This window comes from Achromobacter sp. ISS7, assembly GCF_056523125.1.
In genome coordinates this window covers 6,014,931-6,125,474 of sequence record NZ_JAWRZD010000001.1, presented here as the reverse complement: position 1 = coordinate 6,125,474, position 110,544 = coordinate 6,014,931, and the positions used below count along the sequence as shown (strand labels likewise).

At 68.9% G+C, this 110,544-nt stretch carries 108 protein-coding genes and 6 tRNA genes (2 of these 114 running past the window's edge); 65 read left to right on the top strand and 49 right to left on the bottom strand.

All coding sequences use genetic code 11. The annotated features are described in order from the left end of the window. The 6 genes in view from phnL to phnG are tightly spaced (at most 2 nt apart) and all read right to left on the bottom strand, a layout consistent with a single transcriptional unit that may run on beyond the window. Positions 1 to 381, bottom strand: partial view of a phosphonate C-P lyase system protein PhnL gene (phnL, locus tag AC1HFW_RS27855; RefSeq protein WP_479285947.1) — the 5' portion only. Its footprint begins 336 nt before the window's first position; the window shows 381 of its 717 coding nt (coding positions 1–381); the start codon lies at positions 379 to 381; the stop codon falls past the left edge of the window. 2 nt (positions 382 to 383) lie between these two features. Continuing rightward, the gene (gene phnK / locus AC1HFW_RS27850) at positions 384 to 1,160 is read right to left on the bottom strand and encodes a phosphonate C-P lyase system protein PhnK (protein WP_006390818.1); all 777 of its coding nucleotides are present in this window, start codon (positions 1,158 to 1,160) and stop codon (positions 384 to 386) included. Then, positions 1,157 to 2,047 (bottom strand): alpha-D-ribose 1-methylphosphonate 5-phosphate C-P-lyase PhnJ, encoded by an 891-nt coding sequence (locus AC1HFW_RS27845; protein WP_241068216.1) that lies wholly within the window; start codon positions 2,045 to 2,047, stop codon positions 1,157 to 1,159. Before AC1HFW_RS27845 ends, phnK begins: the two co-directional genes overlap by 4 nt. Then, positions 2,044 to 3,159: a carbon-phosphorus lyase complex subunit gene (locus AC1HFW_RS27840; protein WP_006390820.1), complete on the bottom strand. Its 1,116-nt coding sequence runs from the start codon at positions 3,157 to 3,159 to the stop codon at positions 2,044 to 2,046. The genes AC1HFW_RS27845 and AC1HFW_RS27840 overlap by 4 nt, the downstream gene beginning before the upstream one ends. A 1-nt stretch (position 3,160) precedes the next feature. After that, positions 3,161 to 3,778 carry a phosphonate C-P lyase system protein PhnH gene (gene phnH / locus AC1HFW_RS27835; RefSeq protein ID WP_061073638.1) on the bottom strand — a complete coding sequence of 206 codons (618 nt, stop codon included), beginning with the start codon at positions 3,776 to 3,778 and terminating at the stop codon, positions 3,161 to 3,163. A gap of 1 nt (position 3,779) precedes the next feature. Continuing rightward, positions 3,780 to 4,250 carry a phosphonate C-P lyase system protein PhnG gene (gene phnG / locus AC1HFW_RS27830; RefSeq protein WP_061073637.1) on the bottom strand — a complete coding sequence of 157 codons (471 nt, stop codon included), beginning with the start codon at positions 4,248 to 4,250 and terminating at the stop codon, positions 3,780 to 3,782. Positions 4,251 to 4,434: 184 nt separating this feature from the next. Here phnG and phnF point away from each other — a divergent pair, with 184 nt between their 5' ends. From phnF to phnN, 4 genes are all read left to right on the top strand, one after another. Then, positions 4,435 to 5,157 carry a phosphonate metabolism transcriptional regulator PhnF gene (phnF, locus tag AC1HFW_RS27825; protein ID WP_006390823.1) on the top strand — a complete coding sequence of 241 codons (723 nt, stop codon included), beginning with the start codon at positions 4,435 to 4,437 and terminating at the stop codon, positions 5,155 to 5,157. Positions 5,158 to 5,255: 98 nt separating this feature from the next. Beyond that, the gene (locus AC1HFW_RS27820; protein WP_006390824.1) at positions 5,256 to 6,452 is read left to right on the top strand and encodes an alpha-D-ribose 1-methylphosphonate 5-triphosphate diphosphatase; all 1,197 of its coding nucleotides are present in this window, start codon (positions 5,256 to 5,258) and stop codon (positions 6,450 to 6,452) included. Between the two features lie 2 nt (positions 6,453 to 6,454). Next, positions 6,455 to 7,198: a DUF1045 domain-containing protein gene (locus AC1HFW_RS27815; protein WP_479285944.1), complete on the top strand. Its 744-nt coding sequence runs from the start codon at positions 6,455 to 6,457 to the stop codon at positions 7,196 to 7,198. After that, positions 7,195 to 7,773 carry a phosphonate metabolism protein/1,5-bisphosphokinase (PRPP-forming) PhnN gene (gene phnN, locus AC1HFW_RS27810; RefSeq protein ID WP_479285942.1) on the top strand — a complete coding sequence of 193 codons (579 nt, stop codon included), beginning with the start codon at positions 7,195 to 7,197 and terminating at the stop codon, positions 7,771 to 7,773. Before AC1HFW_RS27815 ends, phnN begins: the two co-directional genes overlap by 4 nt. 55 nt (positions 7,774 to 7,828) lie before the next feature. Here phnN and AC1HFW_RS27805 read toward each other — a convergent pair whose 3' ends face one another. Then, positions 7,829 to 8,788, bottom strand: a complete 960-nt coding sequence (locus AC1HFW_RS27805) for a LysR family transcriptional regulator (protein WP_479285940.1) — start codon at positions 8,786 to 8,788, stop codon at positions 7,829 to 7,831. Between the two features lie 113 nt (positions 8,789 to 8,901). Here AC1HFW_RS27805 and AC1HFW_RS27800 point away from each other — a divergent pair, with 113 nt between their 5' ends. The 3 genes from AC1HFW_RS27800 to AC1HFW_RS27790 are packed head-to-tail and all read left to right on the top strand — an operon-like array spanning position 8,902 to position 12,250. Next, a complete protein-coding gene (locus AC1HFW_RS27800) occupies positions 8,902 to 10,734 on the top strand; it encodes a gamma-glutamyltransferase family protein (RefSeq protein WP_006390828.1) in 1,833 nt (610 codons plus the stop codon). A 56-nt stretch (positions 10,735 to 10,790) separates the two neighbouring features. Then, complete coding sequence (locus AC1HFW_RS27795) at positions 10,791 to 11,762, top strand: Bug family tripartite tricarboxylate transporter substrate binding protein (RefSeq protein WP_116520290.1); 972 nt, start codon at positions 10,791 to 10,793, stop codon at positions 11,760 to 11,762. Beyond that, the gene (locus AC1HFW_RS27790; RefSeq protein WP_006390830.1) at positions 11,759 to 12,250 is read left to right on the top strand and encodes a GAF domain-containing protein; all 492 of its coding nucleotides are present in this window, start codon (positions 11,759 to 11,761) and stop codon (positions 12,248 to 12,250) included. Before AC1HFW_RS27795 ends, AC1HFW_RS27790 begins: the two co-directional genes overlap by 4 nt. Before the next feature lie 32 nt (positions 12,251 to 12,282). Here AC1HFW_RS27790 and phnE read toward each other — a convergent pair whose 3' ends face one another. From phnE to phnC, 3 genes are all read right to left on the bottom strand, one after another. After that, a complete protein-coding gene (gene phnE, locus AC1HFW_RS27785; protein WP_006390831.1) occupies positions 12,283 to 13,077 on the bottom strand; it encodes a phosphonate ABC transporter, permease protein PhnE in 795 nt (264 codons plus the stop codon). Positions 13,078 to 13,153: 76 nt separating this feature from the next. After that, positions 13,154 to 14,134: a phosphonate ABC transporter substrate-binding protein gene (gene phnD, locus AC1HFW_RS27780; protein ID WP_061073631.1), complete on the bottom strand. Its 981-nt coding sequence runs from the start codon at positions 14,132 to 14,134 to the stop codon at positions 13,154 to 13,156. Between the two features lie 29 nt (positions 14,135 to 14,163). Further along, positions 14,164 to 15,006, bottom strand: coding sequence for a phosphonate ABC transporter ATP-binding protein (phnC, locus tag AC1HFW_RS27775; RefSeq protein WP_006390833.1), 843 nt, complete (start codon positions 15,004 to 15,006; stop codon positions 14,164 to 14,166). A 196-nt stretch (positions 15,007 to 15,202) separates the two neighbouring features. Between phnC and AC1HFW_RS27770 the strand changes: the two genes are divergently transcribed. The 5 genes from AC1HFW_RS27770 (at position 15,203) to AC1HFW_RS27750 (ending at position 17,958) form a co-directional block, all read left to right on the top strand. Beyond that, positions 15,203 to 15,634, top strand: coding sequence for a GFA family protein (locus AC1HFW_RS27770; protein ID WP_061073629.1), 432 nt, complete (start codon positions 15,203 to 15,205; stop codon positions 15,632 to 15,634). Positions 15,635 to 15,687: 53 nt separating this feature from the next. Continuing rightward, entirely contained in the window at positions 15,688 to 16,050 is a 363-nt protein-coding gene (locus AC1HFW_RS27765; RefSeq protein ID WP_054428518.1) for an ArsR/SmtB family transcription factor, read from the top strand. Continuing rightward, complete coding sequence (locus AC1HFW_RS27760; RefSeq protein ID WP_241070595.1) at positions 16,047 to 16,586, top strand: SRPBCC family protein; 540 nt, start codon at positions 16,047 to 16,049, stop codon at positions 16,584 to 16,586. Before AC1HFW_RS27765 ends, AC1HFW_RS27760 begins: the two co-directional genes overlap by 4 nt. A gap of 614 nt (positions 16,587 to 17,200) precedes the next feature. Further along, positions 17,201 to 17,467, top strand: coding sequence for a translation initiation factor IF-1 (gene infA, locus AC1HFW_RS27755; protein WP_479285937.1), 267 nt, complete (start codon positions 17,201 to 17,203; stop codon positions 17,465 to 17,467). A gap of 176 nt (positions 17,468 to 17,643) precedes the next feature. Next, entirely contained in the window at positions 17,644 to 17,958 is a 315-nt protein-coding gene (locus tag AC1HFW_RS27750; RefSeq protein WP_054460441.1) for a hypothetical protein, read from the top strand. Positions 17,959 to 18,047: 89 nt separating this feature from the next. Here the strand turns inward: AC1HFW_RS27750 and AC1HFW_RS27745 are convergent, their stop codons facing one another. Genes AC1HFW_RS27745 through mog form a run of 3 tightly spaced genes read right to left on the bottom strand, consistent with a single transcriptional unit; the run spans position 18,048 to position 19,966 of the window. After that, positions 18,048 to 18,932 (bottom strand): peptidoglycan DD-metalloendopeptidase family protein, encoded by an 885-nt coding sequence (locus tag AC1HFW_RS27745; RefSeq protein ID WP_205413587.1) that lies wholly within the window; start codon positions 18,930 to 18,932, stop codon positions 18,048 to 18,050. Beyond that, entirely contained in the window at positions 18,932 to 19,279 is a 348-nt protein-coding gene (locus AC1HFW_RS27740) for a hypothetical protein (protein WP_241073968.1), read from the bottom strand. The genes AC1HFW_RS27745 and AC1HFW_RS27740 overlap by 1 nt, the downstream gene beginning before the upstream one ends. Positions 19,280 to 19,318: 39 nt before the next feature. Further along, positions 19,319 to 19,966, bottom strand: a complete 648-nt coding sequence (gene mog, locus AC1HFW_RS27735; RefSeq protein WP_479285934.1) for a molybdopterin adenylyltransferase — start codon at positions 19,964 to 19,966, stop codon at positions 19,319 to 19,321. A 280-nt stretch (positions 19,967 to 20,246) separates the two neighbouring features. Here mog and AC1HFW_RS27730 point away from each other — a divergent pair, with 280 nt between their 5' ends. The 4 genes from AC1HFW_RS27730 to AC1HFW_RS27715 all read left to right on the top strand — a co-directional run bounded on the left by AC1HFW_RS27730 (position 20,247) and on the right by AC1HFW_RS27715 (position 23,893). Further along, positions 20,247 to 21,371: a D-alanyl-lipoteichoic acid biosynthesis protein DltD gene (locus AC1HFW_RS27730; protein ID WP_479285932.1), complete on the top strand. Its 1,125-nt coding sequence runs from the start codon at positions 20,247 to 20,249 to the stop codon at positions 21,369 to 21,371. Positions 21,372 to 21,412: 41 nt separating this feature from the next. Then, positions 21,413 to 21,538, top strand: a complete 126-nt coding sequence (locus tag AC1HFW_RS27725; RefSeq protein ID WP_006390843.1) for a hypothetical protein — start codon at positions 21,413 to 21,415, stop codon at positions 21,536 to 21,538. 128 nt (positions 21,539 to 21,666) lie between these two features. Next, the gene (locus tag AC1HFW_RS27720; protein ID WP_006390844.1) at positions 21,667 to 23,142 is read left to right on the top strand and encodes an inorganic phosphate transporter; all 1,476 of its coding nucleotides are present in this window, start codon (positions 21,667 to 21,669) and stop codon (positions 23,140 to 23,142) included. Between the two features lie 100 nt (positions 23,143 to 23,242). Further along, the gene (locus tag AC1HFW_RS27715) at positions 23,243 to 23,893 is read left to right on the top strand and encodes a DsbA family protein (protein ID WP_479285929.1); all 651 of its coding nucleotides are present in this window, start codon (positions 23,243 to 23,245) and stop codon (positions 23,891 to 23,893) included. Here the strand turns inward: AC1HFW_RS27715 and AC1HFW_RS27710 are convergent, their stop codons facing one another. The 3 genes from AC1HFW_RS27710 to AC1HFW_RS27700 are packed head-to-tail and all read right to left on the bottom strand — an operon-like array spanning position 23,894 to position 25,784. After that, positions 23,894 to 24,508 (bottom strand): glutathione S-transferase family protein, encoded by a 615-nt coding sequence (locus tag AC1HFW_RS27710; RefSeq protein ID WP_061073623.1) that lies wholly within the window; start codon positions 24,506 to 24,508, stop codon positions 23,894 to 23,896. A gap of 11 nt (positions 24,509 to 24,519) precedes the next feature. After that, positions 24,520 to 24,834, bottom strand: coding sequence for a chaperone modulator CbpM (locus AC1HFW_RS27705; protein ID WP_006390848.1), 315 nt, complete (start codon positions 24,832 to 24,834; stop codon positions 24,520 to 24,522). 2 nt (positions 24,835 to 24,836) lie between these two features. After that, the gene (locus AC1HFW_RS27700) at positions 24,837 to 25,784 is read right to left on the bottom strand and encodes a DnaJ C-terminal domain-containing protein (protein ID WP_116520298.1); all 948 of its coding nucleotides are present in this window, start codon (positions 25,782 to 25,784) and stop codon (positions 24,837 to 24,839) included. A gap of 189 nt (positions 25,785 to 25,973) precedes the next feature. On the opposite strand from AC1HFW_RS27700, the gene AC1HFW_RS27695 reads away from it, so the two are divergent. The 8 genes from AC1HFW_RS27695 (at position 25,974) to fabI (ending at position 33,517) form a co-directional block, all read left to right on the top strand. Then, positions 25,974 to 26,459 carry a GNAT family N-acetyltransferase gene (locus AC1HFW_RS27695; protein WP_006390850.1) on the top strand — a complete coding sequence of 162 codons (486 nt, stop codon included), beginning with the start codon at positions 25,974 to 25,976 and terminating at the stop codon, positions 26,457 to 26,459. Between the two features lie 56 nt (positions 26,460 to 26,515). Then, positions 26,516 to 26,845: a DHCW motif cupin fold protein gene (locus tag AC1HFW_RS27690; protein WP_006390851.1), complete on the top strand. Its 330-nt coding sequence runs from the start codon at positions 26,516 to 26,518 to the stop codon at positions 26,843 to 26,845. Positions 26,846 to 26,930: 85 nt separating this feature from the next. After that, positions 26,931 to 27,566 (top strand): glutathione transferase, encoded by a 636-nt coding sequence (gene yfcF, locus AC1HFW_RS27685; RefSeq protein WP_006390852.1) that lies wholly within the window; start codon positions 26,931 to 26,933, stop codon positions 27,564 to 27,566. A 19-nt stretch (positions 27,567 to 27,585) separates the two neighbouring features. Beyond that, entirely contained in the window at positions 27,586 to 27,987 is a 402-nt protein-coding gene (locus tag AC1HFW_RS27680) for a VOC family protein (RefSeq protein WP_479285927.1), read from the top strand. A gap of 183 nt (positions 27,988 to 28,170) precedes the next feature. After that, positions 28,171 to 30,567, top strand: a complete 2,397-nt coding sequence (locus tag AC1HFW_RS27675; RefSeq protein WP_479285925.1) for a DUF3141 domain-containing protein — start codon at positions 28,171 to 28,173, stop codon at positions 30,565 to 30,567. Next, entirely contained in the window at positions 30,564 to 31,508 is a 945-nt protein-coding gene (locus tag AC1HFW_RS27670) for a phosphate acetyltransferase (protein WP_006390855.1), read from the top strand. Before AC1HFW_RS27675 ends, AC1HFW_RS27670 begins: the two co-directional genes overlap by 4 nt. Positions 31,509 to 31,562: 54 nt before the next feature. Further along, positions 31,563 to 32,747, top strand: coding sequence for an acetate/propionate family kinase (locus AC1HFW_RS27665; RefSeq protein ID WP_116520301.1), 1,185 nt, complete (start codon positions 31,563 to 31,565; stop codon positions 32,745 to 32,747). After that, a complete protein-coding gene (fabI, locus tag AC1HFW_RS27660) occupies positions 32,744 to 33,517 on the top strand; it encodes an enoyl-ACP reductase FabI (protein WP_061073617.1) in 774 nt (257 codons plus the stop codon). Before AC1HFW_RS27665 ends, fabI begins: the two co-directional genes overlap by 4 nt. 77 nt (positions 33,518 to 33,594) lie before the next feature. Here fabI and AC1HFW_RS27655 read toward each other — a convergent pair whose 3' ends face one another. Further along, positions 33,595 to 35,286 carry a SulP family inorganic anion transporter gene (locus AC1HFW_RS27655; RefSeq protein WP_081105162.1) on the bottom strand — a complete coding sequence of 564 codons (1,692 nt, stop codon included), beginning with the start codon at positions 35,284 to 35,286 and terminating at the stop codon, positions 33,595 to 33,597. A gap of 303 nt (positions 35,287 to 35,589) precedes the next feature. On the opposite strand from AC1HFW_RS27655, the gene AC1HFW_RS27650 reads away from it, so the two are divergent. Further along, the gene (locus tag AC1HFW_RS27650) at positions 35,590 to 36,570 is read left to right on the top strand and encodes a Bug family tripartite tricarboxylate transporter substrate binding protein (protein ID WP_116520303.1); all 981 of its coding nucleotides are present in this window, start codon (positions 35,590 to 35,592) and stop codon (positions 36,568 to 36,570) included. A 487-nt stretch (positions 36,571 to 37,057) separates the two neighbouring features. On the opposite strand, the gene AC1HFW_RS27645 is transcribed toward AC1HFW_RS27650, so the two are convergent. The 3 genes from AC1HFW_RS27645 to tkt form a co-directional block, all read right to left on the bottom strand. Beyond that, positions 37,058 to 38,251: a phosphoglycerate kinase gene (locus AC1HFW_RS27645; protein ID WP_006390860.1), complete on the bottom strand. Its 1,194-nt coding sequence runs from the start codon at positions 38,249 to 38,251 to the stop codon at positions 37,058 to 37,060. Positions 38,252 to 38,348: 97 nt separating this feature from the next. Continuing rightward, entirely contained in the window at positions 38,349 to 39,359 is a 1,011-nt protein-coding gene (gene gap, locus AC1HFW_RS27640) for a type I glyceraldehyde-3-phosphate dehydrogenase (RefSeq protein ID WP_006390861.1), read from the bottom strand. A gap of 15 nt (positions 39,360 to 39,374) precedes the next feature. Continuing rightward, a complete protein-coding gene (gene tkt / locus AC1HFW_RS27635; RefSeq protein ID WP_479285920.1) occupies positions 39,375 to 41,411 on the bottom strand; it encodes a transketolase in 2,037 nt (678 codons plus the stop codon). A gap of 260 nt (positions 41,412 to 41,671) precedes the next feature. Between tkt and AC1HFW_RS27630 the strand changes: the two genes are divergently transcribed. Together AC1HFW_RS27630 and AC1HFW_RS27625 are read left to right on the top strand one after the other, a co-directional pair. Further along, the gene (locus AC1HFW_RS27630) at positions 41,672 to 42,145 is read left to right on the top strand and encodes a hypothetical protein (RefSeq protein WP_116521353.1); all 474 of its coding nucleotides are present in this window, start codon (positions 41,672 to 41,674) and stop codon (positions 42,143 to 42,145) included. Positions 42,146 to 42,249: 104 nt separating this feature from the next. Then, a complete protein-coding gene (locus AC1HFW_RS27625; protein ID WP_238892120.1) occupies positions 42,250 to 42,981 on the top strand; it encodes a 16S rRNA (uracil(1498)-N(3))-methyltransferase in 732 nt (243 codons plus the stop codon). Between the two features lie 76 nt (positions 42,982 to 43,057). On the opposite strand, the gene AC1HFW_RS27620 is transcribed toward AC1HFW_RS27625, so the two are convergent. The 4 genes from AC1HFW_RS27620 to AC1HFW_RS27605 all read right to left on the bottom strand — a co-directional run bounded on the left by AC1HFW_RS27620 (position 43,058) and on the right by AC1HFW_RS27605 (position 48,106). Then, entirely contained in the window at positions 43,058 to 43,525 is a 468-nt protein-coding gene (locus AC1HFW_RS27620; RefSeq protein ID WP_006390865.1) for a barstar family protein, read from the bottom strand. Next, positions 43,522 to 44,754, bottom strand: coding sequence for a patatin-like phospholipase family protein (locus AC1HFW_RS27615; RefSeq protein WP_006390866.1), 1,233 nt, complete (start codon positions 44,752 to 44,754; stop codon positions 43,522 to 43,524). Before AC1HFW_RS27615 ends, AC1HFW_RS27620 begins: the two co-directional genes overlap by 4 nt. Continuing rightward, positions 44,735 to 47,023 (bottom strand): NADP-dependent malic enzyme, encoded by a 2,289-nt coding sequence (locus AC1HFW_RS27610; protein ID WP_479285917.1) that lies wholly within the window; start codon positions 47,021 to 47,023, stop codon positions 44,735 to 44,737. Before AC1HFW_RS27610 ends, AC1HFW_RS27615 begins: the two co-directional genes overlap by 20 nt. A gap of 141 nt (positions 47,024 to 47,164) precedes the next feature. Further along, complete coding sequence (locus AC1HFW_RS27605) at positions 47,165 to 48,106, bottom strand: FAD-binding protein (protein ID WP_479285915.1); 942 nt, start codon at positions 48,104 to 48,106, stop codon at positions 47,165 to 47,167. A 46-nt stretch (positions 48,107 to 48,152) separates the two neighbouring features. Here AC1HFW_RS27605 and AC1HFW_RS27600 point away from each other — a divergent pair, with 46 nt between their 5' ends. Next, positions 48,153 to 49,313 (top strand): pyridoxal phosphate-dependent aminotransferase, encoded by a 1,161-nt coding sequence (locus AC1HFW_RS27600; protein ID WP_479285913.1) that lies wholly within the window; start codon positions 48,153 to 48,155, stop codon positions 49,311 to 49,313. A 399-nt stretch (positions 49,314 to 49,712) separates the two neighbouring features. After that, a complete protein-coding gene (locus AC1HFW_RS27595) occupies positions 49,713 to 50,768 on the top strand; it encodes a hypothetical protein (protein WP_479285911.1) in 1,056 nt (351 codons plus the stop codon). A gap of 16 nt (positions 50,769 to 50,784) precedes the next feature. Here AC1HFW_RS27595 and AC1HFW_RS27590 read toward each other — a convergent pair whose 3' ends face one another. Next, positions 50,785 to 51,603 (bottom strand): lytic transglycosylase domain-containing protein, encoded by an 819-nt coding sequence (locus AC1HFW_RS27590; protein ID WP_006390870.1) that lies wholly within the window; start codon positions 51,601 to 51,603, stop codon positions 50,785 to 50,787. An 82-nt stretch (positions 51,604 to 51,685) separates the two neighbouring features. Here AC1HFW_RS27590 and ubiD point away from each other — a divergent pair, with 82 nt between their 5' ends. Then, on the top strand, positions 51,686 to 53,230 hold the full coding sequence (gene ubiD, locus AC1HFW_RS27585; protein WP_116521348.1) for a 4-hydroxy-3-polyprenylbenzoate decarboxylase: 1,545 nt from the start codon (positions 51,686 to 51,688) through the stop codon (positions 53,228 to 53,230). Between the two features lie 23 nt (positions 53,231 to 53,253). Here the strand turns inward: ubiD and AC1HFW_RS27580 are convergent, their stop codons facing one another. After that, entirely contained in the window at positions 53,254 to 54,150 is an 897-nt protein-coding gene (locus tag AC1HFW_RS27580; protein WP_479285909.1) for a LysR family transcriptional regulator, read from the bottom strand. 173 nt (positions 54,151 to 54,323) lie between these two features. Between AC1HFW_RS27580 and AC1HFW_RS27575 the strand changes: the two genes are divergently transcribed. Next, complete coding sequence (locus AC1HFW_RS27575; protein WP_479285907.1) at positions 54,324 to 55,847, top strand: MFS transporter; 1,524 nt, start codon at positions 54,324 to 54,326, stop codon at positions 55,845 to 55,847. Between the two features lie 65 nt (positions 55,848 to 55,912). On the opposite strand, the gene AC1HFW_RS27570 is transcribed toward AC1HFW_RS27575, so the two are convergent. The 7 genes from AC1HFW_RS27570 to AC1HFW_RS27540 form a co-directional block, all read right to left on the bottom strand. Then, positions 55,913 to 56,272: a hypothetical protein gene (locus AC1HFW_RS27570; RefSeq protein WP_479285905.1), complete on the bottom strand. Its 360-nt coding sequence runs from the start codon at positions 56,270 to 56,272 to the stop codon at positions 55,913 to 55,915. Positions 56,273 to 56,275: 3 nt separating this feature from the next. Next, positions 56,276 to 56,689 (bottom strand): phage holin family protein, encoded by a 414-nt coding sequence (locus AC1HFW_RS27565; RefSeq protein ID WP_035359400.1) that lies wholly within the window; start codon positions 56,687 to 56,689, stop codon positions 56,276 to 56,278. A 68-nt stretch (positions 56,690 to 56,757) separates the two neighbouring features. Next, positions 56,758 to 57,075: an ElaB/YgaM/YqjD family protein gene (locus AC1HFW_RS27560; RefSeq protein ID WP_006390876.1), complete on the bottom strand. Its 318-nt coding sequence runs from the start codon at positions 57,073 to 57,075 to the stop codon at positions 56,758 to 56,760. Positions 57,076 to 57,157: 82 nt separating this feature from the next. Beyond that, the gene (locus tag AC1HFW_RS27555; RefSeq protein WP_061073608.1) at positions 57,158 to 57,883 is read right to left on the bottom strand and encodes a hypothetical protein; all 726 of its coding nucleotides are present in this window, start codon (positions 57,881 to 57,883) and stop codon (positions 57,158 to 57,160) included. A 152-nt stretch (positions 57,884 to 58,035) separates the two neighbouring features. After that, positions 58,036 to 58,908 carry an ABC transporter ATP-binding protein gene (locus tag AC1HFW_RS27550; RefSeq protein ID WP_479285902.1) on the bottom strand — a complete coding sequence of 291 codons (873 nt, stop codon included), beginning with the start codon at positions 58,906 to 58,908 and terminating at the stop codon, positions 58,036 to 58,038. Between the two features lie 4 nt (positions 58,909 to 58,912). After that, the gene (gene ntrB, locus AC1HFW_RS27545; protein ID WP_006390879.1) at positions 58,913 to 59,764 is read right to left on the bottom strand and encodes a nitrate ABC transporter permease; all 852 of its coding nucleotides are present in this window, start codon (positions 59,762 to 59,764) and stop codon (positions 58,913 to 58,915) included. A 46-nt stretch (positions 59,765 to 59,810) separates the two neighbouring features. Then, positions 59,811 to 61,106 (bottom strand): CmpA/NrtA family ABC transporter substrate-binding protein, encoded by a 1,296-nt coding sequence (locus AC1HFW_RS27540; protein ID WP_479285900.1) that lies wholly within the window; start codon positions 61,104 to 61,106, stop codon positions 59,811 to 59,813. 561 nt (positions 61,107 to 61,667) lie between these two features. Between AC1HFW_RS27540 and cysG the strand changes: the two genes are divergently transcribed. Continuing rightward, complete coding sequence (gene cysG / locus AC1HFW_RS27535; RefSeq protein WP_061073604.1) at positions 61,668 to 63,083, top strand: siroheme synthase CysG; 1,416 nt, start codon at positions 61,668 to 61,670, stop codon at positions 63,081 to 63,083. A gap of 70 nt (positions 63,084 to 63,153) precedes the next feature. Here cysG and upp read toward each other — a convergent pair whose 3' ends face one another. From upp to AC1HFW_RS27510, 5 genes are all read right to left on the bottom strand, one after another. Then, positions 63,154 to 63,792: a uracil phosphoribosyltransferase gene (gene upp, locus AC1HFW_RS27530; RefSeq protein ID WP_479285898.1), complete on the bottom strand. Its 639-nt coding sequence runs from the start codon at positions 63,790 to 63,792 to the stop codon at positions 63,154 to 63,156. Between the two features lie 123 nt (positions 63,793 to 63,915). Next, a complete protein-coding gene (gene dacB, locus AC1HFW_RS27525; protein WP_479285896.1) occupies positions 63,916 to 65,364 on the bottom strand; it encodes a D-alanyl-D-alanine carboxypeptidase/D-alanyl-D-alanine endopeptidase in 1,449 nt (482 codons plus the stop codon). A 111-nt stretch (positions 65,365 to 65,475) separates the two neighbouring features. Further along, positions 65,476 to 66,630: an ABC transporter substrate-binding protein gene (locus AC1HFW_RS27520; protein ID WP_479285895.1), complete on the bottom strand. Its 1,155-nt coding sequence runs from the start codon at positions 66,628 to 66,630 to the stop codon at positions 65,476 to 65,478. 66 nt (positions 66,631 to 66,696) lie between these two features. Beyond that, positions 66,697 to 67,200 carry a flavin reductase family protein gene (locus tag AC1HFW_RS27515; protein WP_061073601.1) on the bottom strand — a complete coding sequence of 168 codons (504 nt, stop codon included), beginning with the start codon at positions 67,198 to 67,200 and terminating at the stop codon, positions 66,697 to 66,699. A gap of 23 nt (positions 67,201 to 67,223) precedes the next feature. Further along, positions 67,224 to 68,237, bottom strand: a complete 1,014-nt coding sequence (locus tag AC1HFW_RS27510; protein WP_479285893.1) for an LLM class flavin-dependent oxidoreductase — start codon at positions 68,235 to 68,237, stop codon at positions 67,224 to 67,226. 120 nt (positions 68,238 to 68,357) lie between these two features. Here AC1HFW_RS27510 and AC1HFW_RS27505 point away from each other — a divergent pair, with 120 nt between their 5' ends. From AC1HFW_RS27505 to tgt, 3 genes are all read left to right on the top strand, one after another. Then, a complete protein-coding gene (locus AC1HFW_RS27505; RefSeq protein ID WP_006390886.1) occupies positions 68,358 to 69,215 on the top strand; it encodes an IclR family transcriptional regulator in 858 nt (285 codons plus the stop codon). Between the two features lie 239 nt (positions 69,216 to 69,454). Next, the gene (gene queA / locus AC1HFW_RS27500) at positions 69,455 to 70,510 is read left to right on the top strand and encodes a tRNA preQ1(34) S-adenosylmethionine ribosyltransferase-isomerase QueA (RefSeq protein WP_479285891.1); all 1,056 of its coding nucleotides are present in this window, start codon (positions 69,455 to 69,457) and stop codon (positions 70,508 to 70,510) included. Continuing rightward, the gene (tgt, locus tag AC1HFW_RS27495) at positions 70,507 to 71,643 is read left to right on the top strand and encodes a tRNA guanosine(34) transglycosylase Tgt (RefSeq protein ID WP_061073598.1); all 1,137 of its coding nucleotides are present in this window, start codon (positions 70,507 to 70,509) and stop codon (positions 71,641 to 71,643) included. Before queA ends, tgt begins: the two co-directional genes overlap by 4 nt. 48 nt (positions 71,644 to 71,691) lie before the next feature. On the opposite strand, the gene AC1HFW_RS27490 is transcribed toward tgt, so the two are convergent. Next, positions 71,692 to 71,973: a type II toxin-antitoxin system RelE/ParE family toxin gene (locus tag AC1HFW_RS27490; RefSeq protein WP_479285889.1), complete on the bottom strand. Its 282-nt coding sequence runs from the start codon at positions 71,971 to 71,973 to the stop codon at positions 71,692 to 71,694. Then, positions 71,960 to 72,256, bottom strand: a complete 297-nt coding sequence (relB, locus tag AC1HFW_RS27485) for a type II toxin-antitoxin system RelB family antitoxin (RefSeq protein ID WP_020926666.1) — start codon at positions 72,254 to 72,256, stop codon at positions 71,960 to 71,962. The genes AC1HFW_RS27490 and relB overlap by 14 nt, the downstream gene beginning before the upstream one ends. 375 nt (positions 72,257 to 72,631) lie before the next feature. Here relB and yajC point away from each other — a divergent pair, with 375 nt between their 5' ends. The 5 genes from yajC to AC1HFW_RS27460 all read left to right on the top strand — a co-directional run bounded on the left by yajC (position 72,632) and on the right by AC1HFW_RS27460 (position 77,510). Further along, positions 72,632 to 72,973, top strand: a complete 342-nt coding sequence (gene yajC / locus AC1HFW_RS27480; RefSeq protein ID WP_006390891.1) for a preprotein translocase subunit YajC — start codon at positions 72,632 to 72,634, stop codon at positions 72,971 to 72,973. A 114-nt stretch (positions 72,974 to 73,087) separates the two neighbouring features. Next, complete coding sequence (gene secD, locus AC1HFW_RS27475; protein ID WP_061073597.1) at positions 73,088 to 74,968, top strand: protein translocase subunit SecD; 1,881 nt, start codon at positions 73,088 to 73,090, stop codon at positions 74,966 to 74,968. Positions 74,969 to 75,019: 51 nt separating this feature from the next. Beyond that, a complete protein-coding gene (gene secF / locus AC1HFW_RS27470; protein ID WP_241073740.1) occupies positions 75,020 to 75,955 on the top strand; it encodes a protein translocase subunit SecF in 936 nt (311 codons plus the stop codon). Between the two features lie 135 nt (positions 75,956 to 76,090). Then, entirely contained in the window at positions 76,091 to 76,768 is a 678-nt protein-coding gene (locus tag AC1HFW_RS27465; RefSeq protein WP_479285887.1) for a VOC family protein, read from the top strand. Positions 76,769 to 76,796: 28 nt separating this feature from the next. After that, entirely contained in the window at positions 76,797 to 77,510 is a 714-nt protein-coding gene (locus AC1HFW_RS27460) for an alanyl-tRNA editing protein (RefSeq protein ID WP_479285886.1), read from the top strand. 81 nt (positions 77,511 to 77,591) lie between these two features. On the opposite strand, the gene AC1HFW_RS27455 is transcribed toward AC1HFW_RS27460, so the two are convergent. Next, entirely contained in the window at positions 77,592 to 78,353 is a 762-nt protein-coding gene (locus AC1HFW_RS27455) for a phosphatase PAP2 family protein (protein ID WP_479285884.1), read from the bottom strand. Positions 78,354 to 78,516: 163 nt separating this feature from the next. Here AC1HFW_RS27455 and miaB point away from each other — a divergent pair, with 163 nt between their 5' ends. The 5 genes from miaB to lnt all read left to right on the top strand — a co-directional run bounded on the left by miaB (position 78,517) and on the right by lnt (position 84,116). Beyond that, on the top strand, positions 78,517 to 79,944 hold the full coding sequence (miaB, locus tag AC1HFW_RS27450) for a tRNA (N6-isopentenyl adenosine(37)-C2)-methylthiotransferase MiaB (protein ID WP_061073592.1): 1,428 nt from the start codon (positions 78,517 to 78,519) through the stop codon (positions 79,942 to 79,944). Beyond that, positions 79,941 to 80,966 carry a PhoH family protein gene (locus tag AC1HFW_RS27445; RefSeq protein WP_061073591.1) on the top strand — a complete coding sequence of 342 codons (1,026 nt, stop codon included), beginning with the start codon at positions 79,941 to 79,943 and terminating at the stop codon, positions 80,964 to 80,966. The genes miaB and AC1HFW_RS27445 overlap by 4 nt, the downstream gene beginning before the upstream one ends. Then, entirely contained in the window at positions 80,956 to 81,429 is a 474-nt protein-coding gene (gene ybeY / locus AC1HFW_RS27440) for an rRNA maturation RNase YbeY (RefSeq protein WP_006390899.1), read from the top strand. Before AC1HFW_RS27445 ends, ybeY begins: the two co-directional genes overlap by 11 nt. Before the next feature lie 168 nt (positions 81,430 to 81,597). After that, entirely contained in the window at positions 81,598 to 82,488 is an 891-nt protein-coding gene (locus AC1HFW_RS27435; RefSeq protein WP_035359408.1) for an HlyC/CorC family transporter, read from the top strand. Then, a complete protein-coding gene (lnt, locus tag AC1HFW_RS27430; RefSeq protein ID WP_061073590.1) occupies positions 82,485 to 84,116 on the top strand; it encodes an apolipoprotein N-acyltransferase in 1,632 nt (543 codons plus the stop codon). Before AC1HFW_RS27435 ends, lnt begins: the two co-directional genes overlap by 4 nt. 63 nt (positions 84,117 to 84,179) lie before the next feature. Here the strand turns inward: lnt and AC1HFW_RS27425 are convergent, their stop codons facing one another. Further along, positions 84,180 to 85,235, bottom strand: a complete 1,056-nt coding sequence (locus AC1HFW_RS27425) for an aldo/keto reductase (RefSeq protein WP_479285881.1) — start codon at positions 85,233 to 85,235, stop codon at positions 84,180 to 84,182. A 363-nt stretch (positions 85,236 to 85,598) separates the two neighbouring features. On the opposite strand from AC1HFW_RS27425, the gene AC1HFW_RS27420 reads away from it, so the two are divergent. The 9 genes from AC1HFW_RS27420 (at position 85,599) to AC1HFW_RS27380 (ending at position 90,298) form a co-directional block, all read left to right on the top strand. After that, a tRNA-Ala gene (locus AC1HFW_RS27420) sits at positions 85,599 to 85,674 on the top strand. Between the two features lie 45 nt (positions 85,675 to 85,719). Next, positions 85,720 to 85,795 (top strand) — tRNA-Glu (locus AC1HFW_RS27415). A 75-nt stretch (positions 85,796 to 85,870) separates the two neighbouring features. Then, positions 85,871 to 85,947: transfer RNA gene (locus AC1HFW_RS27410), tRNA-Asp, on the top strand. Positions 85,948 to 86,050: 103 nt separating this feature from the next. After that, positions 86,051 to 86,126: transfer RNA gene (locus AC1HFW_RS27405), tRNA-Ala, on the top strand. A gap of 45 nt (positions 86,127 to 86,171) precedes the next feature. Next, positions 86,172 to 86,247, top strand: a tRNA-Glu gene (locus tag AC1HFW_RS27400). Positions 86,248 to 86,326: 79 nt separating this feature from the next. After that, positions 86,327 to 86,403, top strand: a tRNA-Asp gene (locus AC1HFW_RS27395). 239 nt (positions 86,404 to 86,642) lie between these two features. Then, complete coding sequence (locus tag AC1HFW_RS27390; RefSeq protein ID WP_006390903.1) at positions 86,643 to 88,133, top strand: helix-turn-helix transcriptional regulator; 1,491 nt, start codon at positions 86,643 to 86,645, stop codon at positions 88,131 to 88,133. Positions 88,134 to 88,382: 249 nt separating this feature from the next. Beyond that, positions 88,383 to 89,408, top strand: coding sequence for a biotin synthase BioB (gene bioB / locus AC1HFW_RS27385; RefSeq protein WP_479285879.1), 1,026 nt, complete (start codon positions 88,383 to 88,385; stop codon positions 89,406 to 89,408). 2 nt (positions 89,409 to 89,410) lie between these two features. Beyond that, on the top strand, positions 89,411 to 90,298 hold the full coding sequence (locus AC1HFW_RS27380; protein WP_479286570.1) for an EamA family transporter: 888 nt from the start codon (positions 89,411 to 89,413) through the stop codon (positions 90,296 to 90,298). Positions 90,299 to 90,311: 13 nt separating this feature from the next. On the opposite strand, the gene AC1HFW_RS27375 is transcribed toward AC1HFW_RS27380, so the two are convergent. Next, positions 90,312 to 91,727: an MFS transporter gene (locus tag AC1HFW_RS27375; RefSeq protein WP_479285877.1), complete on the bottom strand. Its 1,416-nt coding sequence runs from the start codon at positions 91,725 to 91,727 to the stop codon at positions 90,312 to 90,314. Between the two features lie 89 nt (positions 91,728 to 91,816). Further along, a complete protein-coding gene (locus tag AC1HFW_RS27370; RefSeq protein WP_006390907.1) occupies positions 91,817 to 92,320 on the bottom strand; it encodes a peroxiredoxin in 504 nt (167 codons plus the stop codon). 238 nt (positions 92,321 to 92,558) lie between these two features. Between AC1HFW_RS27370 and AC1HFW_RS27365 the strand changes: the two genes are divergently transcribed. Next, complete coding sequence (locus AC1HFW_RS27365) at positions 92,559 to 92,984, top strand: hypothetical protein (protein WP_006390908.1); 426 nt, start codon at positions 92,559 to 92,561, stop codon at positions 92,982 to 92,984. Between the two features lie 878 nt (positions 92,985 to 93,862). Here the strand turns inward: AC1HFW_RS27365 and AC1HFW_RS27360 are convergent. After that, positions 93,863 to 94,747 (bottom strand): dienelactone hydrolase family protein, encoded by an 885-nt coding sequence (locus AC1HFW_RS27360; RefSeq protein ID WP_479286568.1) that lies wholly within the window; start codon positions 94,745 to 94,747, stop codon positions 93,863 to 93,865. 62 nt (positions 94,748 to 94,809) lie between these two features. Then, positions 94,810 to 98,364, bottom strand: a complete 3,555-nt coding sequence (locus tag AC1HFW_RS27355; protein WP_479285875.1) for a DUF748 domain-containing protein — start codon at positions 98,362 to 98,364, stop codon at positions 94,810 to 94,812. Positions 98,365 to 98,612: 248 nt separating this feature from the next. Here AC1HFW_RS27355 and moaC point away from each other — a divergent pair, with 248 nt between their 5' ends. From moaC to AC1HFW_RS27330, 5 genes are read left to right on the top strand one after another with little or no spacing between them, the layout of a single operon-like run. Then, the gene (gene moaC, locus AC1HFW_RS27350) at positions 98,613 to 99,101 is read left to right on the top strand and encodes a cyclic pyranopterin monophosphate synthase MoaC (protein WP_479285873.1); all 489 of its coding nucleotides are present in this window, start codon (positions 98,613 to 98,615) and stop codon (positions 99,099 to 99,101) included. Then, the gene (locus tag AC1HFW_RS27345) at positions 99,082 to 99,333 is read left to right on the top strand and encodes a MoaD/ThiS family protein (protein ID WP_006390912.1); all 252 of its coding nucleotides are present in this window, start codon (positions 99,082 to 99,084) and stop codon (positions 99,331 to 99,333) included. The genes moaC and AC1HFW_RS27345 overlap by 20 nt, the downstream gene beginning before the upstream one ends. Before the next feature lie 5 nt (positions 99,334 to 99,338). Continuing rightward, entirely contained in the window at positions 99,339 to 99,821 is a 483-nt protein-coding gene (locus AC1HFW_RS27340; protein WP_006390913.1) for a molybdenum cofactor biosynthesis protein MoaE, read from the top strand. After that, positions 99,818 to 100,339, top strand: a complete 522-nt coding sequence (gene moaB, locus AC1HFW_RS27335; RefSeq protein ID WP_061073585.1) for a molybdenum cofactor biosynthesis protein B — start codon at positions 99,818 to 99,820, stop codon at positions 100,337 to 100,339. Before AC1HFW_RS27340 ends, moaB begins: the two co-directional genes overlap by 4 nt. Before the next feature lie 5 nt (positions 100,340 to 100,344). Then, a complete protein-coding gene (locus AC1HFW_RS27330; RefSeq protein WP_104021719.1) occupies positions 100,345 to 101,550 on the top strand; it encodes a molybdopterin molybdotransferase MoeA in 1,206 nt (401 codons plus the stop codon). On the opposite strand, the gene mobA is transcribed toward AC1HFW_RS27330, so the two are convergent. From mobA to AC1HFW_RS27315, 3 genes are read right to left on the bottom strand one after another with little or no spacing between them, the layout of a single operon-like run. Next, complete coding sequence (mobA, locus tag AC1HFW_RS27325; protein WP_081105160.1) at positions 101,535 to 102,167, bottom strand: molybdenum cofactor guanylyltransferase MobA; 633 nt, start codon at positions 102,165 to 102,167, stop codon at positions 101,535 to 101,537. The two genes, AC1HFW_RS27330 and mobA, sit on opposite strands and share 16 nt — an antisense overlap. Then, on the bottom strand, positions 102,160 to 103,254 hold the full coding sequence (gene moaA / locus AC1HFW_RS27320; RefSeq protein ID WP_061073584.1) for a GTP 3',8-cyclase MoaA: 1,095 nt from the start codon (positions 103,252 to 103,254) through the stop codon (positions 102,160 to 102,162). The genes mobA and moaA overlap by 8 nt, the downstream gene beginning before the upstream one ends. Before the next feature lie 35 nt (positions 103,255 to 103,289). Beyond that, positions 103,290 to 104,366 (bottom strand): substrate-binding domain-containing protein, encoded by a 1,077-nt coding sequence (locus AC1HFW_RS27315; RefSeq protein WP_061073583.1) that lies wholly within the window; start codon positions 104,364 to 104,366, stop codon positions 103,290 to 103,292. Between the two features lie 159 nt (positions 104,367 to 104,525). Between AC1HFW_RS27315 and AC1HFW_RS27310 the strand changes: the two genes are divergently transcribed. The 5 genes in view from AC1HFW_RS27310 to AC1HFW_RS27290 are tightly spaced (at most 19 nt apart) and all read left to right on the top strand, a layout consistent with a single transcriptional unit that may run on beyond the window. After that, positions 104,526 to 105,083, top strand: a complete 558-nt coding sequence (locus AC1HFW_RS27310) for a formate dehydrogenase subunit gamma (protein ID WP_006390919.1) — start codon at positions 104,526 to 104,528, stop codon at positions 105,081 to 105,083. Then, positions 105,080 to 106,651, top strand: coding sequence for a formate dehydrogenase beta subunit (locus AC1HFW_RS27305; RefSeq protein WP_061073582.1), 1,572 nt, complete (start codon positions 105,080 to 105,082; stop codon positions 106,649 to 106,651). Before AC1HFW_RS27310 ends, AC1HFW_RS27305 begins: the two co-directional genes overlap by 4 nt. A 13-nt stretch (positions 106,652 to 106,664) precedes the next feature. Beyond that, positions 106,665 to 109,541, top strand: coding sequence for a formate dehydrogenase subunit alpha (gene fdhF / locus AC1HFW_RS27300; RefSeq protein WP_006390921.1), 2,877 nt, complete (start codon positions 106,665 to 106,667; stop codon positions 109,539 to 109,541). A gap of 19 nt (positions 109,542 to 109,560) precedes the next feature. Then, entirely contained in the window at positions 109,561 to 110,397 is an 837-nt protein-coding gene (gene fdhD / locus AC1HFW_RS27295) for a formate dehydrogenase accessory sulfurtransferase FdhD (RefSeq protein WP_198487033.1), read from the top strand. 5 nt (positions 110,398 to 110,402) lie between these two features. After that, positions 110,403 to 110,544, top strand: partial view of a formate dehydrogenase subunit delta gene (locus AC1HFW_RS27290; RefSeq protein WP_006390923.1) — the 5' portion only. 116 nt of this gene lie beyond the right edge of the window; the window shows 142 of its 258 coding nt (coding positions 1–142); its start codon is at positions 110,403 to 110,405; the stop codon falls past the right edge of the window.

Below are 110,544 nucleotides of genomic sequence, written 5' to 3'. Positions count from 1 at the left end.
TTCGATGCCGGCCATGCGCAGCGGCTCGGCCACCACGTCCTGCGCCGACACGCGCGGGATCACCCGCAGGAACTGGCTGACGTAGCCGATGACGTCGCGCCGCAGCGCCAGGATGCGCTGCTCGGGCGCGCCGACCAGCTCGACCCAGTCGTCGCCGGCGCGCACGCGGATGCTGCCCTCGGTGGCCAGGTAGTTGCCATACAGGCAGCGCAGCAGGGTGCTCTTGCCGGTGCCCGACGGGCCCGCCAGCACCAGGCAGTCGCCGGCGGCGGCGTCGAAGTCGACCGCTTCCAGCACCGGCAGCCGGATGCCGCCCTGGTTGTGCAGGGTGAACATCTTTCCGAGGCCCCGCACCTCGATCATGGGATTCGCGACAGTCATGGTCAGCTCTGCAAAATGGAAGACACCAGCAACTGGGTGTAGGGATGCTGCGGGTCGTCGAGGATCTGGTCGGTCAGGCCGCTTTCGACCACCTCGCCGCCGCGCATCACCAGGGTGCGGTGCGCCAGCAGGCGCGCCACCGCCAGGTCGTGGGTCACCACGATCGCGGCCAGGCCCAGGTCGGTCACCAGCTGGCGCAGCAGGTCCAGCAGGCGGGCCTGCACCGACACGTCCAGCGACGCGGTTGGCTCGTCCATGAACACCAGGCGCGGATGGGTCACCAGGTTGCGGGCGATCTGCAGGCGCTGCTGCATGCCGCCGGAGAACGAGGCCGGCGCGTCATCCAGGCGGCCGACGTCGATCTCCATCTTCTGCAGCCAGCTGCCCGCGGCCTGGCGCAGCTCGCCGTAGTGGCGGTCGCCCACCGCCATCAGGCGCTCGGCGATGTTGGCGCCGGCGCTGACCTGCATGCGCAGGCCGTCGCGGGCGTTCTGGCGCACGAAGCCCCAGTCGGTGCGCGCCAGCAGCCGCAGGCGCGCGCCGGACAGCGCGGCCAGGTCGGTGAAGCCCTGGTCGCGGGTGTCGTACCAGACGCTGCCGGCGTCGGGCTGGGTCTGGTACGACACGGCCGACAGCAGCGTGCTCTTGCCGGAACCGGATTCGCCCACCACGCACAGCACTTCGCCGGGGAACAGGTCGAAACTGACGTTGCGGCAACCGTGCACGCCGTCCCAGGTGCGCGTCATGTCGCGCACGGAAAGCAAAGGTTGGGCATTCATGCGGTGGCCTCTTTCCCGGCCTGCTCGGCCTGGCGGTGGTTGCAGTATTCGGTATCGGAGCAGACGAAGCGGCGGGTGCCGGCGTCGTCCAGGATGATCTCGTCCAGGAAGCTGTCGCGCGAGCCGCACAGGTCGCAGCATTCCGACCACTTTTCCACGGTGAAGGGATGGTCCTCGAAGTCCAGGCTCTTGACCCGGGTGTACGGCGGCACCGCGTAGACCCGCTTCTCGCGGCCGGCGCCGAACAGCATCAGCGCCGGGCTGTTGTCGAGCTTGGGGTTGTCGAACTTGGGGATCGGCGACGGCCGCATCATGTAGCGGTCGTTGACGATCACCGGGTAGTCGTAGGTGGTGGCGATGTGGCCGTGCTGCGCGATGTCCTCGTACAGCTTGACGTGCATGCCGCCGTATTCGGCCAGCGCGTGCATGGTGCGGGTCTCGGTCTCGCTCGGCTCGAGCCAGCGCAGCGGCTCGGGAATCGGCACCTGGAACACCATGATCTGGTCGGCCTGCAGCGGCGTTTCCGGAATGCGGTGGCGGGTCTGCACGATGCTGGCGTCGCGGGTCGATTCGGTGGTGGCCACGCCGGTCACGCGGCCGAAGAAGCGGCGGATGTTGATGGCGTTGGTGGTGTCGTCCGAGCCCTGGTCGATCACCTTGAGCACGTCGCCCGGGCCGATGATCGACGCCGTCACCTGGATGCCGCCCGTGCCCCAGCCATAGGGCAACGGCATCTCGCGGCTGCCGAACGGCACCTGGTAGCCGGGAATCGCCACCGCCTTGAGCAGCGCGCGGCGCAGCATGCGCTTGGTGGATTCGTCGAGGTAGGCGAAGTTGTAGTGGTCGTCGCGTTCGACCGCGGCGCCGGGGGTGTGGGAAGTCGTCATGAGGAAATGGCCTCGTCCAGCTGGCGGGTGTTCTCGGGGGCCGGCGCGGCGCGCTCGGCGCGCATGCGGCGCAGCAGTTCCAGGTTGGCCTGGAAGTCCACGTAGTGCGGCAGCTTCAAGTGCTGCACGAAACCGGAGGCCTCGACGTTGTCGCTGTGGTACAGCACGAACTCGTGGTCGTTGGCCGGCGAATCGGCGCGCTCGCCCAGTTCCTGCGCTTTCAGGGCGCGGTCCACCAGCGCCATCGACATGGCCTTGCGCTCGCCGTAGCCGAAGGTCAGGCCATAGCCGCGGGTGAACTTGGGGCCCTCCTCGGCGTTGCCGGAGAACTGGCTCACCATCTGGCATTCGGTGATCTCGATCTCGCCCACCGTGACGGCGAAGCCCAGTTCCTCGATGTGCATCTCGACTTCCAGGAAGCCGTAGCGGATCTCGGCGGCGAACGGGTGCGTGTTGCCGTAGCCGCGCTGGGTGGAATAGCCCATCGACAGCAGGAAGCCTTCATCGGCGCGCGCCAGGTTCTGCAGGCGGGCGGCGCGCGAGGCGGGGAAATCCAGCGGCTGGCGCGTCAGGTCGAACGGCTCGGGATCGCCTTCGGGCACGGCCTCGGCGTCGATCAGGTCGTCGTGCGCCAGCAGGTCGGTGACGCGCGGCATGGCGCTGTCCAGCGGCTCGCCGCCGGCCGGCAGGGCGTCGGCCTCGCGCTCGGCTTCCAGCGAGAAGTCCAGCAGGCGCTGGGTGTAGTCGTAGGTCGGCCCGAGGATCTGGCCGCCCGGCACGTCCTTGAAGGTCGACGAGATGCGGCGTTGCAGGCGCATCTCGCCGGTGTCGATGGGCTGGGTGTAGCCATAGCGCGACAGCGTGGTGCGATAGGCGCGCAGCAGGAACACCGCCTCGATCACGTCGCCGGCGGCCTGCTTGAGCGCCAGCGCCGCCAGTTGCGGATCGTAGAGCGAGCCTTCGGCCATCACGCGCGACACCGCCAGCGGCATCTGTTCGCGGATCTGGTCCAGGCTCAGTTCGGGCAGGGCCCGGTCGCCGCGCCGGTAGTCGTCCAGCATGCGGTAGGAATTTAGGATGGCGCGTTCGCCCCCTTTGACGGCTACATACATGTCAGCTCTCCACGCGCGTGCTGCGGGGCAGCGCGCACAGTTGCCGCCCGTGCGTCAGGAATACGTCGACGCCCAGCGGAAAACGTTGATGGTTGATGCGCCAGTCGCGCCAGAAGCCGTCCGGCAGGCCGGCGGCGCGCAGCGCCTGGCGGCTCTGGATGCCGGGGCCGGTCAGCGTGACTTCGGCGCCGGCGTCCAGCGACGCGACCTCGATCAGCAGCGTGGTGGACAGGTCCGGATAGGCCGGGTCGCCGGGATGGCACGACGCCAGCGCGGGCACGTTGCCGCCCGCCGGCACCGCCGCGAAGCGCGCCAGCGACGCCGACGGCACCATCGGGCAGGCGCAATGGAAACGCAGGAAATCCAGCACGCCGGCGTCCAGGCCCTGCGGCAGCCACAACGGCGTGTCCACGTCCACCAGCGTCAGCAGCAGCGCCGTCAGCGCCGGCGACAGGCCGGCCGGCACGCCGCTGGCGGCGGCCACTTCGTACACCCGGCCCGGATGCGCCATGGCGTCGAGCGCGGTGCGGAAGGTGGCCTGCGCGTCGTTCACCGGATCCGCGAAGCCCGGCAGCAGTTTGCGGCTGGCGGCCGCGGCGCCAAGAAGTTCTTGATGCATGTCAGTCCTCGCCTCGCACCATCGTGAAGAATTCGACCTTGGTCTGCGCGGCCACGCGCGCCTGGCGCTCGATGCGCTCGGCGCGTTCGCGCGCCAGCGGCTGGATCAATTGCGCCTGCACCGTGTCGTGCCAGTCGGGCAGTTGCAGCAGCGCGTCGGCCACCGCGGCCTGCTCGGCATGGCGCAACGACCGGCCCTGCACGTAGGCGATGCCGACCACGCCGTTGTCCAGGCTGACGGCACAGCGCGTCACCGTCATTTCGCCCAGGTTGAAGCGCGCCCCGGTGCCGCCGCTGCGGGCCCGCACCATGGCCATGCCGGTCTGCGCCGGGCGCAGCATCTGATGCGGCGGCACGCCGCCAAGCGCGCCGAACGCCCCTTCCAGCATGGCCGGATCGGCCAGTGCCAACACCCGCATCCAGGCGGCCCGTTGCGCCTGGACTTCGCCCTGCGCTGTTTGTGGATGGTCCATTATTTCCTCTAAACGTCTAGACGACTGGATGGAGTATGATCGCGTTCAAGTGGAAGTTCAACAGCCTGGCGTGAATTTTTGATGACAGTTGCGGCGGGGACGCATTGCCTATCCCGCGCCCGCCGCTTGGTGCACAATCACAGCCATTCTTGATGAAGCTGATATGACAGCACGAGCAAATCCCATGGTCGAAAGAGGTTCCGGTATCGCCGTGTGGCGACAGATCGGTGAGTCGCTGGCGGACGACATCCGCAACAAGTTGTACATGGCGGGCGAGCAACTGCCCTCCGAACCGGAGCTGGCCGCCAAGTTTTCCGTCAACCGCCACACCATCCGGCGCGCCATGGGCGAACTGGAACAGAGCGGACTGGTGCGCATCGAGCAGGGCCGCGGCACCTTCGTGCAGGAACACGCCATCGACTACGCCATCGGCAAGCGCACGCGCTTTTCCGAGAACCTGCGCAGCCAGGGCATGCTGGGCCACCTCGAAGCCCTGGGCAGCCAGACGCTGCGCGCGGCCGACATCGCCAAGCACCTGGGCCTGGCGCGCAACGCCCCGCTGCTGCGGGTGCAGATGGTGGGCAAGGCCGAGAACCGCCCCATCAGCGCCTCCGAGCACTACTTCGATGAAAAGCGCTTCCCCGACTTCATCGAGCGCATGAACGCGCTGCGCTCGGTGTCCAAGGTCTACGCCCACTACGACATTGGCGACTACACCCGCAAATGGTCGCGCATCACCGCCACGCTGCCGTCGCCGGAAGTGGCGCGCATCCTCGGCCAGCCCAAGACCCGCCCGATCCTGCAGGTCGAGGCCCTGAACGTCGACCAGGCCGGCGCGCCGTTGCAATACAGCATCACCCGCTTCGTCGGCGACCTGGTCCAGCTCATGGTGGCCGACGACAGTTGAGCCTGGCACGCGGCGGCCGCGCACGGCCGCCCGCGCCGCCATGCGATTTAACTCATCTAGACATCTGGTTGTAATGCAACACCGCTAACTTTCCCGTCATGAACCAAGCACACGCCCCCTCGCCCCTGGCCGGTGTCACAGGCCAACGTATCCTGACCCCTCGCGGCATCGAGCACGCCAGCCTGCGATTCCACGCGGGACTGATCGACGACACCGGGGGCACGCCCGCGCGCGGCGCGGCCTGGTTCGACGCCGGCAACCTGCTGGTGCTGCCCGGCATCGTCGACCTGCATGGCGACGCCTTCGAGCGCGCCATCATGCCGCGCCCCAGCGTCACCTTCCCCTATGACGGCGCGCTGTTCGACGTCGACCGCCAACTGCTGGCCAACGGCATCACCACCGAATTCCACGGCGTCACCCTGTCGTGGGAAGGCGGCCTGCGCGGCGAAGCCTACGCCGAACGCATGTTCGCCGCGCTCGAACGCATGCGGCACATCATGGGCGCGCGCCACTATGTGCACCTGCGTTTCGAGACCCACCACGTCGGCGGCGTCGAGACCGCCCAGCAATGGATCCGCGACGGCCGCGTGCGTTTCGTCGCCCTCAACGACCACCTGCCCAGCATGGCTCGCCGCCTGGGCGACGACCGCAAGCTGCTGCAATACGCCGACCGCGCCGAATGCGACCTGGACACCTTCCAGGAACGCATCCGCCGCGCCATGGGCGCGGCCGACTCGGTGGCCGACGCCATGCGCGAGCTGACCGCCTGCGCGCAGGCGGCCGGCCTGAAGGTCGCCTCGCACGACGACCCCGACGCCGCCACCCGCCGCTACTACCACCAGCTGGGCTGCAGCGTGGCGGAATTTCCGCTGACGCGCGACGCCGCCGGCGTGGCCCGCGACCTGGGCAACTCGGTGGTGTTCGGCGCGCCCAACGTGGTGCGCGGCGGCAGCCACACCAACGCCCCCAGCGCCACCGAGATGGTCCGCGCGGGGCTGTGCGACATCCTGACCTCCGACTACTACTACCCTGCCCCGCTGGCGGCGGCGCTGCGCCTGGTGAATGACGGCGTGCTGCCGCTGGAGCAGGCCTGGAACCTGGTGTCGCTGAATCCGGCCCGCGCCGCCGGCCTGCAGGACCGCGGCATGCTGGCGCCCGGCCTGATCGCCGACGCCATCGTGGTCGACGACCAGGTGCCCGGCCTGCCGCGCGTCTGCGCCGCCATCGTCGGCGGCGAGCTGCGCTACGCCACCCGCGCCTTCGGCGACGACCGCAACCAGCGCATGGCGGCCTGACCATGCCGCTGGCCCACCGCTACGCGTTGTACCTGGCGCCCACCGGCCCCTGGCGTGAACTCGGCAGCCGCTGGCTGGGGCGTTGCGCCGACACCGGCGCGGCCCTGCCGCCGCTGCCCGGCCAGTCCGAGGCCGCGCGCGACTGGACCCAGGCGCCGCGCCATTACGGCCTGCACGCCACGTTGAAGCCGCCGTTCCGGCTGCGCCCCGGCGCCACGCCGCGGGACGTCGATGCCGCCGCGCGCCAACTCGCCGCCGCCGATGACGCCTTCGGCATCCAGCTCGAATGCGAGCCGCTGCGCGGCTTCCTGGCCTGGCGCATCGCCGCCTCCGACGCCGAGGGCCATGCCCGCATCAACGCCCTGGCCGCCGCCGCCGTGCGCGGCCTGGACGAGCTGCGCGCCGCGCCCAGCGCCGACGAACTGGCCCGGCGCCAGGCCCATGCGCTCTCGCCCGAGCAACAGGCCATGCTGGCGCGCTGGGGCTACCCGTATGTGTTCGACACCTTCACCTTCCACATCACGCTGACCGGCAAGCTCGACGGCGCCGCGCTGGAACAGGCGCAGGCCGGCATCGCCGCCTTCGCCGACCCGCTGCGCGGCCAGCCCATGGCGGTGCCCGGCGTGAGCGTCTATGTGCAGCCGCAGGCGGGCGCCGACTTCATCGCGGCGCGCCACTACCACTTCGACGGCGGCCACGCCGACGCGGCGGGCGCGGCCTACCTGGAAGGACCGGCCGCGGCATGAACCCATCCGCTCCCGCCAGCGGCGCGCGCCTGATCTACCTGATGGGCGCCTCCGGCAGCGGCAAGGACACCTTGCTGCGGCTGCTGCGCGCCGGCCTGCGCGGCGACGAGCCGGTGCTGGTGGCGCATCGCTACATCACGCGCGACAGCGGCGCCACCGAGGACGCCCTGCGCCTGAGCGTCGAGGAATTCGCGCGCCGCGCGGCGCTCGGCTGTTTCGCGCTGCGCTGGGCCAGCCATGGCCTGCATTACGGCATCGGCATCGAGGTCGACACCTGGCTGGGCTGCGGCGCGGCCGTCATCATCAACGGTTCGCGCGCGCACCTGGCTGAGGCGCACCGGCGCTATCCGGCGCTGACCGCGGTCGAGATCACCGTCGATCCCGCGCAGCTGGCGCAACGGCTGGCGGCGCGCGGCCGCGAGACGCCCGAACAGATCGCGGTGCGCCTGCAACGCGCCGCGCAGGACTTCCCGGTGCCCCAGGACTGCCGCCTGCTACGCGTGGGCAACGACGGCGCGCCCGAAGCCGCCGCCGCCGAATTGCTGGATATCGCCCGCGGCCGCCTGGTCGCATAGCGCGCGCCGCCGTTGCGACACCACGCGGCGCGCAGCTCAGCGCAGGCGGCGCGCTTCAATCACGCGGCCGCGCATCCGGCCCGAGATCGGCGCACAGCTCCAGCAGGATGTCGGAAAAGCATTCCTCCGCCGCCAGCGCCTGCTCGCGCCAGCGTCGGATCAGGTTGATCGGCGGCAATTCCCAGCCGAAATCCCACGGCACCATGCCCAGCTTGCCGCGCTGGCACAGCTCGCGCGCGATGTCCTCCGGCACCACCGACACCAAAGCCGGATTGGCGCTCAGCATGCCCTCGATCACATCGGTGGAATAGGCTTCCAGCACCGGCGCGGGCGAACGCAGGCCGGCGCGGATGAAGTGTTCGACGATCAACTGGCGCGTCGGCGTGTTGACCGCCGGCAGCACCCAGTCCATCTGCGCCACCGCCGCCCAGTCCGGCGCGCGCCGCGCCAGGCGCTGCGCCAGCCGGCTGTGCGCAATCAGCCGCGGCCGCTGGCGGTACAGCACGCGATGGGTCAGGTCGTCCTGCGCCACGGTCGAGGTCGCGCGGCTGATGATGCAATCGAGTTCCTGCCGCCGCAGCATCGGCACCAGGTGGTCGGTGGTGGCGCGATGCAGCGTCAGGGTCACGCCGTGGCGCTGGTGCAGGCGGCCGATGGCCGCCGTCAGCAGCGCGCTCGACACATACGGCACCACGCCCACATGCAGATGCGCCGCGCGGCCGTCGTGCAGCGCCTCGACCTCGCGCGCCCACAGGTCCAGGTCGCCCTGCATGCGGCGGGCGCGCACCAGCGCCAGCTCGCCCAGCGGCGTGGGCTGCATGCCGCGGCCGGTGCGCAGGAACAGCGGCGCGCCGAAGATGTCCTCGAGTTCGGCCAGCGCCTTGGTGGCGGCGGGCTGGCTGACGCCGGTGGCGGCCGCCACGCGGGTCAGCGTGCCATGCTTGGCGATGTTGGCCAGCAGCACCAGGTGGCGGTGGCGCAGGCGGTTGGCGAGTCGGGCGGCATCCCAGGTCACGGCATTTTTCCCATAACTGATTGGTTATTCAATTATGCCAACAATGGACACATCAGTTATTTCCCGACCCTATACTGCGGCGTATCTCCTTGCCCCTGCCGACTCGACCGTCCATGTCCGACTTCACCACCCGCCCGGAAATCCGCGGCACTTTCGGCGTCGCCTCGTCCACCCACTGGCTGGCCTCGCAGGTCGCCATGGGCGTGCTGGAGCGCGGCGGCAACGCCTTCGACGCCGCGGTGGCCGGCGGCTTCACCCTGCAGATCGTCGAGCCGCATCTGAACGGCCCCGGCGGCGAAGTGCCGATCCTGCTGTGGAGCGAACGCGAAGGCCGCATGCGCGCGCTGTGCGGCCAGGGCCCGGCGCCCGCGCTGGCGACGCCCGCCTACTTCCGTGGATTGGGCGTGGACCTGGTGCCCGGCATCGGGCTGCTGCCCGCCACCGTGCCCGGCGCCTTCGGCGCCTGGCTGACGATGCTGCGCGACTACGGCACCTGGGAACTGGCCGACGTGCTGCGCCCGGCCATCGACTACGCCCGCAACGGTTTCCCGCTGGTGCCGCGCATCTCGCAGGCCATCCTGGCGGTGCAGGCGCTGTTCCGCGATGAGTGGACCAGCTCGGCCGCCGTCTGGTTGCCCGACGGCAAGGTGCCCGCCCCGGGCGCGTTGCTGCGCACGCCGGCCATCGCCGCCACCTATACCCGCATCCTCGACGAAGCGCACGCGGCGGCAACCGACCGCAATGGCCGCATCGACGCCGCGCTGGCCATCTGGTACCGCGGCTTCGTCGCCGACGAGATCGACGCCTACTACACCCATGAAGCCGTGCGCGACACCACCGGCCAGCGCAATCGCGGCCTGCTGCGCAAGGCCGACCTGGCCGACTGGCGCGCCCGCTACGACGATCCGGTCACGCTGCAATATGGCCGCTACACCGTGGCCAAATGCGGCGTCTGGTCGCAAGGCCCGGTGCACCTGCAACAGCTGGCGCTGCTGCGCCACCTGCAAATGGACGGACTGGACCCGGCCTCGCCGCAATTCGTGCATCGCATCGCCGAGGCCGCCAAGCTGGCCTTCGCCGACCGCGCCGCCTGGTACGGCGACCCGGATTTCGTCGACGTGCCCCTGGCCGCGCTGCTGAGCGACGACTACGCCCGCGCGCGCGCCGCCGGCATCGGCCCGCGCGCCGCCACCACGCTGCAACCCGGCGCCCCGGCTGGCCGCGCGCCGCGCCTGCCCGACCTGGAGGCCGCCGCCCGCACGCTGGCCGCGTCCGACACCCGCTTCGGCGTGGGCGAGCCGACCTTCGCGGCGCTGCCGCCGGTGGCCGAGTGGGCCGCGCGCGAGATCTTCGTCGGCGACACCTGCCAGATCGACGTCATCGACCGTGACGGCAACATGGTCGCGGCCACGCCGTCCGGCGGCTGGCTGTCATCCAGCCCGGTGATTCCAGCCTTGGGGTTCCCGCTGACCACGCGGCTGCAGATGACCTGGCTGGACGACGGCGTGCCCGGCCAGCTGCAGCCCGGCAAGCGGCCCGGCACCACGCTGTCGCCCGGCCTGGCGCTGCGAGACGGCCAGCCCTACATGGCCTTCGGCACGCCCGGCGGCGACCAGCAGGACCAGTGGACCGTGTCCTTCTTCCTGCGCCACGCCATGGGCCTGAACCTGCAGGAGGCGATCGACGCGCCGTCCTGGCACATCGACCATTTCCCGGGCTCGTTCTGGCCACGCGCGCTGACGCTGAACCGCCTGACCGTCGAGGGCCGCCTGCCCGAGGCCACGCGGCAGGCGCTGCGCGAAGCCGGCCACGACCTGCGCGTCGGACCCGACTGGTCGGAAGGCCGCATCAGCGCCTGCACCCGCGAACCCGCGGCCGGCGGCGGCCTGCTGCTGCGCGCGGCCGCCAACCCGCGCGGCATGCAGGGCTACGCGGTCGGCCGATAAACCGATTTTCCATCCAGCCGGCGACCAGACCGGCCTCATTGCAAGGGGTAAACACCATGAAGACCATCCGACGACTATTGCGCGCCTGCGCCCTGACCGTGGCCTGCGCCGCGCCCGCGCTGGCGCACGCCGCCTGGCCCGAAAAGCCGATCACGCTGATCGTGCCGTGGGCCGCCGGCGGCTCCACCGACATCCTGGCGCGCGTGCTGTCCGAAGGCCTGACGCAATCGCTCGGCCAGCCCGTCATCGTCGAGAACCGCTCGGGCGCCTCGGGCAACATCGGCAGCACCTTCGTGGCGCGCGCCAAGCCCGACGGCTACACGCTGCTGGTCGGCTCGATGAGCACGCACACCATGAACCAGGCGCTCTACAGCAACATGCCGTTCGACGGCGTCAAGGACTTCACGCCCATCGCCGAACTGGCGTTGGTCACCAACACGATGGTGGTGCACCCCTCGGTGCCGGCCAGCAACGTCAAGGAATTCATCGACTACGTGAAGGCCAACCCCGACAAGGTGGCCTACGCCTCGGCCGGCCAGGGCTCGACCAACCACCTGAGCGCCGCGCTGTTCGAGAAGGCCGCCGGCGTGAAGATGATGCACATCCCCTACCGCGGCGGCGCGCCGGCGGTGCTGGACACGGTGGCCGGCCGCACCCAGGTGCTGTTCAGCGCCGGCACGCAGACCCTGCCGCACGTGCAGACCGGCAAGCTCAAGCTGCTGGCCGTCACCGAGGAACAGCGTTCGCCGCTGTTGCCCGACGTGCCCACCGTGGCCGAGACGCTGCCCGGCTACGAACTGTCGGTCTGGTACGGCGCCTTCGGCCCGGCCGGCATGCCGCCGGAACTGACGACGCGCCTGAACCAGGAGATCAACAAGATCCTCAAGCGTCCCGACGTCATCAAGAAGATGGGCGACATGGGCGTGCTGCTGCTGGACACCACCCCGGCGCAATTCGGCCAGGTGCTGGCGCGCGATGCCGACAAGTACGGCAAGCTCATCAAGGAACTGGGAATCACCGCCGAATGAGCATCACGCCCGACACCGTCGAGCGCCTGGCGCAGGCCTATGACGAGGCCTCGGCCCCGGCCGCCTTCGCCGCGCTCGACGCGCACGCCCACGCCACGCTGGGGCACACGCTGTGCACCATCAACCGCCACGACGCCGAACGCATGCGGGTGGTGCGCCTGTACAGCTCGAACCCCGCGGCCTATCCGCCCGGCGGCAGCAAGGACAAGCGCGGCACCGCCTGGGGCCGTCACGTGCTGCTCGAACGCAAGGTCTTCATCGGCGAAGGCGCGGACGCGATCCGCGAGTTCTTCGACGACCACGACGCCATCCAGGCGCTCGGCCTGCGGTCGGTGATCAACGTGCCGGTGGTGTTCGACGGCGCCTGCCTGGGCACCGTCAACTTCCTGATGCCGCGCGCGGCGCTGGCGCCGGCCGACATCGCCGCGGCCCGGCTGGCGGGCCTGCTGGCCCTGCCGGCCTTCCTGGCGCTGACGCCGGCCGATTGAGCCATGGGGTGCGCCGCGGCGCGCCCCGGTCTTCAGATCAATGCGCGGCGGATGCGGGCCGACGCCATGTCGATCACGACCACGAAGCCGACGATGATGATCATCACCGCGCAGGTTTCGGCATAGCGGAAGCTGCGGATGATTTCCCACAGCACGGTGCCGATGCCGCCGGCGCCGACGATGCCCACCACCGAGGCCGAACGCACGTTCGATTCGAAGCGGTACAGCGAATACGAGATCCACAGCGGCAGCACCTGCGGGATCACGCCGTAGACGATCTCTTCGAGCGCATTGGCGCCAGTGGCGCGCACGCCCTCGACCGGGCGCGGGTCGATGGCCTCGACCGCTTCGGAGAACAGCTTGGCCAGCACGCCGGTGGTGTGCACCCACAGCGCCAGCACGCCGGCGAAGGGCCCCAGGCCTACCGCCACGATGAACAGCATCGCGAACACCATTTCATTGATGGCGCGGCAGGCGTCCATCAGGCGCCGCATCGGCTGGTAGACCCAGGCCGGCACCATGTTCGACGAGCACAGCAACCCCAGCGGCACCGCCACCAGGATCGCCAGGAACGTGCCCCACACCGCGATCTGCACCGTCACCACCATCTCGTCCAGGTACATGCGCCAATCGCGGAAATTGGGCGGGAAGAAATCGGCGGCGAACTGGGCCATGTTGCCCGAGTCCCGCAGCAGGTCCAGCGGCCGCATGTCGGCGCCGCGCCAGGACATCACCAGCAGCGCCAGCACGAAGGCCCATACGAGCAGGACCGGCAGCGACGAGCGCGGCGCGGCGGGGGAACGGGAAGAAGGCACGGCCAGGGTCATGGGAATTCCGGAGTAGAGAAATCGGATGGACGCGCGCCGGCGCTTGACGGGCAAGCGCCGGCGCAACGCGGCATCGTTACTGCTTGGCGGTGGGCTGGCCCAGGCTGGCCAGCTTGGCGTCCAGGTCGGCCAGCTGCTTCTGCTTCTCGGCCTGGCCGATGGTGGCGTCGGCTTCGATCTTGGCCTTTTCACGCGCCAGTTCGATCTGGCGGATCGGCACCAGCTGCTGGTTGTCCGAAGCGCGGAAGCCCTGGTAGGTCAGCGCCTTCAGGTTGGCCATTTCGCGCGCGGCGTCCTTGCCCTTGCCGTAGTTGACGAAGAAGTCGCGGATCTTGGTCTTCAGGTCAGCCGGCAGGTCGGTGCGCATGACCAGCGGATCGGCCGGAATCAGCGGCGACTTCCACAGGATGCGCACGCTGTCGTTGGCATCCTTGCCGGTGTTCAGGCGATAGCGCTCCAGCGCCTCGGTGTTGTTGACGGCCACGTCGACCTGCTTGTTGATGACCGACAGCAGGTTGGTCTCGTGGTTGCTGACGCGCACCGCCTTGAAGAAGGTCTTCGGCTCGATCTTGTTGGCGCCCCACAGGTAGTAGCCCGGCACGGCGGTGCCCGAAGTCGAGTTGGGATCGCCGGCGCCGTAGGTCAGCTGGCCGCGGCGCTTGAGCACGTCGTCCAGGGTCTTGAGGTCGCTGTCCTTGTTGACGATCAGCAGCGACCAGTAGCCCGGGTTGCCGTCCTTGTCGATCACCGAGGCGAACACTTCGCCGCTGGCGCGGTCGACTGCCTCGATGGCGGCCTTGTTGCCGTACCAGGCCATCTGCACCTTGTTGAAGCGCATGCCTTCGATGATGCCGGCGTAGTCGGAAGCGAAGAACGGCTTGACCGGCACGCCGATGGCGCGGCTCAGGTCGTCGATGACGGGCTGCCAGACCGACTTCAGGTTGGTCGACGATTCCGTCGAGATGATGCCGAAGTTCAGCGTCTTGGCGTCTTGCGCATGGACTTGCGTGGACAAGGCGGCAGCGGCGATCAGGGCAACAAAGGTTCTGCGTAGCATGGAAAGCTCCGGGTAGGGAACGGGTAAGGTCAGGCCGCGTAGGCCTGTTGGGAAAGCGGCGCCAGGCCCGGCAGGGACTGGGCTTGCGGCGCGTATTCGGGAAGCAGCTCGCTCAGTTCCGAGCCGTACAGGTCGCGCAGCATGGCCGGCGTCAGGTCGGCCGAAGGGCCGTCGTAGACCACCTTGCCGTGGCGCAAGGCCACCACCCGCGGGCAGTAGCGCAGGGCCACGTCGACCTGGTGCAGCGACACCACCACGGCCACCTTGCGGCTGCGGTTGATGTGCGCCAGCGTGTCCATCACGCGGCGCGAGGATTCGGGATCGAGCGAGGCGATCGGCTCGTCGGCCAGGATCACGCGGGCGTTCTGCACCAGCGTGCGGGCGATGGCCGCGCGCTGCTGCTGGCCGCCGGACAGCGTCGAGGCGCGCTGAAATGCATAGTCGTCTATACCAACCTGGGCAAGGGCGTCGAGGCCCTGGCGGACTTCATCGCGCAGGAACACGCGCGTCAGGCTGCGCCACATCGGCACCCGCGGCAGCAGGCCGGTCAGCACGTTGGTGATCACCGGCAGGCGGCCCACCAGGTTGAACTGCTGGAACACGAAACCGATGCTGGCGCGCGCGCCGCGCACCTGGCGCGACAGGCGGCCATGGCGCTGGATCAGCTGGCCATTGACCGTGACGCTGCCCTGCCCGGCGTCGCCGACCACGAAGCCCGCCAGATGGCGCAGCAGCGTCGACTTGCCCGAGCCCGAGGCGCCCAGCAGCGCCACCATCTCGCCGTCGGCCACGCGCAGGTCGACGTTGTCCAGCGCCCGCGCGCCGGGATGGAAGGACTTGCTCAGCCCCTGTACTTCGATGGCGTATGTCATCGTTGAAACCCCTTGGATTGGTTCATTCGCGCATTCTGTTTTCGCGGCATGACAGCGCGATGACCTGACGATCGAATCATTTGGCTGAAAATAGGGGTCATGGCAACCGACTGAAAGACATCCGTCATATATGGCCGCGCCAGCGTCGCGGCCGGCGGGTATATTCAAGGAATCCCCCTTCCGACAGGCGGTCATCATGCTCAACGGTTCCTGCCTCTGCGGCCGCGTTGCCTACCAGATCACCGGTCCGCTCACCGACGCCCTCAACTGCCATTGCGCCATGTGCCGCAAGTCGCACGGCGCCGCCTTCCGCAGCCGAGCCACCGTTCAGGCCAAGGATTTCGCCTGGACCAAGGGGGAAAACCACGTCACCTGGTATTGCTCGTCGCCGGGCAACTATCGCGGCTTCTGCGAAGCCTGCGGCACGCCGCTGCTCAGCCGCTTCGACCAGACGCCCGACATCTACGGCCTGCCGCTGGGCGCGCTGGACGACGACCCCGGCATCAAGCCGGGCGCGCACTGCCACGTGGCCAGCAAGGCGCCCTGGTTCGACATCACCGACACCCTGCCGCAGTACCCCGAGGCCTACGAGGACGCGGAAACGGCGCTGCCCCACGCCGTTACATAAAAATTCAACCAGATAGTTGAGCCTGGACCGGAGGGATGGTTATATTCAACCTTATGGTTGAATCATTGCCTCCCCCGTCCCTCGATGCCGTCTTTCGCGCGCTGGCCGATCCCACGCGCCGCGACATGCTGCAACGCCTGGCCGGCGGAGACCGGACCATCGGTGAACTGGCCGCGCCCCTGCGCATGAGTTTCGCCGGCGCCTCCAAGCACGTGCAGGCGCTGGAACGGGCCGGCCTGCTGCGGCGGACCGTCAACGGCCGCAGCCACGTATGCAGCCTGAATCCGGCCCCGATGGCCGAAGCCATGCAATGGCTGCGCTTCTATGAACATTTCTGGTCGGGCCGGCTGGACGCGCTCGAAGCCGCGCTGGCCGCCCATGCGCCCCCGACCGCATCCCCCGGAGAGCCAACATGAGTGATTACGGTGTCGTCACCAGCCCCACCTCCCTTTGCTTCACCCGCGTCCTGCCCGGCAGCGTGGAACGGGTCTGGGCCTTCCTGACCGAATCCGACAAGCGCGGGCTGTGGCTGGCGACCGGCGACATGGAGCTGCGCGAAGGCGGCGGCGTCACGCTGCGCTTCGTGCACGCCGACCTGTCGTCCGTGGCCGAACCCACGCCCGAGCCCTACAAACCCTATGAGAACGGCGTCACCACGCACGGCGTCATCACCCGCTGCGAGCCGCCCAGGCTGCTGGCGTTCACCTGGGGCGGCTCGCAGGGCCAGCCGTCGGAAGTCACGTTCGAACTGTCGCCGGAAGGCGACGGCACCCGGCTGGTGCTGACCCACCGCAAGCTGGCCTCGCGCGCCGACATGATCGACGTGGCCGGCGGCTGGCACGCGCATCTGGGCGTGCTCGCGGCCCGCCTGGCCGGCCGCGAGCCAGGCCCGTTCTGGTCGGCGCTGCGGCGCTGGGAAACGGACTACCAGGCGCGCATCCCGGCGCAATAAGGGACGCCATCCCCGCCCCGCGCCCGGCGCCACGGGGCGACCGCCCCCCGCGTTTCCAGCGGCCGGATCGCGCGCCGCGCAGTCGTTCAATAGCAACTATCACGCCATCAGGGCGGATAAAAACTGGCTAATCATTGCGCTTTGCAGTAACATAAGTCCGTGATTTTTCCGCAAAAACCGGGCTTCGTTCACGACATTGAGTGCCAACCCACGGTGGCAGTCTGAGTACCTACCCGCAGTGGCGGGTCTGGCCGGACTTACGCCCGGCATTCCTGCAACGCTGCAACCGGTTTTCTTGGGTGAAACCTGCCCTTGCCCCGTGGCGCGACCCGCGTCGCCCGGTATCGCAGCAGACACTCCAACCCGCTTCTTCCGGCGACGTGCCACAAGCGCCGACCCGCGACCAAGCTGCGCATCACGCGCACACTGCCCTCGCGGCGCGAGTATCCGTCATTTCAGACATCCACTTGGGATGCCGTGGCCCATACCCGCGCTTGCCCGGACGTTTTACGTTCAACCGCTGGACCTGGCTAACAGAGTCCGACGCGCTCGCCATCCCCGGGTGGCGCGCCATGCCGACGGCATGGCGGCGCGTATTGATCAAGGAGTAGAGAATGGCTAAAGAAGAACTCATCGAACTGGACGGCATCGTCGACGAAGTGCTGCCCGATAGCCGCTACCGCGTCACCCTGGACAACGGCATCGAAGTCGGCGCCTATGCCTCGGGCCGCATCCGCAAGCACCGCATCCGCATCCTGGCCGGTGACCGCGTCACGCTGGAAATGTCGCCGTACGACCTGACCAAGGGCCGCATCAACTTCCGCCACAAGGACGAGCGCGGCCCCGCCCCGACCAACCGTCCCCAGCAGTACCGCCGCTGAGCCGCGGGGCCGGCGTTCACGCCGGCCTGCCGCCGCCCGGGCGGGCGCCCCGCCGCGGATTGCCCCGTGGCCTTAAACTCGCGCGCGCCCTGCCGTAGTAATGCGCAAGACCCCGGTTCGTGAAAGAATGGCGCTCCCCGGCGCCAGGCCCGGCGGAAGACGCATGAAGCAGCAAGATGGATCTGACACAGGAATTGAAAGAAGCGGCCGACCAGCTCTCCCTCACGCGAAGACGATTCGCCAAGGGGGAAGAAGGCCTGCGCCTGCTGCACCAATCGCGTGAAGCGTTCATCAACAGCCTGCGCAATACCGGCCTGACCTACGCCGAAGCCAAGACCAAGTACGACAACTGCCTGGATGAACAGGAAGTGCAGTTGCACGGCATGCTGGACCAGATGATGTACGCCGAGCGCATGCACCAGTACGTCCTGCATCGCATCTCCCTGCAGCAGCCGCAGGACGCGCCCGCGCCGCAGGCGGCCACCGCCTGAAGGCGGCCCGGCCCTTTCCCCAGCCATCGAGTTTCAAAGCGGCGCCGGCGCCCGGCGCGGTTTTGCCGCGCCCGCGGGCCCCGGCGGCGTCAGGGCTTGAAGGCACCGATGAAGATCGCGGGATCGACCCGCGCATCGTTCAGGCTGACGTTCCAGTGCAGGTGCGGGCCGGTCGCCCGGCCGGTCGCGCCGACCTTGCCGACCACCCCGCCCCGCGCCACGGCATCGCCCACCTTCACGTCGATCGCCGACATGTGGCAGAACATGCTCACGAAGCCCTGGCCATGGTCCAGGAAGACGGTCTTGCCGTTGAAGAAATAATCCCCCACCAGCGACACCACGCCCGCGGCCGGCGCCTTGATCGGCGTGCCCGCGGGCACGGCGAAATCCAGGCCGGAATGCGGATTGCGCTCTTCGCCGTTGAAGAAGCGGCGCAGGCCGAACGGGCTGGACAGGCGGCCGCCGCTGACCGGGCGATCGAGCAGCAGGTTGCTGGGCGTGACCCCGGCGCGGTAGGCGCGGTTGGCGGCGCTCTGCTCGGCCATCTCGCGCTCGATGCGCTTCATGTCGTCCGGGTCGGGGTTGACCTGGCGCGGGTTCTTCAGCGTGATGTGCTGCGCCACGTACTCCTTGGCGCGCACGGTGAACGGCAGCTGGCGCGTGCCGGCGGCGTCACGCACGGCAATCTCCTGCTGGCCCGGCTTGACCGCCAGCGGGATGCCGACCACGGCGATCCATTGCTTGCCGTCTTCGCGCACCACCAGCACGCGGCGGTCGCGGTAGGTGACCTCGGGCGCCGTCGCCGCGTCGCCCAGCGCCAGCACGGCGACGCCACCCGGCACCGGCGCATTGAGCTTGCGGCTGATGAAGCCGCCCTGCTGCGCGGCCGGCGCCTGCTTGGCGCGCGCCGGCAGGGCCAGGCACACCGCGGCCGCGGCCAGGCCCAGCCGCAGCATGTCTCGGCGTTGCGGCATCACTGCTGCAGGCACAGGTTGGCCGGTTCGATGATGCTCTGGTCACGCCGCGCGATGCGGGTCGACAGGCGGGCCTCGGTCTTGCCCTTCCAGGTGGTGGTGGTCAGCACCGCCTCGACGCCCAGGCTGTCCGACTGGATCAGCTCGAAGCCGTTGCGCACCGCCTTGCGCTCGAAGCGCACGCCCTGGTCCTTCCAGGCGGCGGCGACGCAGTTGGTGTATTCCTCGGCCGTGCGCGGGGTCGAGCCGTAGAACACCGGATCGCGGTCGCGGACGTCTTTGACGTTGGCGCAGGCCGACACGGCGAGCACGACGGCGGTAAGGGACAAGGCGGTACGGACCTTCATATCAGGACTCTCTGGCGATGAATGGAAAGAGGCGGCCAACTATACCGCAGCGTCCGGCGACGGCTGCGGGCGGCGCGCCGACTTGGGGCGGAACGCGGCGATGACCTCGGGACGGGTCTCGGCGTAGGGCCCGCCGATCAGGTCGATGCAATAGGGAATGGCGGCGAAGATGCCCGGCACCAGCGTCGAGCCGTCGTCGCCCTTCAGGCCCTCGAGGGTCTCGCGGATGGCCTTGGGCTGGCCCGGCAGGTTCACGATCAGGGCCGCATGCGCGGGCCGTTCGCGGATCACGGCGACCTGCCGCGACAGGATCGCGGTGGGCACGAAGCGCAGGCTGATCTGGCGCATCTGCTCGCCGAAGCCCGGCATTTCCTTGGTGCCGACCGCCAGCGTGGCCTCGGGCGTGACGTCGCGCCGCGCCGGGCCGGTGCCGCCGGTGGTCAGGACCAGATCGCAGCCACAGGCATCGACCAGCTCGATCAGCGTCTCGGAGATGCGGGCCGCTTCGTCGGGAATCAGCCGGTCCACCGCCTGCCACGGCGAGGCCAGGGCGCCGCCCAGCCAGGCGCGCAGCGACGGCAGCCCCTCGTCCTGGTAGGCGCCGGCCGACGCGCGGTCGGAAATCGACACCAGGCCGATGATCAGTTCGTCGGGATGGCGGCGGGCGATACGGGTAGGGGCGGTCATGGGCGCTCGGGCGTGAAGTGGGCGGAAGGCGCGGGGGAACGGGCGCCGCCGGCGGGCCGGGGCGCGGTCAATCCTGGAAATCCAGGACCCCGCCAGACAAGGATGCTATCGCATTCTCCACGCGGCGGCCGGCCGGGCGCGCGGGTGCCCCTGTGGCAAAAAGGGGAATCCGCGGGCACCCGCGGGTTTGCGCCCTTGTCTCGGTCATGGGGGCTGGATAACATCCGCTCACAATCTTCTCTTTCACCCCGATCCGCGCGCCGCGCCTTCCTGGTTCCTCATGTTCACACGCATCCTTGGGCAGCATGCGCTGGCGGCGGCGCTGGCCTTGTCCGTCGCGCTGGCCGCGGGCTGGGGCGCCTGGCACTGGCTGGCCCTGCGCACCGGCCCCTGCGCCGAAGCGGCGACGGGCGTCTATATCCACAACCTCGGCAACACCCTGGAAGACCAGACCCGCAACCTGTCGCGGCTGAGCCAGGCGCTGCGCACCGGCGACCGGCTGGTGGTGCTGGGCTCGTCCGAGCTGACCAGCACCGACCTGCGCTTCGTGCCCTACCGCTTCCTGGCCGACGAGCTGCGCATGCCGGTCATGGCCTATGGCCATTCGGGCTTCCAGTCGCTGGGCATGCAGCTGGTGCTGGCGGCGCTGGCGGACGACCTGTCGTCCGCCTCGCGCGTCGTCATCATGGTGTCGCCGGGCTGGTTCGACGGCGACGGCGGGCTCGGCCCGGATGAATTCCGCGAACACGCCAATCCCCTGCTGCCGCGCCTGCTGCGCCAGCCCGAGGGCCGCGAACAGGTGGCGCGCTGGCTGCGCGACAAGGGCGACGCCCGGGTGGCGTGGTCGATGGCGGCCGAGCAGGCCTACGTCTTTCGCCAGCGGTTGATCGGGCTGTGGACGCCGGCGCACGCCGCCCCCGCGCCCGAGCAGGAAGCCGCCGGCCCCACGGCGGCAGCCCGGGTGGTGGACTGGGACGCCCTGGCGCGCGAGGCGCAGGACGCCGAGCAGGCGCAGATGACGCGCAACCGCTACGCCGTGCGCGACGAGTTCTTCGACAAGTACCTGCAGGCGGTGCCGGCCGGCGGCAAGACCGCCTTCCAGCCCCAGCCGCTGACGGGCAGGGACGAGCTGCGCGAACTGGAAGCGCTGATGCGGCTGCTGCGCAACCACGGCGTCAACGCGCTGTTCGTGATGCAGCCGCTGCACCCGATGGTCTTCAGGGACCTGGACCGCTTCACGCCCGTGCAGCGCCAGGTCGACGCGCTATGCGCGCGCTACGCCATGACCTGCATGGACATGTACGACGCGCCCTACGAGATCGGCACCCTGCGCGACGTGCAGCACCTGGGCGAACTGGGCTGGCTGCGGGTGAACCAGCGCATCGCCGAGGTCTTCCGCCCATGAATGCCCCGCAACCCACCCCTTCCCGTCCCGGACGCCGCGCGATGAAGAAAACCCTGTGGCTGTGCCTGCTCTACCTGGGCCTGCTGGCGGTCATGATGATCCAGGCCGACACCTCGGCCAACCTGGGCAAGCCGCTGGAAATCGAGTTCCAGTACCAGAAGTTCTAGCGCGGCCGGCGCGGGGCGGCGCAGGGCCGGTTGCCGGACGCGGCGAACGGCAAAAGTTGTCTGACGCAACCAGGGACAGGTCACAAATCTGTAATAATCTGGCCTCCGCCGGAACCTCCCCCGCCTCCATGTCCACCCTCTTTCACGGCCTCGACCTCTGGGTTGGCCTCAGCCTTGCATTGGCCCTGACGTTCGTCCTGGCCTTCGAATTCATCAATGGCTTCCACGACACGGCGAACGCCGTCGCGACGGTCATCTACACCAAGGCCATGCCGCCCCACCTGGCGGTGGTGCTCTCCGGCATCTTCAACTTCCTCGGCGTGCTGCTGGGCGGCGTCGGCGTGGCCTACGCCATCGTCCACCTGCTGCCGGTGGAGCTGCTGATCAACGTCGATACCGGACGCGGGCTGGCCATGGTGTTCGCCATGCTGGCCGCGGCCATCGCCTGGAACCTGGGCACCTGGTATTTCGGCATCCCGGCCTCCAGCTCGCACACGCTGATCGGCTCGATCCTGGGCGTGGGCCTGGCCAACGCGCTGATCACCGACCTGCCGCTGGCCGAGGGCGTGAACTGGGGCAAGGCGATCGACATCGGCGCCTCGCTGGTGGTGTCGCCGGTGGCCGGCTTCCTGGTGGCCGGCGGCCTGCTGCTGGCGCTCAAGCGCTGGCTGCCGCTGTCGAAGATGCACAAGACGCCCGAGCAGCGCCGCGCCATCGACAACAAGAAGCACCCGCCGTTCTGGAACCGCCTGGTGCTGGTGCTGTCGGCCATGGGCGTGAGCTTCGTGCACGGCTCGAACGACGGCCAGAAAGGCATCGGCCTGATCATGCTGGTGCTGATCGGCATCGTGCCGGCCAACTTCGTGCTGGACACCAACAGCACCACCTACCAGATCGAGCGCACGCGCGACGCCGCCACCCACCTGAGCGCGTTCTACCAGCGCAACGAAGCCATGCTGGGCGACTTCCTGGCGCTCAAGCGCGCCGGCTCGGCCTCGGACCTGCCGCGCACCTTCCGCTGCGATCCCGAACTGACCCTGGCCACCATCGACGCGCTGCAGGCCGACCTGCACGGCGTCAGCAACTACGCCGACCTGTCGGCGGCCAAGCGCATCGACGTGCGCCGCTACCTGCTGTGCCTGGACGACACCGCCAAGAAGGTGGCGCGCATCGAGGGCCTGCCGGCGCGCGAGCGCACCGACCTGCAGCGCCTGCGCGCCGACCTGACCGCCACCACCGAATACGCGCCCTTCTGGGTGATCGTGGCGGTGGCGCTGGCGCTGGGCGCCGGCACCATGGTCGGCTGGCGCCGCGTGGTGCTGACGGTGGGCGAAAAGATCGGCAAGCAGGGCATGACCTACGCGCAGGGCATGTCGGCGCAGCTGACCGCGGTCGGCGCCATCGGCCTGGCCAACGTCTTCAGCCTGCCGGTGTCCACCACCCACGTGCTGTCGTCCGGCGTGGCCGGCACCATGATCGCCAACAAGAGCGGCCTGCAGGGCGGCACGGTGCGCAACATCCTGCTGGCCTGGATCCTGACCCTGCCCGCCTCGATGCTGCTGGCGGCCGGCCTGTTCTGGATCGGCGTGCAGATCGCGGGCTGACGCCCCGCCCCGGCCGCGCGGATCATCTGCACGGCCGGCGCAACACTGTGGCTACCGCGCCGGGCTATTTCCGGCGCGCACGCGCCTCTACCATGGCGCCATGGCTACCTCTTCCCTTCCCACCCTGCATTACATTTACGACCCGCTGTGCGGCTGGTGCTACGGCGCCGCGCCGCTGGTGCAGGCCGCCCGCGGCATCGACGGCCTGGCCATCGCGCTGCACGGCGGCGGCATGATGACCGGCGGCAACCGCCAGCCGGTCACCGACGCGCTGCGCCGCTATGTCATGCCGCACGATGAACGCATCGCCGGCCTGACCGGCCAGGTGTTCGGCCCGGACTACTTCGACGGCCTGCTGCGCGACAGCGGCGCGGTGTTCGACTCGGCCCCGCCCACCACCGCGATCCTGGCCGCCCAGGCCCTGGACGGACGCGGCCTGGACATGCTGCAGCGCCTGCAACGCGCGCACTACGTGCAGGGCCGCCGCCTTGCCGACCCCGCCGAACTGCGCCGCCTGGCCGAGGACATCGGCCTGGACGGCGCGGCCTTCCAGGCCGCCTATGACGCCACGACCGGCGACGCCACCGACCGCCACATCGCGCAAAGCCGCGCGCTGCTGGAGCGCCTGCGCGGCTCAGGCTTCCCGACGCTGGCGCTGGAACGCGACGGCGCCTTCAGCGTGCTCGAACCGGGCCGCTACCTGGGCCGCCCGTCGCAATGGCAGGCGGACCTGCGCGAACGCCTCAGGTAATCAGGACTCGCCGATGTCGCCGTCGCGCTGCAGCGCGCGGTGCATCGCCGGACGCGCCGCCAGCCGTTCGGCATAGCCCGAGAACACCGGGTTCTCGGGAATCAGCTTGGCCTGCATCATGAACTGCAAGGTCCCGCCCAGCACGATGTCGACCGCGCTGAAATGCTCGCCCAGGAAATACGGGCGCGATTGCAGCACGCGGGTCACGACCTGCTCGACCTCGTCGGCCGAACCCCAGCCCATCGTGCCGCGCTGGTGCGGCGTCTTGAAGGCGCGCTCGGTCATGGCCGGCTCGAACACGCCGGTGGAATACGACAGCCAGGTCAGGTAGGGGCCGCGCTGCGGATCGCCCACGACGGGCCCCAGGCCGGCCTCGGGATAAAGGTCGGTCAGGTACAGCGCGATGGCCGGGGTCTCGAACACCGGCACGCCGTCGTGCACCAGCGCCGGCACCTTGCCGTGCGGGTGGATGTCGATATAGTCGGGAGCGATATGGCCGGATCCGTCGCGGCGGCGGATCGACACCATCTCGGTGTCGTAGGGCACGCCCAGCTCTTCCAGCAACCAGAGAATCCGGAACGAACGCGAGCGCGGCGCGTGATAGAGGGTCAGCATGGTCTGTCTCCTTATTCGTCGGCGCCCAGTGCGCGCAGTTGCGCCTTCAGGCGGCGCACCTCCTGGCTCAGGTCCAGGATCAGCGCCACGGCATCGAGGCCGGCGCCGAAATCGCGTTCCAGGCGGCGCGCGTCCAGCGCGCGTTGCAGGTCCAGGCTGTAGAAGCGCCATTCCGCCGGGCGCGGGCCGCTGGCGTCGACGATGCCGACCTCGACCAGTTGTACCACCCAGTCGACCTCGGCGCCGCAGGCGCGGGCCAGGTCGTCGGCACTGAGCGGTTGCGATTTGCCCACCACGGTGGCGCTGCTGATGACGACTTTCTTCATGATCAGACCCCCAGGTGGCGCCGCGGATTGAACGGCAGGTCTTGCTGCATCTTGCGGTAGGCCTCCTTGGCCGCGTCGCTGTCGGCCGGCGGCAGCGCCAGCTCCAGCACCAGGTACAGATCGCCGGGCGGGTCGCCCGGAATGCCGCGGCCGCGCAGCCGCAGCTTGCGGCCGTTGCCGGAACCGGCCGGCACCGAGACCTCGACCGTGCCGCCCGGCGTGGGGGCGTTGACCTGGGCGCCCAGCGCCGCTTCCCAGGGCGCCACCGGCAGCGTCATGTACAGGTCGCGGCCCTCGGCGCGGTAGCGCGCGTGGGGCTTGAAGCGCACCTCCAGGTACAGGTCGCCGTTCTCGCCGCCGCCATAGCCCGGCATGCCCTGCCCGGCCAGGCGGATGAACTGGCCTTCTCGCACGCCCGGCGGAATGCGCACGCTGAGCGTGCGCGTCTGCACCTGCGGGCGGCCCTGGTCGTCGACGGTCATCGAGCGCAGGCTGATGTCGCGGGTGGCGCCTTGCAGCGCGTCCTCGAGGTCGACCTCGATGGCCGCGTGGTGGTCGTCGCCGCGGGCGCGGAATTCCTGTTCGCGCCCCGCGCCCTGCGCGCGGCGGCCGCGGCCGCCGAACAGCGACGAGAAGAACTCGCTGAATTGCGCCTCCTCGCCGGAGGCGGCGCCGCGATGGAACTCGAACCCTTCGTCCCAGCCGGGCGGCGGCTGGAATCCGCCCCCGGGCGAGACGCCGGCGGCGAGGTTGTCGTAGGCCTCGCGCTTTTCCTTGTCGCGCAGCACGTCGTAGGCTTCGTTGACGTCGCGCATGCGGGCCTCGGCGTCGCTTTCCTTGCTGACGTCGGGGTGGTACTTGCGGGCGAGTTTGCGGTAGGAGCGCCGGATGTCGTCTTCGGAGGCGCCGCGCTCCACCCCAAGAATGCTGTAGTAGTCCTTGAACTCCATTTTCCAGCCCATGGTGAGGGTTGCAGCCAAAGGCGGCGGCTCGCGCCGGATTCGGCCCTGAACAGAGAGAAGATAGGGGCTATGGCGCGATTTTTCAATGCGCTTCGACCCGTCGCGCGGCTTCGCGCATAATTGACGGTCGCGCCACCCGCCGCCACAGGCGGGGCCGCCCATGAACAGGAACCGATCGTGCTGGAAATCATCGACGTCGACTTCAACAATCCGGAACACGGCCAGCAGGTGCTGGCCATGCTCAACGAATACGCCAGCGGCCCCATGGGCGGCAGCACGCCCCTGCCCGAGTACGCGCAGCGCAACCTGATCGCGGAACTGGCCAAGCGGCCGACGGCGCGCGCCCTGCTGGCGCGGGTCGATGGCGCCGCGGCCGGCGTGGCCATCTACCTCGAGGGCTTCTCGACCTTCGCCTGCCGCCCGCTGGTGAACCTGCACGATCTGGCCGTGTCGCCGCGCTTCCAGGGCCAGGGCGTGGGCAAGCAGCTGCTGGCCGCGCTGGAAGACCGCGCGCGCCAGCTCGACTGCTGCAAGATCACGCTGGAAGTGCTGGAAGGCAACGACGTCGCCCAGGGCCTGTACCGCAAGCTGGGCTACGAAGGCTACTCGCTGGACGAGGACACCGGCCGCGCCATGTTCTGGCAGAAGAAGCTGGCCGCCTGAGCCCCCCGCTTTTTTCGCGGCGCGCGGGGCGCGCCGCCCCCAAGGGAAACACCACCATGAAGATGAGCAACATCCCCTTCGGCACCACCGACTGGTCCGAGGTCGAACCCACCGAGCATCCCGGCGACACCGGCAAGGCCTACTGGCGCACCCGCCAGTTCGGCGATCTGCGCGTGCGCATGGTCGAATACACGCCCGGCTACCTGGCCGACCACTGGTGCAGCAAGGGCCACATCCTGTTCTGCCTGGAAGGCGAGCTGCACACCGAGCTGGAAGACGGCCGCACCTTCGTGCTGACCCCCGGCATGAGCTACCAGGTGGCCGACCAGGCCGAGCCGCACCGCTCGTCCACCGCCGTCGGCGCCAAGCTCTTCATCGTCGACTGACGCATCGGCGCGACACGCGAAATTTCAATTGCGTTACGCTTTGCGTCATAGACCCCATTTATCCACCGCCTGACCGGAGATGCACTTGGGCGCCCCGTTTACGTTGTTCGTCGATTCCCAATTCCTCAGCCCCTACGCCATGTCGGCCTATGTGGCGCTGACCGAGAAACAACTGCCGTTCGAGGTCCGCATGATCGACCTCGACGCGGGCGAACAGCGCATGCAGCCGTACCAATGCCGCGCCCTGACCGCGCGCGTGCCGGCCCTGACCCATGGTGACTTCAACCTGACCGAGTCCACCGCGATCGCGGAGTACCTGGAAGACCTGCACCCGGCGCCGGCCTGTACCGCGCTCTATCCGGCCCAGCCGCGCGAGCGCGCCCGCGCCCGCCAGTTGCAGGCCTGGCTGCGCAGCGACCTGGGCGCCCTGCGCCAGGAACGCCCGACCGAAACGGTCTTCTACGACCGCGCCGGCGAGCCGCTGTCGGACGCGGGCCATTCGGCCGCGGCCAAGCTGATCCACGTGGCCGGCGCACTGATCGGCGCGGGCCAGTCGACCCTGTTCGACGAATGGTGCCTGGCCGACCTGGACCTGGCGGTGGCGTTGCGCCGCCTGTGGCTGGACGGCCTGCCCGATCCGCTGCGCGACTATGCCGAGACCCAGTGGCAGCGTCCCTCGGTCCGCAAATGGCTGGAGCACAACGCGGCGGCCCGCGCCTGAGCCCTGCCCCGGAGCCGCCATGCAATTGCTGGATCACGTCTCCATCAGCGTCGCCGGGCTCGACAGCGCCAGGCCGTTCTACGACGCCGTCATGGCGGCCCTGGGCGCGGCCAAGGTCTACGACCACGCCGACGCCCTGGGGTATGGCGAACGCTGCCGCCCCGGCGATGCCGGCCATACCTACCTGAGCATCCAGGCCGATCCCGCGGCCTCGCCGACGCCGCCGGCGCGCCGCCACTGGTGCTTCAAGGCCGCCAGCCGCGGCGCCGTCGACGCCTTCCATGCCGCCGGCCTGGCCCACGGCGGACAGGACGCCGGCGCCCCGGGCCTGCGGCCGCACTACCATCCGCATTACTACGCCGCCTTTCTATCGGACCCGTCCGGCAATCGCATCGAAGCCGTGTGCCACGACGCCGCATGAGGCCGGCGCGGGCGCGGCAATCAAGCAGGGACGGATAGTCCCGGGCGTTTGACTTGCATCAACCGTCCCCATGTTGCGATGCAACATCCATTCAGGTGTAATGGGGGGGTCAAGTCAGCTGGTTCCACTTGAGGAACCGGTCCGGTAGCACCCGCTGCCGGTTGCTACCTATAGGAGATCGCCATGGCCGGATCCGGCAACGATCGCGTCCCCGCCCCGTCCTTCAATCCCTGGACGGCCGCCTATGAATATGCCGTGGACGCCTGGCAGCGCGGCGTCCTGTTCGCCGACGTAATGCGCCAGCGCGGCAACCAGTACCACGACCACATGGCCAAGCGGGCGCCCAACGTGCTCAGCATGGAGTACGAACTGGTGCTGGACGGCCGCGAGCTGCCGCGCCCGGTCAACTACGGCCTGCTGCGCATCAAGCCGCCCGAAGGCGTGACGGTCGACCCGATCAAGCGCCCCTTCCTGGTGGTCGATCCGCGCGCCGGCCACGGCCCCGGCATCGGCGGCTTCAAGCCCGAGAGCGAGATCGGCGTGGCGGTGCGCGCCGGCCATCCCTGCTATTTCGCCACCTTCCTGCCGCAGCCGGTGCCAACCCAGACCGTCGAAGACGTGATGATGGCCGAGGCCCACTTCCTGGAAGAGATCATCGCGCGCCATCCCGACGCCGAGGGCAAGCCGGTGGTGGTGGCCAATTGCCAGGCCGGCTGGCAGATCATGATGACCGCCGCCGTGCGCCCCGAGCTGTTCGGCCCCATCATCATCGCCGGCGCGCCGCTGTCCTACTGGGCCGGCTGGCGCGGCATGAATCCGATGCGCTACGCCGGCGGCCTGCTTGGCGGCAGCTGGCTCACCGCCCTGACCAGCGACCTGGGCGACGGCAAGTTCGATGGCGCCTGGCTGGTGCAGAACTTCGAGAACCTCAACCCCGCCAACACGCTCTGGTCCAAGCAGTACAACCTGTATTCCAAGGTCGACACCGAGGCCGGACGCTACCTGAGCTTCGAGAAATGGTGGGGCGGCCACGTCTTCCTGAACGGGCCGGAAATCCAGTACATCGTCGACAACCTGTTCGTCGGCAACCGCCTTTCCACCGCCGGGCTGGTCACGTCCGACGGCATCCGCATCGACCTGCGCAACATCCGCTCGCCGATCGTGGTGTTCTGCTCCAAGGGCGACAACATCACCCCGCCGCCGCAGGCGCTGGGCTGGATCCCCGACCTGTACCAGGACGACGCCGAGGTGCTGGCGCACGACCAGACCATCGTCTACGCGGTGCATGAAAGCATCGGCCACCTGGGCATCTTCGTGTCCGGCAGCGTGGCGCGCAAGGAACACCAGGAATTCACCTCCAACATCGACATGATCGATGTGCTGCCGCCGGGCATCTACCAGGCCGAGATCGCCGACAAGACGCCCGACACGCCCAACGCCGACCTGGCCTACGGCAACTACGTGCTGTCGTTCGAGCAGCGCCGCATGGACGACGTGCGCGCCATCGTCGAGCGCAAGGAAGACGACGACCTGCGCTTTGCCGCAGTGGCCCGCATTTCCGACATCAACCTGGGCATGTACCGCAGCTTCGTGCAGCCCTGGGTGCGCGCCCTGGTGACGCCGCAGTCGGCCGAATGGAGCCAGCGCCTGCATCCGCTGCGCCTGCCCTATGAGCTGGTGTCCGACCGCAACCCGCTGATCGCGCCCATCGCCCAAGTGGCCGAGCAGGTGCGCGAGCAGCGCCAGCCGGTGTCCGCCGACAACCCGTTCCTGCAGGCGCAGGAAATGTTCTCGAAGCTGATCGAGACCAGCCTGAACATCTTCCAGGAACTGCGCGACTCGGCCGACGAGCGCACCTTCATGGGCGTCTACGGCTCGCCGCTGGTGCAGGACCTGGCCGGCCTGGGCGGCAAGGACAGCCAACCGCGGCGCCACCCCGGCGTGTCGCCGGAACACCGCCGCTTCATGGAAGAACGCGCCGCCGAACTGCGTTCGCTGCTGCAGGAAGGCGGACTGCGCGTGGCGGCCATCCGCATGCTGCTGTACGTGGCCGGCGCCGAGGGCGGCCTGGACGAGCGCAGCTTTGCGCTGATCCGCAAGATGCGCGCCGAGGCCGGCAACGCCATGACGCTGCAGGAATTCAAGGACATCACCCGCGACCAGGCCATGATGATGCGGCTGGACTCGGCCGCCGTGCTGCAGACCATGCCCAAGCTGCTGGAAGGCTCGTCGCCGGCCGCCATCCGCGAGGCGCTGGAGACCATGAAGCATGTGCTGGAAGCGGCCGAGCCGCTGAGCCCGGCCGCGCGCGCCAGCCTGGCCGAGATGGAACAGTTCTTCGAGGCCGCCGCGCGCCGCGCGCAGAAGGACGAACCGGCGCCGACCGCGCGCAAGGCGGTGCGCGCCGCCGCCGCGAAACTGGAACCGTCGGCCCCGGCGCAACCCGCCGGCCGCAAGCCGGCCGCGGCAAAACGCGGCGCCGCGCCATCGGCCGAAGCCGCGGCGCCCGCCGCCCGCAAGAAAGCAGCCGCGCCCGTGCGCGTCCGCAAACCCGCCACCGCCAAGGCCAAACCGGAATGAGCCTGCCCACCTCCACGCACTACGACAAACTCATCGCGCGCGCCCAGACCCTGGCGCCCGCGGCCTGCGCCATCGCCCACCCCTGCGACGAGCCGTCGCTGTCGGCCGCGCTGGAAGCGCGTGACCTCGGGCTGCTGCGTCCCATCCTGGTGGGGCCGGAACTCAAGATCCGCGACACCGCCGCGCAGTACAAGCTGAACCTGGGCGACGCCCGCATCGTCGACGCGCCGCACAGCCATGCCGCGGCCGAGACCGCCGTGGCCCTGGTGCGCGGCGGCGAGGCCTCGCTGCTGATGAAGGGCAGCCTGCACACCGACGAGCTGATGCATGAAGTGGTGGCGCGCGCCACCGGCCTGCGCAGCGGCCGGCGCATCAGCCATGTCTTCATCATGGAAGTGCCGACCTACGCCGAGCCGCTATTCATCACCGACGCGGCCATCAACATCTTCCCCGACCTGGAAACCAAGGCCGACATCATCCGCAACGTGATCGACCTGCACCATGGCCTGGGCCTGGGCGAGCCGCGCGTGGCGATCCTGTCGGCGGTGGAGCAGGTCACGCCCAGCATCCCCAGCACCATCGAGGCCGCCGCGCTGTGCAAGATGGCCGACCGCGGCCAGATCGCAGGCGGCGTGCTCGACGGCCCGCTGGCGCTGGACAACGCCATCAGCCCCGACGCCGCCCGCATCAAGGGCATCCGCTCGCTGGTGGCGGGCGTGGCGCAAGTGCTGGTGGTGCCCGACCTGGAGGCCGGCAACATGCTGGCCAAGAACCTGACGTTCCTGGCCAATGCCGAGGCCGCCGGCATCGTGCTGGGCGCGCGCGTGCCGATCATCCTGACCAGCCGCGCCGACAGCCCGCGCTCGCGCCTGGCGTCGTGCGCGGTGGCGGCGATCTATGCGCACCACCTGGCCACGCAGCAGGCGCGTCCGCTGGCCTGAAGCGGCGGGGCCGCGGCCCCGCCTTGTCCGTTGCATCAAGAGGCGATCGACTCCATGTCCGACACCATTCTCGTCATCAACGCCGGCAGTTCCAGCATCAAGTTCTACCTGTACGACATCGACGACAAGCAGGCCCTGGCGCCGCGCCTGGGCGGCCAGCTCGAAGGCATCGGCACCAGCCATCCGCGCCTGCGGGTGCGCGACGCCGCCGGCCAGACGCTGGTGGAGCGCGACATCGCGCCCAGCCACGCGCCCGACGTGCCCAACGGCCAGGAAGTGGTCGGCACCTGGCTCAGCGGCCACCTGGGCGGCGCGCCGCTGGCCGTGGGCCACCGCGTGGTGCATGGCGGCCCCGACCTGTCCGAACCGGTGCTGATCGACGACGCCATCCTGGCCAAGCTCGACACCTTCACGCCGCTGGCGCCGCTGCACCAGCCCAACAACCTGGCGCCGATCCGCGTGATCCGCGAGCGCCGTCCGTGGATTCCGCAGGTGGCGTGCTTCGACACCGCCTTCCATCGCAGCCATTCGGACGTGGCCGACCGCTACGCCCTGCCCGAGCATCTGTACCAACAAGGCGTGCGGCGCTATGGCTTCCACGGCCTGTCGTACGAGTACATCGCGCAGCGGCTGCGCCAGGCGCTGCCCGAGATCGCGATGGGCAAGATCATCGCCGCGCACCTGGGGTCGGGCGTGTCGGCCTGCGCCATGCACCAGGGCAAGAGCGTCGACAGCACCATGGGCTTCACCGCGCTCGAGGGCCTGCCGATGGGCACGCGGCCGGGCCGCCTGGATGCCGGCGTGGTGCTGTGGATGATGGAACAGGGCATGTCGCACGACGACATCGAGCACGTGCTGTACCACGACTGCGGCATGAAGGGCCTGTCCGGCATCAGCAACGACATGCGCGAACTGCTGGCCAGCGACGCGCCGTCGGCCAAGCTGGCGCTCAAGTACTTCGCCTGGCGCGTGGCCGAGGGCATGATCGGCCTGGGCTGCGCCATGAACGGCATCGACGGCATCGTCTTCACGGCCGGCGTCGGCGAGAACTCGGCCGAGATCCGCCAGGCCATCAGCGAGCATTGGGGCTGGCTCGGCATCAAGCTCGACCCCGAGCGCAACGCGCATCACGGGCCGCGCATTTCCAGCGACGACAGCCGCATCGGCGTGTACGTGGTGCGCACCAATGAAGAGCTGATCATCGCCCAGCACACCCTGGCCCTGGTGAAGCAACGATGAACGCCGCCCTGCCTCTTGCCGGCAAGCGCGGCCTGGTCACCGGCATCGCCAACGCCGATTCCATCGCCTGGGGTTGCGCCAAGGCGTTCCGCGCCATGGGCGCGGAACTGGCGGTGACCTACCTGAACGACAAGGCGCGCCCGCACGTCGAGCCGCTGGCGCGCCAGGTGGACGCATCGCTGCTGATGCCGCTGGACCTGCTGCGCGAGGGCGAGCTGGAAGCCGTGTTCGAACGCATCACCGCCGAATGGGGCGGCCTGGACTTCGTGCTGCACTCCATCGCCTTCGCCCCGCGCGACGACCTGCATGGCCGCGTCACCGACTGCTCGCGCGCAGGCTTCCTGACGGCGATGGACGTGTCGTGCTGGTCGTTCATCCGCATGGCCAAGCTGGCCGAACCGCTCATGCCCGGCGGCGGCGCGCTGTTCTGCATGAGCTACTACGGCTCGCAGATGGTGGTCGAGCACTACAACATGATGGGCCCGGTGAAGGCCGCGCTGGAATCGGCCACCCGCTACCTGGCGGCCGAACTCGGCCCGCAGGGCATCCGCGTGCACGCCATTTCACCCGGTCCGCTCAAGACCCGCGCGGCCTCGGGCATCGCCGAATTCGACGCGCTGCTCGACCGCGCCCAGGCCAAGGCGCCGGCGCGCAGCCTGGTGTCGATCGATGACGTCGGCGAAGCCACCGCCTGGCTCGCCACCGACGCCGCCCGCCGCATGACCGGGCAGACGCTGTACATCGACGGCGGTTATCACATCATCGACTGAGGGCCGCACGCGGCCCGGTCGCTTGCCCGGATCGGCATGACCTGACGACGCGGCGACGGCGCCGCCCGCCAGGATGCTCAGGACAGCGTGGCCGGCGCCGGCCCCTGGCGCCAGCGCTCGATGGCCTCGACCGCCTGCTCGGGGCTGGGGAAGATCTTGTCGCGGCCGATGCGCTCGGCCAGGCCCGAGCGCTCCAGCGCCATGCGGAACTGGCCGTGTCCTCCCGCCACCAGCAGCACCATGCCGCGGTCGCGCAGCTCGCGCCGCAACTCGTACAAGGCTTCGATGGCGTCGGCGTCGGCCTGCGTCATGGCCTCGGCGTCCAGCACGAACCAGGTGACGTCGCCGGCCTGCTCGATGATCTCGCGGGCGCGGCGCCGGAATGCATCGGCGTTGAAGAACCACACCGACGACTCGAACAGCCAGATCACCGTGCCCGGCACCGGCTGCGCCTGCGGGTTCAAGTGCATCTTGCCCAGCACCGATTCGCCCGGCAGCCGGCCCAGCAGCGCGTCGCGCGGATTGCCGGACACGTACATGGCGTACAGCAGCGTGGCGCCGACCGACACCGCCACGCCCTGCAGCACGCCGAAGCCCACCACGCCGACCGCGGCGAGGATGCCGAAGGCCAGCTCGATGCGCGAAATCCGCGCCAGCCGCATGAAGGCCTGGCCGTCGAACAGGCTGGCGGCCGCCAGCAGCAGGATCGCCGACAGCACCGCCTGCGGCAGCCAATACAGCGGCGCGCTCAGCAGGCCCACCACCACCGCCAGCGCCACCGCCGCGCTGACGCCGACCAGTGGCGACGAGCCGCCCGCCGCCAGTCCCACCGCAGTGCGCGAATCGGCCCCGGTCACCACGAACCCCTGGAACAGCCCCGCCGCCACGTTGGCCGCGCCGAAGCCGACCAGCTCGCGGTTCGGATCCACGTGCTCCCCGGTGCGCGCGGCAAAGCTGCGCGCCGTCACGATGCCACTGGAAAAACTCACCACCAGCACGCCGGCCGCGCCCAGCAGGATGTTGTCCACGCCTTCGAGCCGCACCGGCAGGCGCAGCGCCGGCAGGCCCGCGGGCACCTCGCCCACCACCGCGATGCCGAGATTGGGAAAATCGAACAGCCACGACAGCAGGCAGGCGCCCACCACCAGCATGATCGGCCCCGGCCAGGTCGGCCGCCAGCGCTTGATCGCCACCAGCAGCAGGCACGACGCCAGCCCCAGGCACAGCGTCGGAATGCGGATCTCCGATACCCGCCGCGACAGTTCCAGGAACGGATGCACCAGCCCGCTGTTGCGCAGCCCCACGCCGGTCAGGCCGCTCAGTTGCGACAACGCCAGCGTCACCGCCACGCCCGCCATGTAGCCGATCAGCACCGGCCGCGACAGCAGGTTGGCCAGCACGCCCAGCCGCAGCAGCCGCGCGATCAGGCAGCCCACCCCGACCGTCAGCGCGATACCGGTGGCGGCCACCAGGCGGTCCTCGGGCGTGGTCAGCGCCATGCCCGTCAGCGTCGCCGCGATCAGCGTGCAGGTGGCCGTGTCCGGCCCCACGATCAGCGTGCGCGAGGAGCCGAACAGCGCGTAGCCCAGCATGCCGGCGATCGCCGCCCACAGCCCCGCCACCGGCGGCACTCCCATCATCGCCGCATAGGCCAGCCCCACCGGCAGCGCCACCGCGGCCACGCTCAACCCCGCGGCGATATCGCGGCCGGCGGACTCCCGGGTGATCCCCCGGAAATTGTTCAGGCCAGGAAGAAATCGTAGATTCATGGAGCGGCGAAGCGGAGGAAACGGGGGGAGGAAACCGCGGGGCGCGGACGAGCGCCAAGCCTACACCAGTCTGCGTCCCCAAAACCGATGGCAAATCAAGCCGCCCCGCCAGGGCGTCTGGACGAGACCGATCATTCCCAAAAGGAATGGAATTCCTTAAATATTTATCCCTTTTTATCAAGTGGCGGATTGCGTAGAGTCCTGGACACAACAAACGCGGCCCCAAGCCGCCCCCGGCGCCGCCCACGCGGCCCTCGGACAACACAGCGCGGCCGCTTGCCGGACCGCGCACCAGGAGACTCCATGCCCCACGCATTCCTGCGCCGCGCCGCGAGCGCGCTCGCCCTGGCCGCGCTCGCCGTCGCCCCCACCCTGTCGCAGGCCCAGGCCTACCCCGACCGCCCCATCAAGCTGGTGGTGCCGTGGCCCCCTGGCGGCGCCACCGACGCCCTGGGCCGCATGCTCGCGCAACGCCTGACCGAACGCCTGGGCCAGACCGTCATCGTCGACAACAAGGCCGGCGCCGGCGGCAACATCGGCACCGCCGCCTTCGTGCGCGAGAAACCCGACGGCTACACCCTGCTGGTCGCCACCAGCTCGACCAACGCCGCCAACCCGCACCTGTATGCGCGCCTGGGCTTCGACCCGGTCAAGGACTTCACGCCCGTCGCCTTCGTCGCCGAGATCCCCAACATCCTCGAAGTGCCCAAGCAGTCGCCCTACCAGTCCGTGCAGCAACTGGTAGACGCCGCCAAGGCCGCGCCCGGCAAGCTCAACTACGGCTCGGGCGGCGTCGGCTCGTCCCAGCACCTGGCGGGCGCCATGTTCAAGGCCCGCACCGGTGTCGACATCCTGCACATCCCCTACAAAGGCAGCGGCCCCGCGGTCTCCGACCTGCTTGCGGGCCAGGTCGACATGATGATCGACACCGGCTCGCTGGCCCAGGTCCAGGCCGGCGCCCTGCGCGCCCTCGCCGTCGCCTCGCGCCAGCGCCTGCCCGCCCTGCCGAACGTGCCCACCTTCGCCGAGGCCGGCGTCAGCGACATGCATGCCTCCGCCTGGTACGGCATCGTCGCCCCGGCCGGCACGCCCGACGACATCGTGGCGCGCCTGAACCGCGACATCAACGCCATCACCGCCGACCCCGCCATGCGCCAGCGCATGGAATCCATGGGCGCCATCGTCCCCGCGGGCCAGACGCCCGCCGCCTTCGGCGATTTCATGCGCGCCGAGATCGACCGCTACGCCGGCATCGTCAAGCTGTCGGGCGCGAAGATGGAGTAGGCCGGCGCCTGCGCCACGCCAGACACTCCGCCCTCCGTAGCGCAATCGCAGCATTGATCCGCCAGCACTCAAGAAAAGTATCGCCACCCGCGCGTAGCGCTCACTTCCCAATGCAGCACACCATGTATGCCCGGATCGGCCGCCCGCGCGGCCGATCCGGGCGGGCCCCCCATTCTTCTCCAGAAGCCCTGGATCCCGCAGCGCCACGCACCGAGACGCTCGCAGCCCTGGGCGCGGGCGGGCTTGGGGGCGAGCAACCTCGATGCGCCCGAGGGAATCCGTAGGCAGCCGCCGCAGGCGGCAACGAGGATGACGAAGGGGCAGTCCGGAGCGAACGCTCCGGACCGCAATCGTGGGCGCTCGCCCCCAAGCCCGCCCGCGTCCAGGGCGACCTACGAACACCCCAGTCGCCCCGGACAAACGAAGCCCCCCAAAAAGAAAAAACCGCTCCCAAGGGAGCGGCTTTTCATCGAGCCAGGCCAGCGACTTACTTGGCCCGCTCTTCCAGCACGGCCACCGCCGGCAGCGTCTTGCCTTCCAGGAACTCCAGGAACGCGCCGCCGCCGGTCGAGATGTAGCCGACCTGCTCGCCGATGCCGTACTTGGCGATCGCCGCCAGCGTGTCGCCGCCGCCCGCGATCGAGAAACCCTCGGAATCCGCGATCGCCTGCGCCACCACCTTGGTGCCATTGGCGAACTGGTCGAACTCGAACACGCCCACCGGGCCGTTCCAGACGATGGTGCCGGCCTGCTTCAGGATCTCGGCCAGCTGCTGCGCGGTCTGCGGGCCGATGTCCAGGATCATGTCGTCGGCGGCGACCTCATCGGCCGCCTTCACGGTGGCCTCGGCGTCCGCGCCGAACGCCTTGGCGCACACCACGTCCACCGGGATCGGCACATCCGCGCCGCGCTGCTTCATCAGTTCGATCACGGCGCGCGCCTGGTCCACCTGGTCCGGCTCGGCCAGCGACTTGCCGATCGACAGTCCGGCCGCCAGCATGAAGGTGTTGGCGATGCCGCCACCGACCACCAGCTGGTCGACCTTGTCGGCCAGCGATTGCAGGATCGACAGCTTGGTCGACACCTTGGAACCGCCGACGATCGCCACCAGCGGGCGCTTGGGCTCATGCAGCGCGCGGCCCAGCGCGTCCAGCTCGGCTTCCAGCAGCGGGCCGGCGCAGGCCACCGGCGCGAAGCGCGCGATGCCGTGCGTGGTGGCCTCGGCGCGGTGCGCCGTGCCGAAGGCGTCGTTGACGTAGACGTCGCACAGCGCCGCCATCTTGCGCGACAGCGCCTCGTCGTCCTTCTTCTCGCCGACGTTGACGCGGCAGTTTTCCAGCAGCACCACCAGGCCCGGCTCGACCTTGACGCCGTCGACCCAGTTCTGCACCAGCGGCACCGGCATGCCCAGCAGTTCGGACAGGCGCTGGCCGACCTTGGCCAGCGAATCGGCCTCGGTCAGTTCGCCCTCTTTCGGACGGCCCAGGTGCGAGGTGACCATCACCGCGGCGCCGGCGTCCAGCGCCAGGCGGATGCCGGGCACCGAGGCGCGGATGCGGGTGTCTTCGGAAATGCGGCCGGCGTCATCGAACGGCACGTTCAGATCGGCGCGGATGAACACGCGCTTGCCGGACAGGGCGCCGGCCTTGGCCAGCGCGGACAGGGTATTGACCTTGGACATATGCTTTGCTTTCCCTAGAGTTGGCGAACAAAGGGGACGAACCCGCTTTCCGCCGTGGCGGAAAACCTGTTCGTCCCCTTCGGTTCGACAGCGATGCTTACTTGGCCGACATCAGCGCGACGGTGGTGTCGAGCATGCGGTTCGAGAAGCCCCACTCGTTGTCGTACCAGGACGAAACCTTGACCAGGCGGCCCGAGACCTTGGTCAGCGACGCGTCGACGGTGCTGGAGGCCGGGTTGTGGTTGTAGTCCACCGAGACCAGGGGTTCGGTGTTGTAGTCCAGGATGCCCTTGAGCTCGCCTTCCGAGGCGGCCTTCAGGATGCTGTTCACTTCCTCGACGGTCGTGTCGCGCTTGGCCACGAAGGACAGGTCGACGATCGACACGTTGATGGTCGGGACGCGGATGGCGTAGCCGTCCAGCTTGCCGTTCAGTTCCGGCAGCACCAGGCCGACCGCGGCGGCGGCGCCGGTCTTGGTCGGGATCATGCTCATGGTGGCCGAACGGGCGCGGCGCAGGTCTTCGTGGTAGACGTCGGTCAGGACCTGGTCGTTGGTGTAGGCGTGGACGGTCGTCATCAGGCCGTTTTCCAGGCCCAGCTTGTCGTTCAGCGGCTTGACCAGCGGGGCCAGGCAGTTGGTGGTGCACGACGCGTTCGAGATGACGGTGTCGGTCGACTTCAGCACGCCGTGGTTGACGCCGTAGACGACGGTGGCGTCAACGTCCTTGCCGCCGGGGGCCGAGATGATGACCTTCTTGGCGCCGCCCTTGATGTGCGCGCCGGCCTTTTCCTTGGTCGTGAAGAAGCCCGTGCATTCCAGCACCACGTCGACCTTCAGCTCGCCCCACGGCAGTTCGGCCGGGTTGCGGTTGGCCAGCACGCGGATCTTGTCGCCGTTGACGACCATGAACTCGCCGTCGACTTCGACGGTGCCCGGGAACTTGCCGTGGGCGGTGTCGTAGCGGGTCAGGTGGGCGTTGGTCTTGGGATCGCCCAGGTCGTTGATGGCGACGATTTCGATATCGTGCTTCTTGCCACCTTCATAGTGGGCACGCAGGATGTTGCGGCCGATGCGACCGTAACCGTTGATGGCGACGCGAATGGTCATGACTAGGCTCCTTTTTTACAGAACTTGCTTGACGGTCTCGGCCACCTTGTCGGCGGTCAGCCCGAAGAACTTGAACAGCGCGCCCGCGGGGGCCGATTCGCCGTAGCGGTCGATGCCGACCACGGCGCCTTCCAGGCCCACGTACTTGTGCCAGAAGGCGGTCACGCCGGCCTCGACGGCCACGCGCGGCAGACCCTTGGGCAGCACCGATTGCTTCCAGGCGGCGTCCTGCTTGTCGAACACGTCGGTGCTCGGCATGGACACCACGCGCACCGCGATGCCGTCCTTGGCCAGCTGGGCTTGCGCGTCCAGGGCGATGGCGACTTCGGAACCGGTGGCGATGATCACGGCGCGGGCGCCGTCGGCGTCGCGCAGCACGTAGCCGCCGCGGGCGATGGCGTCCACGGTGGCGGCGTCGCGCGGCACGAACGGCAGGTTCTGGCGCGACAGCAGCAGGGCCGTCGGGCCGCCGTCATGCACGTCCATGCCGATGCTGGCCGGACGCGTCACGGCGACGTTCCAGGCCACGGCGGTTTCGGCCGTGTCGCAGGGGCGCCAGAGCGACAGATTGGGGATCAGGCGCAGGCTGGAGGCGTGCTCGATCGACTGGTGGGTCGGGCCGTCTTCGCCCAGGCCGATGGAGTCGTGCGTGAACACGTGCACCACGCGCTGCTTCATCAGCGCGGCCATGCGGATGGCGTTGCGCGAGTAGTCGGAGAACGTCAGGAAGGTGCCGCCGAACGGCAGGTAGCCGCCGTGCAGCGCCACGCCGTTCATGATGGCGGCCATGCCGAATTCGCGCACGCCGTAGTTGATGTGGCGGCCGAACTGGATGCCCTTGTCGCCGGCGCGGACGGCGGCGACGCCCTTCCAGTCGGTGAAGTTGGATCCGGTCAGGTCGGCCGAGCCGCCCAGCATTTCCGGCAGCGCGGCGGCCAGCGCCGTGATCGCGAACTGCGAGGCCTTGCGGGTGGCGACGGTCTCGGCCTTTTCCAGCGTGGCGTTCAGGAACGCCTGGAACTGTTCGGCGTAGCCGGCGGGCAGCTCGCCCTTCATGCGGCGGGTGAACTCGGCGGCCTCGGCCGGGAATTCGGCGGCATAGGCGTTGAACGCCGACTGCCATTCGGCCTGCGCGGCGGCGCCGGTCTTGCGGCCGTCCCAGCCGTCGTAGATGTCCTGCGGGATCTGGAACGGCTCGGCCGACCAGCCCAGCGCGGCGCGGGTGGCGGCGATCTCGTCCTTGCCCAGCGGGGCGCCGTGCACGTTGTGAGTGCCGGCCATGTTGGGCGAACCCTTGCCGATGACGGTGCGGCAGACGATCAGCGTCGGCTTTTCCGATTGCGCGCGGGCGGCCTTGATGGCGGCGTCCACGGCGGCGGCGTCGTGGCCGTCGATGCCGCGGATGACGTTCCAGCCGTAGCCTTCGAAGCGCTTGGCGGTATCGTCGGCGAACCAGTGCTCGACGTGGCCGTCGATCGAGATGCCGTTGTCGTCATACAGCACCACCAGCTTGGACAGCTTGAGCGTGCCGGCCAGCGAGCACACCTCGTGCGAGATGCCTTCCATCAGGCAGCCGTCGCCGGTGAAGGCGTAGGTGTGGTGGTCGACGATGGTGTGGCCGGGCTTGTTGAACTCGGCGGCCAGCAGCGCTTCGGCCAGCGCCATGCCGACGGCGTTGCCCAGGCCCTGGCCCAGCGGGCCGGTGGTGGTTTCCACGCCCGGGGTGATGCCCACTTCGGGGTGGCCCGGCGTCTTCGAATACAGCTGGCGGAAATTCTTCAGTTCTTCGATCGGCAGGTCGTAGCCGGTCAGGTGCAGCAGCGCGTAGATCAGCATCGAGCCGTGGCCGTTGGACAGCACGAAGCGGTCGCGGTTGGCCCAGGCGGGATCCTTGGGGTTGTGGCGCAGGTTGCCGATCCAGAGGGCCTGGGCGATTTCCGCCATGCCCATGGGAGCACCCGGGTGCCCGGAGTTCGCTTGTTGCACGGCATCCATCGCGAGGGCGCGGATGGCATCCGCCAAGGCAAGTTTAGGGGCGGTCGGATTGCTCATTCGGAAGGCTCTTTGAGGCTGGCGCGCCCACGCAGGAAATGGGGGCCAGTTGAGTAGGTTGCGAAGCAGACGATTTTAACACCTGGGGATGACCCGTCCGGCGACAGGCGGCGGGGTCCGCCAGATGGACGATGCTCCTGGGGGAAATCGTGGCGCCCCCCGGGGGGAGACCGCAATGTCACGGCGTAGTTGCCACAATTGCGGCGGGCTGGTCCGACATTCATGATGGCTTGACACAGCCCCTTGTTGGAATCCGTATCATGATTGCCATGTTGAGCTTCACCATTCCCGCCGCCGGCATCCTGGCCTTGCGCAACGCGCTGGGCGAGGAACGCGCCATCGCGGTGGCGCAGGCGCTGGAACAAGCCCGCCTGCAGGGCGAGGCCGATCTGCTCAAGCGCTCGCAGGACGAGGCCCGCGCCGAACTCCACGCCTATGCCCTGTCACGCGTCGACTACGCCCGCGAAAGGGCTGAACTCGAACGCGACATCGCCAGGCGCGCCGCCCAGGACCAATTCGACAAACTCGTCGAAGTCGTCGCGCAACTGCCCACCCGCGAGGAACTCAAGCGCTTCGCCACCCACGAAGACCTGGCCGAGGTGCGCCACGACCTCCTGCGCCTGGACAAGAAAATGACGGTCGGCTTCCTGACCCTGCTGACGCTGCAACTGGCGTCCAGCGCCCCCAACCTGATCGACTGGGGCATCAAGGTGGTAGGCTACGCGCTCAGGTGACCGGGCCACCGGCCCGCCCCTGAGTCTCCGGGCCGCCGCCCGGTGCCGCGCCCCGGGTCTGTGCCCGGCCCCACGTCCGCCGTTCGTCCATTACCGCATCACCCATGCCCGCTCCCCGCTTCTTCTGCGACGCTCCCCTGTCCGCCGGCGCCCGCATCGCCCTGCCGGAGGCCCTGGCGCACCACGCCATCCGGGTGTTGCGGCTGCGCGCGGGGGAAACCGTGGCGCTGTTCAACGGCCAGGGCGGCGAATACCCGGCGGTGCTGGAAATCGAGGGCAAGGCCGGTTTCGCCCAGTTGGGCGCGTTCGATCCGCGCGAAGCCGAGCTGGCCGGCCGCATCACGCTGGTGCAGGGCCTGCCCGCCGGCGACAAGATGGATTGGGTGGTGGAAAAAGCCGTGGAACTGGGCGCCGCCCGGGTCAGCCCGATCGCCGCGCAGCGCAGCGTGCTGCAACTGGCCGGCCCGCGGCTCGAAAAACGGGTGGCCCACTGGCAGCGCATCGCCCAGTCGGCCGCCGAACAATGCGGCCGCAACCGCCTGATGGCGGTCGACGCGCCCGTGGCGCTGGCCGACTGGCTGGCGCAGCCCGCCGATGGCCTGCGCCTGCTGTGCCACCCGGAGGCCGACACCGACCTGGCCGGCCTGCTCGGCGCCACGCCCGGCCTGGCGTCACTGACGCTGCTGGTCGGCCCCGAGGGCGGCTGGTCGGACAAGGAATTGGCCCAGGCGCGCGAAGCGGGCGTTCAGGCCGTCAGGTTCGGCCCGCGGGTGCTGCGCACGGAAACGGCTGGACTGGCGTTGATTTCAGCCGCCGGGGCGTTGCTCGGCTGGTAATGAAGCGCCCCGCGTTCGGGGCATGACAGCCAGATGACTGGCGCGAGGGTGGCGCGAGTGCCGCCTGACAGCGCCGTCAGTCGTGTTCGCCGTAGGGCGCCGCGGCCACGCCGGGCTCGGGGTCCGGGTGCTTGCCCGCGTGTTCCACCACATACGCAAACGTGCGGCCATTCTCGTGGGCGAATTCCGCGGCGTCGGCGCAGACCGACTCGATGCGGGCGGCGTCTTCCTCCAGCGCCGGATCCCCCGAATGCAGCTTGTACAGCCACAGCACCACGCCGGTCTTGTGATCCAGCACGGTATCGCACAGACAGTCGTACAGCGCGTCGAGGTTGCCGCCGAAATACTCGGGGAAATCCACCGCCTTGACGATGGCGCGCAGCACCGCGGAGCGGCTGCGGGCCGGGTCGCAATTGGCCACAAACAGTGCCAGGCCGAGCTCATGCGCGGCGTCGACCACGGCCTTTTTGTCCAGCCCGTCATGGGCCAGCGCTCCACCTCGCTTCAACTGCTTCTGCAGGGTAGATTGGGCATTGCGCGTCATGCCTGTGCCTCCTTGAAAAAGGCGATCACTTCATCGTTACGCTGCATCGTATCGGCATAACCCAGTTCGATCAATCGCTTGGTGTAGCTGGACTCGAACAACAGGTAGGACATCAGCGCACCGCCCCCGGGACGGCTTGGGTCGGACGATACACCGAGTACGCGAAAAAGGGCACGGGCCTGGGCCGGCATGTCGCCCAGGTGTTCCAGCGCCAGGGAATCCAGGGAGCGGCTGGGGGTAATCGTCAGCACCTGGATGCGGCGCACGGTGACCTCGTCGCCCTCCCGGGGCGCGGCGTGGTCGACCAGGTAGTTCATCCGCTCCAGGCGCTCGACGTCCATCGACAGGCCGTCCAGGAAGATGCTGGACAGGGCATGGCCGCCCACCTGGGCCAGCGAGGGGTATGGCGGCGCGGCCTCGCGGTGCTCGGGGTGGGTGTCGTCGCGGAACCCGGTGCCGATCACCAGCACCCGGTGCGCGCCCAGGTGGATGGCCGGGCTGATCGGCGCCAGCTGCCGCATGGAGCCGTCGCCGCACCACTCCCCCTTGCCGTGCACCGTGATCTGGCGGGCGGGAAAGACGAAGGGAATCGCGGACGAGGCCATCAGGTGGTCGACCGTGATGGGCGTGGGAATGGCCAGCCGCAGGTAGCGGTGCCAGGGCTCGATCGGCGCATGCGCCTGGTAGAACGTCAGGTGCTCGCCGCTGGTGTAGCCCGAGGCCGTGATCGCCAGCGCCGACAGCGCGCCGCTCTCCAGGTTCGATTGCAGGTGGCCGAAGTCCAGCACCCGGCCCAGCAGTTCCTGCATCGGGCTGTTGTCCAGCAGCGACTGTGGCCGCTTGCGCGTCAGGCCGGAATACATCCAGCCCAGCGACAGCAGGCCCAGCCAGCGCACGCCGGTGCGGATCAGGCCGGGCGCGTCGGCCCGGTAGATCATGTCGGTATTGAGCGACGACCACAGCCGGCGGATGCGGCGCACCCCCAGGTGCGGCCGCTCGGCGCGGCAGGCCAGCGCGGCGGCGTTGATGGCGCCGGCGGACGTGCCGCAGATGATGTCGAAGGGATTCTTGAAACGCGAATGCCAGTCGGGGTCCAGCAGCTCCATGATGGCGCTGAGCACGCCCACCTGATAGGCGGCGCGGGCGCCGCCTCCGGTCAGGACCAGGCCGGTCGGCGTGCGCGGGCACGCCGGACCGCCGTTGGTGACTTCAACGCGGGGTATTGGCATCCACCACCGTCATCGCGGTCATATTGACGATGCGGCGCACGGTCGAGCTGGAGGTCAGGATGTGCACCGGCGCGTTGGCGCCCAGCAGGAACGGGCCGACCGCGACGTTGCCGCCCGCCGCCGTCTTGAGCAGGTTGTAGGCGATGTTGCCGGCGTCCACGTTCGGGCACACCAGCAGGTTGGCCTGGCCCTTGAGCGTCGACGACGGCAGGATCCGCATGCGCAGCGCCTCGTCCAGCGCGCAATCGCCGTGCATCTCGCCGTCGATCTCCAGTTCCGGCTCGGCTTCGCGCACCAGCTCCAGCGCGCGGCGCATCTTGGCGCCGGAGGCCGAGCTGCCCGAGCCGAAGTTCGAGCGCGACAGCAGCGCCACCTTCGGCGCCAGGAACATGCGCTGCATCTCCTTGGCCGCCGCGATGGTGAACTCGGCGATCTGCTCGGCCGTGGGCTCGTCGTTGACGTGCGTGTCCACCAGCACCACCGTGCGCTCGTTGAGCAGCAGGATGTTCATGGCGGCATAGACGTTGCGGCCCGGCCGGCGGCCGATCACTTCGTCGATGAAGCGCAGGTGGTCGTGGTACGCGCCGACCGAACCGCAGACCATGCCGTCGGCGTCGCCCAGGTGCACCATCATCGCGCCGATCAGCGTCATGCGGCGGCGCATTTCCACGCGCGCCATTTCCTTGGTGATGCCGCGGCGGCACATGCGTTCCCAGTACGTGGTCCAGTACTGGTGGAAGCGCTCGTCGTATTCGGGGTTGGTGACCTCGACGTCCTCGCCCAAACGCAGGCGCAGGCCCAGTTTCTCGATGCGGGTCAGCAGCACCGACGGGCGGCCCACCAGGATGGGACGGGCCAGGCCTTCGTCCACCACCACCTGCACCGCGCGCAGCACGCGCTCGTCTTCGCCTTCCGCGAACACGATGCGAGCCGGGCCGCCTTCGCGCACGATGCGCTTGGCGGCCGAAAACAGCGGCTTCATGAAAGCGCCGGAGTGGTACACGAACTGCTGCAGCTGCTCTTCGTAGGCTTCCAGGTCGGCCAGCGGACGCGTGGCCACGCCGCCTTCCATGGCGGCCTTGGCCACCGCCGGGGCGATGCGCACGATCAGGCGCGGATCGAACGGCTTGGGAATCAGGTATTCGGGGCCGAACGAGATATCGAAGGTGCCGTAGGCCGCGGCCACCACTTCGTTCTGCTCTTCCTCGGCCAGCTCGGCGATGGCATACACCGCCGCCTTTTCCATTTCGCGCGTGATGGTCGTGGCGCCCACGTCCAGCGCGCCGCGGAAGATGTACGGGAAGCACAGGACGTTGTTGACCTGGTTCGGATAGTCCGAACGGCCAGTGGCCATCACCACGTCGTCGCGCACCGAATGGGCCAGCTCGGGCAGGATTTCCGGCGTCGGATTGGCCAGCGCCAGGATCAGCGGGCGCGGGCCCATGGCGGCGACCATCTCGGGCTTGAGCACGCCGCCGGCCGACAGGCCCAGGAACACGTCCGCGCCCTCGATCACTTCGGCCAGCTTGCGGGCGTCGGTCTTCTGCATGAAGCGCGCCTTGTCCGGGTCCATCAAGGTGGTGCGGCCTTCGTAGACCACTCCCTCGATGTCGGTGACCCAGATGTTTTCCAGCGGCAGCCCCAGGTCCACCATCAGGTCCAGGCAGGCCAGCGCGGCCGCGCCGGCGCCGGACGTGACGACCTTGACCTTGTCGATGTCCTTACCCACGACCTTCAGGCCGTTGATGAAGGCCGCCGACACGCAGATCGCGGTGCCATGCTGGTCGTCGTGGAAAACGGGGATCTTCATGCGCTCGCGCAGCTTGCGCTCGACCGTGAAGCACTCGGGCGCCTTGATGTCTTCAAGGTTGATGCCGCCGAAGGTGGCTTCCAGGCCGGCGATGATCTCGACCAGCTTGTCCGGGTCGGTTTCGTTGATCTCGATGTCGAACACGTCCAGGCCAGCGAACTTCTTGAACAGCACCGCCTTGCCTTCCATCACCGGCTTGGAGGCCAGCGCGCCGATGTTGCCCAGGCCCAGCACCGCGGTGCCGTTGGTGATCACGCCGACCAGGTTGCCGCGCGCGGTGTAGCGGAACACGTTGGCCGGATCCGCCACGATCTCCTCACAGGCCGCCGCCACGCCGGGCGAGTACGCCAGGGCCAGGTCGCGCTGGTTGGTGAGCTGCTTGGTCGGCGTGACCGAGATCTTGCCGGGACGGCCGTGCTCGTGATATTCAAGGGCGGCTTTGCGGAGGTTGGCATCCATAGGGGCGGCTACTGGCTAGAGTGAGGAACACGAAAGGGGGCAATTCTATTCCGATGGCGGAGCGCGCGAAACGTTCCCTGCGCGGCCCCCGGGGCGCGCATCCCCGGCCAGGCCGCGGGCGCCGCCCATCTTACCCCCGGCTTACAAACTGTCGCTATTCGGCGGCGGCGTGAATTCGGGAAAACGCCCATACGGGTCGAACAGCGCCTTGACGCGCGCCTGCAGCGCGGTGGCCTGCCGCGGCGCGGCGACCGCCATCCCGCCAGTGCGCGGCGCCAGTCCGTCGGCCGCCGGCGCGCAGGCCGCCCCGGTTTCGGCGGGCGGGCAGTCCGCCAGCGTCACCCCCTGCACCCACGCCAGCGTGCCGCCCTGCCCCAGCATCAGATGCGCCAGGTTGACCGTCGCCGGCGCCCGCGGCGCCAGGGCGTCGAGCCGGTAGCGCGCCAGCCAGGCGTCCCCGTCACGGCAGGCGGCGGCCAGGTCCCCGCCGACCAGCTGGAACAGCGCCGGCACCAGCCGCTGCACCGTCGCCGACCGCAACGGTTGCAGGTCGTCGGCGCCGAACGGCCCCAGGGTCTCCTCGACACCGTCCGCCAGCAGCAGGTCCACGGCCAGCACGCCCGACGCCGCGCAGTCCCCGGCCGGCCAGGCGGCCGGCGCGGCCAGCCATTGGGCCAGGGTCATGGCGCCCGGCAGACCCGCGAATTGCCGCAGCCCGGCCTGCGCCAGCGCCGCCAGCGGCACGCCGGGCTGCGCGCGCCAGCGCGGCGACGGCCCGGCCAGCCGCGCCAGGCCCGCCAGGCGACCGGGATCGATCCACAGCAGCGGACCATCGACCGGCGCGAACGGCCCGTCGGCATCGTCCAGCGCCAGCACCACGCCATATTCGGCGCACAGCGCGCGCGCATGCACCACGTCGCCTTCGCGCGACGGCGTCAGCAGCGCGCGCGGCCCCTGGCCCGCCGTCTCGCCCAGGTCGCGCAGCGTCCCCTGGCACAACAGCCCCAGCCGTTGCAGGAAAGTGGCCCAGGGCGTCTGGACGGGCCGCCGGCCCAGGAGGAAAGCGCGCCGTGATGGCTGCATGACTACAATTCCCTTTATTCCGCTTCAAGTAGCCTTCGAGAGCCCGATGCCCCGCCTTGCCGCCCGTACCAACGAATTCCTGACCTTCCAGGTCGTCGAACTGTTCAAGCAGGCGCAAGCGCTGCAGGCGGCGGGCAAGGACATCATCAGCCTGGGCATCGGCGAACCGGACTTTACCGCGCCGCCCCAGGTCGTGGAAGCGCTGCAGCGCGCGGCCCAGGCCGGCCAGAGCGGCTACAGCGCCCCCGCCGGCCTGATGCCGCTGCGCGAGGCGATCGCCCAGTTCTACCACGACCAGTTCGGCGCCACGATCAACCCCAAGCGCGTCATCGTCACGGCCGGCGCCTCCGGCGCCCTGACCCTGGCCTGCGCCGCCCTGGTCAACCCCGGCGGCGAAGTCCTGATGCCGGACCCGTCCTACCCCGCCAACAGCAACTTCGTGCTCGCCGCCGGCGGCCGTCCGCGCCTGATCCCCAGCTCCGCCGACAAGCGCTTCCAGCTGTCGGCCCAGGACGTGGCGCACCATTGGACCGAGGCCACCCAGGGCGTGCTGGTGGCCTCGCCCAGCAACCCCACCGGCACCTCGATCGACCACGGCGAGCTGGCCCGGCTGCTGGGCGAGGTCCGCGCCCGCCATGGCTTCGCCATCGTCGACGAAATCTACCTGGGCCTGTCCTATGAAGGCCAGCCGCGCTCCGCGCTGACGCTGGACGACGACATCATCGTCATCAACAGCTTCTCGAAGTATTTCCACATGACCGGCTGGCGCCTGGGCTGGATGATCGTGCCCGAGGACATGGTGGCCCCGGTCGAGAAGATCGCCGGCAGCCTCGCCATCTGCGCCCCCACCCTGGCGCAGCATGCCGCCCTGGCCTGCTTCACCCCCGACGCCCTGCGCACTTTCGAACACCGCCGCGAAGCCTTCAAGCAGCGCCGCGACTACCTGCTGCCCGAATTTGAGCGCCTCGGCCTGAAGGTCCCCGTCAAGCCCGACGGCGCCTTCTACATCTACGCCGACATCAGCGACTTCGGCACCGACAGCGCCAGCTTCTCGCAACGCCTGCTGCTGGAAGCCGGCATCGCCGCCGTGCCCGGCCTGGACTTCGGTCCCGCCCACGGCCACCACACCATGCGCTTTTCCTACGCCACCGGCCTGGACCGCCTGGAAGAAGCCGTGGCCCGCATGGGCAAGCTGCTGGGCAGGTAGGAAGCGCGCCGGCCGGGCCACGCGCCGGGCCGCCACCGCGCGATACACTGGCCCGGGCACCTCACCCGCCTCGCCTTTTGTCTGACGCAACCTTAACGTTCAGATAATCCTCGCCATGCAAGCTCGCATGACAATTCCGCCCACTCTCCGCTGGCTCCAGGATCGCCACGGCGCGCTTTCCGCGTCCCTCGCTCGCATCCGGACACAATAGCCCGCCCTATGGCGGCGCGACATTGGGCCCGTTCCACCACCTATATTTTCCGGATCATTGTCGAGCCTTACGGCGGCCGCACGGCTCGCGCGCCCCTCCGTCGCGGACGGCCCGCCCGAAGCCATTCCGGGAGAAATTGCATGACAAGAAGACGAGCCGGGACGCGTTGCCCCGGGTGGCGTGGCGTGGTGGCCGCGGCCTGGAGCCTGGCCTGCCTGCTGCCTGCGCCGGCATGCGCGCTGGGGCCGGGGTGCCAGGTCAATACGGGCGGCGGCTACACCATGGACAAGGGGGCCTCCCTAGCTACCGGGCGGCTGGCGCCGGATACGATCTTGCTGGACAAAACAACCGTGGTCGGCACGGTCGTCTATGACCAGCCCCTGCCTCCCGTGCCCTGGATTTGCGTCAACAATTCCCTCGCGGGATCCCCCTTCCTATCCGCAGGCGCCGGCTTGCAGAAAGCGGTAACCGATTTGAAAGCGGTCGGGCTGCAAATCGTATTGCAGATCGGGAATTATCCACCGTGGGTGCCGACGGGCAGCACAAGCGACGACAGGTTTCGCCTCTCGGACGTTCTGTATGCACCGGCATCCGCGACCGATGCGACGCCGACTGCCAAAGGTTTATTGCTGGGCAACCTGAAGTTGGTCGTCACCAAGACACCCGACAAACCAATCAGCATGTTCATCCCGCCGAATCAGGATTTCGTCAGGATGAACCCCCAGTTCCTGCACTCCAATCACATCGAAATAGGATCGCTCAATGGCACAAACGTGAGCTTCATTCCGAGGTGCATCGCAAAGATCACGACGCCGGGAACGATACCCTTGGGACGGGCTTACGCGATGACCAGTCTGCCGCTGCCCCCGCCGGTGAATTTCACGCTGTATGCGGATTTCGACCCGACCTGCGACGGTGGTTTCGACCTGAACAGCCTGGGCAAGCTGGTCGTCCCGCTCAAGATCCAATTCCAGCCGGCGGACGCCGCCGCGCTCTCTGCGAACGCTCAGGGCATCCTCCTGAAGAACAGCGATGGCCAGGCCAACGGGCTCAGCTTGGGGCTCAAGGAAAACGGCGTCATCCCCGTCGTATTCAACAGGTGGAGCGATGCGCCGGGTCCCTCGCTATCCACCAGCGTGCGTCCTGTGCCCCTGTACTACACGGCGGAACTGACGAAGTCGGGCACGACGGTCATCACTGGGAAATACAGCCAGAAAGTCACCGTCCTGGTGACCTTCCAGTGAAACGCGCGAAGCGGGGTCAGTCTCGCGCCAGGGCAATGCCCGACGCCAGCGCCAAGCGCCGCCGCTCCGCCTGCACCTTGGCCCCATAGCCGTTGTCATCCGGCCCGGTCGAGCCGACATAACACGCCAGGCCGCCATCGACCGAGCCGCGCCGGTTGATGCAGTCCCTCAGGATGGTGGCGCCCACGGCGATGTTGGCGCCCGGGTCCAGCGGATTCTTGCCGACGGCATCGAATTTGTCCTGGTGCACGCTGGTCATCACCTGCATCAGCCCCTGCGCGCCCACGTGGCTCTCGGCCAGCGGGTTGTAGCGCGATTCGATGGCGATCACGGCCAGCAGCAGCAAGGGATCCAGCTGCTTCTCGCGGCCCACCTTGTACACGGTGTTCAAGAGCGGACCGGTCGCGTCATAGGCGACCTTGTATTTGCGCGAAATGTAGTTGCGCAAGGCTTCGGCCTGCGGGCCGGTGGCGACCATGGCAGGCTTCTTGGGCGTCGCGGGCGCGGCGCGGGCAGGCCCCAGCATGCCGGTCGCATTGCTGGACGGCGCGGTGGGCACGGCCATGGCAATCGCCGAAGAAGTATCGACGCCGAATTCGGATCCGGCTTCGGATTCGACGCCGGTCTGCATGGATGAAGGCGCGAGGGCGGTCAACAAGGCTTTGTGCACTTGCAATGCCTGGTCGCGCAAACCAGGCAGGGCGAATCCCATGCTTACCGTCACGATCACCGCGATGCCCAGGTAGACGGAGCAGATGCGCAGCGATTCGGCAAGATATTGGTGCACTCCTTGGGCCATGTTCCTGAACAGGCTGGCCACTGACGCATCGGGCATAAAACCTCCTGCGTGGAAAAAGAGGGAGTCAATGTTAACCTCTCTTTCTGCCCAAGTTGTAACCAAATAGCCGGGATCTGTAGTGAAATACCGCGACCTTAGAGACTTCCTCGCTCAACTCGAACGCATGGGCGAGCTCAAACGCATCGCCGCGCCGGTCTCGACGCGCCTGGAAATGACCGAGATTTCCGACCGCGTGCTGCGCGCCGAGGGCCCCGCCCTGCTGTTCGAAAAAGCCCTGCACGACGGCAAGCCGGCCGAAATGCCGGTGCTGGCCAACCTGTTCGGCACGCCTTCGCGCGTGGCCCGCGGCATGGGCGCCGACGACGTCAGCGCGCTGCGCGACATCGGCGAACTGCTGGCCTCGCTGCGCGAGCCCGAGGCGCCCAAGGGCTTTCGCGACGCGCTGGCCAAGGTGTCGATGCTGAAGTCGGCCCTGTGGGACATGAGCCCCAAGAACGTCAAGAGCCCGGCCTGCCAGGAGATCGTCTGGGAAGGCAAGGACGTGGACCTGACGCGCCTGCCGATCCAGACCTGCTGGCCCGGCGACGTGGCGCCGCTTCTGACCTGGGGCCTGGTGATCACGCGCGGCCCCAACGCGCGCCGCCAGAACCTGGGCATCTACCGCCAGCAACTGCTGGGCCCGAACAAACTCATCATGCGCTGGCTGTCGCACCGCGGCGGCGCGCTCGATTTCCGCGACCACGCGCTGGCCCATCCGGGCACGCCCTTCCCCATCGCCGTGGCGCTGGGCGCCGATCCGGCCACCACGCTGGGCGCGGTCACGCCGGTGCCGGACAGCCTGTCCGAGTACCAGTTCGCCGGCCTGCTGCGCGGCTCGCGCACCGAGGTGGCGCAGGCGCTGGGCAGCAACCTGTCGGTGCCGGCCTGGGCCGAGATCGTGCTGGAAGGCCACCTGCTGCCGTCGTCCGATCCGCGCGCCATCGCGCCGGTGGTGCCGGACGGCGTCAACCCGCCGCCCAACACCGACTACGAGATGGCGCTGGAAGGCCCCTACGGCGACCACACCGGCTACTACAACGAACAGGACTGGTTCCCGGTGTTCACGGTCGAGCGCATCACCATGCGCCGCAATCCCATCTACCACTCCACCTACACCGGCAAGCCGCCCGACGAGCCGGCCGTGCTGGGCGTGGCGCTCAACGAGGTGTTCGTGCCGCTGCTGCGGCGCCAGCTGCCCGAGATCGTCGACTTCTACCTGCCGCCCGAAGGCTGCAGCTACCGCCTGGCGGTGGTGTCGATCCGCAAGCAGTACGCCGGCCACGCCAAGCGCGTCATGTTCGGGCTGTGGAGCATCCTGCGCCAGTTCATGTACACCAAGTTCATCGTGGTGGTGGACGAGGACATCAACCCGCGCGACTGGAAGGAAGTGGTGTGGGCCATGACCACGCGCATGGACCCGGTGCGCGACACGCTGCTGGTCGAGAACACGCCCATCGACTACCTGGACTTCGCCTCGCCGGTGTCCGGGCTGGGCGGCAAGATGGGCCTGGACGCCACCAACAAGTGGCCGGGCGAGACCCAGCGCGAATGGGGCACGCCCATCACCATGGACGCCGACGTCAAGAAACGGGTGGACGACATCTGGGGGCAGTTGGGCCTGTAGGCCTGGCGGCCTGGCTCCTTCCGTTATGGGGATGCCGCCGGGAACAGGTGTTTGGCCATGAAGTCGACGAATACCCGTACCCGGGGCAGCAATTGCCGGTTTGACGGCCACAGTACCCAGAAGGTGCTGGGCGAACCCGCCCATTCGTCCAGCACCCTCACCAGTTCCCCGCGCTCGAGGGCCGCGTTGACCGCGAAGTCCGGCAGGTAGGCGATGCCGAGTCCCTGGATGGCCATATGCCGCAGGGTTTCCAGGTGGTTGCTGGTCATGCTTGCCGCAGGGCGCGCATCGGCGTCCTCGTCGCCGCGGCGCAAGCGCCATTTTTCCAGCATGCCGGTGCTGGGAACGCGATGCAGCAGACAAGCATGCCGGGCGATGTCCTCGGGCCGTCCAGGCGTGCCATGCCGCTGGAAATAGTCGGGCGCGCCCACGCAGCAAAAGCGGCTGACACCCAGGCGTTTGCTCATCAGGCGGGAATCGCTCAGCTCTCCGGTGCGCACCACCGCATCGAATCCTTCCTCCACGACGTCCACCAGGCGATCGCTGAAATCCAGATCGAGTTCGATCTGCGGATAGCGGCTCGCAAAGGCCGACAACACCGGCCACATCAATCCGCTGACCAACGGCAGGCTTACCCGCAATCGTCCCTGCGGGGCCGCCTTGGTGCTGGCCAACTCATTCTCGGCCGCCGCGATCTCTGAAAGGATGCGGCGGGAGCGATCGAGGAACAGCGCGCCTTCGGCCGTGAGGCTGACGCTTCGGGTGCTGCGCTGAAACAGGCGCACGCCAAGCTTGTGCTCCAGCCGCGCCACGCCCTTGCTGACCGCCGACGCCGAGATGCCCAACTGCCGTCCCGCGATCGCGAAACTGCGCGACTCGGCCACCTGCACAAAGATCGCCAATCCTCCATAGCCATCCATTCGTCGCTCCAATTCATGACATAAATGTCATCTCAATGCTGATTCAAAGACTATTTTTCCACGATTAGTTCGAAATTATCATCAATTTCTTAGCGCGCAAGACCGGATGGCCTTGTCGCTACAGCCAAGAATCCGCAGGGCCCGCGCGGCCCGCCGTCATCAAGGAACATCCAATGAGTGCCACCCCCGCATCCGCGCCGGACGCGACGGTTCGCAGAGCCCCTCTGATCGTGACCGGCTGCCTGACGGCCGCCGTCATTCCGTTGAGCATCGCCGGCCCCGTCGTGGTCGTACCCTCCATCAATCAGGCGCTGGGCGGCAGCGCAGTCGAGCTGACCTGGATCATCAACGCCTACATCCTGACCTACGGCAGCGCGACACTCGCGGCGGGCAGTTTGGCCGACACCTATGGACGCAAACGCACCTGGCTGTCGGGCATGTTGTTGTTCGCTTTGATAACGGCGGCCATTCCCCTCATGCCGTCCGTGTTCTGGATCGACATCCTGCGGCTCATCCAGGGCCTCGGTGCGGCCGCCGCCTTCGCCGGCGCGATGGCGGCACTGACCCAGGAATTCGACGGGTACGCCCGCACACGCGTATTCAGCCTGATCGGCACGACGTTCGGCGCCGGCGCGGCGTTCGGCCCATTCCTGGCCGGACTGCTGATCGACACGCTGGGATGGCAATGGGTGTTTTATCTGCCGGCGTTGGTTGCCTTGCTGGCTGCTGCGCTGATTGCGCCATTTGCCCGGGAAACGCGCGACCCCGGCGCCACGGGACTGGACTGGCCCGGCGCCATCAGTTTTACCGTCGGGCTGGCCCTGCTGACGTACGGCATCATCCTTGCCCCCGAGCGGCACTGGAGCGATGCCTCGGTACTGGGTTGCCTGATGGGCGCCACCCTGCTGCTGGCCGCCTTCGTCTTCATCGAACGCCGGCAGGCCAACCCCATGCTTGACCTTTCATTGTTCGCCAACGCGCGGTTCGCGGGGGTACAGGTGCTGGCGATTGCGCCGGCCTATGCGTACATCGTGCTGCTGGTCGTGCTGCCAGCCCGGTTCATCGGCGTGGAAGGATACAGCGCACTGGCCGCCGGCCAAATGATGATTGCGCTATCGGCGCCGCTGCTGGTGGTGCCGTTCATCGCCGCGCTTCTGGCGCGCTGGATCAATGTCGGCGTGCTGTCCGGCATCGGCCTCGCCATTGCGGCTGCCGGACTGGCCTGGCTGGGGTTGACGCTGTCCGGTGATGCACGCCACGGGCGTTTACTGGCGATGCTGGCGATCGGCGTCGGGATCGGCCTGCCCTGGGGGCTGATGGACGGATTGGCGGTGAGCGTGGTCCCAAAGGAACGGGCCGGCATGGCGGCGGGCATCTTCAATGCGGTACGGCTGGCCGGCGACGGCATGGCCATTGCCGTCGTGGGGGCCATGTTGTCCGCCAACATTCTCTCGGGGCTGGCGGCGTCAGTACCGAAGGGGTCAGTGGCGGCTGCGGACTTGGTGCAAGCATCGAACCGGCTGGCCATGAGCGATCTGCAGAATGCGCTGGCGCATCTGCCGACGGCGGGGCGATCGCTGCTGTTGCAGGCATACGAAAGCGCATTTCGGTTCCAGCTTCTCGTTCTGGCCGGCGCCGCGGCCGGGACGGCCATCCTGGTGTTCATGCTCTTGGGCAGGGTAAAACGGCCTGCCTGATCACGATGAAAAAAAACCCGCCGTGTCCGGCGGGGTTTTCTTTTGGACGGACGCGAAGACCGGGATCAGCGCGCGTCGTCGTGATCGTCGCGCGAATCGCGCCAGACCTTGAACAGCTGCCAGCCCACCAGCGCGCCGCCGGCCAGCTTGAGCAGCTTGGACTTGCCGCCGCCGCGCATGAACATCGCCGACAGGGACGAGCTGATAATAGGGTAGCGCCGCGCCAGGCCGATAGCCTGCATGGCCCAGCGCGACGCGCCGCCGGACGCCATGCCCGGCAGGAAGCTCTTGAGCAGCGCGGCCGGCTCGAGCTTGCGCCCGGCCGACACGATGCCCTGCGCCAGCGACTCGCGTTCGATGGCGGCGCGGGCGCGCAAGAGTTCGATGCGCACGGCGCGATCGACGGCGGGAGACCGTTTCGTCATGGTTCAGTCCTCCTCGCGCCGGCGCGCCCGGTCATCATCGTCCTGCGCGTCGCGCACGCGTTCGAGCAGTTCGGCGTCGCGGCCGAGCTCTTCCAGCGTGGCCGCGAACGGCGCCGGACCGTAGACCAGGCCGTGGCGCACCACCAGCAGCAGCACCACGCCAACCACCAGATAGAAGGCCGCCAGCAGGCCCAGTGCCAGATAGCGGTCTTCGGTCGGCCAGAAGGCCACCGCGACCGTGATGGTGAACACCAGCACCGCCAGCGTCAGGAACAGCAAGGCGGCGAACGCCATGCCCAGCAGCTTGAGCAGGCGCGCCTTCTCGCCCGCCGCTTCCAGCGCCAGCAGCTCGAGGCGAGTGCGCGCCAGCCCGACCAGGCTGGACGCCACGCCAAAAACAGATTTGCGTAGACCCATGGCAAAAAGGACGCCGGGCGGGGGACGCGGCGAAACGCCGGCGCCGCCCGCCCGGAGGTCCTGCCTTATCAGCGGCGGCTGATCAGCAAGCCGAGCAGCAGGCCGGTCACGCCCGCGATGCCGATGGCTTGCCAGGGATTGTCGTGCACGTAGTCATCGGTGGCGCGCGCCGCCTTGCGACCGCGCTCGAGCACCGCGTCCTGGGCTTCGTACAGGGCCTCGCGGGTGCGCTTGAGCGAGGTCATGGCGCGTTCGCGCAGTTCGGTGGCCTTGTCGCCCGTGCTGCTGGCGGCTTCGCGCAGCAGGCTTTCAGCGTCATTCAGGCTGGTCTTGACACTGTCGATGAGTTTTTCTTTTGCGACGTCTTCGGATTTTCTCGTGGCCATGTTTTGAGCTCCTGTGTGTGTCTATGACGAAATCATCATACCAGCCGCTCCGCGATGGGCCCGGCCGGCTTGCTACCGTGTGCTACTTGATTTGCGTAATCTCAACGGCGGATTTCACGCCGCCCTGGTCGATGTCCTGCTTCATGACCAGATTGACCGACGGGCAGTACCAGTCGGTGACGGTGGTGTTCATGCCGGGAATCGGGATGGTCAGCCCCTGGAAGGTGGCCATGGTGGGATCGGAATTGCGCGTGTACGTGACCGGATGGCAGGACTGCTGGCCCAGCGCGGTGCCGATGCTGGTGGCGCGGCCGACGGTCTTCTCGCCGATGCGCACCGTGGTGCTGGGCTGGCCGCCGACCGGCGCTTCCTTGCCGATCTTCAGGCGGAACGACGAGCCGGGCAGCTTCTGCCCCGGGTTGAGCTTGCCGTCGTAGGCGAACAGGCCCAGCATGCGCAGGTCGAACTGGCCCTCGGACGGCTGCGGCGCCTCGCCGGCGGTGGCGTACTTGAGGAAGGTGGCCTGGCCGCCCTTCACGGTCATCAGGTAGTCGAGCTTGGACTTGCCCGGGGGCAGGCCCGCGTAGCTGAAGCGGGCCACGCCCTGCACGCGGGCGCGGCAGTTGTCGCCATTGCTTTTCGTAACCTCGGTGAAGGCCAGGTCGGCGCCCAGGGCGATGTTGCCCGAGCCGGTCAGCTGCACCGCGCCGCCCTCGTGCATGAACTTCGCGTCGCAGACACCGGCCTGCGCCACGCCGGCCGCGCCCAGCGCGCCGCTCACCAAAACCAGGGATGCCAATTTTCGCAATGCCACAAGCCACTCCAGAAATCCAGGACGCACCGGCGCTGTCCGCGCACGGCTGGCTTGATACTACACCGGTTGGCAAATCGCACGCATGACGGAACGTGTCAGGACGATGACGGCCGCGATGCCGCGCCGGCCCCGGGGGGCTGCCGGCGTCAGGCCACGGCGCGCGAGCCCTCGGTCCGCGCCGGCTCGGCGTCGACATCGGGCACCGCCGCCAGGGCCACGGGCGCCTGGGTCCGCTCGGGGTTGCCGTGGCGCCGGTGCAGGAAGTCCACCACCGCGGCGCGGCACGATAGGTAGACCGGGTCATTGGCCAGCCGCACCCGGTCGCGCGGCCGCGCCAGCGGCACCGGCAGGATCTCGCCGATGGTCGCGGCCGGCCCGTTGGTCAGCATGACGATGCGGTCGGACAGCAGCACCGCTTCGTCCACGTCGTGCGTGACCATGATGGTGGTGGTGCGGGTCTTGGCGACGATCTTGAGCAGTTCGTCCTGCAGATGCGCGCGGGTCAGCGCGTCGAGCGCGCCGAACGGCTCGTCCATCAGCAGCACGCCCGGCTCGATCGCCAGCGCGCGGGCGATGCCGACGCGCTGCTTCATGCCGCCCGAGATCTCGCGCGGCAGCTTGTTCTGCGCCGGCAGCAGGCCCACCAGGTCGAGCGCGGCGCGGGTGCGCTCGGCCAGCTGGGCGCGTTTCTCCGACGCGCCGAAGACCCGTTCCACCGCCAGGTGCACGTTCTGGAAGCAGGTCAGCCAGGGCAGCAGCGAGTGGTTCTGGAACACCACGGCGCGGTCCGGGCCGGGGCCGGTGATTTCGCGCTCGGCGCACAGCAGCACGCCGCTGGTCGGACGGGTCAGGCCGGCGATCAGGTTCAGCAGGGTGGACTTGCCGCAGCCGGAATGGCCGATCAGAGTGATGAACTCGCCCTGCTCCACCGTCAGGTCGATGTCGCGCAGCGCCACGAAGGCGCCCTTGCGGGTGGCGAAGGTCTGGCCCACGCGTTCGATGCGTACGAATTTCTTCATGGCGCTACTCCTCGGTGTAGGTGAAGCGGCGGGCCAGCGCGACCAGCAGCGTTTCCAGGATCAGGCCGACGATGCCGATCACGAAAATGGCGATGACGATGTGCTCGACCTTCAGGTTGTTCCACTCGTCCCACAGCCAGAAGCCGATGCCGGTGCCGCCGGTCAGCATCTCGGCCGCGACGATCACCAGCCAGGCGGTGCCGATCGACAGCCGCACGCCAGTCAGCATGTAGGGCAGCACGGCCGGCAGCAGCACCTTGGTGGTGACCTTCCATTCCGACAGGTTCAGCACCCGCGCCACGTTCAGGTAGTCCTGCGGCACGCGCGACACGCCGACCGCCGTGTTGATGATCATGGGCCAGATCGAACAGATGAAGATCGCCCAGATCGCGGCCGGGTTGGCGGCCTTGAACAGCAGCAGGCCGAGCGGCAGCCAGGCCAGCGGCGACACCGGCCGCAGCAGGCTGACGATGGGCGAGAACATCGCCCGCACCGGCGCGTAGCGGCCGATGGCGAACCCCACCGGGATGCCCACCAGCGCCGCCAGGCCGAAGCCGATGCCGACCCGCTGCAGCGAGGCCAGCAGGTTCCAGCCGATGCCCTTGTCGTTGGGGCCGTTGTCGTAGAACGGATCCGCGAACAGTTCCACCGCCGCGCGCCAGGTCACGCCCGGGGTGGGGATCTCGGGGATGCGCATGGCCACCACCTGCCAGACCAATACGAACAACGCGAAGCCGGCCACCGGGCCGACCACGGCGCGCAGCGCCGCTTCCAGCCGCTCGCGCCAGGCATCGGTCCAGGGCGCGGCCTGTGGCGCCGCGGCGGGGGGCGCGGACACGGGGGCGGTCCGTTCCATACTCGTTACGGTAGACATCGCGAGTCTCTCCTGTGCAAAGCGGCGCTCAGGCCTTGACCTTGAAACCGTCGGCATAGGCCGCCGGGTTGCTGCCATCCCAGACCACGCCGTCGACCAGCTTGGAACTGCGCATCTCGCTGGCGGGCAAGGCGATGCCGGCGGCCTGCGCGGCCTGCTTGTAGATGTCGATGCGGTTGACCTGGCGCGCCGTGGCCAGGTAGTCGGGATGTTCCTTGAGCAGGCCCCAGCGCTTGTGCTGGGTCAGGAACCACATGCCGTCGCTCAGGTAGGGGAAATTGGCCGCGCCGTCGCCCGAGAAACGCATCGGATGCGCGTCGCTCCAGCGCTTGCCCAGGCCGTCGTCGTACTGGCCCAGCATGCGGTCGATGATGCCGCTGGCGTCGGTGTTGACGTACGACTTGGCGGCGATGGTCTCGGCGGTCTTGCGGCGGTTCTCGGGCGAGGCGTCGATCCACTTGCCCGCCTCCAGGATGGCGGCGGTCACGGCGCGCGCGGTGTTCGGATTGCGCGTCACGAAGTCGGCGCTGGTGCCCAGCACCTTTTCGGGATGATCGGTCCAGATGGCCTGGGTGGTCACGGCGGTGAAGCCGATCTTGTCGAGAATGGCGCGCGCGCCCCACGGTTCGCCGACGCAGAAGCCATCCATGTTGCCCACGCGCATGTTCGCCACCATCTGCGGCGGCGGCACGGTGATGACCTTGGCGTCCTTCATCGGGTCGATGCCGTAGGCGGCCAGCCAGTAGTACAGCCACATGGCGTGGGTGCCGGTGGGAAAGGTCTGGGCGAAGGTGTATTCGCGCTTCTCGGACGCCATCAACTTGGCGAGCGACTCGCCGTCGCGGGCGCCGGCCTGCAGCAGCTTGTTCGATAGGGTGATGGCCTGGCCGTTCTGGTTCAGGTTCATCAGCACGGCCATGTCCTTCTTCGGCCCGCCCACGCCCATCTGCACGCCGTAGATCAGGCCGTACAGCACGTGGGCCATCTCCAGCTCGCCGTTGAGCAGCTTGTCGCGCACCGCGGCCCAGGATGCCTCCTTGGACGGCGTGATGGTGACGCCGTATTTCTTGTCGATGCCTAGCACCGAGGCCATGACGACCGAAGCGCAGTCGGTCAGCGGAATGAAGCCGATCTTCACCTCGGTCTTCTCGGGGGCGTCGCTGCCCGCGGCCCAGGCGCCGGCGCGCACCAGCGGGTCGACCAGCGACAGCAGGCCGGCGCCGGCCACGGCGCGCGCGGTGCCGGCCAGCCACTTGCGGCGGCTGGCGTCGGTGGTCGAATCCGGACCCGTGGCGGCGGGAAGGCGGGGTTTCACTGGCGTCATACGAGGCTCCTGGCAAAAAAAAACGTCCCGCGCGCCGATCGGGAACAACCCGTTGGCGCTGCGGAACGTCGTTGTTCCCTGCCGCGGATCGCGGCGCTTGGCGTGGACCGGCCGCGCGCGGCGGGCCCATGTTCCCTTAAGCAATCGGCGTGCCAGCGCGCCGCAAGCGGCCCGCCCGGACCGCCGCGCACCCGCGTGCGCCCTGGTTTTACGAGGGCGGGCAGGGCGGCGCGGCGGACCGCGGGCGACCCGGTCCGGCCGCGCCCGACGCGGCCCGCGATCCAACTTGGTGCGTAAACCCATGCGGCGGCGCACCATCGATGTGCGGCCCGTCCGCCCCGGCTCGTGGCGCGCGGGCCGCCCTTCCCCCTCGCCCGCCCCGTTCCCCCTCACGGGCATGGAACTTGCATGGAACAGGCATGGTTTGCGCCGGCGCAACGCGCGGACGCGATCCGCCAAATAAGTTGTGGCTATATGGATTCAAGAAATCAGAAGTTGTGGGGATGAAACCCGGTCCCTATGATCGTTTGACCTTCTGCCGGGTGCGCCCGAGGCTGCGTGATGAAGCTTTTCCCGATTTTTGCCGATCTGAAAGACCGGCCCGTGCTGGTCGTGGGCGGTGGCGCGGTGGCCGAGCGCAAGACGCTCGCCCTGCTCGAAGCCCATGCCGATGTCGCCGTTGGCGCGCCCGAGCTGACGCCGGCGCTGGCGGACCTGCTGGCCGCGGGCCGCATCCGCCACCTGGCGGGCCGTTTCGACCCCGCCTGGCTCGATGGCGTGTGGCTGGCGGTGGCCGCCACCGATGACCGCGGCGTCAACGCGGCGGTCTCCGACGCCGCGCAGGCGCGCCGCATCTTCAGCAATGTGGTGGACGATCCCGAACTGTCATCGTTCCAGGTGCCGTCCATCGTCGACCGCTCGCCGGTCATCGTCGCCATTTCCTCGTCGGGCGTGGCGCCGGTGCTGGCGCGGCGCCTGCGCGAACGCATCGAATCCCTGTTCGACCACAGCCTGGGCCGCCTGGCCGGCCTGGCCGAACGCTATCGCCAGCGCATCCGCGCCGGCCACCCCGACCTGGGCGCGCGGCGCCGCTTCTATGACTGGCTGCTGGACGGTCCGGTGGCCGGCCTGCTGCGCCAGCAGCGGCCGCAGGACGCCGAAGCCGCGCTGCAAGCCGCCCTGGCCCAGCCGCTGGCGCCGGCCGAGGGCAGCGTGGTGCTGGTCGGCGCCGGCCCCGGCGATCCGGGCCTGCTGACGCTGAAGGCGCTGCGCGCGCTGAACGAGGCCGACGTGATCCTGTACGACCGGCTGGTCAGCGACGACATCATGTCGCTGGCGCGCCGCGACGCCGAACGCATCGCGGTGGGCAAGCTGCCGGGCGAGGACCATCACGCCACCCAGGCGCGCATCCACGCCCTGCTGGTCGAGCACGCCCGCCTGGGCCGCCGCGTGGTGCGCCTGAAGGGCGGCGACGCCTTCATCTTCGGCCGCGGCGGCGAGGAACTGGAACACCTGCGCGCGCACGGCGTGCGCTATGAGGTGGTGCCCGGCATCACCGCGGCGCTGGCCTGTGCGGCCTATGCCGGCATTCCGCTGACGCACCGCGAGCATGCGCAATCGGTGCGCCTGGTGACGGCGCACTGCCGCGAGGACGAGGACAACCTGGACTGGCCGGCGCTGGCGCGCGAACGCCAGACGCTGGCGTTCTACATGGGCGTGGGCCAGCTGGAACTGCTGACGCAGCGGCTGATCCGCCATGGCCGCGCCGCCGCCACCCCGTTCGCGCTGATCGAGAACGGCAGCCGGCCCGAACAGCGGGTGCTGTCCGGCACGCTGGAAGACCTGCCGCGTTTGGCGCGGGCGCACGCCATCCGCTCCCCCGCCCTGCTGATCGTGGGCGAGGTGGCGGGACTGGCGCAGTCATTGCATTGGTTCGGCGAGCACCTGGAAGGCGCGCCGCAGAGACTGGCGGCGTAGCGCCCGCCCGGCGCGGCCTGGAGATGGCCGCCGCCGGCGGGTCCGGGCCACGCCGCCCGGGGGGAAGGCCTCAGTCGGTCTTCTGGGTGGTGCCGAAGATGCGGTCGCCGGCATCGCCCAGGCCCGGCATGATGTAGCCATGCTCGTTCAGGCCGTCGTCGACGGACGCGGTGTAGATGTGGACGTCCGGGTGCTTGGACAGCACCGCGTCGATGCCGACCGGCGCGGCCACCAGCACCAGCGCGCGGATTTCCTTGCAGCCGGCGCGCTTGAGCAGGTCGATGGCGGCGACCATGGAGCCGCCGGTGGCCAGCATCGGATCGACGATCAGCGCCAGGCGCTGGTCCAGCTCGCCCACCAGGCGTTCCAGGTAGGTATGGGCTTCCAGCGTTTCTTCGTTGCGGGCCACGCCCACCACGCTGACCTTGGCGCCCGGAATCAGGCTGAGCACGCCGTCCAGCATGCCGATGCCGGCGCGCAGGATGGGCACCACGGTGACTTTCTTGCCGGCGATCTTCTCGACCTGCACGGCGCCACACCAGCCTTCGACGGTGGCGGGCGCCAGCGGCAGGTCCTTGGACGCTTCGTACGTGAGCAGCGCGCCCACTTCCTGCGACAGTTCACGGAAGCTCTTGGTGCTGAGGTCGGCGCGACGCATGATCCCGAGCTTGTGGCGGATCAGCGGATGGCGGATTTCGTGCACGGGCATGTGCGTAAATCTCCAGAATTATTGATAGACAGGGTTGTTCGCCTCAGGCGCCGCCGGAAATACGGCGCACGCCCGAGAATCGTAATCGGTTTACCGGGTGGATGCAGGGGGCCGCGTCAACCTTTATTGTTCGGCCAGCCAGGCGATCAGGGCGTCGTCGAAGGCCCGCACGGCGCCGGCCTGCTCGTGGTTGACGATGCTGACCACCACGTAGCGCTTGCCGCTGGCGCCCAGCACGTAACCGGCGATCGAGCGCACGTCGCGCAGCGACCCGGTTTTCAGGTGGGCCATGCCGAGGGTGCCGTCGCCTTTCATGCGGCGCCGCACGGTGCCGTCGACCCCCGCGATCGCGAGGGATGAAATGTACTCTGGCATGACCGGGGAATTCCAGGCCACGGTCAGCATCGACGCCAGGCTGTCGGCCGACACCCGGGCGTCGCGCGACAGGCCGGCGCCGTTGTCGATCACCAGCTCCGGCATGTCCAGGCCTTGCTTGGCCAGCAGCCCCTTGGCCACGGCGCCGCTGCTGGCCACGGTGGCCGGCCGGCGGCCCTTTTCCGCGCCCAGGGTCAGCAGCAGCGTGCGCGCCATGACGTTGTTGCTGCGCTTGTTGATCTGGCGGATCACCTCCGCCAGCGTCGGCGAGTCGTGCGAGGCCAGCACCACGGCGTCGCCCGGCACCATGCCGGCGCGCACCTGGCCCTTGAAGGTGCCGCCCAGTTCCTTCCACAGCAGGCGGAAGACCTCGGTGGCGAAATCGGTCTGCGACAGCGCCAGCCGGTACAAGTCGAACTCGCCGCAGGAACCGGCCACCTTGCCGCTGACGCGCAGGGTGATGCCCTGCTGGGTGATGACCGGGTCGGTGTTGACCACGGGCGCGCCCGGACAGCGGGCGTCGCTCCATTCGACCCGGCCCTCGATCTTCAGGCCGGGCAGCGGCGGATCGATCAGCGGCACCCACTTGTTGGCGGCGGGGTCGGGGGTGAACAGGATGCGCACGGCGCCAAAACCCACCATGAGGGCGTCGGGGCTGGCGTTGTAGGCGCGGTCGGGGGCGCCGTCGAAGGCGCCGGGGTCGGTGGCGACCTGGCCGAAGATGCTGCGGTCGACCACCAGGTCATTGATCTGCTTGACGCCGCGCAGGCGCAGCTCGCGCAGCAGCACCCACAGGTCCTGCATCAGGAATTGCGGGTCGCCGCCAGCGCGCAGGTAGAGCGGCCCCGGCAGCGCGCCCTTGGCGTCGGGCCGCACGCCCGGCTCGGTCATGAAGGCGGTGCGCCAGACGTAGTTCGGGCCCAGTTCGGACAGCGCCGCCCAGGTGGTGACCAGCTTCATCACCGAAGCCGGGTTGCGCGCTTCCTTGGCGTTCAGGGCCGCCAGGCGCGGGCCGCCGACCTCCTGCACCACCAGCGACAGGGAGCTGTCAGGCAGTTTGCTGGCCTTCCAGGCGTTGACCACGCTCGGCGGCAGGCCCTGCACCTGGGCGCAGGCCGTGCCGGCCGCCAGGGCCAGCAGTCCACCGGCCAGCCATTGCCGCAGCCCGCCTACACGCTTTTTCCCTAGTCCCGTCATGCCCTGTCCACCCGGTTGCTCGTCCTGCAAAACCGTGAGCATACAAAACCTGGGACGGTTACGGGCGGCGGCGCCCGCCGAAAGCGCGCCGCCCGCCCTTGCCCGGGGTCGCTACTGTTGCAGTTTCCACTTGCCGCCGGCCACGGTGGCCATGACCAGCGCGCGTTCGTCCAGGCCGTTGTGGTCGGTCGGGCTCATGTTGACCACGCCGGTGGCGGTCGGCAGGTTCTTGACGTTCTCCAGGGCGTCGCGCAGCGCCGCGCGGAACTCCGGGGTGCCGGGCTTGGCTTTCTTCAGCGCCACCGGCACGGCTTGCTGCAGCAGCAGGCCGATGTCCCAGGTGTAGGCGGCGAACAGCGACACGCTGCCCGGGCCGTTGGCGGCCTCGTACTTCCTGGCGAACGCCTGGGCCGTGGCCTTGACGGGATGAGTGTCCGGCAGCAGGTCGGCCACCATCACCGGCCCCACCGGCACCCAGGCGCCGTCGCAGGCCGGGCCGCAGACGCGCAGGAAGTCGTTGTTGGCCACGCCGTGGTTGAAATAGATCTTGCCCTTGAAGCCGCGTTCGCGCAGCGCCCGCGCCGGCATCGCCGCCGGCGTGCCGGAGGCGCCCACCACCACGGCGTCGGGAGCGGCGCCGACCAGCTTCAGCGTCTGCGCCACCGCCGAGGTGTCGGTGGGCGCGAAGCTTTCCTTGCCGACGATCTCGATGCCGTGCTGCTTGGCGGCCTTTTCCACTTCCACCCAGAAGGTCTCGCCCAGGGCGTTGTTGAAGCCGATGAAGGCCAGCTTCTTGACGCCGCTGGCGGCGGCGTGGCGGGCGATGCCCTCGGCCATCAGGGAATCGGAGTGCGGCGTCTTGAAGACCCAGCGGCGCTTGTCGTCCACCGGATCGATCAGGCGCGCCGACGAGGCCAGCGTGATGACCGGGGTGGCGCCGCTGGCCACCGTGTCCAGCATGGCCATGGTGTTGGGGGTGGTGGTCGAGCCGATGATGAGGTCGACCTGGTTTTCCGAGATCAGCTTGTGCGAATTGCTGACCGCGCGGGTGGTGTCGGAGGCGTCGTCCAGCACCACGTATTCGACCTTGGCGCCGCCGATCTCGGTGGGCAGCAGGCTGATGGTGTTGCGTTCGGGAATGCCCAGCGAGGCCTGGGGACCGGTAGTGGACAGGGTGGCGCCGATCTTCACCTGCGCCAGCGCGGGCGCGGCGCCCGCGACCAGCAGGGCCGCCAGCGCGGCCGTCAGAGTGCTACGAGGGGTCATGCGGTGTCTCCTTTGGGGCGCGGATATCGTTATGCGTCTTGCCGATCCGCTACGGCGTAGACAGCGTTATACGACGGGACCCCCCAGGTGCGACAGGAAGGATCCATTATGGAAAACCAGGGCGCCGCCGTGGTCGTCCGGGGCATGCAGGCGCCGCACCTCGCCGATCAGCACGGCGTGGTCGCCCACCTCCAGCACCTGGCGGGTGGCGCACTCGAAGCGGGCGGCGCATTCGTCGAACACGGGAATGCCGTCCTCGGTCGCGTACCAGTCCAGCCCGGCGTAGCGGTCGGCCACCGGCTGCGAGAACACCCGCGCCAGGTCGCGCTGCGGCGCCCCCAGCACGTGGATGGCGAAGCCGCCGCGGCCAGTGAAGTCGGCGTAGTGGATGCTGGCGCGGCGCAGGCTCCAGAGCACCAGCGGCGGCTCCAGCGAGACCGGGGCGAAGGAATTGACGGTCAGGCCGATCGGTCCGTCGGCGCCGGCGGCGGTCACCACCGTGACGCCGGTGGCGTAGCGCCCCAGCGCCCGGCGCAGATGGGCCGGGCTGAGGTCGTGGCTGGCGCTCATGGCGGCTCCCCGGGGACGGACGGTCAGGCCGGCACCGCGTTGGCCGGGCGCACGCCCGACAGCGGCAGGGCCTCGGCCATCAGCCGCTGCATCGAGTCCAGCACCTGGTCCTGCGGCATCAGGCCGAAGTTGTGCAGGCTCATGACGTGGTCCAGGCCCATGTCGGCCAGCCGCGCCAGCTTGTCGGCCACGGTGCGGGCCGAGCCGAACAGCGACAGACCGCTGGCGATGATGTCGTCGTAGACCTGCTTGCGCGCATACAGGCGGGTCTCGACGTACAGGTCGAAGGCGCGGGCGGCGCGCTCGCGGGCCTGCGCGTCGGTCTCGGCCACGTGGGTGTGCAACGCCACCGCCGCCATGCCGGACGCATCCTCGATGCCGACCTCGGCCAGACCGCGGCGGTAGTCCTGCATCATCAGGCCGATCTCTTCGAAGTTGTCCACCGCCGCGTACGGCACGAACAGCATGCGGCGGCCCTGGCGGCCGACGTGGTACGCGGCCTCGCGGCGCAGGATCGCCACGTAGACCGGCACCGGCTGCTGCACCGGCTGCACATTCAGGCGCACCTCGTGGATGCGGTTGAACTTGCCTTCGTGGCTGACGCGCTCGCCGGCCAGCAGGCGCTCGACCAACATCAGGTTCTCGTCGAAGCGCTCGCGCTTGGTGGCCGGATCGACGTCGTAGCCCTCGAACTCGTGCTTCAGATAGCCCGAGCCCACGCCCAGCGACAGCCTGCCTTGCGAAAGCTGGTCCACCAGGGCATAGTTTTCGGCCACCGTCAGCGGGTTGTGGAAGGTCAGGATCGAGATCGCCGTGCCCAGCCGCAGCCGCGTCGTCTGCTGCGACAGCGCCGCCAGGAACACCGCCGGATTGGGCACCGCGCCGTATTCATGGAAATGGTGCTCGGCCACCCAGAAGGTGTCGTAGCCCAGCTGTTCGGCGCGGCGCGCCTGCTCCAGCACCTGGCTATAGAGCTGGCCCAGGCTGCGCGGCTGGTCGGGGTAGTGGTCCTGCACCGAGAAGATGGACATCTTCATTGCTTGTCTCCGTCGTTGTCCGTCCGCGCCCCGAACCGGTTTTCCGGCCCGAATGTTTGTCCGCCACGGCACGTTGATGTATTTTTTAGTGATACACGTATTCTAATAAGAGACGATCTGATGTCAACAGAGAGCAGCACCGGGATCCAGTCCGCCGAAATCGCCCTGGACGTCCTGACCCGGCTGGCCGAACTGGGCGGCGCCGTGTCGGTGTCGGAACTGGGCCGCAGCCTGGACATGCCGCGCGCCAAGGCGCACCGCTACCTGGTGTCGCTGGAGCGGCGCGGCTACGTCGAGCAGGATCCGGCCAGCGCCCGCTACCGGCTGGGTCCGCAGGCCCTGCACACCGGGCTGGCGGCACTGGCCGAGGTGGATTTCGTCAAACTGGCGGCCGGCTGCCTGGAAGACCTGAGCGCGGCCATCGGCCAGACCGTCTTCATCTCGGTCTGGGGCCAGCACGGTCCCACCATCGTCCAGTGGCGCGACGCGCGGCTGCCGGTCACGGTCAACGTGCGCGTCGGCTCAGTGCTGCCCCTGCTGAACAGCGCCACCGGGCGGGTCTTCGCGGCCTGGCTGCCGGAAGCGCTGGCGCTGCCGCGCGCGCTGGCCGAATGGGACACGGCGCGGCGCCAAGGCGCCGACGCCGCGCAGTTGCTGGACGATCCCGCCCCCGGCCAGCCGCCGGATGCGGCCGGCAAGCGCCCCCCCATCGATCCTGCCGACCCCGCCGCCGCCCTGCGGGCGCGCTGGCAGGCCACGCGGGAACGCGGCTACGCCTGCGTCAGCGGCCATCTGCTGCATGGCATCGACTCGGCCGCGCTGCCGGTGCTGGACGCGCAAGGCCAACTGGCCGGCGCCATCACCGGCCTGGGGCTGCACGGCGGCTTCGACCTGGCCCCGGACGGCGCGCCACTGCGGGCCCTGACGGCCGCCGCGGCCGACTGCTCGCGCCGGCTCGGCTGGCGCGGGGGACGCTGAAGGCGCCAGCCCCTCCCTGACGCCAGCGGGCGGCGGACACCGCGGCGCCGGCCTCCTGGCGGGCCTGGGCCGGCAACGGCGATCGCGGCGGTCCGGCCGCGCTTTTCGCCGGCCCCTTTACAATAGCGAGCTGTCCAGAGCCAACCCGTCGGGTCCGGCTCGCTTTTTTTGCCGCCCGCCCCTTGCCGGCGGCCCGGCGGCCGGCCCTGGCCGCGCCCGCCCCTGATACCGATATCCGCGTGCAACCCCTTACCGTTTCCGATTTCGACTACGAGCTGCCTCCCGAGCTCATCGCGCAGACGCCCGCCACCCAGCGCACGGGCAGCCGCCTGCTGCACCTGGACGGCGCCAGCCAGCTGCATGACCGCCAGTTTGCCGACCTGGAGGGGCTGCTGCGCCCCGGCGACCTGCTGGTGTTCAACGACACCCGCGTCATCAAGGCGCGCCTGGCCGGCCACAAGATCACCGGCGGCAAGGTCGAGGTGCTGGTCGAGCGCATCACCGACACCGACCGCGCGCTGGCGCACGTGCGCGCCAGCAAGTCGCCCGGCGCCGGCATGGTGCTGCGGCTGGCCGACGCTTTCGACGCCACGGTGCTGGGCCGCGAGGGCGAACTGTTCGACATCCGTTTCCCCGGCCCGGTGCTGGACCTGCTGGACGCGCATGGCGCCACCCCGCTGCCCCCGTACATCACGCACGCCGCCGACGCCGGCGACGACGACCGCTACCAGACGGTCTACGCCCGCGAACCCGGCGCCGTGGCGGCCCCGACCGCCGGCCTGCACTTCGACCAGCCGACCCTGGACCGCCTGGCGGCGCTGGGCGTGGAGCGCGCCTTCGTCACGCTGCACGTGGGCGCCGGCACCTTCCAGCCGGTGCGCGTGGACAATCTGGCCGACCACATCATGCACGCCGAATGGTTCACCGTGCCGCAGGCCACGGTGGACGCCATCGCCGCGGCCCGCGCCCGCGGCGGCCGCGTGATCGCGGTCGGCACCACCAGCGTGCGCGCCCTGGAATCGGCCGCCGCCCAGACCGAGGGCCGCACCGCCCCCGGCCTGCCGCTGGCCGCCGCCCAAGGCGACACGCGCCTGTTCATCACCCCTGGCTACCAGTACCGCGTCATCGACGCGCTGGTCACCAACTTCCACCTGCCCCAGTCGACCCTGCTGATGCTGGTGTCGGCGCTGGCCGGCGTCGAGCCGATCCGCCGCGCCTACGCCCACGCCGTCGCCCAGCGCTATCGCTTCTTCAGCTACGGCGACGCCATGTTCATCGAATCCCTCGCCCCATGACCGGACTGAATTTCGAACTGCTCGCCACCGACGGCGGCGCCCGCCGCGGCCGCATCACGCTCAACCACGGCGTGGTGGAAACGCCCATCTTCATGCCCGTGGGCACCTATGGCAGCGTCAAGGCCATGATGCCGCACGAGCTCAAGGACATCGGCGCGCAGATCGTGCTGGGCAACACCTTCCACCTGTGGCTGCGCCCAGGCACGGAAATCATGGAAAAGCATGGCGGCCTGCACGGCTTCATGCAGTGGGACAAGCCGATCCTGACCGACTCGGGCGGCTTCCAGGTGTTCAGCCTGCAGGGCATGCGCAAGATCACCGAGGAAGGCGTGAAGTTCGCCTCGCCCATCGACGGCGCGCGCCTGTTCCTGACGCCCGAGGAATCGATGCGCATCCAGCGCTCGCTGAACTCGGACATCGTCATGGTGTTCGACGAATGCACGCCCTACGAGATCGACGGCCGCCCGGCGACCGTCGAGGAAGCGGCCCGCTCTATGCGCATGTCGCTGCGCTGGGCGCGCCGCTCGCGCGAGGAATTCGACAAGCTGGAGAACCCCAACGCGCTGTTCGGCATCGTCCAGGGCGGCATGTACGAGTCGCTGCGCGACGAGTCCCTGGCCGGCCTGCAGGACATCGGTTTCCACGGCTACGCCATCGGCGGCCTGTCGGTGGGCGAGCCCAAGGAAGACATGATGCGCATCCTGGCGCACGTCACGCCCAAGCTGCCGGCCCAGGCGCCGCGCTACCTGATGGGCGTGGGCACGCCGGAAGACCTGGTCGAGGGCGTGAGCCGCGGCGTCGACATGTTCGACTGCGTCATGCCGACCCGCAACGCCCGCAACGGCTGGCTGTTCACCCGCTTCGGCGACGTCAAGATCCGCAACGCCAAGTACCGCGACGACACCCGTCCGCTGGACCCGAGCTGCGCCTGCCACACCTGCGCCCACTTCTCGCGCGCCTACCTGCACCACCTGCAGCGCGCCAACGAGATCACCGGCGCGCGCCTGAACACGCTGCACAACCTGCATTTCTACCTGACCATCATGAAGGAAATGCGCGAGGCCATCGCCGAGGGCCGCTTCGACGCCTGGCGCGCGCAATTCGCGGCGGATCGGGCGCGCGGGGTGGAATAGCGGGGGCGGCGCCGCTCGCGGTTCGCGCTCAGCGGCGCGGCGTGAGGATCACTGCGGCGGCCACTGCTGCGCGGCATGCAGGATGCGCAAGATCCGCACGCTGAGCGCGTCCGCGGCATACGCAATGATGTAATTCGCGCGGACGACCATTTCCCGCGTCCCGGCAATCCTGCCGGGACGGTACAGCGCGGGATGGGCGGGCAGTTGCGCCGCCTTGGTTTCAATATCGTCTTTCAGACGCTGGGCAGCGTCCGGATTGTCATCCGAGATGTAGTCGACAATGGCCAGCAGGTCGGCCCTGGCGACGGACGACCACTCAACTGCGGGCACGGCGCTTCCGGTCGATCAGCGCCTGGGCTTCATCCATGACCTGCTGGTGCGGAACGGCCGGCCCGGTGTCGGCCAGGGCTTCCTGGACTTTGGCGCGGAACCACGCGTCGTGCGCCTGGGCATCGGTGGTCAGCCCGGCGGGCAGGCCGCCTTCCTTGGCCACCCGCGTCAGCAGAATGCGCACTGCGTCGGAAATCGTCAGGCCGAATTCGGCCAGCTTTTCGGTGGCGTCGGCTTTGAGCTTATCGTCCACGCGGACGTGGAGCATCGAGGTCTGGGGCATGGCGATTATTCCTGCAAGGCGTGTCGAATCAGTGTATCTCAATTGAGATACCGTCCTGGCTGCAAACCGGTATTTTGCGTCCACGACACCGGGAGAACCCGTACAGGGACTTTTGTTTCGCGTTTCCGCCCCCATCACTGCGCACAAGCCGAACCCTACGCTGGGACAGCCGCGCCGCCGCCGGGCCGCCCCAAGGCGGGGCAGCCCCCTTCGGGGGGCAGCCAGCGCACGTCGTGCGCGCGGCGTGGGGGCCCTTAAACCTCGCTACAATAGTCGGCTTGCCCTATCCATGGCTCGCGCGGGGATGGGCGCAGAACAAGATCGGCGACAGCACGATATAAACAAACCCAAACAGACTACACGCAGGAGAATTACATGTCCGCTATCGATACCGCCAGCCTCGTCGTGGCCCAGGCCGCCCCCGAAGGCAATGCGCTGATGGGCATGCTGCCCATCATCCTGATGTTCGTGATCCTCTACTTCCTGATGATCCGTCCCCAGATGAAGCGCCAGAAGGAACACCGCAACCTGATCGCCGCCCTGGCCAAGGGCGACGAAGTCGTGACCGCCGGCGGCATGCTGGGCAAGGTCACCAAGGTGAACGACAGCTACGTCACCGTCGAAGTCTCGGAACTGGCCGACAAGCCGGTCGAGATCATCATGCAGAAGTCGTCGGTGTCGACCGTTCTGCCCAAGGGAACCATCAAGGCCCTGTAAGCGTCCCATAGGAGCTCCGCCGCCGGGCCCCGGGTCCGGCGGCAGCCGCCCCGCCGCCCGTCGCGCCAGCCGCCCGGGCGGCCTTTTCTCCACTCTTACATGACGTAGCCGGCAATGAACCGCTATCCCCTCTGGAAGTACATTACGGTCCTGATCGCGGTCTTTATCGGCCTGCTGTATACGCTTCCCAATTTCTACGGCGAGTCGCCCGCCGTCCAGGTTTCCAGCGCCAAGGCCACCATCAAGGTGGATCCGGCCATGCTGGAACGGGTCGAGCAGATACTGACCGACGCCAAGATCCCCAATGAAGGGGTCTACTACGAACAGAACGGCACGCTCGGCACCGTGCGCGCCCGCTTCACGTCGACCGACCTGCAACTGCAGGCGCGCGACCTCATCGACAAATCCCTCAATACCGTCCAGGGCGACCCGCACTACACCGTGGCGCTGAACCTGCTGCCGGCCTCGCCCACCTGGATGCGCGCGATGGGCTGGTTCGCCCCCAAGCCCATGTACCTGGGCCTGGACCTGCGCGGCGGCGTGCACTTCCTGCTGCAGGTCGACATGCAGGGCGCCCTGACCGCCCGCTACGACTCGCTGGCCGCCGACGTGCGCTCGGTGCTGCGCGACCAGAAGGTCAACGTGGCCGGCGTCGAACGCTCGGGCATGAGCGTGGCCGCCACCTTCACCAGCGCGCAGGATCGCGACCGCGCCATCTCGACGCTGCGCAGCCGCCTGCCCGACCTGGAATTCACCGAAAGCGAAGAAAACGGCAAGTTGCTGCTGCTGGGCGCGCTGAACCCGGCCGCCGTCACCCGCGTGCAGGACTCGGCCCTCAAGCAGAACATCAACACGCTGCACAACCGGATCAACGAGCTGGGCGTGGCCGAACCGGTCATCCAGCAACAGGGTTCGGACCGCATCGTGGTGCAGCTGCCCGGCGTGCAGGACGTGGCCAAGGCCAAGGAACTGCTGGGCCGCACCGCCACCCTCGAAATCCGCATGGTCGACGACTCGCCCGCCGCGCAGGCCGCGCTGCTGGGCGGCTCCGTGCCGTTCGGCCTGGAGCGCTATTCCGACCGTGACGGCCGCCCGATCCTGGTGCGCCGCCAGGTGGTCCTGACCGGTGAAAACCTGCAGGACGCCCAGCCGGGCCGCGATTCGCAGACCCAGCAGGCCGCCGTCCACCTGACGCTGGACTCCAAGGGCGCGCGCATCTTCCGCGACGTCACCCGCGACAACATCGGCAAGCGCATGGCCATCCTGCTGTTCGAGAACGGCAAGGGCGAAGTGGTCACGGCCCCGGTCATCCGCAGCGAAATCGCCGGCGGCCAGGTGCAGATCTCGGGCAGCATGAGCTCCGAGGAAGCCGCCGACACCGCCCTGCTGCTGCGCGCCGGCGCGCTGGCCGCGCCGATGTCGATCATCGAGGAACGCACCATCGGCCCGAGCCTGGGCGCCGACAACATCTCGAAGGGCTTCCATTCGACGCTGTACGGTTTCTTGGCGATCGCCGTCTTCATCATCATCTACTACCACCTGTTCGGCGTGTTCTCGACCGTCGGCCTGACCCTGAACGTGCTGCTGCTGCTGGCCCTGCTGTCGATGCTGCAGGCCACGCTGACGCTGCCGGGCATCGCGGCCATCGCGCTGACACTGGGCATGGCGATCGACTCGAACGTGCTGATCAACGAGCGGATACGGGAAGAGTTGCGCAACGGCGCGTCGCCACAGCAGGCCATCCACCATGGCTTCGAGCGCGCCTGGGGCACGATTCTCGACTCCAACCTCACTACGCTGATTGTCGGCCTGGCCCTGCTGGCATTCGGTTCCGGCCCGATCCGCGGCTTCGCGGTGGTCCACTGCCTGGGCATCCTGACCTCGATGTTCTCGTCCGTCGTGGGCGTGCGCGCGCTGGCCAACCTCTGGTACGGCCGCAAGAAGAAGCTCACGTCGATCTCGATCGGCGAAGTCTGGAAGCCGAAGACCAACTGAACATGCGCGCGGGCGGCAACGCCGCCCGCCGCCGAATAGCCAGGGCAAAAAATGGAATTTTTCCGGATTCACCGCACCATCCCGTTCATGCGCCACGCGCTGGTGCTGAACATCATCAGCCTCGTCACCTTCGTGGCGGCGGTCTTCTTCATCCTCACGCGCGGCTTCCACCTGTCGATCGAATTCACCGGCGGCACGGTCATGGAAGTCAACTACGCGCAGACGGCGCAGCTTGAAAGCGTGCGCGGCGTGGTCTCGAAGCTGGGCTACACCGACTTCCAGGTGCAGAACTTCGGCACCTCGCACGACGTCATGATCCGCCTGCCGCTGCAGGAAGGCCAGACGTCGGCCACCCAGAGCGAAACCGTCATGGCCGCGCTCAAGACCGCCGACCAGGGCGTGGAACTGCGCCGCGTCGAGTTCGTCGGCCCGCAGGTGGGCCAGGAACTGCTGCACAACGGCCTGATGGCCCTGCTGGTGGTGGTCATCGGCATCATGGTCTACCTGGGCTTCCGCTTCGAATGGAAGTTCGCCGTGGCCGGCGTGATCGCCAACCTGCACGACGTGGTCATCATCCTGGGCTTCTTCGCCTTCTTCCAGTGGGAATTCTCGCTGTCGGTGCTGGCGGGCGTGCTGGCGGTGCTGGGCTACTCGGTGAACGAATCCGTGGTCATCATGGACCGGATCCGCGAGAACTTCCGCAAGTACCGCAAGGCGGACGTGCACGAAGTCATCAACAGCGCCATCACCCAGACCATCTCGCGCACCATCATCACCCACGGTTCGACCCAGATGATGGTGCTGGCCATGCTGTTCTTCGGCGGCCCCACCCTGCACTACTTCGCCATGGCCCTGACCATCGGCATCTGGTTCGGCATCTACTCGTCGGTGTTCGTCGCCGCCGCGCTGGCCATGTGGATGGGCGTCAAGCGCGAAGACCTGATCAAGCCGGTCAAGAAGGAAGGCGAGGAAGGCGAAGTCGCCTGAGTCGTTTCCCGCTCCGGAAAACCCGCCCGTCGTGGCGGGTTTTTTTATGCGCGGCGGAACACTCGGCACTGTACCGACGCCCCGCCCGCCAGGTGTACGGGTACGGCCGCCCCCGTATTCGCTACCATAGGCCTCATGAAACTCGCTCTCGATCATCTCGTCGTCGCCGCCGCGGACCTGGACAGCGGCACCCGCCACGTGGCCGACCTGCTGGGCATCGCGCCCATGGGCGGCGGCGCGCATCCGCGCATGGGCACCCACAACCGCGTGCTTGGCATGGCCGGCGGCGTGTACCTGGAAGTGATCGCGATCGACCCGGACGCGCCGGCGCCGCAGCGGCCGCGCTGGTTCGGGCTGGACCAGCCGGCCATGCGGGCGCGCCTGGCCGAGGGGCCATTCCTGGCGCATTGGGCCGCGCGCGTCTCGGCGCCCGACGACCTGAGCGCATGGCAGGCGCGCCACCCGGACCGCATCGCCCCGGCCATTCCCATGACGCGCGGCGACCTGCGCTGGCGGCTCACCGTGCCGGACGATGGCAGCCTGCCCGCCTGGCGCGAGGACGGCCAGGCGGCGGGCGACGGCCTGCTGCCGACGCTGATCCAGTGGGACGTGGCGGCCTATCCCGGCATCAGCCTGCCGCGCCAGCCGCTGACCCTGCGCGGCCTGAGCGGCAACCATCCGCATGCCGCGCTGCTGCGCCAGGGGCTGGCCTGGATGGGCGCGGACGCCCTCATCGCCATCGAGCAGGCGGACGGCCCGCCGCGCCTGCGCGCCGCCATCGAGACCGCCCAGGGCATCAAGACCCTGGCCTGACCCGACCCCAAGAAAACGGAGACATCCCATGAGCGTCACCCTCAAGCGCTTCGACGACGCGCCCTACGAACAGCAGTGCGAGGCCACCGTCATCGCCGTGGGCGCCGATGGCGTCGAGCTGGACCAGACCATCTGCTACGCCCGCAGCGGCGGCCAGGCCGGCGACAGCGGCACGCTGACGCTGGCCGACGGCCGCGCGCTGGCCCTGGCCGATACCGTCTACGCCGACGACCGCAGCCGCATCCTGCACGTGCTGGCCGAGGGCTCCGCCGCGCCGCAGGTCGGCGACCGCGTCACCGTGCGCCTGGACTGGCCGCGCCGCCACCGGCTGATGCGCCTGCATACCTGTCTGCACCTGCTCGGTTCGCTGGTGCCGGCGCCCGTCACCGGCTGCAGCATTTCGCCGGACTCGGCGCGCATCGACTTCGACCTGCCCGAGTCGACCCTCGACAAGGCCGACCTGACCGAGCGCCTGAACGCGCTGATCCAGGCCCGCACCGACGTCACCGTCAACACCATCACGCCGCAGGAACTGGCGGCGCAGCCGGACCTGGTGCGCACGGTCGGCGCGGCGCCGCCCGGCGGCACGGCGCGCATCCGCATCATCGAGATCCCTGGAGTAGACCGCCAGCCCTGTGGCGGCACGCACGTGGCCAATACCGGCGAGATCGGCCCGGTCACGGTCACCAAGATCGAGAAGAAAAGCCGCACCAACCGCCGCGTGGTGGTGGCTTTCGCCTGAGCCCTGCCGCCGCCATGCAAAAGGCCGCCTTCAAGGCGGCCTTTCATCCATTGCCATCGGCAGCGCCTGACGCCGGCGTCCTCAGCTTTTCTTCCACCAGCGCCACGGCGCCCGCAACGGCCACTGGTACTTGCTGCACAGCACGCGCGGGGCCAGCAGGTGGCCGACCGCGATGGCGATGCCGGCGGCGGTCATGACGTCCGACAGGTAGTGATCCAGGTTGACCAGGCGGCTGACGGCGACCAGGGCGGCCAGCGACAGGAACGCCCAACGCCAGCGCGGCGCCAGGATGCCGAGCGTCACCGCCACCGCGAAGGCGGCATAGGTATGGCTGGAGGGAAAGGAATTGAACTGATTGGCGCGCGAAAAGGCCTCGCCCAGCCCGTAGATGCCCTTGTCGAAGAACAGCTCGGGACGCGCCCGCGCCACCGACCGCTTGAGCACCAGCACCACCAGGCCGCCCACCGCCATGGTCGACAGCATCAGCAGGCTGCCGCGCGCCATGCTGGCGTAGCTCATGCGCACCGGATTGCGCCAGCCGCGCGCCAGGCCGACCAGGCCGATGATGTAGAACGCCAGCGCCACGCCGATGTAGCGGCCGCTTTCGCCCATTTCGCCGATCCACTCGAACGATTCGTTGACGCCCTCGGACACCGTCTGCCGGATCCAGATCGCCAGCGGCAGGTCGACCCACAGGGCACAGGCGCCCGCCGCCACGGCCAGCGCCAGGCCCGCCACCACCCACGCGGTGGTGGACAAGGGGTTGCGGAACTCGTCCGCCGGGGTGGCCACGCCGCCCGCCGGAAGCGCGCGGGTGGGAGGAATGGGAAGATTCGTCGTCATCGGACCGGGTTTGTAAAGAGTCTTGTTCTCGGAAAGAGAATCGGCGAAGGCGAGCTATCGTAACTCTGCATTGCGGATTGAAGTGGGAAATTTGCTGCAAGGGGTAAAATCCCGCTTTTCCCCTCTTCTGCCCCCGGGATCTACACCCGTCACGGCGACCAACATGCAAGAAACCTCCCTGAAGCGCGCCTCGACCGCGCCCGACGGCGCCGCCGTCCCGTCCGCTGCCATCGGCTCCCCTCGCAAGCTTTACATCCGCACCTTCGGCTGCCAGATGAACGAGTACGACTCGGACAAGATGGCCGACGTGCTGCGTGGCGACCAGGGGCTGGAGCTGACCGACAACCCGGAAGAAGCCGACGTCATCCTGTTCAACACCTGTTCGGTGCGCGAAAAGGCCCAGGAAAAGGTCTTTTCCGACCTGGGCCGCGTGCAACACCTGAAAAAGACCAACCCGAACCTGGTGATCGGCGTGGGCGGCTGTGTGGCCAGCCAGGAAGGCGAGGCCATCGTCAAGCGCGCGCCCTATGTGGACGTGGTGTTCGGCCCGCAGACCCTGCACCGCCTGCCCGACCTGATCCAGCGCCGCCGCGCCGAGGGCCGCTCGCAGGTCGACATCAGCTTCCCGGAGATCGAGAAGTTCGACAACATGCCGCCGCCGCGCGTCGACGGCGCCACCGCCTTCGTCTCGATCATGGAAGGCTGTAGCAAGTACTGCAGCTTCTGTGTCGTGCCCTACACGCGCGGCGAGGAAGTCTCGCGCCCGTTCGACGACGTGCTGATCGAAGTGGCCGACCTGGCCGACCAGGGGGTCAAGGAAGTCACCCTGCTGGGCCAGAACGTCAACGCCTACCGCGGCCGCATGACCGACAGCGACGAGATCGCCGATTTCGCCATGCTGCTGGAATACGTGCACGAGATTCCCGGCATCGAGCGCATCCGCTACACCACCTCGCACCCCAAGGAAATGACCCAGCGCATGGTGGACGCCTACGCCCGCCTGCCCAAGCTGGTGTCGTTCCTGCACCTGCCGGTGCAGGCCGGCAGCGACCGCGTGCTGGCGGCCATGAAGCGCGGCTACACCACCCTGGAATTCAAGTCGGTGGTGCGCCGCCTGCGCGCCGCGCGTCCCGACCTGACGCTGTCGTCGGACTTCATCGTCGGCTTCCCCGGCGAGACCGAGGAAGACTTCGAAAAGACCATGAAGCTGATCGAGGACGTCGGCTTCGACACCTCGTTCTCGTTCGTCTACTCGCGCCGCCCCGGCACGCCGGCCGCCGACCTGCATGACGACACGCCACAGGACGTCAAGCTGCGCCGCCTGCAGCGCCTGCAGGCGCTGATCAACGAGCAGGCCGCCACCATCGCCCGCAACATGGTCGGCAGCCGCCAGCGCCTGCTGGTCGAAGGCCCCTCTCGGCGCGACCCGAACGAGCTGATGGGCCGCACCGAGAACAACCGCATCGTCAATTTCGCCGCGCCCGCGCGGCTCATCGGCCAGATGGTCGACGTCATCATCACCGAAGCGCACACCAACTCGTTGCGCGCCCGGGTGGCCGACATCGACCGCGACGCCCAAGAGACCGAATGACCACATCCCGCCCCCGCGCCCGCCGCAGCATGCCCGCCGTCGTCACCCTGGACGGCGACAACACCCACTTGGCCAACCTGTGCGGCCCGCTGGACGAGAACCTGCGCCAGATCGCCGACGGCATGGGCGTGAAGCTCGCGCGCCGCGGCAGCCGCGTCACCATCGAAGGCGAACAGGCCGAGCTGGCCGGCCGCGTGCTGCGCCGCTTCCATGAGCAGGCCGTGCACCGCGCCCTGTCGGTCGACGACATCCAGCTCGGGCTGGTCGAGATCGGCGTCGGCCGCCAGGAAGAAAAGCCGCAGGACGCGCCGGCCCGCGAGGCCGATCCGCTGCCGGCGCTGGACGACGACAGCGACGCCATCGCCCTGCGCACCAAGCGCAGCGACCTGCGTCCGCGCACGCCGCGCCAGCGCGACTATCTGAACAACATCCTCAAGCACGACATCACCTTCGGCGTGGGCCCGGCCGGCACCGGCAAGACCTGGCTGGCGGTGGCCTGCGCCATCGACGCGATGGAACGCGACACGGTGCAGCGCCTGGTGCTGACGCGCCCGGCGGTCGAGGCCGGCGAACGGCTCGGCTTCCTGCCCGGCGACCTGGCGCAGAAGGTCGATCCGTACCTGCGCCCCCTGTACGACGCCCTCTACGACCTGATGGGCTTCGAGAAGGTGCAGCGCCTGTTCGAGAAGCAGACCATCGAGATCGCCCCGCTGGCCTACATGCGCGGCCGCACGCTGAACCACGCCTTCGTCATCCTGGACGAAGCGCAGAACACCACGCCGGAACAGATGAAGATGTTCCTGACGCGCATCGGCTTCGGCAGCAAGGCCGTCATCACCGGCGACCCGTCGCAGGTGGACCTGCCGCGCGGCCAGGAAAGCGGCCTGGCGCATGCGGTCAAGGTGCTGCACGACGTGCAGGGCATCGCCACCACCCGTTTCACCAGCCGCGACGTGGTGCGCCATCCGCTGGTGGCCCGCATTGTCGATGCCTACGACCGAGCCTCGGAAAATGACGCCTGACCTGTCCCTTTCCGTTCAGTATGGCGTCGAGGAACCCCGCCTGCCGCGCTGGCGCCTGCGCCGCTGGGCCGAGCGGGCGCTGGCCGCCGCGGCCGAGGACGGGCTGGTGGACTTCACGGCCGCCGAGCTCAGCCTGCGCCTGGTGGGCGCGGCCGAGGGGCGCCGCCTGAACCGCGATTTCCGCCAGCGCGACTACGCCACCAACGTGCTGACGTTCGAGTACGGCGTCGACCCGCTGGGCGTGGCGCGCGGCGACATCGTGATGTGCGTGCCGGTGCTGGTGCGCGAGGCCCGCGAACAGCGCAAGGCGCTGCTCGACCACGCCGCCCACCTGACCCTGCACGGCGTGCTGCATTCGCTCGGCTACGACCACATCAAGGCGCGCGATGCCCGCCGCATGGAGGCCCTGGAGACCGCCACGCTGGCCCGCATGGGCATCGCCGACCCCTACAACGAGGCCTGATCCGCGAGGCCTGATCCGCGGCCCTGGGGTCAACCCTGAGCAATCGGCGCAAAATGGCGTCCTGCAAGGCGCAGATCGCGTCGGTTGGACCCATTTTCCGGGACGGCGTTACAAATTGAGCGCCAGATTCGGTTATGCTGGCCCCTCCATAACTTGTCCTCCCGGACGATGTCTGACCCCTACCCTGCTCCCGAAGCGACTCCCGCTCGCTCATCCAAACCCGCCACCAAATCCCTTCTAGACCGCCTGCTTTCCCTTGTGCGCCGCGAGCCCGAGGACCGTGAAGGCATCAAGGCCGTTCTCGAAGCCGCGCATGACCGCGACCTGCTGGACGCGGAGTCCTACAAGATGATCAAGGGCGCGCTGGCCGTGTCCGAAGGCACCGTCGGCGACATCATGGTCCCGCGTTCGCGCATGGACCTGCTCGACGTCACGCAGCCCATCCCCTACCTGGTGGCCAACGTGATCGAAACCGCGCACTCGCGGTTCCCGGTCTACGAAGGCGACCGCGACAACATCATCGGCATCCTGCTGGCCAAGGATCTGCTGCGCTGCATGCTGGAGCCCGGCATCGAGGTGCGCACGCTGGTGCGCCCGGCCGTGTTCATCCCCGAATCCAAGCGCCTGAACGTGCTGCTGCACGAGTTCCGCGCCAGCCGCAACCACCAGGCCATCGTCATCGATGAGCACGGCGGCATCTCCGGCCTGGTCACGATGGAAGACGTGCTGGAACAGATCGTCGGCGACATCGAGGACGAATTCGACGAAACCGAGGAAGACTCGATCTTCCCCGAGGGCGAGAACCAGTGGCGCGTGCTGGCCGCCACCGACATCTCGCACTTCAATGACGTGTTTGGCTGCCACCTGCCCGACGACGAGTACGACAGCGTCGGCGGCTGGATGGGCGGCCAGCTCGGCCGCATCCCGCGCCGCGGCGACGTGGCCGAGATCGACGGCCTGAAACTGGAAGTGGCGCGCGGCGATGCCCGCCGCGCCATCTGGCTGCGCGTCAAGCGCGTCGCGCCGTCACGCGGCGTCCCGCCCGACACCAACGCATGAGCCGCGCCTCCCGCGGTCCGTTCCTGCTGGGCGCGGCCGGCCTGACGCTGGCCGGCGCCGTCCACGCCCTCACCTTCGCCCCCGGCCCGCTGCCGGACTGGGCCCTGGCCATCACGCAGGTCCTGGCGCTGGCGGTGGCCGCCCGCGTCACCCTGTACGCGCCGTCGGCGCGCCAGGCCTGGCTGCGCGGCTGGCTGTTCAGCTTCGCCACCTATGCGCTGGGGCTGTACTGGATCTTCATCAGCCTGCACCGCTACGGCGACCTGGCCGCGCCGCTGGCCGTGGCCGCGGTCCTGGCGCTGTCGGCGTTCCTGGCGTTGTTCCCGGCCACGGCCGGCGCGCTGGCGCGGCGCTACACGCCGCTGGCGGCCGATTCGACGCCGGGACGGGTGCTGTCGGCCACGCTCGCCTGGGGCGCGCTGTGGGCCGGCTTCGAATGGGTCCGCGCGGTGCTGCTGACCGGCTTCCCGTGGCTCAACATCGGCTACGCCCAGGTCGACAGCCCCATCGCCGGCTGGGCGCCGCTGCTGGGCGTGCATGGCATGGCCCTGCTGTCGGCCTTCGCCGCCGCCGCCATCGCCAGCCTGTGGCGTCCCGCGGGCCAGCAGAAGCAGCCGCGCGACGGCCGCCACGCGCTCGCCGCCGGCGTGGCGCTGGCGCTGGCCGCCGCCGGCTGGCCGCTGTCGCGCATCGACTGGTCGGCCCCCAGCGGTGAACCGCTGAACGTGCGCCTCGTCCAGGGCAACATCGAGCAGTCGCAGAAATTCGATCCGGCGCTGCTCGACCAGAGCCTGCGCCGCCACCTGGAGCTGGCGGCCATGCCGCCGGCGCCGGGCGTGCCGCCGCCGCAGATGGTGATCCTGCCGGAAACCGTGCTGCCGATCTTCCAGGACCAGCTCGACCCGCGCGTGTGGGACGTCTGGCGCCAGGTGGCGGCGCGGCAGAACGCCGTGATCGCCATGGGCGTGCCCCTGCACGACGTACGCGACGGCCGCGACCGCTACACCAACAGCGTCATGGGCTTTGACGGCCAGACGCCGCTGGAACAGCTCACCGGCGGCAGCACCGCGATGCGCTACGACAAGCGCCACCTGGTGCCCTGGGGCGAATACGTGCCGCCGGGCTTCCACTGGTTCGTCGACATGCTGAACATCCCGCTGGGCGATTTCGACCGCGGCGCCGAACGCCAGACGCCGTTCGCGGTGGGCGGCCAGCACATCGCCTTCAACATCTGCTACGAAGACCTGTTCGGCCCCGACCTGCTGCCCGCGCTGCAGCCCGGCCCCAACGGCGAACCGGGCGCCACCATCCTGGTGAACGTCAGCAACCTGGGCTGGTTCGGCGATACCTGGGCCTTGCGCCAGCACCTGCAGATCGGGCGCCTGCGCACCATCGAAACCGCGCGCCCCATGCTGACCGCCACCAACACCGGCATCACCGCGGCCATCGACGCCAAGGGCCACGTCGCGGCCCAGCTGGCGCCGTTGCAACCGGGCGTGCTGCCGGTCTCGGTGCAGGGCATGTCGGGCCTGACGCCCTATGCCCGCTTCGGCGACAAGTCGGCGCTGGCGCTGATCGGCCTGGCGCTGATCGCCGCCTTCGGCGTCGGCCGCCCGCGTCGCCGCTGAGCCTGAACCGGGCCAGGCCTTGCCTGGTCCGGCGCGTTGCGGCCGCGCCTTCCTGAAAAAACCCTAGCGCAACAGGTTGGCCGGCAGCGCGCCGCTGTCATCGACCGGCCGCAGCGGCCCCACTCCCGCGCCCGTCAGTTCGATCGCGTCCGCGATGCGCGCCATGTCATCGCCGTCCAGTTCCAATTCCGCCGCGCCCAGCACGCCGTCGACCTGCGCCACGTTGCGCATGCCCACAATGGCCCCGGTGACGCCCGGCCACGCCAGGGTCCAGGCGATGGCGACCGCCGCCTGGGTCGTGCCGTGGCGTTCGGCGATGGGCTTGAGCGCTTCGGCCAGGGCCAGATTGCGCGCCAGGCTGGGCGGCTGGAATTCCGCGTTGCGCGAACGCCAGTCGTCCGCCCGCAGGGCCTGCGCCCGCTCGACCGAGAAGCCGCCGCTGAGCAGGCCCGATTGCATCGGGCTATAGACGATGACGCCGGTGCCGTTCTGCGCGCACCACGGAATCAGGTCGGCGCCGGCGCCGCGCTGGATCGCCGAGAACGGCGGCTGCAGCGACTCCACGTGTCCCAGCGCCTCGGCGTCCTGCAATTGCGCCAGGTTGTGGTTGGACAGGCCGACCGCGCGCACCTTGCCCTCCCGCTTGAGGTCCAGCAATTCCTGCCAATAGGCCTCCAGCGGCGTGCCGTCGCCGGCCGGCCAGTGCATCTGGTACAGATCGATGCGATCGACGCCCAGACGGCGCAGCGATGCCTCGATTTCGCGGCGGATGCTGGCCGGCGCGCCGTTGCGCCGCGGGGTCGCCTGCGGCTGCTCGGGCGACCAGGTCAGGCCGCATTTGGTGAAGACGTAGGGCCGTTCGCCGGGGCTCATCTGCGCCAGCGCGCGGCCCACCACCTCTTCGGCGTGGCCCAGGCCGTAGACGGCGGCGGTGTCGATCCAGTTGATGCCGCGATCGACCGCGAGGCGGATCGCGGCGATCGAATCGGCATCATCCTGCGGCCCCCAGCCGATGGCCCAGGCATTGCCGCCCATGGCCCAGGCGCCCAGGCCGATGCGCGTGATCGACATATCGCTGCGCCCCAGCGGGCGCGTCGGAAAAGAAGTCGTGGTGCTCATGCGAAAAAAATCTCCTGCCGGCAAAACGTCATGGCGGATCCCGCCCGGGTCCACGCAACAGTCACGATAGCACTCGTCCAAGCCTTTGATTTTCCGGCATTGTGCGCCTGGCGCGGGGCGCTCCGGAAGCGGCCTGCGCCTGCGCCGCGCGGCCCCCGCGGCCACGCATGCGTCCCCTTGAAAGCGATTTCAACGCAACTTTTTCAGTTTTTGCACGCAACCGACTTGCACGCCGAAATTAGTTCGTGCATAATCTCGTTTCTTCGCCAACGGCACTAAACAAAACCGGCAACGAGATACGAAAAACGGCCACGAAAGTGATCGGAAAAAACGTAAAACGTGGCAGGAATTGATTAGAAGAACGGGGGTATAGCTCAGCTGGGAGAGCGCTTGCATGGCATGCAAGAGGTCAGCGGTTCGATCCCGCTTACCTCCACCAGTCCAAAGCGAAGAAGTAGTACAGCAGTAAAAACAGCAAGTCCAAGTCCCCTTCGTCTAGAGGCCTAGGACATCACCCTTTCACGGTGAGTACAGGGGTTCGAATCCCCTAGGGGACGCCAGTTTACTGGTTGCAGTACCGAAGTATGCAGTACCGAATGCAGTTGAAGTGACACAGTAGTTGAGTAAGCCGCTGCGGAGCGGTAGTTCAGTTGGTTAGAATACCGGCCTGTCACGCCGGGGGTCGCGGGTTCGAGCCCCGTCCGCTCCGCCAAAAGCGCTCTACGCAGTGCCTTTCAAGAGCTCCGTCCCTGGAGCTTTTTGCATTTATAGGGTGTAAGCCTTGTTGTTTGCAGGTTGGAACAGCAGGGAATCTGGGGGGTATAGCTCAGCTGGGAGAGCGCTTGCATGGCATGCAAGAGGTCAGCGGTTCGATCCCGCTTACCTCCACCAGTAAAGCAGTAAGTAGTACAGTAGTTTGTGCAGTTGCAAGTTCCGGTCCCCTTCGTCTAGAGGCCTAGGACATCACCCTTTCACGGTGAGTACAGGGGTTCGAATCCCCTAGGGGACGCCAGTTCGCTGGCTCGCCGACCGGATCTGCAAAGTCGTCCTGACAAGATGATGTGCTGCCAAGTGTTGTTGTAAACCGCTGCGGAGCGGTAGTTCAGTTGGTTAGAATACCGGCCTGTCACGCCGGGGGTCGCGGGTTCGAGCCCCGTCCGCTCCGCCAAGCATCTTGTGTGCATCCCAGCAAGCCGCAAGACCAGTTGTTCCGCAGGAGTCTTCCTGCACTGCGCCAGAAGGCGCCCGCCAAAAGCTCCGGATTCCGGAGCTTTTTTGCTTTCTTTTTGCTTTGTGCGGCAGCAAGTGCCGTGCCGCCCCTTCCCCGTCTCGTCCGTTTATCCTCTGGACAGGCCGCGCTTCGCAACGCATCCTGTGCGCTTGTGCCAGCCAAGCCAAGAGGCCCACGTGACCGCCAGCAACGCCGCCCCGCACGCCCACCGCCAGCACCTGCAACGGATCATCGCAGGCTTGAACGAAGGCATCATCCTGCTCGAGCCCGATGGCAGCATCGCCTGGGCCAACGCCAGCGCGCTGGCGCTGCACGGAGTCGACACGATCGAGGCGCTGGGGCAGACGCCCGCCGGCTATCGCAAGCGCTATGCGCTGACCTACCGCAACCACCATCGCGTGCCCGCCCGGCAATACCCGCTGGACCGCCTGGCCGCCGCGGTCGCGTTCGACGACCTGCTGCTGGACCTGACGCGCAAGGACGACGCTGATTTCCTGCGCAACATCCGCGCGCGCGGCCTGTTGCTGGAAGACGAGGGCGCGGACTTCCGCGTGCTGATCCTGGATGACCAGACCGGCCAGTTCAACGCCGAGCAGCGCTTCGAGCGCACCTTCGCCGCCAATCCCGCGCCCGCGCTCATCTGCCGCCTGTCCGACCTGCGCTATGTGAAGGTGAACCAGGGCTTCCTCGACATGACCGGCCTGACGCGCGACGCGGTGCTGGGCAAGTCCGCCTACGAACTCGATGTGCTCGATGGCGGCGACGACAAGGACGACGCGGTGGCCAAGCTGAACGCGGGCCTGACCATCACCCAGCGCGAAGGCGTGATGCGGCTGGCGGATGGCGGCGCGCGCTTCGTCATCGTCGCCGGCCAGCCGATCGACATGCAGGACGAGCCGTGCATGCTGTTCACCTTCATCGACCTGGAAAAGCGCAAGCGCGCCGAGGAAGCCCTGCAGCAGAGCGAAGAGCGTTTCTCCAAGGCGTTCCGGCTGGCGCCGGTGCCGATGGCGCTGTGCGACGGCGAATCGCTGCGCGCGCTGGATATCAATGATGCGTTCGCGCAGGCCGTGGGCGTGTCGGCGCAGGACGGCGCGGGCCAGGAGCTGACCACCCTGGGCCTGCGCCCGTTCGAAGGCATGGCCGACAGCCTGGCGCGCGGCGAGAGCATCCGCAACCGCGAAGCCGCGCTGGCCACGCCGGACGGCGCCCTGCTGGATTGCCTGGCGTCGGCCGAGCCCGTCATGATCGGCGGCGAGCGCCGCGTGCTGCTGGTGATGCAGGACATCACCGAACGCAAGCGCAGCGAGACCGAGCTGCTGACCGCGATCGAGGCGGTGATGCAGGACACCTCGTGGTTCAGCCGCGGCATCATCGAGAAGCTGGCGCAATTGCGCGCCCCGGCGCCGGCGGCGCGCGACGTGGCCGAGCTGGCGCAGCTGACCGCCCGCGAGCGCGAGGTGCTGGGCCTGCTGTGCCAGGGCCATGACGACGACGATATCGCCCGCCAGTTGCGCCTGTCGCGCAACACGGTGCGCAATCACGTGGCCACCATCTACAGCAAGATCGGCGTGCACCGGCGCAGCGCGGCCATCGTCTGGGCCCGCGACCGCGGCATCACCGGGCATGAAAAACCGCGCTCGCGCGGCAAATCCGGCGCGGGCTGAGGCGCGCCGCTCGAATTTACAAATTGAATCAAAATAATCGGGGCATCGCGCTGCGCGAAGATGCCGCCGTGTTCGATTCGGCCCGCCGCCAAAAAACATCAATTCCGGCAAAAAGCCAGACAACACCCCTCCAAAATCCGCATCGCACCCCAGATTGCGCAAACCCTGCGCAGGTTCTTACGATCCGCCGATCTGGCCGCCCCGCTCCCGGGGCCGGCGAGATCCCCGCAAGCCTTCTGGAGTCCGTTGATGCAGACCGCCTACATTCCCGTTCCCAAGCCGCCCAAGGCGCAGCCCGCGCCCGCCTGGAGCAGCGCCGCCGTGATGGAGCTCTACGCCCTGCCGTTCATGGACCTGGTGTTCCGCGCCCAGCAGACGCACCGCGCCCACTTCGACCCCAACGGCATCCAGCTGTCGAGCCTGCTGTCGATCAAGACGGGCGGCTGTCCCGAGGACTGCGGCTATTGCTCGCAGTCGTCGCGCTACGACACCGGCCTGGAAACGGAAAAGCTGATGCCGCTGGACGAGGTGCTGGCCGCGGCCCGCGGCGCCCAGGCCGGCGGCGCGCAGCGCTTCTGCATGGGCGCCGCCTGGCGCAGCCCCAAGCCGCACCACCTGGAGGCCGTGGCCGAGATGGTCAGCGCGGTCAAGGCGCTGGGCCTGGAGACCTGCGTCACGCTCGGCATGTTGCGCGAAGGCCAGGCCGAACAGCTCAAGCAGGCCGGCCTGGACTACTACAACCACAACCTGGACACCTCGCCCGAGTTCTACGGCAAGATCGTCACCACCCGCACCTACCAGGACCGCCTCGACACGCTGGACCGCGTGCGCGACGCCGGCATCAACGTCTGCTGCGGCGGCATCGTCGGCATGGGCGAATCGCGCCAGGAGCGCGCCGGCCTGATCGCGCAGCTGGCCAACATGGAGCCCTACCCCGAGTCGGTGCCGATCAACAACCTGATGCGGGTGGAAGGCACGCCGCTGGCCGATGCCGAGCCGCTCGATCCGTTCGAGTTCGTGCGCACCATCGCGGTGGCGCGCATCACCATGCCGCGCGCCGTGGTGCGCCTGTCGGCCGGGCGCGAGGCCATGGACGACGCGATGCAGGCCCTGTGCTTCATGGCCGGCGCCAACTCGATGTTCTACGGCGACGTGCTGCTGACCACCGGCAACCCGCGCATGGAGGCCGACCAGCGCCTGCTGCAACGCCTGGGCATGCGCATCGACGCCGGCCAGCACACGCATCAGCACGCGCGCCAGGACCTGTCGGCGTGACGCTGACGCCTGGCCCGTTCTACCTGCTGGCCAGCGTCGCCTGCAGCGTGGCCGTGGCGGCGATGCTGAAGCTGGCGCGGCGCTGGCAGGTGGACGTGCGCCAGGCCATCATGGTGAACCACGCGGTGGCCGCCCTGCTCTGCTGGACCGTGCTGCGGCCGGACCCGGCCACGCTGCTCACGCCGCAGACGCCGTGGCTGGTGCTGGTGGCGCTGGGCCTGCTGCTGCCCAGCGGCTTCATGGCGATGGCGCTGGCCGTGCGCCATGCCGGCGTGGTGCGCAGCGACGCGGCGCAGCGGCTTTCGCTGTTCATCCCGCTGCTGGCGGCGTTCCTGCTGTTCGGCGAGCCGGTCAACGGCCGCAAGCTGGGCGCGATCGCGCTGGCCTTCGCCGCCCTGTTCTGCCTGTTGCGGCGCCCGGCCGCCGTGCCGGCAACGGCCGGGGCGACGCCCGCCATGGACGCGGCCGGACGCCGCGCGCTGTGGCTGTGGCCGTTGTCGGTATGGGTGGCCTATGGCGTGGTCGACATCCTGTTCAAGCGGGTGGCGCGCGCCGGCACCGCGTTCGCCAGCGGCCTGCTGCTGGCCTTCGCGCTGGCCAGCGCACTGATGCTGGCCTACCTGCTGTGGCGCCGCGCCGCCTGGGCGCCGCGCCATCTGGCGGCCGGCGTGGCGCTGGGCGTAGTGAACTTCGGCAACATCATCACCTACATCCGCGCCCACCAGGCGCTGCCCGAGCACCCCGCGCTGGTGTTCGCGTCCATGAACATGGGCGTGATCACGCTGGGCACGCTGGTCGGGGCGCTGGCGTTCCGCGAGCCCCTGACGCGCCTGAATGGCGTGGGCCTGGCGCTGGCGCTGGGGGCCATCCTGCTGATGACTCCGTGGTGACCGGCCGGGGCGTTCAGGTGCCGGTGCGGGGCTGCCGCGCCGCCTGATCCTCGCCCTCGGGCTCGGTCCGCGCCGGTTCGGCCGTGGCGGTCATGGCCGCGATGGGGGGATCCACCGCCCCCGCGCCTTCCACCGGCGGCGTGGCGGGCGCGGCCGCGGGGTCCGGCTGCACCATCTCGATGCCGATATCGTTTTCCACATCGACCCGCGGGTCGAGCACGGCGGCGGCCGGCGAGCTTTGCAGCGTGTCCGGCATCGGCACGAAATGCACCGGCGCTTCCTCGACCTGATGGGCGCCGGTGACGCGCGTCGGGCGCACCTGCCACACCAGGATCAGCGCGCAAGCCGAAATGAAGACGTAGTACATGCTGGGGCCGGCCAGCGACATCAGCAGGCCGGCGATCATCGGGCCGACGCAGGCGCCGACGCCGTAGGTCATGAGCAGCACCGCCGACAGGCTGACGCGGCGCTCGGATTCGACGTGGTCGTTGGCGAAGGCGGCGCCTAGCGGATACAGCGTGAACTGCAGGATGCCGAAGACGCAGGACATGGCCACCAGCGCCCAATAGGGCAAGGTCAGCCAGCCCCACATGACGGTCGGCAGCACCACCAGCAGCAGCGCGTTGAAGCGGATCAGGCCGGCGCGGTTGATGCGGTCGGACAGCCAGCCCATGGGCCATTGCGACAGCAGCCCGGCGGTGACGGCGGCGGCCACGAACACGGCGGCCTGCGAGGTCGTCAGGCCGTGCTTGGCGCCATACACCGCCGCCAGGCCGTAGAACGCGCCGGACAGGTTGCCCGCCACGAACAGCACGGTCATGGACAGCGGCACGCGGCGCATGAAGAAACGGATGTCGAGCGCGGCCGGCAGCGGCGTGGGCGGGTGCGAGCGGGCCGTGACGGCGATCGGCACCAGGCACAGCACCAGGCACATGGCCACCAGGGTCAGCGGCCGCAGGTCGAGCGTGGCGTAGGCGGTCAGGGCCAGTTGCCCCAGCACCGTGCCCAGGCCGGACACCACCATGTAGACGGAGAACACGCGCCCGCGCTGGTGGTTTTCGGTTTGTTCGTTGAGCCAGCTTTCGATGACCATGAATTCGGTCACCATGACGATGCCCGAGATGACGCGGAACACCAGCCACAGCGGCATGGAGTCGACCAGCGTCTGCGCCAGGATCATGCTGGTGGCGACGGCGGCACAGGCGACGAAGGCGCGGATGTGGCCGACGCGGATGATGAGCTTGTGTCCCAATCGCGCGCCGCAGACCAGGCCGAAGTAATAGCCGGCGATCAGGGTGCCGATCCAGACCTCGCTGACGGACTGCGCAGTCAGCCTCAACCCCATGTAGGTGTTGAACAGGCCGGTGCCGATGAGCATCAGCAGGGTCGCGAAATACAGCGACGAGAAGGAAGAGAGGGTTGCGAGCATGGCGTCTGGCTACCGCTGCCGGGGGGTAGCGACGCGGGCCGCCAGGGCGGCCCGCGCATTGAGCGATGAAACAGGAACTACGCGGGAAATCAGGCTTGCGACAGCAGGGTCGCGGCGTCGCTGACTTCGAACTTGCCGGGGCCTTCGACGTTCAGGTGCTTGACCACGCCGTCGACGATCAGGGCCGAGTAGCGCTGCGAACGCACGCCCATGCCGCGCTGGATCAGGTCCAGCTCCAGGCCCAGGGCCTTGGTCCAGAGGGCGGAACCGTCGGCCAGCATGCGGACCTTGCCGTCGGTCTTCTGTTCGCGGCCCCAGGCGCCCATGACGAAGGCGTCGTTGACGGACACGCACCAGATTTCATCCACGCCCTTGGCCTTCAGCGCGGCGGCCTGCTCGACGTAGCCGGGCAGGTGCTTGGCCGAGCAGGTCGGCGTGAAGGCGCCGGGCAGCGCGAACAGGGCGATGGTCTTGCCACGCGTCAGGTCGGCGACCTGGAAGGCGTTGGGGCCGAGCGAGCAGCCTTCGCTTTCGGTTTCGATGAATTCGGTCAGGGTGCCGTCGGGCACGCGATCGCCGACTTTGATGCTCATGGGGGATCTCCAGTGTTGGGGTGTTGCATTGGGGCGGATGTGCCCCACAGCCCTCATCATAGTTCCTGCGCGCGGCGCTTGCTGACCATACGGACAGATCGGGAAAAAAACCCGCACAGTCTGAAACGACTCCACACGCGCGGCGCGGCGCGCCTGGCACACGATCGTTGCCATAATGTGAAGGTGATCAATGCCCGGGCGCGATGGCCGCGCGCGGGCGCTTTGCGGAGACACACCGATGCGCAAGATGCTGATCGGCCTGGCCTTTACGATGGCCGCGGCCGCCCCGGCCTGGGCCGCGCCCGACGCGGCAGAGCAGGCCCAGTTCGAATCCTTCGTGGTGGCGGCGGGCGCTTCCAACGGCGCGGCGCGCTCGTGCGGGGCATCCGAACCCGACCTGGCGCAGCACCAGGCGACCTCGCGCAAGAACCTGGAGCGGTACGCCAAGGAATATGGGTTTTCGGCGGCGGGGTATGACGGGCTTTACGAGAAGGGGCTCGGGGATGGGACGCGGATGATGGAAGAGATGAAACGGTCGGGCGTCGACGGGTGCCGGGGGGTGCTGGGGAGTTTTCAGAATGAGCGGGTGATTTCTTATGAGGATATGAAGGCAGCGTTGGCGGAGGTTAGTGATGGGTTGCCGGGGGAGAGTGCTGAGAAGTGATCTCTTTTTTTTGTGGGCGGGGATTTGAGTTCTTGAGCCGCCCGGCGGGACGGCGTCAGGCGGGGGCGGGGCTACGATTGCGGTCCGGAGCGTTCGCTCCGGACTTGCCTCGGCGGCCCCCCCCATCCTCAACCTCGTCCTCGCCTTCGGCGACTCCTTCGGTTTCCGTCGGGCGCATCTACACGCCCCGCCCCCGCCTGACGCCGTCCCGCCGGGCTCATGATGTCTTGGTGCCTGCGTTGCAGGGGCGAGTGGGTGCTTGGCGTTGTTGGCCACATCAACGGGGGAGGGAGAAGTTTGCGGGGCCCGCCAAAAGCCGGCCGCGCGGGCGGCCTTTTTTGGCTTACGCGACGTCTCACGGGTCAGGATGAACGCTGCGCGCGTGGCGAGGCTTGGCTTTGGAACTCGTGGGCGGCTTGGCTTTGGAACTGGCGGGCGGCTTGGCTTCGGGACCCGTGGGCGGCTTGGCTTGAGACAGCTGGCCTGTTCGGGCCGCTGCGCAACATAAAGAGTCGCAGCACTTGCCCCCCACTTCCCTCGTGCCGCGCCCTCCGCCCTCGCGCAGCGCCGCCCCCTCGACGCACCACAACGCGTATGCCGGGACCGGCTGCCCGCGCAGCCGGTCCCGGCGGGCGACGCAAGCTCTCTCCCCTCACTCCGCCCGAGCGGCCTCACCTATGCAAATGTCGGTAGCCCCTGGCGGCGGTCGGGCAGGCGGGGCGCCACCTCGATGCGCCCGAGGGAATCTGAAGGGAGCCGAAGGCGGACGAAGATGACGAAGGGGACGTCCGGAGCGAAGGCTCCGGACCGCAATCGTGGGCGCGCCCCGCCTGCCCGACCGCCGCCAGGGGCGGCCTACGAAGAACGACAATAACGCCTCAACCGCCCAACCCATTCTGCTTGAACCAATCAAGCATCCTCTGCCAAGCCTGCTCCGCCTCGGCCTTGCGGTAACTCGGCCGGTAGTCGGCGTGGAAGGCGTGGGGGGCTTCGGGGTAGACGTCGATGCGGGAGGCCTTGGCGGCGGCGGGGCCCTTGGCGAGTTCGATGCGCATCTTGTCGACGTCGGTCTGGGGGATGCCGGCGTCCTTGCCGCCATAGGCGCCCAGGACCGGGGCCTTGAGGTCGTTGACCAGGCTCAGCACGGACTTGGGCTTGAGTTCGGAGGGGTCGCCGGCCAGTTGGCCGTACCAGGCGGCGCCGGCCTTGAGCTTGGGGTTGTGGGCGGCGTAGAGCCAGACCTGGCGGCCGCCCCAGCAGAAGCCGAGGATGCCGAGCTTGTCGTCGCTGCCGCCGTGGCCGGCGGCCCAGGCGACGGTGGCGTCGAGGTCGTCCTGCACCTGCTTGTCGGGCACCTTGCTGATGATCTCGGCCTGCAGCTTGGGGATCTCGGTGTATTTGGACGGGTCGCCCTGGCGCGCGAACAGCTCGGGCGCGATGGCCAGGTAGCCCAGGTGCGCCAGGCGGCGGCAGACGTCCTGGATGTATTCGTGCACGCCGAAGATCTCGGACACCACCAGCAGCGTGGGCAGGTTCTTCTTGCCGGCGGGCATGGCGCGGTAGGCGGGCATCTTGCCGTCGGCGACGGGGATGTCGACCTTGCCGGCGGTCAGGCCGTTGGCGTCGGTCTTGATGGCGGTCTGGGCCACGGCGGGGCCGGCGGCCAGCGAGAAGCCGGCGGCGACGGTGGTGGCGATGAAGCCGCGGCGGTTCAGTTTGAGGGGCGGCAGCAGGCTGTCGAAATGCGCGTCCTGGTCTTTCATCATGCATCTCCGGGCAAAGGACGGCCGCCGGACGCGGGCGCGTCCTGGCGAACCGCCGGGGTTCACTTCAGGGAGAAGTCCACGCGCGAGGGCAAGCCCTCGTCCTTGATGCCATCGGCGTCCAGTTGCGGGGCAACGATGAACACGCGATCCGCGAGTCCTTCCTGGGCTTGCAGCTTTTCATACACCGCTTGCGCGCGCGCGTCGGCCAGTTGGCGCAACTGTTCGTCGCCCACCGGGGCCGCGGCGCGCAGCATCTCCTCCATCTGTTCGGGCGGCACGGACTTGGCCATGCCGATGAAATTGCGCGGCTTGTCCTTGATGTCGGTGTCGTCGTAGACCTTTTCCAGGTACTTGGCGCGTTCGGCGCCCGAGACCTCGACGCCGGCCGGGTTCGGCTTCTTGCCGCGCGGCGCGACGTCGCGGGCCTTGGCCAGGCGGATCTGGGCATCGACCCAGGCCTGGCGCAGGCCGTCCTGGTCGGTCTTGGGATCGGCGCGGCCGCTCAGGTCCATCTTGAGCGCGGGGCGGTCGGCCAGGGCCTTGGTCAGGGTCTCGATGCGCTGTTGCGTGTCCTCGGTGAGCACGGCGCTGCCGGGCGCGAATTCCACGTACGACAGTTCCTCGCCGCCGCCGAACGCCGATGCCAGCAGGCTGAAGGGCGAGGTGACGGCCTTGACCACCAGGTTCAGCAGCACCCGCACGACGATGCCGCCGACCGAGAACTCGGGGTCGTCGAGCGACCCGGAGATCGGCAGGTTGATGTCGATGTTGCCGCGCGAGTCCTTCAGCAGGGCCACGGCCAGCAGCACCGGCAGCTTGGTGGCGTCGGGGCTGTTGGTCTTGTCGCCGAAGGTCAGCTGGTTCAGCACCACGTGGTTGGTGGCCAGCAGCGCGCGGTCCTTGATCTTGTATTCCAGGTCGACCGAGAGCTTGCCGCGCTTGATCGGGTAGCCGACGTACTTGGCCGAATAGGTGTTGAAGCGCGGCAGGTCCACGCCCTTGGCCGAGGCCTTCAGGTCGAGCGACAGGAACTTGGCGAACGGCTGCACCACGCCGCTGATCGACAGCGGCGCGGTGGTGTAGACGCGGCCGGTGACCTTGACCTTGGCGGGCTGCGGGTTGGTGGACGACACCGCCGTGATGGAACCGTCGATGCTGGACAGCTCGGCCACGTAGTTCGGCTTGACGAAGCGGTCGGTGAAGGTCATGCGGCCGCGCGTCAGCGTGACGCTGTTGAGCGAGATGTCGGGCATGCCGCCGCCCTTGGCCGCCGGCGCCGGCGGTTCGGCGCGCCGGCCGGGGGTCTGCGTGTCCTGGGTGATGGAGCCGCCGGCCTGGCCGGGCGCGGCCACCAGGTCCATGACGTTCAGGCGGCCCTGCGCGTTCAGCAGGATGCGGCCGTAGAAGTCGTCCAGCGCGATGTCGCCCAGGCCGGCAACGATCTTCTCGCCCGCCACCGAAATGTTCATGCCGGACAGGCCCAGGCGCTTCCAATTGAGGAAGTCGTCCTTGTTGACGCGGTCCTGCAGGTCGACGTCGGTGACCTCGACGCCGCCCTTCCAGCCGGCCTTCATCGGCGCGTTGCCATTGGCGGCCGCGAATTCGGCGTCGCCCTTGGCGCCCAGCGTGACGGCGCGCACGGTGGCGTTCAGGCTGGAAGCGAAGTACGGCGCGAACGACGCGACGTTCAGGCCCGACAGGTCGACCGAGGTCTTGAGCGTGAGCGGCTGCGGCGTGAAGGCGCCCTTCAGGTCGAGCTTGCCGCCGCCCTGGATGCCGGCCGCGGCCAGCGTGAAGTTGCTGGCGCCCGGGCCCATGGCCAGGCGATCGGCGGTGACGACCAGCTGTTGCAGCGCGACGTCGAGCGCGGGGTTCAGGGTTTCGTCGCGCGCCTTGAACTGGGCCAGCTCGGCGCGCACGCCGGTGGCGGAAGCGTCAATGGCGCCGTTCTTGTCCAGCACGTGCACCTGCGCCGTCAGCCCCAGGCGGCCGTCCTGCAACAGGATCGGCGACAGGCTGCGCACGGCGGGCGCGAACGGCGCCAGCGCGACGTTGCCCATGCGCACCGCCAGTTCCAGCGACAGCGGTTGCAGCACCAGTGGGCCCTTGGCGCGGATCCAGCCGCCATCGGCGCTGTTGTCCACGGTCAGCCACAGGTTGATGGGCTCGCCCTTGACCTGCGGCAGCGCCACGCCTTCGACGGTGACGGCCAGGCCGGTCAGGGTGTAGTCGAGCTTGCTGATGGCGTCGGTGACGTAGAGCTCGCCTTCGTGGATGTTGAAGGCGTCCAGCGTCACCTTCCATTCGGCCGGCGCGGCCGGCTTGGGCGGGGCGTCGGCGGGCGGTGTGTCGGTGGCGGCCGGGACGCCGCCGGGTGCGGACGCGGCGCCCGTATCGGGTTTGGCCGACGGCGCCGGGCTGCTGGCGGCGGGCGGGGACGCCTGGCCGGCGGCGGCGGTCGCACTGCCCGCGGCCGGCTTGGCGGCGGTGGCGCCCGGTTTCGCGGCAGGCGTCGCGGCGGGTTTGGCCGCGGGCGCCGGGCCGCCCAGCTGCTTGAGCTTGTCGGCCACGTCCTGCCAGTTCAGATGCTGGTTGCTGTAGCGCCGCGCGTACACCTGCGGCGCCCACAGGTCGACGCCGCCCACATAGACCTGGCGCGCGATCGGTTCGAGTTCGAGGCGGGTGACGGTCAGCGCGCTCCAGCCCGCCAGGCTTTCGCCGGCGCTGTCGCGCAGGTCGAACTGGCGCAGGCCCAGGTCGCCGACCACGCGGATCTTGGGCGGCGCGTCCTTGGGCTGCTCGAACACGATCTGCAGGTTCGAGTCGAGCAGCGCGCGTTCCAGCTTGAACGGCAGCGGCATGGGCCAGACGTCGGCCCACTTTTCCAGCTGCAGCCCGGTGAAGGCGACACGCAGCGTCGACGACGGCACCTTGTCGAAGGGCCGCGCCACGCCGGTCAGGTCGAACGGGCTGCCGTTGATGCGCAGGTGCAGCCGCGGCTGCACGTCGATGTCGGTGGCGTAGCCGAAGGTGGAGATGAACGGCACGCCCACCGCCAGCTCGTCGATCACCTGCTTGCGGCCAGTGACCTTGTCGTCCAGGGTGACCACGCCGCCCTCGATCACCATGTTGTTCAGCGAGAAGCGCGGCAGGCCCTCTTCGGGCTTGGGCGGCTCGTCGGGTTTGGGGGCCGTCATCTCGGCCACGCGCTGCTGCACGTCGGAGAAGTTGAAGCGGGTGACGTCCTCGCGCACGATCGACAGCGTCGGCGAACGCAGGGTGAAGCGGTCGACCACCGGCGCGAACCAGAACAGCGAGCTCCAGGCGGCGCTGACGTTCACTTCCGAGGCCGTGAACAGCGGCGTCTGCGAGCCGGGCTGCGCCACGGCGAGATCGCGCGCGCGCACGGTCAGGGTGAAGGGATTGAAGGTGATCTTGCCGACGGCGACGTCGCGCCCCAGCATCTTGGCGACGTCCTGGGTCAGGACGTTATGCAGGACCTTGGGCACCTGCCACGCCGCCACGCCACAGAGGATCAGCGCCACGGCCACGACGCCCAAGAGGATCTTGCCTAAGCGGCGGGTGAACCGGAACTTGGGCATCCGCAAGGGCATTGTGCGTCTCCTGGTACGAATTGAAGGCCATTATCGCGTCCTTCGAGCAAATTGGGGGGCTTTTTGCAGCGGGCCGCCAAAAGCGAAAATGCCCCCGCAGGGGCACAAGAACAGGCGAACCGCCGCGGGCTTATCTTTCCTCAAGGCGCGGCCGGCGGCGGCTCGTCTATCATAGGCGTAACAGCGGCCCGCCACGGCCTGCCGGGACCGCTCTTTTCAATCATTAACAATTCTCGATCCCGATTCCCATGTCCACGCCCGCCCCCACCTTGAGTCACCTGGATGAAGCCGGCCAGGTCCGCATGGTCGATGTCATCGGCAAGACCGACACCGAACGCGTGGCCGTCGCCACCGCCAGCGTCCGCATGAACACCGTCGCCTACGGCCTGCTGACGCAGCCCGGCCAGGGCAAGGGCGAGGTGCTCAACACCGCGCGCGTCGCCGCCATCCTGGCGGCCAAGCGTTGCGCCGAGCTCATCCCCCTGTGCCACAGCCTGCCGCTGTCGTTCGTCGGCGTCGAATTCGCGCTGGACGACGACGCGCACCGCATCGACATCCTGGCCACCTGCCGCACCAGCTACAAGACCGGCGTCGAAATGGAAGCCATGACGGCGTGCAGCGTCGCCGCGCTGACCATCTATGACATGTGCAAGGCGGCCGACAAGGGTATCGTCATCGAACAAGTGCGCCTGAAGTACAAGGCGGGAGGCAAAAGCGGTGAATGGCGCAACGATTAATCTTCTGTACTTCGCCCGCGTGGCCGAACTGGTCGGCAAGCGCTCGGAAGCCTGGCCGCTGGACGGCGAGTCCACCGGCGCGCAGCTGCTGGCCGCGCTCGGCGAACGCTATCCGCAACTGGCCCCGGCCGGGCGCCTGAAGCTGGCCATCAACCAGACCCACGCCAAGCCGTCGGCGCCGATCCGCGCGGGCGACGAGGTCGCGGTGTTCGAACCCGTCACCGGAGGCTGAGCGCCATGGTCATCGTGCAGGAAGCCGACTTCGACGGCGCCGCGCTCACCGCCGCCCTGCGCGCCAGCGCCGGGCCGGGCGTGGGCGGCATCGTCACCTTCGTGGGCTACGTGCGCGACTACGCGCCGGACACGCCCACCGACACGCTCTACCTGGAACACTACCCCGGCATGTGCGAGCGCGAGCTCGAAGAGATCGCCGCCACCGCCCGCGCGCGCTGGAACCTGGACGGCACCGTGATCGTGCACCGGGTCGGCGCGCTGACGCGCAATGCCCAGATCGTGTTCGTGGCCGCGGCCAGCGCCCATCGCGGCGACGCTTTCCGCGGCTGTGAATTCATCATCGACGCGCTCAAGACCCGCGCGCCCTTCTGGAAGCGCGAAACCCTGGCGGGCGGCGACAGCTTCTGGGTGGAACAGCGCCAATCCGACCAGGACCGCACGCAGTCCTGGGACGCCGACACCCCGCCCCCCAAGGAGACTCCATGAACGACGCCTCCCCCGTTTCGCTGGCTTGCGCCGTGCTGACGGTCAGCGACACCCGCAGCGCCGGCGACGACACGTCCGGCAACCTGCTGGCCAACAGCCTGGCGCAGGCCGGCCACCAGTGCGTGCGGCGCGACATATCCAAGGACAACGTCTACCAGATCCGCCGCGTCATCAGCGACTGGATCGCCGACCCGGAAGTGCAGGTCATCCTGACCACGGGCGGCACCGGCTTCTCGCACGCCGACCACGTGCCGCAGGCCATCCTGCCGCTGCTGGACCGCGAGATCCCCGGCTTCGGCGAGCTGTTCCGCCAGATCTCCTACGAGGAAATCGGCAGTTCGACCATCCAGTCGCGCGCCTTCGCCGGCTCGGCCAACCGGACCCTGCTGTTCTGCCTGCCGGGTTCGAACAACGCCTGCGAGACCGCCTGGAACCGCATCATCCGCGAGCAACTCGACAGCGGCCAGCGCCCCTGCAATTTCGCCACGCACCTCCAACCCCGCGACCAAGACCACTGACGCCCATGCTGGATTTCGACCAAGCCCAGACCCTGCTGGCAAACGCCGCCGCCCCCCTCGCCCGCCGCGAACACGTCGGCCTGGACGAGGCGCCCGGACGCGTGCTGGCGGCCGACCTCGACGCCACGGTGGACATCCCGCCGGCCGACAACAGCGCCATGGACGGCTATGCGCTGCGCCTGGCCGACTGGCAGCCGGGCGCGCGCCTGCCGATCCAGCAGCGCTGCTATGCCGGCGACACGCCGCAGCCGCTCAAGCCTGGCCATGCCATCCGCCTGTTCACCGGCAGCCTGATTCCCGACGGCGCCGACGTGGTGGTGATGCAGGAAGACACGCACGAGGCCGACGACCAGGTCGAGATCACGCGCGAACCGCGCCCGGGCCAGCACATCCGCCAGCGCGGCGAAGACACCCTGGCCGGCGCGCCGCTGCTGGCCGCCGGCACGCAGCTGCAGGCCGCCCACGTGGCGCTGCTGGCCTCGCAGGGCCTGGCCAGCGTGCCGGTGTTCGGCCGCCTGCGCGTGGGCATCCTGACCACCGGCGACGAACTGGTGCCGCCCGGCGGCGCGCGCGAAACGGCGCAGATCTACAACTCCAACGGCCCGATGCTGGCGGCGCTGGTGCGCGGCATGGCGGCGGAACCGGCATTGGTGCTGCATGCGCGCGACACCGAGGAAGACCTGCGCGGCGCCTTCAAGACGCTGCTGGCCGAATGCGACCTGGTGCTGAGCGTGGGCGGCGTGTCCGTCGGCGAGCGCGACCTGGTCAAGCCCGCGCTGGCCGCGCTGGGTGGAGAACTGTCGCTGTGGAAGGTGCGCATGAAGCCGGGCAAGCCGGTGGCGCTGGCCATGATCGGCGACAAGCCGGTGGTCAGCCTGCCGGGCAATCCGGTGTCGGCCTACGCGGTGTTCGCCATGCTGGTGTCGCCGCTGGTGCGCCGCATGCAGGGCCGCGAGGAACTGTTCCCGCCGGTCAGCCGGCTGCCGCTGCGCACCGAGCATCCGCGCCAGGACAGCCGCGAGGAATTCCTGCGCGTGCAGCGCCGCGCCGCCGATGACGGCAATGCCGAACTGGTGCCGTACGGCCACCAGGGTTCCGGGGTGATCAGTTCATTGCCGTGGTCGACCGGCCTGGCGCGCCTGCCAGCCGACATTCAGGTACAGGACCGCGACCGCGTGCCCTACTACGACCTGCGTCACTGGCTGGCGTAGCGCTCGGCCGCCGCCAGTTCCTCGGGCGTGTTCAGGTTCATGAACGCGCCGGGCGCGCCAGGTACGTCATCGAACGGCGCGCCCACGCCCCCCACCCGCGACTGCCACAGGCCGACCTTGCGTTCGCCGGCCGCCAGGTAGTCGCGCAACACCGGCAGCAGGGTCGTGCGCAGCGCCATGCAGGCCGGATGGCGCTGGCCGTCGGCCATCGCGTAGGCCAGCGGCGCGCCCGCCGCCCGCGCCGCCGCGATCAGGCGTTCGGCCAGGTCGGGCGGCAGGAACGGGGTGTCGCACGGCGCCACCACCAGCCACTCGCACGGCGCGGCCGCCGCCAGGCCCGCGGCCAGGCCTGCCAGCGGCCCCTGCCAGGCGCCCAATGCGTCGGTGTCGTCGGCCACCACCCGGCCATAGCGGGCGTAGATATCGGCATTGCGGTTGGCGCTGAGAATCAGCGGCCCGACCTGCGGCGCCAGGCGCCGCGCCACGTGCGCCACCAGCGGTTCGCCGGCCAGCGGCACCAGGCCTTTGTCATGACCCTGCATGCGCGAACCCTGGCCGCCGGCCAGGATCAGGCCGGCCACGCGTTGCCGGTCGAAAGCGGGCGCGGGATCAGCCACCGATGTAGCTCATCTCGACTTTGCGCGCCGGGTCGGCCATGTTGCGGCCGCGCTGTTCGGAATAGTTGTCGCCCCGGACGGCCCAGATGCCGGTGAGGATGGCGGCCAGCTCGTCGTCGCTGGCGCCGTCGCGCAGCGGCGCGCGCAGGTCGTGGCCTTCGTGTCCGAACAGGCACAGGAACAGCTTGCCTTCCGGCGACAGGCGCGCGCGCGTACAGCCGCCGCAGAAGGCCTGGGTGACGCTGGAGATGACGCCGATCTCGCCGGCGCCGTCGCGGTAACGCCAGCGTTCGGCGACGCGGCCCATGTCGTCGGTGGAGATCGGTTCGAGCGCATGGACCGCGCCGATGCGCGCCAGCACTTCCTCGCTGGGCACCACTTCGGTCAGGTTCCAGCCGTTGGTGTTGCCCACGTCCATGTATTCGATGAAGCGCAGGATGTGGCCGCTGCCGCGAAAGCGCTCGGCCATCGGCAGGATCTGCGCGTCGTTCAGCCCGCGCCGCACCACCATGTTGACCTTGACGGGCGCCAGCCCGGCCGCGGCGGCGGCATCGATGCCGCGCAGCACGTCGTCGGGCGTGAAGCCGCTGTCGCTCATGTCCTGGAACATGGAGGCGTCCAGCGCGTCCAGGCTGACGGTGACGCGCGTCAGCCCCGCGTCCTTGAGCACCGCGGCCTTGCGTTCGAGCAGGCTGCCGTTGGTGGTGAGCGTCAGTTCGAGCGGATGCCCGGCGGGCGTGCGCAGCCCGGACAGCAGGCCCACCAGGTTTTCCACATGCTTGCGCAGCAGCGGCTCGCCGCCGGTCAGGCGGATCTTCTCGACGCCCAGGCGGGTGAAGATGCCGGCCAGCCGCGCAATTTCCTCGAACGACAGCAGGTCGGAATGGCGCATGAAGGCATAGCTGGTGTCGAACACCTCGCGCGGCATGCAATAGGTGCAGCGGAAATTGCAGCGATCGGTGACCGAAATGCGAAGGTCGCGCAGCGGCCGCGCGCGGCGGTCGAGCGCGGGCTGGCCCGCGGCCGGCGGCGCGACGGGCGCCGGACGGTCGGTGCGGCGATCAGCCAGGAGGATCACTTTGCTCATGGGAACATCATAGCCCGGCGCCCGTGGCGGCGCGCCTAGGAAAATGCCTCTTGAAGGGTCTGCAGGCGGCCGGTATCGCGGGCGTCGTAGCCGATCAGCTGACCGACGTAACCGACGTAATCGGCGCTGCGCATGATGGACAGCAGGTCGCGCATGGCGGGAGTCTCCAGCGCGCTCTTGCGGATGGCGAAGAAATAGCGCTCGCGCACCAGCGGGATGAAATCCAGGCCGAAGCGGCAGGCGGCGGTTTCCACGCCCACGCCGGTGTCGGCCATGCCGCTGGCGATGTGGGCGGCGATCGCCATGTGGGTGAATTCGTTGGTTTCGTAGCCCTGCACCTCGCTGATCGAGACGCCGGCGCGCTGCAGCATCAGGCCGACCAGATAGCGGGTGCTGGAGCCGATCTGGCGGTTGACGAAGCGCACGTCCTGGCGCGCCAGGTCGGCCATGCCGGTGATGCGCTTGGGGTTGCCGGCCACCACGAACAGCCCGGTATTGCGCACCGCCAGGTGGATCAGCAGGTATTCGTCGGCATGCAGCCACTGCGCGTAGCGATCCATGATGGGCGCCTCGAAGTCGCCCAGCGGCACCTGGAAGCCCGCCAGGTCGCATTCGTGCCGCTCGAGCGAGGCCAGCGCCTCGATCGCGGTGCGGTAGCGCAGTTCCAGCCCGGGCTTGCGCGCGCCCATGTGCTCCATCAGCGATTCCACCGCGAAGCCGTGGCTGGCGTGCAGCCGCAGGTGCGGGTCGTTTTCCGGCAGCAGCCGCGCCAGTTCTTCCTGCAGTTCGGAGGCCAGGCTGTCGAGCGTGGGCATCAGCCGCGCCTCGATGCGGCGGTTGGCCCACAGCAGGCGCTGCGCGAACGGCGACAGCTGCGTACCCTGGCGCCGGTTGGTGATCAGCAGTTGGGTGGCGAAGATGCCCTCGAAACGGCGCAGCACGCCCCAGGCGTGGCGGTATGACAGGCCACAGGCGCGACAGGCGCCGGCGATGTTGCCGGTGGCGTCGATGGCGGCCAGCAAGGCCAGCATGTCCTGCAGCGGCACCGGGTCGCCATCGTCTCCGCCCAAGGTCCATTGCGGCCGCAGGCCGATTCGGAACTTATATGTCATTTATTTCTTATTGAAGGCGATTAATTACCTGTTTAGAGTACACAAATAACGCGGGGCATGGGAAGTTTATATGTTTTTTTATGCATATAAATCAACCTGGCGTCCCATCACAACAGAACCCCTCCCTACGGGGTCCCAGCACTACTGGAGGAGACCGCCATGCGTCAGCGCGAGGCAAAATCCGATCTGGCATCCACGGGCGGCGCCCGTGGCGGCCCCCTGGCCCTGGACGCCGCCCAGGCGTCCGCCAGCCCCGCGGTCGCGGCCACCGCCCGCATCCTGGCCCGCCTGAAAGACCAGCCCGGCCCGTTGCTGCCGGTGCTGCACGCGGTCCAGCATGAACTGGGCTGTATTCCGGCCGAGGCGGTGCAGACCATCGCCGAGGCCCTGAACCTGTCCCGCGCCGAAGTCCACGGCGTCATCACCTTCTACCCCCATTTCCGTGGCGAACCCGCCGGCCGCCACACGCTGGAAGTGTGCCGCGCGGAGTCCTGCCAGGCGATGGGCGGCGAACAGCTGGCCGAGCACGCGCGCCAGGCGCTGGGCTGTGATTTCCATGCCAGCACGCGCGACGGCGACTTCACGCTCGAGCCGGTGTACTGCCTGGGCCTGTGCGCCCAGTCGCCGGCGGTGATGCTGGACGGCCAGCCGCACGCCCGCGTCACGCCGGCCAAGCTCGACCGCCTGCTGCATCGCGTACGGGAGGCCGGCCAATGAGCACCCCCACCCTGATCTACGTGCCGCGCGACGCCGCGGCGCTGGCCATGGACGCCGACGCGGTGGCCGCCGCCATCGAGCTGGCCGCCGACGAACGCGGCCTGGCCGTGCAGGTGGTGCGCAACGGTTCGCGCGGCCTGCTGTGGCTGGAACCGCTGGTCGAGATATCCACGCCCGAGGGCCGCCTGGCCTACGGGCCGGTGCAGCCCGAGGACGTGCCGGCGCTGTTCGACGCCGGCTGGCTGGCGGGCGGCGAACATCCGCTGCGCCTGGGGCTGACCGAGGAAATCCCCTATCTCAAGCAGCAGGAACGCCTGACCTTCGCCCGGGTCGGCGTGATCGATCCGCTGTCGCTGCAGGACTACGCCGCGCACGGCGGCCTGCAGGGCCTGAAGCGCGCGCTGGCCATGGAGCCGGCCGCCATCGTCGAAGAGATGGTCACCTCCGGCCTGCGCGGGCGCGGCGGCGCGGCCTTTCCCACCGGCATCAAGTGGAAGACCGTGCTGGGCTCGCCCGCCGACCGCAAGTACATCGTCTGCAACGCCGACGAGGGCGATTCGGGCACCTTCGCCGACCGCCTGCTGATGGAAGGCGACCCCTACGTGCTGATCGAGGGCATGACCATCGCCGGCCTGGCGGTGGGCGCGACCTACGGCTATATCTACGTGCGTTCCGAATACCCGCACGCCATTGCCACGCTCGAAGCCGCCATCGAACGGGCGCGCAGCGTCGGCTGGCTGGGTGACGACGTGCATGGCAGCGGCCGCCGCTTCGACCTGGAAGTGCGCAAGGGCGCCGGCGCCTACATCTGCGGCGAAGAGACCTCGCTGCTGGAAAGCATCGAGGGCAAGCGCGGCGTGGTGCGCGCCAAGCCGCCGCTGCCGGCGATCTCCGGCCTGTTCGGCAGGCCCACCGTCATCAACAACGTGATCTCGCTGGCCACCGTGCCGATCATCCTGGCCAAGGGCGCGGCCTATTACCGCGACTACGGCGTGGGCCGCTCGCACGGCACGCTGCCGTTCCAGCTGGCCGGCAACCTCAAGCAGGGCGGGCTGGTGGAAAAGGCCTTCGGCCTGAGCCTGCGCGACCTGCTGTACACCTTCGGCGGCGGCAGCGCCTCCGGCCGGCCTCTGCGCGCGGTGCAGGTCGGCGGGCCGCTGGGCGCCTACCTGCCGGAATCGCAATGGGACGTGCCGCTGGACTACGAAGCCTATGTCCAGATCTCGGCCATGATCGGCCACGGCGGACTGGTGGCGTTCGACGACAGCGTCGACATGATGCGCATGGCGCGCTACGCCATGGAGTTCTGTGCCATCGAGTCCTGTGGCAAGTGCACGCCCTGTCGCATCGGGTCGACCCGCGGCGTGGAAACCCTGGACAAGATCGCCGCCGGCGGTCCGGGGCGCGAACAGCAGGTGCACCTGCTGCGCGACCTGTGCGACACCATGCTGGGCGGATCGCTGTGCGCGCTGGGGGGCATGGCGCCCTACCCGGTGCTGTCCGCGCTGAACCATTTCCCGCAGGACTTCGGCATCGAGTCCTCGCAATCCGCCGCCCACCCCGCCTGAAGCCGAGACCGCCATGCTAGAAACCGTCATCAAGCGCGACCGCGATCTGGGCACCCCGGCGCGGGTGTCCGAAAAGACCGTCACCCTGACCATCGATGGCCAGGAAATCACCGTGGCCGAAGGCACGTCGCTGATGCGCGCGGCCGCCGAGGCCGGCATCAACATCCCCAAGCTGTGCGCCACCGACAGCCTGGAGCCGTTCGGCTCGTGCCGCCTGTGCCTGGTGCAGATCGAGGGCCGCCGCGGCTATCCGGCGTCGTGCACCACGCCAGCCGAGAACGGCATGGTGGTCTTCACCGAAACGCCCAAGCTGCACGACCTGCGGCGCGGCGTGATGGAGCTGTACATCTCCGACCATCCGCTGGACTGCCTGACCTGCCCGGCCAACGGCGACTGCGAGCTGCAGGACATGGCCGGCGTGGTGGGCCTGCGCAACGTGCGCTACGGCTACGACGGCGCCAATCACCTCAAGAGCGAGAAGGACGAGTCCAACCCGTACTTCACCTACGACGCCTCCAAGTGCATCGTCTGCAACCGCTGCGTGCGCGCCTGCGAGGAAACCCAGGGCACCTTCGCGCTGACCATTTCCGGCAAGGGCTTCGAATCGCGCGTGTCGCCGGGGCAGGACCAGCCGTTCCTGGAAAGCGAATGCGTGTCCTGCGGCGCCTGCGTGCAGGCCTGTCCGACCTCGACCCTGCAGGAAAAGACCGTCATCATGATGGGCCAGGCCGAGCACTCGGTGGTCACCACCTGCGCCTATTGCGGCGTGGGCTGCGGTTTCAAGGCCGAGATGAAGGGCCAGGAAGTGGTGCGCATGGTGCCGTGGAAGGACGGCCAGGCCAACCGCGGCCACTCCTGCGTCAAGGGCCGCTTCGCCTGGGGCTACGCCACCCACAAGGAGCGCGTGCTCAAGCCGATGATCCGCAAGCGCATCACCGATTCCTGGAAGGAAGTGTCGTGGGAAGAGGCGATCGACTATGCCGCCTCGGAATTCCGCCGCATCCAGGGCCAGTACGGCCGCGACGCGGTCGGCGGCATCACCTCGTCGCGCTGCACCAATGAGGAAACCTGGCTGGTGCAGAAGCTGGTGCGCGCCGCCTTCGGCACCAACAACGTCGACACCTGCGCCCGCGTCTGCCATTCGCCCACCGGCTATGGCCTGAAACAGACGCTGGGCGAATCCGCCGGCACCCAGACCTTCGACTCGGTGATGCACACCGACGTGGTGATCGTCATGGGCGCCAACCCGTCCAGCGGCCACCCGGTGTTCGCCTCGCGCCTGAAGCGCCGCCTGCGCCAGGGCGCGCGGCTGATCGTGATCGACCCGCGCCGCATCGAGCTGGTGAGCTCGCCGCACATCAAGGCCGACTTCCACCTGCAGGTGCGTCCCGGCACCAACACCGCGCTGCTGTCGTCGCTGGCCCACGTGATCGCCACCGAAGGCCTGATCGACGAGGCCTTCGTGGCCGAGCGCTGCGAGGCCAAGGCGTTCCAGGAATGGCGCGACTTCGTGTCGCTGCCCGAGAATTCGCCCGAAGCCATGGCCGAGATCACCGGCGTGCCGGCGCAGGCCGTGCGCGGCGCGGCGCGCCTGTTCGCCACCGGCGGCAACGGCTCGATCTATTACGGCCTGGGCGTGACCGAGCACAGCCAGGGGTCGACCACCGTCATGGCCATCGCCAACCTGGCCATGGCCACCGGCAACGTCGGCCGCGAAGGCGTGGGCGTGAACCCGCTGCGCGGCCAGAACAACGTGCAGGGCTCATGCGACATGGGCTCGTTCCCGCACGAACTGCCGGGCTACCGCCACATCTCCGACAACACGGTGCGGGCGCAGTTCGAGCAGGACTGGGGCGTGACGCTGCAACCCGAGCCGGGCCTGCGCATTCCCAACATGTTCGAGGCCGCGCTGGGGGGCACCTTCAAGGGCCTGTACTGCCAGGGCGAGGACATCGTGCAGTCCGACCCCAACACGCAGCACGTGGCGGCGTCGCTGGCGGCGATGGAATGCATCGTGGTGCAGGACCTGTTCCTGAACGAGACCGCCAAGTACGCGCACGTGTTCCTGCCGGGCTCGTCGTTCCTGGAAAAGGACGGCACCTTCACCAACGCCGAGCGCCGCATCTCGCGCGTGCGCAAGGTGATGGAACCGAAGAACGGCAAGTCCGACTGGGAAGTGACCGTGGCGCTGTCGAACGCGCTGGGCTACCCCATGAACTACCGCCACCCGCGCGAGATCATGGAAGAGATCGCGCGCCTGACGCCGACCTTCAGCGGCGTCAGCTACGAGAAACTGGACAAGCTGGGCAGCCTGCAATGGCCGTGCAACGACGACGCGCCCGAGGGCACGCCGATCATGCACATCGACGCCTTCGTGCGCGGCAAGGGCAAGTTCATGATCACCAAGTACGTGCCGACCGACGAGCGCAGCACGCGCCGCTTCCCGCTGCTCCTGACCACCGGCCGCATCCTGTCGCAATACAACGTGGGCGCGCAGACCCGCCGCACGCCCAACGTCATGTGGCATAGCGAAGACGTGCTGGAGATCCATCCGCAGGACGCCGAGGACCGTGGCGTGAACGAAGGCGACTGGGTCGGCATCCAGAGCCGCTCGGGCGAGACCGTGCTGCGCGCAACCCTGACCGACCGGGTGCAACCGGGCGTGGTATACACCACCTTCCACTTCCCCGAGTCCGGCGCCAACGTCGTCACCACCGACAGTTCCGACTGGGCCACCAACTGCCCCGAGTACAAGGTCACGGCGGTGCAGGTCACGCGCGTGTCCCAGCCGTCGGAATGGCAGCGGCAATGGTCGCGCTTCGCGGACATCCAGCAGAAGCTGCTGCGTGAGCGCTCGCGCGAGAACGAAGCCGTGACGTCGGGGAAATAACCCGACAGCCGAGCCCGCCATGGACCACAGCGCCCCTCCCCCTTCCTCCCGCCCCGAGCTCGTGGCGGCCCAGGTGACCCGCGTTCGGGCCGGCGCCATCGCGCCCGGCGCCGAAGGCGACAACCTGGCCGAGGAAACGCCGGTGGCGCTGGAGTTCAACGGCATCAGCCACGCCACCATGCTGGCCACGCCCGCCGACCTGGAGGACTTCGCCGTCGGCTTCTCTCTGTCGGAAGGCATCATCGACAGCGTGGCCGACGTGCGCGGCATCGACGTGCTGCCGCAGTGCGACGGCATCGTGGTGCAACTCGAAATCTCCAGCGCCTGCGAGGCGCGCCTGAAATCGCGCCGCCGCGCCATGGCCGGCCGCACCGGCTGCGGACTGTGCGGCGTCGAAACGCTGCCCGAGGTGCTGCGGCCGGTGGCGCCGGTGCCGGCCGGCGCGCCCGTGCCGGTGGGCGCGGTGCTGCGGGCGATGCGCGACATGCGCGCGCGCCAGGCGCTGCATGACCTGACCGGCGCCACCCACGCGGCCGGCTGGGCCGGCGCGGACGGCGCCGTGGCGCTGGTGCGCGAGGACGTGGGCCGCCACAACGCGCTCGACAAGCTGGTCGGCGCGCTGGCGCGCCAGGGGCTGTCCGCCGCGCACGGCGTAGTGCTGGTATCGAGCCGCGCCAGTTTCGAGATGGTGCAGAAGACCGCCGCGGCCGGCGTCGGCATCCTGGCGGCGGTATCGGCCCCCACCGCGCTGGCCGTACGGCTGGCCGACAGCGCCGGCATCGCGCTGCTGGGCTTTTTGCGCAATGACGACGCCACCCTGTATTCCCACCCTGAACGCATCACTTCGCAGACCTGACACGCATGGAAATCGGCAACCTGATCCGCATGGCCAACCGCATCGGCCAATTCTTCGAAGCCATGCCGCTGCGCCCCGAGGCGGTGGAAGGCGTGGCCAACCATATCCACAAATTCTGGGAGCCCCGCATGCGCAACGAGCTGCTGG

Bases quoted from the DNA above. Each gene is read 5' to 3' on its own strand.
- phnK (WP_006390818.1), bottom strand. From the start codon at position 1,160: ATGAATGCCCAACCTTTGCTTTCCGTGCGCGACATGACGCGCACCTGG.
- AC1HFW_RS27845 (WP_241068216.1), bottom strand. From the start codon at position 2,047: ATGACGACTTCCCACACCCCCGGCGCCGCGGTCGAACGCGACGACCAC.
- AC1HFW_RS27840 (WP_006390820.1), bottom strand. From the start codon at position 3,159: ATGTATGTAGCCGTCAAAGGGGGCGAACGCGCCATCCTAAATTCCTAC.
- phnH (WP_061073638.1), bottom strand. From the start codon at position 3,778: ATGCATCAAGAACTTCTTGGCGCCGCGGCCGCCAGCCGCAAACTGCTG.
- phnG (WP_061073637.1), bottom strand. From the start codon at position 4,250: ATGGACCATCCACAAACAGCGCAGGGCGAAGTCCAGGCGCAACGGGCC.
- phnF (WP_006390823.1), top strand. From the start codon at position 4,435: ATGGTCGAAAGAGGTTCCGGTATCGCCGTGTGGCGACAGATCGGTGAG.
- AC1HFW_RS27820 (WP_006390824.1), top strand. From the start codon at position 5,256: ATGAACCAAGCACACGCCCCCTCGCCCCTGGCCGGTGTCACAGGCCAA.
- AC1HFW_RS27815 (WP_479285944.1), top strand. From the start codon at position 6,455: ATGCCGCTGGCCCACCGCTACGCGTTGTACCTGGCGCCCACCGGCCCC.
- phnN (WP_479285942.1), top strand. From the start codon at position 7,195: ATGAACCCATCCGCTCCCGCCAGCGGCGCGCGCCTGATCTACCTGATG.
- AC1HFW_RS27800 (WP_006390828.1), top strand. From the start codon at position 8,902: ATGTCCGACTTCACCACCCGCCCGGAAATCCGCGGCACTTTCGGCGTC.
- AC1HFW_RS27795 (WP_116520290.1), top strand. From the start codon at position 10,791: ATGAAGACCATCCGACGACTATTGCGCGCCTGCGCCCTGACCGTGGCC.
- AC1HFW_RS27790 (WP_006390830.1), top strand. From the start codon at position 11,759: ATGAGCATCACGCCCGACACCGTCGAGCGCCTGGCGCAGGCCTATGAC.
- phnE (WP_006390831.1), bottom strand. From the start codon at position 13,077: ATGACCCTGGCCGTGCCTTCTTCCCGTTCCCCCGCCGCGCCGCGCTCG.
- phnD (WP_061073631.1), bottom strand. From the start codon at position 14,134: ATGCTACGCAGAACCTTTGTTGCCCTGATCGCCGCTGCCGCCTTGTCC.
- phnC (WP_006390833.1), bottom strand. From the start codon at position 15,006: ATGACATACGCCATCGAAGTACAGGGGCTGAGCAAGTCCTTCCATCCC.
- AC1HFW_RS27770 (WP_061073629.1), top strand. From the start codon at position 15,203: ATGCTCAACGGTTCCTGCCTCTGCGGCCGCGTTGCCTACCAGATCACC.
- AC1HFW_RS27765 (WP_054428518.1), top strand. From the start codon at position 15,688: ATGGTTGAATCATTGCCTCCCCCGTCCCTCGATGCCGTCTTTCGCGCG.
- AC1HFW_RS27760 (WP_241070595.1), top strand. From the start codon at position 16,047: ATGAGTGATTACGGTGTCGTCACCAGCCCCACCTCCCTTTGCTTCACC.
- infA (WP_479285937.1), top strand. From the start codon at position 17,201: ATGGCTAAAGAAGAACTCATCGAACTGGACGGCATCGTCGACGAAGTG.
- AC1HFW_RS27750 (WP_054460441.1), top strand. From the start codon at position 17,644: ATGGATCTGACACAGGAATTGAAAGAAGCGGCCGACCAGCTCTCCCTC.
- AC1HFW_RS27745 (WP_205413587.1), bottom strand. From the start codon at position 18,932: ATGCCGCAACGCCGAGACATGCTGCGGCTGGGCCTGGCCGCGGCCGCG.
- AC1HFW_RS27740 (WP_241073968.1), bottom strand. From the start codon at position 19,279: ATGAAGGTCCGTACCGCCTTGTCCCTTACCGCCGTCGTGCTCGCCGTG.
- mog (WP_479285934.1), bottom strand. From the start codon at position 19,966: ATGACCGCCCCTACCCGTATCGCCCGCCGCCATCCCGACGAACTGATC.
- AC1HFW_RS27730 (WP_479285932.1), top strand. From the start codon at position 20,247: ATGTTCACACGCATCCTTGGGCAGCATGCGCTGGCGGCGGCGCTGGCC.
- AC1HFW_RS27725 (WP_006390843.1), top strand. From the start codon at position 21,413: ATGAAGAAAACCCTGTGGCTGTGCCTGCTCTACCTGGGCCTGCTGGCG.
- AC1HFW_RS27720 (WP_006390844.1), top strand. From the start codon at position 21,667: ATGTCCACCCTCTTTCACGGCCTCGACCTCTGGGTTGGCCTCAGCCTT.
- AC1HFW_RS27715 (WP_479285929.1), top strand. From the start codon at position 23,243: ATGGCTACCTCTTCCCTTCCCACCCTGCATTACATTTACGACCCGCTG.
- AC1HFW_RS27710 (WP_061073623.1), bottom strand. From the start codon at position 24,508: ATGCTGACCCTCTATCACGCGCCGCGCTCGCGTTCGTTCCGGATTCTC.
- AC1HFW_RS27705 (WP_006390848.1), bottom strand. From the start codon at position 24,834: ATGAAGAAAGTCGTCATCAGCAGCGCCACCGTGGTGGGCAAATCGCAA.
- AC1HFW_RS27700 (WP_116520298.1), bottom strand. From the start codon at position 25,784: ATGGAGTTCAAGGACTACTACAGCATTCTTGGGGTGGAGCGCGGCGCC.
- AC1HFW_RS27690 (WP_006390851.1), top strand. From the start codon at position 26,516: ATGAAGATGAGCAACATCCCCTTCGGCACCACCGACTGGTCCGAGGTC.
- AC1HFW_RS27680 (WP_479285927.1), top strand. From the start codon at position 27,586: ATGCAATTGCTGGATCACGTCTCCATCAGCGTCGCCGGGCTCGACAGC.
- AC1HFW_RS27675 (WP_479285925.1), top strand. From the start codon at position 28,171: ATGGCCGGATCCGGCAACGATCGCGTCCCCGCCCCGTCCTTCAATCCC.
- AC1HFW_RS27670 (WP_006390855.1), top strand. From the start codon at position 30,564: ATGAGCCTGCCCACCTCCACGCACTACGACAAACTCATCGCGCGCGCC.
- AC1HFW_RS27665 (WP_116520301.1), top strand. From the start codon at position 31,563: ATGTCCGACACCATTCTCGTCATCAACGCCGGCAGTTCCAGCATCAAG.
- fabI (WP_061073617.1), top strand. From the start codon at position 32,744: ATGAACGCCGCCCTGCCTCTTGCCGGCAAGCGCGGCCTGGTCACCGGC.
- AC1HFW_RS27655 (WP_081105162.1), bottom strand. From the start codon at position 35,286: ATGAATCTACGATTTCTTCCTGGCCTGAACAATTTCCGGGGGATCACC.
- AC1HFW_RS27650 (WP_116520303.1), top strand. From the start codon at position 35,590: ATGCCCCACGCATTCCTGCGCCGCGCCGCGAGCGCGCTCGCCCTGGCC.
- AC1HFW_RS27645 (WP_006390860.1), bottom strand. From the start codon at position 38,251: ATGTCCAAGGTCAATACCCTGTCCGCGCTGGCCAAGGCCGGCGCCCTG.
- gap (WP_006390861.1), bottom strand. From the start codon at position 39,359: ATGACCATTCGCGTCGCCATCAACGGTTACGGTCGCATCGGCCGCAAC.
- tkt (WP_479285920.1), bottom strand. From the start codon at position 41,411: ATGAGCAATCCGACCGCCCCTAAACTTGCCTTGGCGGATGCCATCCGC.
- AC1HFW_RS27630 (WP_116521353.1), top strand. From the start codon at position 41,672: ATGATTGCCATGTTGAGCTTCACCATTCCCGCCGCCGGCATCCTGGCC.
- AC1HFW_RS27625 (WP_238892120.1), top strand. From the start codon at position 42,250: ATGCCCGCTCCCCGCTTCTTCTGCGACGCTCCCCTGTCCGCCGGCGCC.
- AC1HFW_RS27620 (WP_006390865.1), bottom strand. From the start codon at position 43,525: ATGACGCGCAATGCCCAATCTACCCTGCAGAAGCAGTTGAAGCGAGGT.
- AC1HFW_RS27615 (WP_006390866.1), bottom strand. From the start codon at position 44,754: ATGCCAATACCCCGCGTTGAAGTCACCAACGGCGGTCCGGCGTGCCCG.
- AC1HFW_RS27610 (WP_479285917.1), bottom strand. From the start codon at position 47,023: ATGGATGCCAACCTCCGCAAAGCCGCCCTTGAATATCACGAGCACGGC.
- AC1HFW_RS27605 (WP_479285915.1), bottom strand. From the start codon at position 48,106: ATGCAGCCATCACGGCGCGCTTTCCTCCTGGGCCGGCGGCCCGTCCAG.
- AC1HFW_RS27600 (WP_479285913.1), top strand. From the start codon at position 48,153: ATGCCCCGCCTTGCCGCCCGTACCAACGAATTCCTGACCTTCCAGGTC.
- AC1HFW_RS27590 (WP_006390870.1), bottom strand. From the start codon at position 51,603: ATGCCCGATGCGTCAGTGGCCAGCCTGTTCAGGAACATGGCCCAAGGA.
- AC1HFW_RS27580 (WP_479285909.1), bottom strand. From the start codon at position 54,150: ATGGATGGCTATGGAGGATTGGCGATCTTTGTGCAGGTGGCCGAGTCG.
- AC1HFW_RS27575 (WP_479285907.1), top strand. From the start codon at position 54,324: ATGAGTGCCACCCCCGCATCCGCGCCGGACGCGACGGTTCGCAGAGCC.
- AC1HFW_RS27570 (WP_479285905.1), bottom strand. From the start codon at position 56,272: ATGACGAAACGGTCTCCCGCCGTCGATCGCGCCGTGCGCATCGAACTC.
- AC1HFW_RS27565 (WP_035359400.1), bottom strand. From the start codon at position 56,689: ATGGGTCTACGCAAATCTGTTTTTGGCGTGGCGTCCAGCCTGGTCGGG.
- AC1HFW_RS27560 (WP_006390876.1), bottom strand. From the start codon at position 57,075: ATGGCCACGAGAAAATCCGAAGACGTCGCAAAAGAAAAACTCATCGAC.
- AC1HFW_RS27550 (WP_479285902.1), bottom strand. From the start codon at position 58,908: ATGAAGAAATTCGTACGCATCGAACGCGTGGGCCAGACCTTCGCCACC.
- ntrB (WP_006390879.1), bottom strand. From the start codon at position 59,764: ATGGAACGGACCGCCCCCGTGTCCGCGCCCCCCGCCGCGGCGCCACAG.
- AC1HFW_RS27540 (WP_479285900.1), bottom strand. From the start codon at position 61,106: ATGACGCCAGTGAAACCCCGCCTTCCCGCCGCCACGGGTCCGGATTCG.
- cysG (WP_061073604.1), top strand. From the start codon at position 61,668: ATGAAGCTTTTCCCGATTTTTGCCGATCTGAAAGACCGGCCCGTGCTG.
- upp (WP_479285898.1), bottom strand. From the start codon at position 63,792: ATGCCCGTGCACGAAATCCGCCATCCGCTGATCCGCCACAAGCTCGGG.
- dacB (WP_479285896.1), bottom strand. From the start codon at position 65,364: ATGACGGGACTAGGGAAAAAGCGTGTAGGCGGGCTGCGGCAATGGCTG.
- AC1HFW_RS27520 (WP_479285895.1), bottom strand. From the start codon at position 66,630: ATGACCCCTCGTAGCACTCTGACGGCCGCGCTGGCGGCCCTGCTGGTC.
- AC1HFW_RS27515 (WP_061073601.1), bottom strand. From the start codon at position 67,200: ATGAGCGCCAGCCACGACCTCAGCCCGGCCCATCTGCGCCGGGCGCTG.
- AC1HFW_RS27510 (WP_479285893.1), bottom strand. From the start codon at position 68,237: ATGAAGATGTCCATCTTCTCGGTGCAGGACCACTACCCCGACCAGCCG.
- AC1HFW_RS27505 (WP_006390886.1), top strand. From the start codon at position 68,358: ATGTCAACAGAGAGCAGCACCGGGATCCAGTCCGCCGAAATCGCCCTG.
- tgt (WP_061073598.1), top strand. From the start codon at position 70,507: ATGACCGGACTGAATTTCGAACTGCTCGCCACCGACGGCGGCGCCCGC.
- relB (WP_020926666.1), bottom strand. From the start codon at position 72,256: ATGCCCCAGACCTCGATGCTCCACGTCCGCGTGGACGATAAGCTCAAA.
- yajC (WP_006390891.1), top strand. From the start codon at position 72,632: ATGTCCGCTATCGATACCGCCAGCCTCGTCGTGGCCCAGGCCGCCCCC.
- secD (WP_061073597.1), top strand. From the start codon at position 73,088: ATGAACCGCTATCCCCTCTGGAAGTACATTACGGTCCTGATCGCGGTC.
- secF (WP_241073740.1), top strand. From the start codon at position 75,020: ATGGAATTTTTCCGGATTCACCGCACCATCCCGTTCATGCGCCACGCG.
- AC1HFW_RS27465 (WP_479285887.1), top strand. From the start codon at position 76,091: ATGAAACTCGCTCTCGATCATCTCGTCGTCGCCGCCGCGGACCTGGAC.
- AC1HFW_RS27460 (WP_479285886.1), top strand. From the start codon at position 76,797: ATGAGCGTCACCCTCAAGCGCTTCGACGACGCGCCCTACGAACAGCAG.
- AC1HFW_RS27455 (WP_479285884.1), bottom strand. From the start codon at position 78,353: ATGACGACGAATCTTCCCATTCCTCCCACCCGCGCGCTTCCGGCGGGC.
- miaB (WP_061073592.1), top strand. From the start codon at position 78,517: ATGCAAGAAACCTCCCTGAAGCGCGCCTCGACCGCGCCCGACGGCGCC.
- AC1HFW_RS27445 (WP_061073591.1), top strand. From the start codon at position 79,941: ATGACCACATCCCGCCCCCGCGCCCGCCGCAGCATGCCCGCCGTCGTC.
- ybeY (WP_006390899.1), top strand. From the start codon at position 80,956: ATGACGCCTGACCTGTCCCTTTCCGTTCAGTATGGCGTCGAGGAACCC.
- AC1HFW_RS27435 (WP_035359408.1), top strand. From the start codon at position 81,598: ATGTCTGACCCCTACCCTGCTCCCGAAGCGACTCCCGCTCGCTCATCC.
- lnt (WP_061073590.1), top strand. From the start codon at position 82,485: ATGAGCCGCGCCTCCCGCGGTCCGTTCCTGCTGGGCGCGGCCGGCCTG.
- AC1HFW_RS27425 (WP_479285881.1), bottom strand. From the start codon at position 85,235: ATGAGCACCACGACTTCTTTTCCGACGCGCCCGCTGGGGCGCAGCGAT.
- bioB (WP_479285879.1), top strand. From the start codon at position 88,383: ATGCAGACCGCCTACATTCCCGTTCCCAAGCCGCCCAAGGCGCAGCCC.
- AC1HFW_RS27375 (WP_479285877.1), bottom strand. From the start codon at position 91,727: ATGCTCGCAACCCTCTCTTCCTTCTCGTCGCTGTATTTCGCGACCCTG.
- AC1HFW_RS27370 (WP_006390907.1), bottom strand. From the start codon at position 92,320: ATGAGCATCAAAGTCGGCGATCGCGTGCCCGACGGCACCCTGACCGAA.
- AC1HFW_RS27365 (WP_006390908.1), top strand. From the start codon at position 92,559: ATGCGCAAGATGCTGATCGGCCTGGCCTTTACGATGGCCGCGGCCGCC.
- AC1HFW_RS27360 (WP_479286568.1), bottom strand. From the start codon at position 94,747: ATGAAAGACCAGGACGCGCATTTCGACAGCCTGCTGCCGCCCCTCAAA.
- AC1HFW_RS27355 (WP_479285875.1), bottom strand. From the start codon at position 98,364: ATGCCCTTGCGGATGCCCAAGTTCCGGTTCACCCGCCGCTTAGGCAAG.
- moaC (WP_479285873.1), top strand. From the start codon at position 98,613: ATGTCCACGCCCGCCCCCACCTTGAGTCACCTGGATGAAGCCGGCCAG.
- AC1HFW_RS27340 (WP_006390913.1), top strand. From the start codon at position 99,339: ATGGTCATCGTGCAGGAAGCCGACTTCGACGGCGCCGCGCTCACCGCC.
- moaB (WP_061073585.1), top strand. From the start codon at position 99,818: ATGAACGACGCCTCCCCCGTTTCGCTGGCTTGCGCCGTGCTGACGGTC.
- AC1HFW_RS27330 (WP_104021719.1), top strand. From the start codon at position 100,345: ATGCTGGATTTCGACCAAGCCCAGACCCTGCTGGCAAACGCCGCCGCC.
- moaA (WP_061073584.1), bottom strand. From the start codon at position 103,254: ATGAGCAAAGTGATCCTCCTGGCTGATCGCCGCACCGACCGTCCGGCG.
- AC1HFW_RS27315 (WP_061073583.1), bottom strand. From the start codon at position 104,366: ATGACATATAAGTTCCGAATCGGCCTGCGGCCGCAATGGACCTTGGGC.
- AC1HFW_RS27310 (WP_006390919.1), top strand. From the start codon at position 104,526: ATGCGTCAGCGCGAGGCAAAATCCGATCTGGCATCCACGGGCGGCGCC.
- AC1HFW_RS27305 (WP_061073582.1), top strand. From the start codon at position 105,080: ATGAGCACCCCCACCCTGATCTACGTGCCGCGCGACGCCGCGGCGCTG.
- fdhF (WP_006390921.1), top strand. From the start codon at position 106,665: ATGCTAGAAACCGTCATCAAGCGCGACCGCGATCTGGGCACCCCGGCG.
- fdhD (WP_198487033.1), top strand. From the start codon at position 109,561: ATGGACCACAGCGCCCCTCCCCCTTCCTCCCGCCCCGAGCTCGTGGCG.